The 115,258-nt window shown below is 46.4% G+C and carries 95 protein-coding genes, 2 tRNA genes and 1 pseudogene; 49 read left to right on the forward strand and 49 right to left on the reverse strand.

All coding sequences use genetic code 11. From position 1 onward, the window contains the following. Window positions 1-329 precede the first annotated feature (329 nt). Window positions 330-1,007: a ComF family protein gene (locus AC5JL3_RS03295; RefSeq protein WP_496073126.1), complete on the forward strand. Its 678-nt coding sequence runs from the start codon at window positions 330-332 to the stop codon at window positions 1,005-1,007. A 127-nt stretch (window positions 1,008-1,134) separates the two neighbouring features. Here the strand turns inward: AC5JL3_RS03295 and rfaE1 are convergent, their stop codons facing one another. The 3 genes from rfaE1 to AC5JL3_RS03310 all read right to left on the reverse strand — a co-directional run bounded on the left by rfaE1 (window position 1,135) and on the right by AC5JL3_RS03310 (window position 4,709). Continuing rightward, window positions 1,135-2,175 (reverse strand): D-glycero-beta-D-manno-heptose-7-phosphate kinase, encoded by a 1,041-nt coding sequence (gene rfaE1, locus AC5JL3_RS03300; protein WP_496073127.1) that lies wholly within the window; start codon window positions 2,173-2,175, stop codon window positions 1,135-1,137. A 151-nt stretch (window positions 2,176-2,326) separates the two neighbouring features. Further along, window positions 2,327-3,763 carry an energy transducer TonB gene (locus tag AC5JL3_RS03305; protein ID WP_496073128.1) on the reverse strand — a complete coding sequence of 479 codons (1,437 nt, stop codon included), beginning with the start codon at window positions 3,761-3,763 and terminating at the stop codon, window positions 2,327-2,329. A gap of 217 nt (window positions 3,764-3,980) precedes the next feature. Then, window positions 3,981-4,709: a precorrin-2 C(20)-methyltransferase gene (locus tag AC5JL3_RS03310; RefSeq protein WP_496073129.1), complete on the reverse strand. Its 729-nt coding sequence runs from the start codon at window positions 4,707-4,709 to the stop codon at window positions 3,981-3,983. Between the two features lie 61 nt (window positions 4,710-4,770). On the opposite strand from AC5JL3_RS03310, the gene AC5JL3_RS03315 reads away from it, so the two are divergent. Further along, a complete protein-coding gene (locus AC5JL3_RS03315; RefSeq protein ID WP_496073130.1) occupies window positions 4,771-5,472 on the forward strand; it encodes an esterase/lipase family protein in 702 nt (233 codons plus the stop codon). Window positions 5,473-5,922: 450 nt separating this feature from the next. Here the strand turns inward: AC5JL3_RS03315 and AC5JL3_RS03320 are convergent, their stop codons facing one another. After that, window positions 5,923-7,863 (reverse strand): cation:proton antiporter, encoded by a 1,941-nt coding sequence (locus tag AC5JL3_RS03320; protein ID WP_496073131.1) that lies wholly within the window; start codon window positions 7,861-7,863, stop codon window positions 5,923-5,925. 679 nt (window positions 7,864-8,542) lie between these two features. On the opposite strand from AC5JL3_RS03320, the gene AC5JL3_RS03325 reads away from it, so the two are divergent. After that, on the forward strand, window positions 8,543-10,159 hold the full coding sequence (locus AC5JL3_RS03325; RefSeq protein ID WP_496073132.1) for an ArnT family glycosyltransferase: 1,617 nt from the start codon (window positions 8,543-8,545) through the stop codon (window positions 10,157-10,159). 218 nt (window positions 10,160-10,377) lie between these two features. On the opposite strand, the gene AC5JL3_RS03330 is transcribed toward AC5JL3_RS03325, so the two are convergent. Then, window positions 10,378-12,402 (reverse strand): ABC1 kinase family protein, encoded by a 2,025-nt coding sequence (locus AC5JL3_RS03330; protein ID WP_496073206.1) that lies wholly within the window; start codon window positions 12,400-12,402, stop codon window positions 10,378-10,380. Window positions 12,403-12,890: 488 nt separating this feature from the next. Here AC5JL3_RS03330 and recN point away from each other — a divergent pair, with 488 nt between their 5' ends. The 3 genes from recN to AC5JL3_RS03345 all read left to right on the forward strand — a co-directional run bounded on the left by recN (window position 12,891) and on the right by AC5JL3_RS03345 (window position 20,782). Then, complete coding sequence (recN, locus tag AC5JL3_RS03335) at window positions 12,891-14,699, forward strand: DNA repair protein RecN (protein WP_496073133.1); 1,809 nt, start codon at window positions 12,891-12,893, stop codon at window positions 14,697-14,699. A gap of 397 nt (window positions 14,700-15,096) precedes the next feature. Further along, window positions 15,097-17,721: a GAF domain-containing protein gene (locus tag AC5JL3_RS03340; RefSeq protein ID WP_496073134.1), complete on the forward strand. Its 2,625-nt coding sequence runs from the start codon at window positions 15,097-15,099 to the stop codon at window positions 17,719-17,721. A 727-nt stretch (window positions 17,722-18,448) separates the two neighbouring features. Then, complete coding sequence (locus tag AC5JL3_RS03345; RefSeq protein ID WP_496073135.1) at window positions 18,449-20,782, forward strand: CHASE2 domain-containing protein; 2,334 nt, start codon at window positions 18,449-18,451, stop codon at window positions 20,780-20,782. 195 nt (window positions 20,783-20,977) lie between these two features. Here the strand turns inward: AC5JL3_RS03345 and glgP are convergent, their stop codons facing one another. Beyond that, window positions 20,978-23,575: an alpha-glucan family phosphorylase gene (gene glgP, locus AC5JL3_RS03350; RefSeq protein ID WP_496073136.1), complete on the reverse strand. Its 2,598-nt coding sequence runs from the start codon at window positions 23,573-23,575 to the stop codon at window positions 20,978-20,980. A gap of 119 nt (window positions 23,576-23,694) precedes the next feature. Between glgP and AC5JL3_RS03355 the strand changes: the two genes are divergently transcribed. From AC5JL3_RS03355 to AC5JL3_RS03365, 3 genes are all read left to right on the forward strand, one after another. Further along, the gene (locus AC5JL3_RS03355) at window positions 23,695-23,898 is read left to right on the forward strand and encodes a hypothetical protein (protein WP_496073137.1); all 204 of its coding nucleotides are present in this window, start codon (window positions 23,695-23,697) and stop codon (window positions 23,896-23,898) included. Between the two features lie 248 nt (window positions 23,899-24,146). Further along, window positions 24,147-24,263 carry a photosystem II reaction center protein I gene (locus AC5JL3_RS03360; protein WP_192222171.1) on the forward strand — a complete coding sequence of 39 codons (117 nt, stop codon included), beginning with the start codon at window positions 24,147-24,149 and terminating at the stop codon, window positions 24,261-24,263. Between the two features lie 121 nt (window positions 24,264-24,384). Further along, window positions 24,385-26,955: a DUF3769 domain-containing protein gene (locus AC5JL3_RS03365; RefSeq protein ID WP_496073138.1), complete on the forward strand. Its 2,571-nt coding sequence runs from the start codon at window positions 24,385-24,387 to the stop codon at window positions 26,953-26,955. Between the two features lie 326 nt (window positions 26,956-27,281). Here the strand turns inward: AC5JL3_RS03365 and AC5JL3_RS03370 are convergent, their stop codons facing one another. Both AC5JL3_RS03370 and AC5JL3_RS03375 read right to left on the reverse strand, forming a co-directional pair. Then, a complete protein-coding gene (locus tag AC5JL3_RS03370) occupies window positions 27,282-28,178 on the reverse strand; it encodes a DUF3747 domain-containing protein (protein ID WP_496073139.1) in 897 nt (298 codons plus the stop codon). Between the two features lie 109 nt (window positions 28,179-28,287). Then, window positions 28,288-32,058 carry a response regulator gene (locus AC5JL3_RS03375; protein ID WP_496073140.1) on the reverse strand — a complete coding sequence of 1,257 codons (3,771 nt, stop codon included), beginning with the start codon at window positions 32,056-32,058 and terminating at the stop codon, window positions 28,288-28,290. A 1,119-nt stretch (window positions 32,059-33,177) separates the two neighbouring features. Between AC5JL3_RS03375 and AC5JL3_RS03380 the strand changes: the two genes are divergently transcribed. The 4 genes from AC5JL3_RS03380 to hpsN all read left to right on the forward strand — a co-directional run bounded on the left by AC5JL3_RS03380 (window position 33,178) and on the right by hpsN (window position 37,878). Then, complete coding sequence (locus tag AC5JL3_RS03380) at window positions 33,178-33,819, forward strand: GNAT family N-acetyltransferase (protein WP_496073141.1); 642 nt, start codon at window positions 33,178-33,180, stop codon at window positions 33,817-33,819. Window positions 33,820-34,228: 409 nt separating this feature from the next. Then, on the forward strand, window positions 34,229-34,819 hold the full coding sequence (locus AC5JL3_RS03385) for a hypothetical protein (RefSeq protein ID WP_496073142.1): 591 nt from the start codon (window positions 34,229-34,231) through the stop codon (window positions 34,817-34,819). Between the two features lie 313 nt (window positions 34,820-35,132). Then, window positions 35,133-36,794: a hormogonium polysaccharide biosynthesis protein HpsL gene (gene hpsL / locus AC5JL3_RS03390; protein ID WP_496073143.1), complete on the forward strand. Its 1,662-nt coding sequence runs from the start codon at window positions 35,133-35,135 to the stop codon at window positions 36,792-36,794. A gap of 22 nt (window positions 36,795-36,816) precedes the next feature. After that, window positions 36,817-37,878: a hormogonium polysaccharide biosynthesis glycosyltransferase HpsN gene (gene hpsN / locus AC5JL3_RS03395; protein ID WP_496073144.1), complete on the forward strand. Its 1,062-nt coding sequence runs from the start codon at window positions 36,817-36,819 to the stop codon at window positions 37,876-37,878. 55 nt (window positions 37,879-37,933) lie between these two features. Here the strand turns inward: hpsN and AC5JL3_RS03400 are convergent, their stop codons facing one another. Continuing rightward, window positions 37,934-38,929: an Hpt domain-containing protein gene (locus AC5JL3_RS03400; protein ID WP_496073145.1), complete on the reverse strand. Its 996-nt coding sequence runs from the start codon at window positions 38,927-38,929 to the stop codon at window positions 37,934-37,936. 510 nt (window positions 38,930-39,439) lie between these two features. After that, window positions 39,440-40,441 (reverse strand): aspartate carbamoyltransferase catalytic subunit, encoded by a 1,002-nt coding sequence (locus AC5JL3_RS03405; RefSeq protein WP_496073146.1) that lies wholly within the window; start codon window positions 40,439-40,441, stop codon window positions 39,440-39,442. Window positions 40,442-40,989: 548 nt separating this feature from the next. On the opposite strand from AC5JL3_RS03405, the gene AC5JL3_RS03410 reads away from it, so the two are divergent. Both AC5JL3_RS03410 and AC5JL3_RS03415 read left to right on the forward strand, forming a co-directional pair. Continuing rightward, the gene (locus AC5JL3_RS03410) at window positions 40,990-46,320 is read left to right on the forward strand and encodes a response regulator (protein WP_496073147.1); all 5,331 of its coding nucleotides are present in this window, start codon (window positions 40,990-40,992) and stop codon (window positions 46,318-46,320) included. Window positions 46,321-46,723: 403 nt separating this feature from the next. Next, entirely contained in the window at window positions 46,724-47,377 is a 654-nt protein-coding gene (locus AC5JL3_RS03415) for a hypothetical protein (RefSeq protein WP_496073148.1), read from the forward strand. Here the strand turns inward: AC5JL3_RS03415 and AC5JL3_RS03420 are convergent, their stop codons facing one another. Then, a complete protein-coding gene (locus AC5JL3_RS03420; protein WP_496073149.1) occupies window positions 47,378-47,974 on the reverse strand; it encodes a DNA-3-methyladenine glycosylase in 597 nt (198 codons plus the stop codon). A 54-nt stretch (window positions 47,975-48,028) separates the two neighbouring features. Here AC5JL3_RS03420 and AC5JL3_RS03425 point away from each other — a divergent pair, with 54 nt between their 5' ends. Beyond that, a complete protein-coding gene (locus AC5JL3_RS03425) occupies window positions 48,029-48,151 on the forward strand; it encodes a DUF8629 family protein (protein WP_277927623.1) in 123 nt (40 codons plus the stop codon). Window positions 48,152-48,157: 6 nt separating this feature from the next. On the opposite strand, the gene AC5JL3_RS03430 is transcribed toward AC5JL3_RS03425, so the two are convergent. Further along, window positions 48,158-48,304, reverse strand: coding sequence for a hypothetical protein (locus AC5JL3_RS03430; protein WP_192222185.1), 147 nt, complete (start codon window positions 48,302-48,304; stop codon window positions 48,158-48,160). Between AC5JL3_RS03430 and AC5JL3_RS03435 the strand changes: the two genes are divergently transcribed. Next, window positions 48,303-49,940: an MBL fold metallo-hydrolase gene (locus AC5JL3_RS03435; RefSeq protein ID WP_496073150.1), complete on the forward strand. Its 1,638-nt coding sequence runs from the start codon at window positions 48,303-48,305 to the stop codon at window positions 49,938-49,940. The two genes, AC5JL3_RS03430 and AC5JL3_RS03435, sit on opposite strands and share 2 nt — an antisense overlap. Before the next feature lie 114 nt (window positions 49,941-50,054). On the opposite strand, the gene AC5JL3_RS03440 is transcribed toward AC5JL3_RS03435, so the two are convergent. From AC5JL3_RS03440 to AC5JL3_RS03450, 3 genes are all read right to left on the reverse strand, one after another. Next, window positions 50,055-50,366 (reverse strand): DUF6679 family protein, encoded by a 312-nt coding sequence (locus AC5JL3_RS03440; protein WP_192222236.1) that lies wholly within the window; start codon window positions 50,364-50,366, stop codon window positions 50,055-50,057. 233 nt (window positions 50,367-50,599) lie between these two features. Continuing rightward, window positions 50,600-50,752: a hypothetical protein gene (locus AC5JL3_RS03445; protein WP_496073151.1), complete on the reverse strand. Its 153-nt coding sequence runs from the start codon at window positions 50,750-50,752 to the stop codon at window positions 50,600-50,602. Window positions 50,753-51,134: 382 nt separating this feature from the next. Further along, window positions 51,135-51,401, reverse strand: a complete 267-nt coding sequence (locus AC5JL3_RS03450) for a hypothetical protein (protein WP_496073152.1) — start codon at window positions 51,399-51,401, stop codon at window positions 51,135-51,137. Between the two features lie 394 nt (window positions 51,402-51,795). Here AC5JL3_RS03450 and AC5JL3_RS03455 point away from each other — a divergent pair, with 394 nt between their 5' ends. The 3 genes from AC5JL3_RS03455 to fba all read left to right on the forward strand — a co-directional run bounded on the left by AC5JL3_RS03455 (window position 51,796) and on the right by fba (window position 54,051). Then, entirely contained in the window at window positions 51,796-52,665 is an 870-nt protein-coding gene (locus tag AC5JL3_RS03455) for an aldose epimerase family protein (RefSeq protein WP_496073207.1), read from the forward strand. Between the two features lie 70 nt (window positions 52,666-52,735). After that, window positions 52,736-52,807: transfer RNA gene (locus AC5JL3_RS03460), tRNA-Lys, on the forward strand. Window positions 52,808-52,971: 164 nt separating this feature from the next. After that, on the forward strand, window positions 52,972-54,051 hold the full coding sequence (gene fba, locus AC5JL3_RS03465; RefSeq protein WP_496073153.1) for a class II fructose-bisphosphate aldolase: 1,080 nt from the start codon (window positions 52,972-52,974) through the stop codon (window positions 54,049-54,051). Window positions 54,052-54,671: 620 nt separating this feature from the next. Here fba and aspS read toward each other — a convergent pair. After that, a complete protein-coding gene (gene aspS / locus AC5JL3_RS03470) occupies window positions 54,672-56,465 on the reverse strand; it encodes an aspartate--tRNA ligase (protein WP_496073154.1) in 1,794 nt (597 codons plus the stop codon). Window positions 56,466-56,756: 291 nt separating this feature from the next. Continuing rightward, window positions 56,757-56,933 carry a hypothetical protein gene (locus AC5JL3_RS03475; protein WP_496073155.1) on the reverse strand — a complete coding sequence of 59 codons (177 nt, stop codon included), beginning with the start codon at window positions 56,931-56,933 and terminating at the stop codon, window positions 56,757-56,759. A 222-nt stretch (window positions 56,934-57,155) separates the two neighbouring features. Here AC5JL3_RS03475 and AC5JL3_RS03480 point away from each other — a divergent pair, with 222 nt between their 5' ends. The 5 genes from AC5JL3_RS03480 to AC5JL3_RS03500 all read left to right on the forward strand — a co-directional run bounded on the left by AC5JL3_RS03480 (window position 57,156) and on the right by AC5JL3_RS03500 (window position 61,599). Beyond that, window positions 57,156-57,686 (forward strand): orange carotenoid protein N-terminal domain-containing protein, encoded by a 531-nt coding sequence (locus tag AC5JL3_RS03480; RefSeq protein WP_496073156.1) that lies wholly within the window; start codon window positions 57,156-57,158, stop codon window positions 57,684-57,686. Between the two features lie 354 nt (window positions 57,687-58,040). Beyond that, window positions 58,041-58,412 carry a roadblock/LC7 domain-containing protein gene (locus tag AC5JL3_RS03485; RefSeq protein ID WP_192222192.1) on the forward strand — a complete coding sequence of 124 codons (372 nt, stop codon included), beginning with the start codon at window positions 58,041-58,043 and terminating at the stop codon, window positions 58,410-58,412. Window positions 58,413-58,904: 492 nt separating this feature from the next. Beyond that, complete coding sequence (locus tag AC5JL3_RS03490; RefSeq protein ID WP_192222193.1) at window positions 58,905-59,768, forward strand: DUF4388 domain-containing protein; 864 nt, start codon at window positions 58,905-58,907, stop codon at window positions 59,766-59,768. An 11-nt stretch (window positions 59,769-59,779) separates the two neighbouring features. After that, window positions 59,780-60,310, forward strand: a complete 531-nt coding sequence (locus AC5JL3_RS03495; protein WP_192222239.1) for a GTP-binding protein — start codon at window positions 59,780-59,782, stop codon at window positions 60,308-60,310. 428 nt (window positions 60,311-60,738) lie between these two features. Next, entirely contained in the window at window positions 60,739-61,599 is an 861-nt protein-coding gene (locus tag AC5JL3_RS03500) for a DUF4388 domain-containing protein (RefSeq protein WP_496073157.1), read from the forward strand. Window positions 61,600-61,807: 208 nt separating this feature from the next. On the opposite strand, the gene AC5JL3_RS03505 is transcribed toward AC5JL3_RS03500, so the two are convergent. From AC5JL3_RS03505 to AC5JL3_RS03515, 3 genes are all read right to left on the reverse strand, one after another. After that, window positions 61,808-62,569 (reverse strand): ABC transporter ATP-binding protein, encoded by a 762-nt coding sequence (locus AC5JL3_RS03505; protein ID WP_496073158.1) that lies wholly within the window; start codon window positions 62,567-62,569, stop codon window positions 61,808-61,810. A 3-nt stretch (window positions 62,570-62,572) separates the two neighbouring features. Continuing rightward, entirely contained in the window at window positions 62,573-63,790 is a 1,218-nt protein-coding gene (locus AC5JL3_RS03510) for an ABC transporter permease (RefSeq protein WP_496073208.1), read from the reverse strand. A gap of 86 nt (window positions 63,791-63,876) precedes the next feature. After that, window positions 63,877-65,313 (reverse strand): efflux RND transporter periplasmic adaptor subunit, encoded by a 1,437-nt coding sequence (locus AC5JL3_RS03515; RefSeq protein ID WP_496073159.1) that lies wholly within the window; start codon window positions 65,311-65,313, stop codon window positions 63,877-63,879. Between AC5JL3_RS03515 and AC5JL3_RS03520 the strand changes: the two genes are divergently transcribed. Both AC5JL3_RS03520 and AC5JL3_RS03525 read left to right on the forward strand, forming a co-directional pair. Beyond that, on the forward strand, window positions 65,312-65,578 hold the full coding sequence (locus tag AC5JL3_RS03520) for a hypothetical protein (RefSeq protein WP_496073160.1): 267 nt from the start codon (window positions 65,312-65,314) through the stop codon (window positions 65,576-65,578). The two genes, AC5JL3_RS03515 and AC5JL3_RS03520, sit on opposite strands and share 2 nt — an antisense overlap. A 169-nt stretch (window positions 65,579-65,747) precedes the next feature. Beyond that, the gene (locus tag AC5JL3_RS03525; protein ID WP_496073161.1) at window positions 65,748-66,632 is read left to right on the forward strand and encodes a tetratricopeptide repeat protein; all 885 of its coding nucleotides are present in this window, start codon (window positions 65,748-65,750) and stop codon (window positions 66,630-66,632) included. 443 nt (window positions 66,633-67,075) lie between these two features. Here the strand turns inward: AC5JL3_RS03525 and AC5JL3_RS03530 are convergent, their stop codons facing one another. Further along, window positions 67,076-67,477 carry a response regulator gene (locus AC5JL3_RS03530; protein ID WP_192222197.1) on the reverse strand — a complete coding sequence of 134 codons (402 nt, stop codon included), beginning with the start codon at window positions 67,475-67,477 and terminating at the stop codon, window positions 67,076-67,078. A gap of 136 nt (window positions 67,478-67,613) precedes the next feature. Between AC5JL3_RS03530 and AC5JL3_RS03535 the strand changes: the two genes are divergently transcribed. Further along, window positions 67,614-70,214 (forward strand): DNA gyrase/topoisomerase IV subunit A, encoded by a 2,601-nt coding sequence (locus AC5JL3_RS03535; RefSeq protein WP_496073162.1) that lies wholly within the window; start codon window positions 67,614-67,616, stop codon window positions 70,212-70,214. Between the two features lie 220 nt (window positions 70,215-70,434). On the opposite strand, the gene AC5JL3_RS03540 is transcribed toward AC5JL3_RS03535, so the two are convergent. After that, window positions 70,435-71,613: a GNAT family N-acetyltransferase gene (locus AC5JL3_RS03540; protein WP_496073163.1), complete on the reverse strand. Its 1,179-nt coding sequence runs from the start codon at window positions 71,611-71,613 to the stop codon at window positions 70,435-70,437. A gap of 303 nt (window positions 71,614-71,916) precedes the next feature. Between AC5JL3_RS03540 and AC5JL3_RS03545 the strand changes: the two genes are divergently transcribed. After that, a complete protein-coding gene (locus AC5JL3_RS03545; RefSeq protein WP_496073164.1) occupies window positions 71,917-72,177 on the forward strand; it encodes a hypothetical protein in 261 nt (86 codons plus the stop codon). Window positions 72,178-72,649: 472 nt separating this feature from the next. On the opposite strand, the gene AC5JL3_RS03550 is transcribed toward AC5JL3_RS03545, so the two are convergent. From AC5JL3_RS03550 to AC5JL3_RS03565, 4 genes are all read right to left on the reverse strand, one after another. Next, window positions 72,650-72,723 (reverse strand) — tRNA-Pro (locus AC5JL3_RS03550). 47 nt (window positions 72,724-72,770) lie between these two features. Further along, window positions 72,771-73,136, reverse strand: coding sequence for a DUF1818 family protein (locus tag AC5JL3_RS03555; protein ID WP_496073165.1), 366 nt, complete (start codon window positions 73,134-73,136; stop codon window positions 72,771-72,773). A gap of 53 nt (window positions 73,137-73,189) precedes the next feature. After that, window positions 73,190-73,822, reverse strand: a complete 633-nt coding sequence (locus AC5JL3_RS03560; protein ID WP_496073166.1) for a hypothetical protein — start codon at window positions 73,820-73,822, stop codon at window positions 73,190-73,192. Window positions 73,823-73,876: 54 nt separating this feature from the next. Then, window positions 73,877-74,107 carry a DNA-directed RNA polymerase subunit omega gene (locus AC5JL3_RS03565; protein ID WP_192222202.1) on the reverse strand — a complete coding sequence of 77 codons (231 nt, stop codon included), beginning with the start codon at window positions 74,105-74,107 and terminating at the stop codon, window positions 73,877-73,879. Between the two features lie 498 nt (window positions 74,108-74,605). On the opposite strand from AC5JL3_RS03565, the gene AC5JL3_RS03570 reads away from it, so the two are divergent. After that, entirely contained in the window at window positions 74,606-75,316 is a 711-nt protein-coding gene (locus AC5JL3_RS03570) for a GDSL-type esterase/lipase family protein (protein WP_496073167.1), read from the forward strand. On the opposite strand, the gene AC5JL3_RS03575 is transcribed toward AC5JL3_RS03570, so the two are convergent. The 5 genes from AC5JL3_RS03575 to metG all read right to left on the reverse strand — a co-directional run bounded on the left by AC5JL3_RS03575 (window position 75,302) and on the right by metG (window position 81,076). Further along, window positions 75,302-75,841, reverse strand: a complete 540-nt coding sequence (locus AC5JL3_RS03575; protein ID WP_496073168.1) for a pentapeptide repeat-containing protein — start codon at window positions 75,839-75,841, stop codon at window positions 75,302-75,304. The genes AC5JL3_RS03570 and AC5JL3_RS03575 overlap by 15 nt on opposite strands. Window positions 75,842-75,887: 46 nt before the next feature. After that, the gene (locus AC5JL3_RS03580) at window positions 75,888-76,958 is read right to left on the reverse strand and encodes a CgeB family protein (RefSeq protein ID WP_496073169.1); all 1,071 of its coding nucleotides are present in this window, start codon (window positions 76,956-76,958) and stop codon (window positions 75,888-75,890) included. A 60-nt stretch (window positions 76,959-77,018) separates the two neighbouring features. Further along, on the reverse strand, window positions 77,019-77,594 hold the full coding sequence (locus AC5JL3_RS03585; protein ID WP_496073170.1) for a Uma2 family endonuclease: 576 nt from the start codon (window positions 77,592-77,594) through the stop codon (window positions 77,019-77,021). A 114-nt stretch (window positions 77,595-77,708) separates the two neighbouring features. Beyond that, window positions 77,709-79,010 carry a hypothetical protein gene (locus AC5JL3_RS03590; protein WP_496073171.1) on the reverse strand — a complete coding sequence of 434 codons (1,302 nt, stop codon included), beginning with the start codon at window positions 79,008-79,010 and terminating at the stop codon, window positions 77,709-77,711. A gap of 386 nt (window positions 79,011-79,396) precedes the next feature. Further along, entirely contained in the window at window positions 79,397-81,076 is a 1,680-nt protein-coding gene (gene metG / locus AC5JL3_RS03595) for a methionine--tRNA ligase (RefSeq protein WP_496073172.1), read from the reverse strand. Window positions 81,077-81,265: 189 nt separating this feature from the next. On the opposite strand from metG, the gene AC5JL3_RS03600 reads away from it, so the two are divergent. After that, window positions 81,266-82,027, forward strand: coding sequence for an SIMPL domain-containing protein (locus AC5JL3_RS03600; protein ID WP_496073173.1), 762 nt, complete (start codon window positions 81,266-81,268; stop codon window positions 82,025-82,027). A gap of 403 nt (window positions 82,028-82,430) precedes the next feature. Here AC5JL3_RS03600 and AC5JL3_RS03605 read toward each other — a convergent pair whose 3' ends face one another. Further along, complete coding sequence (locus AC5JL3_RS03605; protein WP_496073174.1) at window positions 82,431-83,498, reverse strand: PspA/IM30 family protein; 1,068 nt, start codon at window positions 83,496-83,498, stop codon at window positions 82,431-82,433. A gap of 338 nt (window positions 83,499-83,836) precedes the next feature. Between AC5JL3_RS03605 and AC5JL3_RS03610 the strand changes: the two genes are divergently transcribed. The 4 genes from AC5JL3_RS03610 (at window position 83,837) to AC5JL3_RS03625 (ending at window position 88,953) form a co-directional block, all read left to right on the forward strand. Further along, on the forward strand, window positions 83,837-85,045 hold the full coding sequence (locus AC5JL3_RS03610) for a Coenzyme F420 hydrogenase/dehydrogenase, beta subunit C-terminal domain (RefSeq protein ID WP_496073175.1): 1,209 nt from the start codon (window positions 83,837-83,839) through the stop codon (window positions 85,043-85,045). Between the two features lie 450 nt (window positions 85,046-85,495). Next, window positions 85,496-85,966 carry an ATP-dependent zinc protease family protein gene (locus AC5JL3_RS03615; protein ID WP_192222214.1) on the forward strand — a complete coding sequence of 157 codons (471 nt, stop codon included), beginning with the start codon at window positions 85,496-85,498 and terminating at the stop codon, window positions 85,964-85,966. A 2-nt stretch (window positions 85,967-85,968) separates the two neighbouring features. Further along, a complete protein-coding gene (gene rimK / locus AC5JL3_RS03620; RefSeq protein WP_192222215.1) occupies window positions 85,969-86,874 on the forward strand; it encodes a 30S ribosomal protein S6--L-glutamate ligase in 906 nt (301 codons plus the stop codon). A gap of 165 nt (window positions 86,875-87,039) precedes the next feature. Next, window positions 87,040-88,953 carry a serine/threonine protein kinase gene (locus tag AC5JL3_RS03625; RefSeq protein WP_496073176.1) on the forward strand — a complete coding sequence of 638 codons (1,914 nt, stop codon included), beginning with the start codon at window positions 87,040-87,042 and terminating at the stop codon, window positions 88,951-88,953. A 71-nt stretch (window positions 88,954-89,024) separates the two neighbouring features. Here AC5JL3_RS03625 and AC5JL3_RS03630 read toward each other — a convergent pair whose 3' ends face one another. Both AC5JL3_RS03630 and AC5JL3_RS03635 read right to left on the reverse strand, forming a co-directional pair. Further along, window positions 89,025-89,918, reverse strand: a complete 894-nt coding sequence (locus AC5JL3_RS03630) for a carbohydrate ABC transporter permease (RefSeq protein ID WP_496073177.1) — start codon at window positions 89,916-89,918, stop codon at window positions 89,025-89,027. A gap of 65 nt (window positions 89,919-89,983) precedes the next feature. Further along, window positions 89,984-90,823 carry a tetratricopeptide repeat protein gene (locus tag AC5JL3_RS03635; RefSeq protein WP_496073178.1) on the reverse strand — a complete coding sequence of 280 codons (840 nt, stop codon included), beginning with the start codon at window positions 90,821-90,823 and terminating at the stop codon, window positions 89,984-89,986. Window positions 90,824-91,010: 187 nt separating this feature from the next. Here AC5JL3_RS03635 and AC5JL3_RS03640 point away from each other — a divergent pair, with 187 nt between their 5' ends. The 3 genes from AC5JL3_RS03640 (at window position 91,011) to AC5JL3_RS03650 (ending at window position 93,421) form a co-directional block, all read left to right on the forward strand. Next, window positions 91,011-91,529, forward strand: coding sequence for a hypothetical protein (locus AC5JL3_RS03640; protein WP_496073179.1), 519 nt, complete (start codon window positions 91,011-91,013; stop codon window positions 91,527-91,529). Between the two features lie 145 nt (window positions 91,530-91,674). After that, window positions 91,675-92,700, forward strand: coding sequence for a mechanosensitive ion channel family protein (locus tag AC5JL3_RS03645; RefSeq protein ID WP_496073180.1), 1,026 nt, complete (start codon window positions 91,675-91,677; stop codon window positions 92,698-92,700). Between the two features lie 109 nt (window positions 92,701-92,809). Further along, complete coding sequence (locus AC5JL3_RS03650) at window positions 92,810-93,421, forward strand: Uma2 family endonuclease (protein ID WP_496073181.1); 612 nt, start codon at window positions 92,810-92,812, stop codon at window positions 93,419-93,421. Window positions 93,422-93,424: 3 nt separating this feature from the next. On the opposite strand, the gene AC5JL3_RS03655 is transcribed toward AC5JL3_RS03650, so the two are convergent. Then, a complete protein-coding gene (locus AC5JL3_RS03655; protein ID WP_496073182.1) occupies window positions 93,425-93,628 on the reverse strand; it encodes a hypothetical protein in 204 nt (67 codons plus the stop codon). Window positions 93,629-93,777: 149 nt separating this feature from the next. Between AC5JL3_RS03655 and AC5JL3_RS03660 the strand changes: the two genes are divergently transcribed. Then, a complete protein-coding gene (locus AC5JL3_RS03660) occupies window positions 93,778-94,527 on the forward strand; it encodes a macro domain-containing protein (RefSeq protein ID WP_496073183.1) in 750 nt (249 codons plus the stop codon). A 2-nt stretch (window positions 94,528-94,529) separates the two neighbouring features. Here the strand turns inward: AC5JL3_RS03660 and AC5JL3_RS03665 are convergent, their stop codons facing one another. The 3 genes and pseudogenes from AC5JL3_RS03665 to AC5JL3_RS03675 form a co-directional block, all read right to left on the reverse strand. Continuing rightward, entirely contained in the window at window positions 94,530-94,760 is a 231-nt protein-coding gene (locus AC5JL3_RS03665; RefSeq protein ID WP_496073184.1) for a type II toxin-antitoxin system Phd/YefM family antitoxin, read from the reverse strand. 240 nt (window positions 94,761-95,000) lie between these two features. Next, window positions 95,001-95,684: an SDR family oxidoreductase gene (locus AC5JL3_RS03670; protein ID WP_496073185.1), complete on the reverse strand. Its 684-nt coding sequence runs from the start codon at window positions 95,682-95,684 to the stop codon at window positions 95,001-95,003. 73 nt (window positions 95,685-95,757) lie between these two features. Beyond that, window positions 95,758-95,856: pseudogene (locus AC5JL3_RS03675) on the reverse strand (DUF4058 family protein); the annotation flags it as partial. A 66-nt stretch (window positions 95,857-95,922) separates the two neighbouring features. Between AC5JL3_RS03675 and AC5JL3_RS03680 the strand changes: the two are divergent. Next, a complete protein-coding gene (locus tag AC5JL3_RS03680; RefSeq protein ID WP_496073186.1) occupies window positions 95,923-96,285 on the forward strand; it encodes a CHAT domain-containing protein in 363 nt (120 codons plus the stop codon). A gap of 212 nt (window positions 96,286-96,497) precedes the next feature. Here the strand turns inward: AC5JL3_RS03680 and AC5JL3_RS03685 are convergent, their stop codons facing one another. Then, the gene (locus tag AC5JL3_RS03685) at window positions 96,498-96,641 is read right to left on the reverse strand and encodes a hypothetical protein (RefSeq protein WP_496073187.1); all 144 of its coding nucleotides are present in this window, start codon (window positions 96,639-96,641) and stop codon (window positions 96,498-96,500) included. A 109-nt stretch (window positions 96,642-96,750) separates the two neighbouring features. On the opposite strand from AC5JL3_RS03685, the gene AC5JL3_RS03690 reads away from it, so the two are divergent. After that, a complete protein-coding gene (locus AC5JL3_RS03690) occupies window positions 96,751-99,405 on the forward strand; it encodes a CHASE2 domain-containing protein (protein WP_496073188.1) in 2,655 nt (884 codons plus the stop codon). Next, the gene (locus AC5JL3_RS03695) at window positions 99,398-100,093 is read left to right on the forward strand and encodes a hypothetical protein (RefSeq protein ID WP_496073189.1); all 696 of its coding nucleotides are present in this window, start codon (window positions 99,398-99,400) and stop codon (window positions 100,091-100,093) included. Before AC5JL3_RS03690 ends, AC5JL3_RS03695 begins: the two co-directional genes overlap by 8 nt. Here AC5JL3_RS03695 and AC5JL3_RS03700 read toward each other — a convergent pair. The 3 genes from AC5JL3_RS03700 to AC5JL3_RS03710 form a co-directional block, all read right to left on the reverse strand. Continuing rightward, entirely contained in the window at window positions 100,090-101,508 is a 1,419-nt protein-coding gene (locus AC5JL3_RS03700; protein WP_496073190.1) for a hypothetical protein, read from the reverse strand. The two genes, AC5JL3_RS03695 and AC5JL3_RS03700, sit on opposite strands and share 4 nt — an antisense overlap. A 379-nt stretch (window positions 101,509-101,887) precedes the next feature. Continuing rightward, complete coding sequence (gene csaB, locus AC5JL3_RS03705) at window positions 101,888-102,943, reverse strand: polysaccharide pyruvyl transferase CsaB (protein ID WP_496073191.1); 1,056 nt, start codon at window positions 102,941-102,943, stop codon at window positions 101,888-101,890. Between the two features lie 294 nt (window positions 102,944-103,237). Continuing rightward, a complete protein-coding gene (locus tag AC5JL3_RS03710) occupies window positions 103,238-103,693 on the reverse strand; it encodes a pentapeptide repeat-containing protein (RefSeq protein WP_496073192.1) in 456 nt (151 codons plus the stop codon). 229 nt (window positions 103,694-103,922) lie between these two features. On the opposite strand from AC5JL3_RS03710, the gene AC5JL3_RS03715 reads away from it, so the two are divergent. Further along, on the forward strand, window positions 103,923-104,051 hold the full coding sequence (locus AC5JL3_RS03715) for a hypothetical protein (protein ID WP_496073193.1): 129 nt from the start codon (window positions 103,923-103,925) through the stop codon (window positions 104,049-104,051). Window positions 104,052-104,086: 35 nt separating this feature from the next. On the opposite strand, the gene AC5JL3_RS03720 is transcribed toward AC5JL3_RS03715, so the two are convergent. The 3 genes from AC5JL3_RS03720 to AC5JL3_RS03730 form a co-directional block, all read right to left on the reverse strand. Beyond that, window positions 104,087-104,947 carry a tryptophan 2,3-dioxygenase family protein gene (locus tag AC5JL3_RS03720; protein ID WP_496073194.1) on the reverse strand — a complete coding sequence of 287 codons (861 nt, stop codon included), beginning with the start codon at window positions 104,945-104,947 and terminating at the stop codon, window positions 104,087-104,089. Window positions 104,948-105,214: 267 nt separating this feature from the next. Beyond that, on the reverse strand, window positions 105,215-106,714 hold the full coding sequence (locus tag AC5JL3_RS03725; protein WP_496073195.1) for a M23 family metallopeptidase: 1,500 nt from the start codon (window positions 106,712-106,714) through the stop codon (window positions 105,215-105,217). Window positions 106,715-106,831: 117 nt separating this feature from the next. After that, window positions 106,832-107,788, reverse strand: a complete 957-nt coding sequence (locus AC5JL3_RS03730; protein ID WP_496073196.1) for a biotin--[acetyl-CoA-carboxylase] ligase — start codon at window positions 107,786-107,788, stop codon at window positions 106,832-106,834. 132 nt (window positions 107,789-107,920) lie between these two features. Between AC5JL3_RS03730 and pgeF the strand changes: the two genes are divergently transcribed. Next, complete coding sequence (pgeF, locus tag AC5JL3_RS03735; RefSeq protein WP_496073197.1) at window positions 107,921-108,745, forward strand: peptidoglycan editing factor PgeF; 825 nt, start codon at window positions 107,921-107,923, stop codon at window positions 108,743-108,745. Window positions 108,746-108,861: 116 nt separating this feature from the next. Here the strand turns inward: pgeF and AC5JL3_RS03740 are convergent, their stop codons facing one another. The 3 genes from AC5JL3_RS03740 to AC5JL3_RS03750 all read right to left on the reverse strand — a co-directional run bounded on the left by AC5JL3_RS03740 (window position 108,862) and on the right by AC5JL3_RS03750 (window position 111,006). Next, window positions 108,862-110,148, reverse strand: a complete 1,287-nt coding sequence (locus AC5JL3_RS03740; protein WP_496073198.1) for a serpin family protein — start codon at window positions 110,146-110,148, stop codon at window positions 108,862-108,864. A 289-nt stretch (window positions 110,149-110,437) separates the two neighbouring features. After that, window positions 110,438-110,800, reverse strand: a complete 363-nt coding sequence (locus AC5JL3_RS03745; RefSeq protein ID WP_496073199.1) for a hypothetical protein — start codon at window positions 110,798-110,800, stop codon at window positions 110,438-110,440. Then, window positions 110,800-111,006, reverse strand: coding sequence for a hypothetical protein (locus AC5JL3_RS03750; RefSeq protein ID WP_496073200.1), 207 nt, complete (start codon window positions 111,004-111,006; stop codon window positions 110,800-110,802). The genes AC5JL3_RS03745 and AC5JL3_RS03750 overlap by 1 nt, the downstream gene beginning before the upstream one ends. Here AC5JL3_RS03750 and AC5JL3_RS03755 point away from each other — a divergent pair. From AC5JL3_RS03755 to AC5JL3_RS03770, 4 genes are all read left to right on the forward strand, one after another. Further along, entirely contained in the window at window positions 110,989-111,192 is a 204-nt protein-coding gene (locus AC5JL3_RS03755) for a hypothetical protein (RefSeq protein WP_496073201.1), read from the forward strand. The genes AC5JL3_RS03750 and AC5JL3_RS03755 overlap by 18 nt on opposite strands. A 146-nt stretch (window positions 111,193-111,338) precedes the next feature. Then, window positions 111,339-111,593, forward strand: a complete 255-nt coding sequence (locus tag AC5JL3_RS03760; RefSeq protein WP_496073202.1) for a helix-turn-helix transcriptional regulator — start codon at window positions 111,339-111,341, stop codon at window positions 111,591-111,593. A 114-nt stretch (window positions 111,594-111,707) separates the two neighbouring features. Then, on the forward strand, window positions 111,708-111,998 hold the full coding sequence (locus AC5JL3_RS03765; RefSeq protein WP_496073203.1) for a nucleotidyltransferase family protein: 291 nt from the start codon (window positions 111,708-111,710) through the stop codon (window positions 111,996-111,998). 200 nt (window positions 111,999-112,198) lie between these two features. Next, window positions 112,199-112,432 carry a HepT-like ribonuclease domain-containing protein gene (locus tag AC5JL3_RS03770; RefSeq protein ID WP_496073209.1) on the forward strand — a complete coding sequence of 78 codons (234 nt, stop codon included), beginning with the start codon at window positions 112,199-112,201 and terminating at the stop codon, window positions 112,430-112,432. 239 nt (window positions 112,433-112,671) lie between these two features. Here AC5JL3_RS03770 and rpe read toward each other — a convergent pair whose 3' ends face one another. Further along, complete coding sequence (gene rpe / locus AC5JL3_RS03775; RefSeq protein WP_496073204.1) at window positions 112,672-113,379, reverse strand: ribulose-phosphate 3-epimerase; 708 nt, start codon at window positions 113,377-113,379, stop codon at window positions 112,672-112,674. A 174-nt stretch (window positions 113,380-113,553) separates the two neighbouring features. On the opposite strand from rpe, the gene AC5JL3_RS03780 reads away from it, so the two are divergent. Continuing rightward, a complete protein-coding gene (locus tag AC5JL3_RS03780; RefSeq protein ID WP_496073205.1) occupies window positions 113,554-115,155 on the forward strand; it encodes a S8 family serine peptidase in 1,602 nt (533 codons plus the stop codon). Window positions 115,156-115,258: the final 103 nt, after the last annotated feature.

Raw genomic sequence — 115,258 nt, forward strand, 5'->3', positions numbered from 1 at the left:
AATTTTATCATTGTCTTCTTTTTGTTTGTTTACATCTCAAATGAAAATTCTATATATAGCAGTCAAGCTGATAGTTCAGGCAAGACCCAGAGTGTCTAAATCGTCGCAAAGCTAGCCATACCAATACTTTTGGAAGTTGCGCGAATCTAAAAATGAGGCGAGAGACTTCAAACCCTTGTCTAATCAAGAATACCGTCCTAAATTGCAGTGTGCGATGAAAAACACCCACCCACTCGCGCACCCAACTGTGAAGTCGCCAGGAAAAATTGCGATCGCTCATCCCTTGCCATCCGTTAAATTAAAGTTGGCTAACCTCCAACCAAAGAATTATGGCAACTGGAATTCAGAAACTCAAAAATGGTCTACTGGCTCTTTTTCTGAAGTCCAATTGTCCCCTATGCGATCGCCCCGCAGACATCGAAGTGTGTGAATACTGTCAGCGGCAATTGCTACGCTGTCAGCTTAAAACACCAAGCAACTTGTGGCAAGGTGAATTACCAGTCTTTGTCTGGGGAAGTTATAGCGGTACCTTGAAACAAGCGATCGCTTCCCTAAAATACAACAACCAACCTCAACTAGCACGTCCATTAGGTCACTGGCTAGGGCAAGCATGGCTCAAATCACCCGCCGCTACCCAGGTAAAAAAGTTGACAGTAGTTCCAATTCCCCTGCACCCAACCAAGCTACAACAACGCGGCTACAACCAAGCAGAACTGGTTGCCCAAAGCTTTTGCCAATTCACTGGTTACAAAGAGCAACCACAGGGTTTAGAACGAGTTCGTTCCACCGAGGCGCAGTTTGGTTTATCTGTCAAAGAGCGAGAGCAAAACCTTGCGGATGCCTTTGTAATTGATAAACGCTTAGCCCAACATCCACCAAGCGCACCTGTACTATTAGTCGATGATATCTACACGACAGGAGCAACCGTCTGCTCAGCCGCTCAAGCCTTCCGAAAAGCAGGAATACCTGTATATGGAGTAGTTGCGATCGCAACCTCCAAAAAATAATACGTCCTGACCAAGTTAAGCCAAATGGCACTGAGTTAAGGGATATGAAGGATATAGGGGAGTACTTTCTTCCCCACCTTCCCCATCTCTCCTGAAGTTTCAACAGGCAATTTAGATGTGTGACAGCTTACTCCCCCTTCCCCTCAAACTCTTCCAGCAACGTCTGCAACGCCGTTTTCATCTCATCAATACTTGTTGTTGCTGTACCAAATTGACGTACAACAATACTTGCCGCTAAATTGCCCAAAACTGCCGCTTCCCAAAACGACGCTCCCATGCACAAACTCAAGGTCAGCGCTGCCACAACAGTATCTCCAGCACCCGTAACATCAAAAACATCAGTACGATTGAACGCTGGAATGTGATGCTCAGCACCACTGCGGTCAAATAGACTCATTCCCTCATCGCCACGAGTAATTAGAATTTGTTGAGCCTGCGTCAGTGCTAATAAATCTTGACCCGCTTTTGTAAGAGTTTGAGGATTTTTAATCGCATATCCTACGGCTTGCTCCGCCTCCGGTAGATTTGGCGTAAATACCCCAGCAGTGCGATAGCGTCCCAAATTCTTTTGAGCATCGACCACTGTCAGAGGGTGTGACAACGCCGCTTCTATGACTGGTGCGGTGAGGACACCATCCCCATAATCAGAACAAACCACCGCATCGACTGTATCCAACTGCTGTCGAATCTCATCCGCTAGCTGTAACTGCACATCTGAGTCTGGCAAATCATCCGATTTCCGATCTACCCGCACAATCTGCTGAGTTACTGACTGACGTGCATGACCAGCAATTCGAGTTTTAGTTACCGTTGGTCGGTCTGGGTCAATTAAGATTGCCCTAGTATCAATGCCAGCCACTTCAAAAATTTGCCGCAGAACTTCGCCTTGGCTATCCTTCCCAACCAATCCGGCAACTTTCACCTTCGCGCCTAGCTTCGCAAGGTTATAGACAGCATTTGCTCCACCCCCAGGCGTTTGTCTAGTGGTTTCATGGCGGATAATTAACACAGGAGCCTCTCTGGAAATGCGCTCGACTTGACCTGTTAGAAATTCATCGAGAGTCAAGTCACCAACAACCAACACCCGTGCTTGGGAAAAGCGATCGAGTAACCCAAATAAACGCTCCGCTGAGGCAACTAGCTGATTTGTGAAAGAAGATTCAGGCATAGACTAAGGATAGACAAGAGAAGCAAAACACCAAGGCTCCATTATCCAATCTTGTGAGCTAGGTGTCTCGTCTACCAATGAGCCGGAGCAGGCTTCTCGACTGACTTCTCTCATTGGTAATTAGAGGTTTTTCAGTTGGAAGTTCCTAATCTCACTCGTCAGGTGAGTTTTCGGGTCTAGGTGAGTTTTGAGGCTCAGGGGAATTCTGTCGCTCATTTGGGTTTTCGGGTCTAGGTGAGTTTTGAGGCTCAGGGGAATTCTGTCGCTCATTTGAGTTTTCGGGCTTAGGTGAGTTTTGAGGCTCAGGGGAATTTTGCCGCTCATTTGAGTTTTCGGGTCTAGGTGAGTTTTGAGGCTCAGGGGAATTCTGCCGCTCATTTGAACGTTCAGTAGACCTCAAAGCTGGGCAAATTTCTTTGCTGTATTCAAAGCTGGTATACACCTGGTAAAGCTTTGGCGCACCCGTTACATTTCTGAAACTGCGGGAACTAATTTCCTGGCTAGCTTGCTGATTGAAAATCTGGTAACCTGCACTCCGAATTAAGTCTATCTGTGCTGTTTTCCCACTAGCATCTACCAAAACATTATGGACAGCCGTGCCTTCTAGCTGCTTCAAGCAGGCGGCTTTGGGATAAGTCCCCTCGCGACGTTGGATTTCCGGCTCTGCCTGCTGCACCTTTGCCCGTGAAGCAACATCATTTCTCATGGCTTCAGCCGACGTGGTATTACTACTGTCCGGTCTGAGGCTCTGCTGGATCTGCCGAATGTCTTGCACCCGCTGGGCGATTAGTGTTTGCGTCCGTGATGTTCCAGGTGTTTGTGTTGCTGGAGTGTTGGAAGGTGCTGGTGGTGTAGGGCCATTAGCCGCCACAGTTGTTTGCGTTGGGCTAGTGGGTGTTGAAGACGGTTGGGGTATAGGTTGTTGAGAGGTGGGCGGTTGAGGTGGTGGTGGCGTGGGTGTAGTCGGCAGGAACACTGGTGGTGTAGCCGTTGTTGTATCAGGAAAACTTGGGAATGGTGGTAGGGGAGCAGCAGGAAGACCACCGGGCAATGAGCGTGGTTGGATAGGAGTTACTGGCAGTGACGTGGCTCGGTTAGTCCTAGTCCATATAGGACTATTACGAACAGGAAACTTTATGCGGCTTGGCTGTCGGCTGAATGATGGTAGCGGTGAAAAAGAAAACCTATTGCTTGTTGATGAGCGGGAGGTTGACCGTGGGGAGGTTGAGGGTAAAGAGCTTAGCGGGAAGTTGTAGAGAGACGAATCTTTAGGAAGAGGTGGTAAGGAAGATAGAGTTGGCGGTAAGGATTCTAGCGGTTGGATTTGAGTAGAAACCGCTGGTGGTAGCGGAGGTGGCGAAAGCTGGGGTAAACGACTCTGTTCTTGTGGGCTTAATTGCGTCAGTTGAACAGTTCGTCGTGACGGTGACTTTTCACGGGAGAAACTCGGTAAATAAGGAAGTGATAGTCCCACTACTACATGGATACCGATAGATGCCATCACAGCAATACTCGTCGGTTGACTCAGTTTTTCAGGGACGCTTTTTATTAGGTTAGGGAAGCTTTTAGTAAAGGAAGCGTAAGACATAGCAAGTACAGTTCACTCCGCTGCATCAAGAGCAGACTATTAGGTTCAGACAGTTTAAAGATGTATCAGCTTGGATCGCCAGTTGATTTTTAATGATAGACGAGAGTTCTTTTAAAACAGGAGAGTTAAGTTGACAGTTTTTGAGTTGGTCGCATAAAGCTGGCAGACTCAGACTGAAGTCTCAGAAGTTCCGTCAAATCACTTGGCTTGATTTAATTTAACGATCGCCTTGGGCAATTTTTACAATAAGCAGGGAAAAATAAGGCAGTTTTAGGGTAGGGCGATCGCGTAAATCTTGATAAATCACTTGCTCTGGTCGTGTAGCTCGCTCCACAATAAACGCAGTTTCCAGCAACCCATGCCGATGTAGCACCTTCCAAACCTCTTCATAGACCGAACTCACCTTCATGAGTACCACAACATCTGCCCAAGCCAAAATTGTTTCCAGTTCCCCCACATTATAGAGAGCCGGAAGCACCACGAGACGTTGGTCACGCACCGTCAAGGGCATTTTTAACGCTGATGCGGCTGCCATCGGAGAACAGACTCCTGGTACTGTCTGGACATTACACTCAGGATATAACTGTTGTAGTGTCTCGGCTAAGTAAGTAAATGTGCTGTAAAAACTGACATCCCCTTCACAGACAAACGCCACATCTTGACCGCGCTGAAGATGTTGCCAAACTTGCTCGGCTGCGACTTGCCATGCTTGAGTCAGTAGGGCAATATCCTGCACATAAGGAAAGCTCAATGCCAACTGCACCTGCTCTTTCCCCAACCATTCTTCCACAATCTGCTGCGCTATACCTGGTTTACCATGAACTCCAGCCGGAAAAGCTACTACAGGTGATTGCTTCAGGAGACGCAGCCCTTTGAGGGTAATCAATTCAGAGTCACCTGGCCCAACACTAATACCGTAGAGGGTGCCAACTTGCGCGATCGTCACTTTATAAATTTGGTTTAATAATTAGCAGCTTCGGACTGTCAATCCAGAATCTAAATCCAAAATGCCATTGCCGACTGTCATTCTACCAGGCTATTTTGCAGGGGCGATTGAGTATCGTCTCTTAGAACAATCTCTACAAAAATTAGGGTTCCCTACTGTTACCGTACCCTTACGGCAGCAGGATTGGTTTCCAACGGTCGGGGGTCGCTCAATGGTACCAATTTTGCGGAAAATTGACCAAACCGTCAAGCAACTGCGTGAGCAATACAACGCTCCTAAGGTCAACCTAATTGGTCACTCAGCAGGTGGCTGGATTGCGCGGATTTACCTAGGAGAAAAGCCCTACGACATCCACAACGATGTTACAGAGTCAGCAGGTTTATGGCACGCTTACCCTTACGTGACAACGCTGGTAACCTTAGGAACACCCCATATTAGTCAAGAGCGTTGGACAAAACGCAATCTAGATTTTGTGAAAATCAATTATCCAGGTGCTTTTTACCCAGATGTTCGCTACGTTTGTGTCGCAGGTAAGGCAATCTATGGTGAACGACGCTTAGGACGTTGGTTAGCTTACAGCAGTTATAAGCTCACTTGCGGAAACGGTAACTGTTGGGGAGATGGGATAACGCCGATTGAAGCCGCTCATTTGGTTGGGGCAACGAATCTCACCCTGGACGGAGTGCTGCATTCACCTAGAAGAGCAGGCATTTGGTATGGTTCACCTGAAGCAATGGAGGCTTGGGTGCGTTATTTAGCATGACGTAGGGGAAGTAGAGGAAGCAGGGGAAGATTCTACGGGGATAGTGATTTCTGCTCTATCACACCAATTCCCAATTCCAAATTCCCACTCCCTCTAATTACCTACGCTTCAAGGGCAATGCCATGCTGGGATTCTGATTGCTTTTTATTATGAGCCGACGGCGGGCGGTGCTTACAATTCTTTAAGAGCGATCGCGCTTGCCGTTATCCATCTTGGTGGACTACTGCTGCAAGAATGGGAAGCCAAGCCTCTCCAAAGTAGACTTAGCAGAAATCTTTTCAGTTTCCGAAGTGTCCGAACCAGAAAAATCAGTTGTAACTAGGAGTTCGGGTAGGTAAGTTTAGCCTCAAACCGTCTCCAAATTTTCTACCGTCCTCTCATTCTGAATATTGCCTGTATTCAGGGTAGACTTCGGCTCAAATACATGAGCCAGAGCTACATCTAGATGGGTTAACTCGGAGTAGGTGGCTGCAACACTTCCTCAATAGCCGTTGCTGAGACAGGCGCAGAAATAGGCACCTCCTCCACTTCCGGTAGCCTCTCTAATGCCAATCGAGATGAAGGACTCGCACCGGATAAGCGCTTTAGGAGTTTTGGTCTAGGATCGTGCAGCAGGTAGATAATTTGGTCTCCCGGCTGCCAATCCTCAGAGGCGGATACAATCTGAAAATTAGCCTCTCGTTCCACCAGTAAGGGCAGAAGTTCTCCAGAGCGAATTAAGGCTTTTAAATGCGCCCGTTGAAAGGCAAATTCTGGTTCTTTGAGTGCCGTTTTGCCTAGCTTCACTTGCCCCTCATTGAGGTACTGGTTCCAGGATTTGATCGGGAGTTGGGGAACAAAAGCCTGATTAACTTTAGTTTTGTTGTTCGTTGGATTTGCTTGGGGGTCACGAGAAAACACGGCTAAAACTCGTGGTGGCTGAAACTCTTCAACTGCTCGTTGAGCTAAAACCAGGTTCACTTCACCATTATTGGTCATTGCCAAGAACGTTCCCATAGAGTCAAGCCCTGCCTCTTCGAGAACGTCGATATCTAAACCACTACTTTGGAACACGCGCAAATTTTCTTGCTCCGCTTTTTCGCACGCTTCCGGATCAGTGTCGATGAGTACCACAGATTCTCCTCGCTCCTGAAACAGACGGCCAATCAGACGACTTAAGGGATTACAACCGATAATAACGGCACCCGTGGCTCCAGCGCTCCGATTAATTTGTAACCAGTTGGCAACCCAGCGAGCGGTTAGTCCTTGCAAAAAAACGGTCAGCATAATGGTCAGGAAAACCAGCGCCTTAATCGAGTCTCCCCCATTAATCCCCCGTTCAGTGAGGAGAATGGCAAACAAGGAAGCAACAGAAGCGCTGACAATTCCTTTAGGGGCAACCCAGGACAAAAACAACTTCTGTCGCCAATTCAGCCCACTGTTCCAGGTACATAAGGCAATACTGATGGGACGCACCACAAACATCAGCACTAAAACTGTGAAAAGGCTACCCCAGCCCAAGGCAAAGATACTGGCAATTGACAAGTCTGCTGAGAGCAGAATGAACAACACTGAGACACCAAGGACTGTTAATTGCCCTTTGAAGCGCCGTAGCAAGCGTTCTTCAGGTAGGGCAGAGGAGCCAACAACAAGCCCCGCAATAACTGTTGCCATCAGTCCAGATTCGCTACGAATCATTTGCGCCAAGCCAAACAAACCCCATAGTCCTGCCAGCACGACCAGGTTTTTGAGTTCTTCTGAAATAAAGTCGGCACGTTTGAGAATCAAGCCCAGTAACCAACCACCAACGGCACCAATTGCCCCACCAATACCAAGGCGGAGAGTTAGACCAATAATGGAATCTGAAAGACTAACATGGCTGTTCACAATCGTATCAAGCACGACAACAGCAAGAATCGCCCCTACTGGGTCAACTAAAACGCCTTCTCCTTCCAAAATCGTTGCCACCTGCCGATCAACTTGCACCTGTTTTAGCAGAGGACCAATGACAGTTGGACCGGTGACAACGACTAACGCTGCATAAAGAAAGGCAATTGGCCAAGGAAATTCACCCAACCAGTGGGCTGCCATCCCACCCCCTAGCAGCGTAATCAGCGTGCCTAGGGTAACCAAGTTCCTGAGACTACCAGAAACTTTCCCTAATTCTCGCAGTTCTAGGTTTAGCCCTCCTTCAAACAAAATGACGGCAACAGAGAGGGCAACAATCACTTCCAGTCCGACTCCCAGTGCCTGGGGGTGCAATAAACCAAAGCCATCGGGTCCCAAGAGTATCCCAAATATTAGCAGGAAGACGATACTGGGAACTTTGAAGTATTCAGCGATTACCTGGGCACTAATCCCGGCGAGGACGGTGATGACCATCTGTAGGGTTAATTCAAATGATCCTTCCATATGCGTAAGTGTCGCAGGTGATCCACTCAGGTCTAGAGGCTTGATGTTCTGTGTTTAGGAACCTGAGGGGGTTGTTAAGCAAGTTGAACGAAGGCAAATAATCTGTTAACTCGAAACGTGTGAGATGCTTCATAGATAGCGTAAATCTTTCAAGACTTCCAGGTATTGATACCACCAGGTGGAGAAACTAGCGTTAGTACATTACTAGTCATGTCTGGTAGGAGTTCAAGCTTAATAAGCCTGAAAGTAACCCTGCATCTGTTAATAAACTAGCTTGGTTCATTGTGATGATCTACAAAAAAAATTTCAAAATAAAATTTTGAAAACGAAATTAAATCATGAATCATGCTGGGTATTTTAGCATCTGGGTTTCAACCAGCCCCTCAAAAGAGGTGTTAGCTGGTAGAACTCGCTAAGAACAGGAAAATTGGCTTGTGTGTAATTGATGTAATTGGTAGTTCACAATTTCCAGGAAACACTAAGAAGAATGCGAAAGCTGCATAATTACCCCGTAATCGGGACTCGACCGCACCTTAGTCAATGAATTTCTCATACATAATTGGAAAGTCACCTTTGAAAAGCGTACCGCTGCTGCGAACAACTTTAAAGATGAGTAGCAGATCGGATTAGCACGCTGTTGTGAACTGGCAACGAGCAACAATCGGAATTGTTGGTAAAGATGGAACGTCAAACTTTTACCTGGGGACTCTCAGGGAGTAAAATTCGCAGAACGGAACGTTGGATTGAGGGGCTGTGGCTGTTGGGATTACTTCTGGCAGCGTTGCTCTTGTTTAGTGTTAATTTAGCTACTGTACCATTGCAAGATTGGCGCGAAGGAACAATTGCGCTGGTTGCTCGTGAAATTGCTACGGTATCGATGGAGTCTTGGCAATGGCTTTATCCAAAGCTTGATGGTAAACCTTATCTAGAAGAGGCACCCTTGCTCCCTTCTTTGATTGCTGGGGCATACAAGCTTGGTGGTTTTAATGAGTGGACGACACGCTTACCTGGGGCGATTCTGAGCGCTTTTTCAGTACCACTCCTGTATAGTATTGGTCGAGAACTCTTCCCCTCGCGTCAGAGCGCAATTTTTTCTGGTTTAATTTATCTCACCTTCTTACCACTGGCTTGTACTGGGCGCTTTGCGATCGCAGATGGAACAGCCCTGTGTTTTGTACTGTTGATGATGTGGTGCATTTTGCGATCGCGTCGTGACTTTCGCACTTCACTCGGCGCGGGTATTGGCTTAAGCTTAATTTGCTTTACCAAAGGAATCTTACTTGGGCTTTTAATCCTTGCGATCGCACTCTTGTTTCTTTGTTGGGATACTCCTAGACTGCTTAAGTCGGGTTATTGGTGGTTGGGCTTGCTCCTTGGCAGTGTACCTGTAGCAGCTTGGTATGCGGGGGGACTGCTGCAATACGGAGAGAGTTTTCTGACGATAGGCATTGACAGCCAATCTCTACAGCGCCTTTTGTCACCTATAGAGGGGCAAAGTAGCGCTCCCTGGTACGACTTAGGGGAAACTTTACTATTCTCCGCCCCATGGTTACTGTTTTGGCCTTATGGGTTACGGTTGGCTTGGGAACATCGCAATTGGGGCTGGGCAAAACTGGTGCTGATTTGGACTAGTGTTTATGTTTTTGCGATCACACTAACGTTGATTAAACTGCCCTGGTATAGTTTACCGATTTACCCGGCATTAGCCCTAGCTGGTGGCGCTCAACTGGCTGAAGTCTGGAATTGGCCAAGTCGCAAATCATATCCCCGAATATGGAGTTTGGGCTTGATGCTCTTGGCTCTTGGTGCGGTCGGAATTAGTATTTACTTTGGGATTCGGGGAAGTAGCGATCGCTCTTTAGCCGTCATTTTTGCCTCACTAGCCTTGACAATGGCAATGGCGGCAGTCTTAGTAGCACGACGTGACCTGCAATTTATATTAATTTTGTTCTGGGGCACGTATATCTCGCTGCTGCTTTTTATGACTTCTCCCTATTGGGTGTGGCAATTAAAAGCTGCCTATCCGGTTACAGATATTGGGGCAATACTCAGGCTTCGCACACCTGAGAGTCAGCTCATTTATGCATCCTTCCCTTCAGAACGTCCTGCACTCAAATTTTATAGCGATCGCCAAGTTATTCCTGCCTCCAATTCTGAACTCAAACAGCATTGGGAGCAAGATAAACAACCCTATTTATTACTGGACATCAATACTTTCAACCAGTTGGATTTAGAGCCAGGTCAAAAAATTGCTACTGCGATCGGTTGGGTCTTGATTACTAAAGATAGCAATTAACAAGAGCCGACGAGAAATCCCTATTAGTCATGAAGGCGGGTTTATCGAAGCGTCGCGAGTTTAGCAACAACGGCACGCTTTGGGGATGATAGTCGGAGAAACCTCCGTCCCTCCGGCTTCCCCCTTGAAGCCAGAAACCGCCTACGCCGTAAGGCACTGGCGGTAGTTCATCCTTCAATCCCCACTAACCCTAGTCTCCTGCCCTTACAGCTAGATTCCTAAATCACAGCCGCAGGCGGCAAAATTAACTTCGGGGCTGGGGCAGTCTTCGGCTTGCTACCATTTTTTGCAGCATCTTGAGCGGCATCCTTGAGTAAAGCCTCGCGAATCATCCGCGCAATCACTCGTTGCGCTAAACCACCCGCAATTTTTTGCCCCATCCGCTGAGTTTCTGGCTTCATTAGCAGTTGAGGAATTACGGGTACTAGCTGCATCGGGTCAAAGCCAGGAGTTTCTTTCAAAATCTCCCAAATCCGCTTGATATGCTCCGCACTCTGCGCTTCCTCTACAGTTGTCACGGTTGTACGCTTCTGTGCCAATCCCAAACGTTCACGTAGGGAGTAGGAAACATTATCCAATGTCCGACGCCCGTAGGTATCGATCGCCTTCACAACTTCCTCCACCAACTGCTCTCGGATAAACGCACCGCGTTCAGAGAAGAGAAACTCTAGCGTCTGATTCAGTACTTGATTGAGGTCGTAATCGGAACTGCTGCCAGCATTCCGTAACAAATTCTCTAGACGGTTCCAGCGGAAACGACCATCTTTAAAGAGCAAGTCCTTCAATGAAGCACGTAATTGTGGTGAAGGGTCAGTCAACAGGCGTTTAGCCACGTAGGGATAAGCTTTCGAGAGTACCTTGAATTCCGGATCGACATTAATTGCAATCCCTTCTAAGGTGACCAAGGAACGAATAATCAGTGCATAGTAGGCAGGGACTCGGAAGGGATACTCGTACATCAACGCCGACAACTGGTCAGTAATGCTCTTAAAGTTGAGTTCCGCAACACTTGCTCCCAAAGCATCACTAAAGACATTTGCCAGGGCGGGAATGATTGGTGTCAAATCGGTATCTGGGGTTAGAAATTCCAGATTCACGTAGTCGCGTGCCAAGCCGGCAAAGTCACGATTGACTAAATGGACAACCGCCTCAATCAAACCGTAGCGTTGGTATGGCTTAACTTCGCTCATCATGCCAAAGTCAAGGTAAGCTAGCTTCCCCTCAGGTGTTGCCAGTAGATTACCAGGATGAGGATCAGCGTGGAAGAATCCATGTTCTAACAACTGCCGCAAGGAACACTGCACCCCCATATTGATTAGATGCCTTGCATCAATCCCTTGCTCCTTAATTGCTACCATATTGGTCAGCTTTACGCCCGTTATCCACTCCATTGTCAGGACACGCCGTCCTGTATATTCCCAGTAGATTCGCGGCACGTAAATATCTTCGAGGTGACCGTAAAGCTTGGAAAAACGCTCAGCATTACGTCCTTCTAGGGTGTAGTCCATTTCTTCAAAGATGCGGGTGGCAAATTCATCCATAATTGCCACCAAGTCGCTACGCACCTGCTTGAAGTTCTTTTGTACCCAAATAGCTAGGCTACGCAGGATGTAGACATCTAGGGCGATACGACGAGCAAGTCCTGGTCGTTGCACCTTTACGGCTACTGTTTCACCTGTCTTGAGCTTGCCTTTATAGACTTGTCCAAGCGAAGCGGCAGCTACAGGTTGAGGGGTAAGTTCAGCATAAATCTGATCAGGGCGACCGCCTAATTCTTCTTCTATAAATTGGTACGCCAGTTCATTGGGAAAGGGTGGCAATTGATCTTGTAGCAGTGTCAACTCTTCCAAGAAGACGGTTGGGACTAAGTCCGGTCGTGTTGAGAGTGCCTGACCGACTTTAATGTAAGCGGGCCCCAATTTGGTTAAGATTTTCCGTAGTTGAATCGCTCGATGCCGCTGATTTCGCTCAGTGCGACCTAAAACGCCATCCAGCCATAGATTCAGGGCAAAGCCAATTGATGGTAAGACAATGTTGAGAAAGCGCCCTAAGACTTGGAACGGTGCCTTACGGTACTTCGCCATAATTGCGACAGGGTCATAACGCAGTACTTCTGTCTGCAAGACAGGTACTGTCTCCACTGACGCTTCGGCTGGCACCGATGTCGGGCTTAACTCATACTCAACGGCGATCGCATCTGGCACAACGCTCCCGTTAACTGGGAGCTTTGCTTCATACGTCATCGATTCTGCTTGCCTTTGCACCTGGCTCGACTCTTCCACCACGGCTCTTGAGTCTATTTCAGGGGAGGCAGGGGAAACTGTTTTAACATTCATATTGGTTAGGGACCGACAGGAGCGACTCTGTAAAGTATTGTAACAATAACTGTTATGGGCACTATAAAACCCGATTTACCTTCGTTGGGACGACTTCCAGTTCCTTGCTTTTACCATTGAGCAGAACGAGTCACTCTGGCGTTCAACATCTTGACACTAAATCTACACTGGTTTTTGGTAGCAACTACAACTCTCATTGGCTCAACTGCCACTATTTCCTATAAATATTTACTTAAGTTGATGTCGATCGCCTCTTCCCTCTAGGTGAATTTTGTATCCCGCTCACTCTATTTACTGATTACAAAGATTGGCAAGAGTTGGCTCAAACGGCTATTTGTCAAATTCTAGATTCGTTAGTTCTGACCCGTCCGCCTCACATAAATGTCTAAATTGCCATGCTACTTTCTTTACGAATTCATAACTTTGCCTTAATCGACAAACTAGAACTAGAATTTGGGGTTGGTCTGAATGTCCTAACTGGCGAAACGGGTGCTGGAAAGTCGATTATTTTGGACGCGATTGATGTCGCTTTGGGTGGCAAAGTCAGCAATCGGCTGATTCGGAGTGGAACAGAACGCGCCTCGGTAGAAGCCACGTTTCGGGCTGATTCTGCGTTGATTGCCTGGTTGAGTGAGCAGGAGATTGACTTGCTAGATGAAGCGGATTTAGTTTGTAGCCGGGAGATTGCCGTTAATCAAGGAAGCCTCCGATCGCGATCGCGAGTCAATGGTGTATTGGTCAACCGCCAGTTGATGGAAAGGCTACGTGAGCGTTTGGTAGAAATCACCGCTCAAGGTCAAACTGTGCAACTCATGGCACCTGCACTCCAACGAGGACTACTTGACCTTTACGGCGGTTCTTCCCTCATCCAGCAACGCGATCGCGTTGCCTCAGCCTATATGGCTAGCCAAGAAGCCTCGAAAGCCTTGGAGAAGCGGCGGCAATCTGAGCAACAACGCTTGCAACGACTCGATTGGTTAGAATACCAAACTCAAGAACTGAGTACTGTTCACCTGAATGATCCCGATGAACTGGAACATCTTGAACAAGAACGCCAGCGTTTGAGCCATGTTGTCGAACTTCAGCAGCAGAGTTACTTGGTGTATCAAGCACTCTATCAAAATGACGGGGGAGCGTCGGCGTGTGCTGATTTATTGGCAGAAGCGGAAGCCAACTTGAGTGATATGGTGCGCTACGACAGCCAATTGCAATCAGTGCTGGACATGGTTAGTGCCGCACTGGCGCAGGTAGTAGAAGCCAGTCATGAAATTAATGCTTATGGGGATGGACTGGAAACTGATCCCCAACGTTTACAAGAAGTAGAAGATCGAATTCAGGCACTTAAACAAATTTGCCGTAAATATGGCCCAACCCTTGCCGATGCGATCGCACACTATGAGAAACTCCAGGCGGAACTGGCAGAACTCGGTGGTGAAGGTCAATCGCTAGAAGATCTAGAAGCCACCTATTCGCTATGTCAGGAAAGCTTAACTCGTGAATGTACCCAGCTAACGCAGTTACGCCGCACGGCAGCTGAAAAATTGGAAAAACGCTTGGTCGAGGAACTAAGGCCACTGGCAATGGAAAAGGTGAAGTTTCAAGTTGCGATCGCACCAATGCCGCCTTCGGGTGCGGGTGGTGACCAAGTCACCTTTTACTTCTCTCCTAACCCTGGAGAACCTCTACAACCCCTTTCTGCAACCGCTTCGGGTGGAGAAATGAGCCGCTTTTTGCTAGCGTTAAAGGCTTGTTTCTCAAATACTACGGGCGCATGGGGAACCCTGATTTTTGATGAAATTGATGTGGGAGTTTCCGGTCGCGTCGCACAAGCGATCGCCCAAAAGCTAAACCAACTCAGTCATCAACATCAAGTCCTCTGTGTCACTCACCAACCCTTAATTGCCGCGATGGCAGATCGGCACTTCCGAGTCGATAAACAGGTCATTGACCAACCGCTTGTACTCACCTCGAAAAAACGCGCCTCCAGTAAAGGTAATGGTAACGGCAAAGCCAGTCCTGAAGTGGAAGAGCAACTCCCATTAGAACTTCCTGACATTCGTACCGTTGTCCGAGTCAGCCTTCTCGACAATCTCTCCCATCGTCGCGATGAAATTGCTCAACTTGCGGGTGGACAGTCGGCTCAAGAAGCGATGACATTTGCCGAATCTCTCCTGGAAAAAGCACAACATATCAAGTCGGTTTGAGTGCTTCGTAGATAATTTTGCCGCTTTTTGTTCAGTGGCAAAGGGCAACAGACAGAGAATAGACCTGTCTTGAAAGTCGGGAACAGGGAATGGGGAATGGGGAACTCCCGTTAATGTCCTAACATTTGTGGCTACTGCTATAGCTCTCAACAAATAACCAACAACCAACAACCAACAACGACCTGCTATGCTACACTCTTCGTTTACCCCAATTCACAAAACAGACTACTAGTTGTCAACGCCCAATCCTTAGACTCTCGTGAGTTTTCGTTCTCTTATACTACCCAAGAGGATATAGTCTAGAATTGGCTCACAAGGCACAGTAAGTCTTAGTAATAAATCTATAAAATATTATTCTGCGTGTGCCAGAAAAGTTCTCTGAACCCAAAATAGAGATATGAAAGCTGCATCTTCCCGTCCGTCTGGTTTGGATTATCGTGAGACTATTGATATTTCCGCCGAGTCCGAAGACCAGAGTGGGCACGAACAACAGCAATCCTCTGCCAGTGCCTTAACCACAACAAAGGGAACGTTTTCTGCATTTCTTGCTCCCTTAACTCAGGATACTTTCAGACAAGTCGTCACGGAAGTAGAAGGCAAGCTTGGAGTTGTCAATCAAACTCTGTCCATGCTGGATAGCTTGCTGGATGCACAGGGTTTTGATGCCATCCTTGATGAAATGCTGCGTTCTATCGCCGCAAAAACAGGGGAACTCTTGGGTGCCGATCGCACAACTATTTTTGTAAAGGATGAAGACAGGAATGAGCTTTGGTCGATTGTTGCCAAAGACAAGGGGGGCGGTTCCTTAGAAATTCGTATTCCAGCCGATCACGGTAGTATTGCCGCTGATGTGGCGATCACTAAGCAAGTTATTAATATTCCCTACGATCTTTTTGATGATCCGCGCTCGGCTGGAGCTAAAGAGCAATACGAGAGAACTGGATATCGTACCTATACAATGTTGGCTCTACCTCTGTTAAACGAGCACGGAGATTTAGTTGCCGTTGTCCAACTACTCAATAAATTAAAGCCGACTCTCAACCCAAACGCTCCCCTGGAAGAAAAAATTGAGCGAAATGGTTTCACAACTGAAGATGAAAGGGTTTTTGAGGACTTTGCCCCTTCGATTCAACTGATTATGGAGTCGTCGCGATCGCTGCGACGAGCAACCCAAAGACAACAAGCAGCTCAAGCTCTTATATCGGCAACGAACTCACTCAGCAAAAGTAGCCTGGATCTGCAAGAAACCCTTAACAAGGTTATGGATGAGGCGAAGCAACTGATGAATGCTCATCGCAGTACGCTGTGGCTAATTGACCATGATCGCAATGATCTATGGACAAAAATTCCGATTGAAGGCACTTTAAAAGAACTCCGCCTCCCACTTGATATGAACTCCTTTGCAGGTCAAGTGGCGCATACAGGAGAGCCAGTGAACATTGGGTTCGATTTGTATAACCACCCCAACTCAGAAACGTCCAAGCAAACCGATCAAAAAACGCACTATCGTACTTGCAGTATGTTGTGTATGCCAGTGTTTAATGCTGATACAGAGTTGATTGGTGTGACACAACTAATCAACAAAAAGAAGCAGGGTGAATTTCCAGAATATGATCCGGCTAGCTGGCCGGAAGCCCCAGAGTGCTGGAGAGCAAGCTTCAATCGGACTGATCAAGAGTTCATGGAGGCGTTTAATATTCAAGCAGGTGTCGCCCTGCAAAATGCGAAGTTGTTCGATACGGTGAAACAACAGGAGCAAATGCAACGTGATATCTTACGCAGTCTCTCCGATGGAGTAATCTCTACAGATAAAGAAGGGAAGATTATTGCGGTAAATGAGAGCGCGAAGGAATTACTAGGCTTAGATGAACGAGTCCGGCTAGAAGGAGAACTGATTAGTGAAATTCTCCGAATTGAGGACAAAGACAAAAAAGATGACAATAAGTTTGTTCAATGGTTCAATAACGCTTTACTTGGAAAAGACCCTAGAACACGTCAGCAATACTATCCTGATCAAACGTTGTTATCGAGAGGAAATGAGCAACAACGGAGTGTTAACTTATCGCTAAACACGATCGCCGATGCCGCTGACAATACTAAAGTCCGAGGGGCTTTGGTAGTCATGGAAGACATCAGTGATGAGAAGCGGCTCAAGAGTACAATGTACCGCTACATGACCCAAGAGCTAGCAGAAGAATTGCTGAGGCTAGATGATGCCAAACTAGGAGGCGATCGCAAAGAAGTTTCAATTTTATTCTCCGATATTCGCAGCTACACCGCTTTAACGGAAAGCCTAGAAGCCGAAGAAGTGGTGGGAATGCTCAACGAGTATTTTGAGTCAATGGTTGAGGCAATTTTTAAATACAAAGGCACCCTTGACAAGTACATTGGTGATGCAATTATGGCGGTTTTTGGCTCACCCCTACCGCTCAAAGACCATGCGTGGAGAGCCGTGCAAACGTCCTTAGAAATGCGCTATCGCCTCCTGGACTTTAATAACCGTCGCCTCGCTGACAACAAGATACCAATCCGAATTGGCATTGGCATTAACTCAGACAGTGTGATTAGCGGCAATATTGGTTCTAGTAAACGCATGGAGTTTACGGCGATTGGTGACGGGGTGAATTTGGGTTCTCGTCTCGAAAGTGCCAGCAAGCAATACGGCTGTGACATCATTATTAGCGAATCTACCTATAAACCCTGTGCTAACCAGATATTGGTGCGCGAACTTGACAAAATTGTGGTGAAGGGCAAGACCCAACCTGTATCGATTTATGAACTGATTGGGCTAAGCTCTGACGCTATGTCTGATCAGAAGCAGATGGTGATTGAACACTATCACAAAGGACGTGAGCTTTATCTCAATCGCGACTTTGCCTTTGCGATTGGTGAGTTTGCTCAAGTGCTGAAATTTGACCCCAATGATAAACCTGCTGATATGCACCTAGCACGTTGTCAGCACTGGCTCAAAACACCCCCACCGGATAGTTGGGATGGTGCTTGGACTTTGACGGAGAAGTAAGTAAGCTGATCGGCATTTAAATTTAATATTGAATAAGCGTAACTTTTTGTTAACTGTAGACGCTAACGCCGACGGGGAGCAAGGCAGAATTGAGTGGCTAGCTTCGTTGATGTATTGTTTTGCTCTCATTCCCTAGTCGCTTCGCGTCAGGGTGACTTCCCTCTCGTGTCTGTTAAAAGCCCGCTTCGGTGGGCTTTTGGGCTGGTAAATTAAACGCGATCGCGATTGCCAGAAACTCAGGCATAAACATGAAGCATGAGATCAATTAATTATCAAAAAGCGCCCCAGATTCGATGGCAGCTTCTATATTGGTATAGATTACTCATTAAAATGCCAGTTTAGGATTAGCGAGCTTCTGCCAACCAGAGAGAAAAGCTAAGGTATATCTTTTTGAACGTTTGTATTGTCCAGCCACTGTCATCTACTCATGCGAACGTTGGTTAGGAGGCATCTAACCGAAGAGGTGGGTTGGGTTGCAAATCTGAGAAGTCTGGCTATCTACCGAGATTTATCTGTTAACAGCAACGTTTAGTCTGTCCAAGGCGGACGTACCTAGGGTGAAACCCAAAAATAATTAACGTAGTCTACAGCAGTAAGGAAAAGTCAGGGAGCTATGTGAGCCAGATCATTGCCTAGGGAAGCCGTAACGTATCTAATTGCTGTAGTAACGTGGTACTGAGGACAGTTCTTGCCAATTTTTGTTATTTAGTTGTGAGTGGTCAGATCCGTGAAAGTAACGAGTGGGGACTTAACTCAAACCTCAGAACTCAAAGCTCCAGTGAAGCATCAAGGCAACGTTCGGACAAAGCTTTCTACAGCATGGTCGCAGGTAAAGCGCCTTAGTAGTTCTCAGTTGGGTCGTCCAGCATTGCTAGCAAGTCTGACCGTTACTGGCTTATTGCTTTTTGCTCGGTATCAAAGCTGGCTAGAGCCTTGGGAACTCAGTGCGTATGATCGGCTGCTACAGTTACGACCAGCCTTACCACCAGACCCACGCCTCCTAGTCGTGACGATTACTGAAGCGGATATTCAGTCTCAGGAGAAGTGGCCGTTGACTGATGCCGTAGTGAATCAGCTTCTGACCAAGCTGGAGCAATATGAACCAACTGTCATTGGCTTGGATATCTATCGAGATTTCCCGCAGCAACCCGGAAATGGCGAGTTATCTGCCAAGCTGCAAAAGAGCGATCACATCATCCCTGTCTGTAAAATCAGTGATGCTGAAACTCCAGGTACTCCTCCTCCTCCCTCAGTTCCTGTAGAGCGTGTTGGCTTTGCCGATATTGCGATCGATCCGAATGGCATTGTCCGACGGGGGCTATTATTTCTCGAACCCCCCGATTCCTCTCGCTGTAGTAGTCCATCTTCCTTCAGCTTTCAGCTAGCTCAAAAATACCTAGAGACAAAGGGAATTCAACCCGAACTGACCAAGGACAAGGAGCCGCAGCTAAAGTTTGGCAACATCGTCTTCAAAAAGCTATCACCTACTGATGGTGGCTACCAAAATGCGGATTCTGGTGGCTACCAAATTTTATTAAATTATCGTTCTTCTAATACTAACTCCCTAGCTCAGAGCGTTACTTTAACTGACGTTCTGAACAATCGAATTGATGCTAGCTGGGTGAAAAACCGTATTGTCCTTATCGGAGTGACTGCACCCAGTATTGATGATGCCTTTTTCACGCCATACAGTTCCCAAGAGCGACTCCTACGGAAAATGCCAGGAGTTGTCGTGCATGGACAAATCGTCAGTCAACTTCTGAGTGCCGTACTCGATGGGCGACCTCTATTCTGGTTTTGGTCTGATTGGGTAGAGGGCTTGTGGATTTTTGGCTGGTCACTAGTTGGCGGTGTTCTAGTACTCGTCATCCGTCACCCTGGACGGCTAGTGTTGGTAGAGCTGGGGGCGCTTGGTCTTTTACTTGGAACATCGGTACTACTATTTTTGGGATCGGGATGGATACCCGTCGTTGCTCCTATCCTAGGGTTAATTGCATCTGGTACGAGCGTTCTTGCTTACAGTGCTTACCAGCGTCACCAAGAACTCGAAGAGAGTGCAAAGAAAGCTCAGGAACAGAAAGAGAATATTGCACTTTTGGAAGCGCTCTTGAAGGAGAGAGGCCCTACTCTTCCCACAACTGAACCCGATGAGTCCTTGACTAAAACAACAGCACTACCGCCTGATGAAGAGACAGATACTGCGGTTTGGCCTCAAGGGAATGAAGCGATTGTTGAGCCACTAAGACCACGCCCAAGGATCACTCATCTGCTACAAGGACGCTATGAAAAAAACCGTGTTTTGGCTTCTGGTGGATTTGGTTTAACGTATATTGCTAAAGATACCCAGCGACCCGGTAGTCCCGAATGTGTAGTTAAGCAGTTGAGACCAGCGCGTCAAGATGAGCGATTTCTCCAAGTTGCTAGACGATTATTTGCCACTGAGGCAGAAATTTTAGAAAAGCTGGGTACTCATCCTCAAATTCCGCGACTGTTGGCTTATTTTGAGGAAAATAACGAATTCTACTTAGTCCAAGAATATATTGAAGGCGAACCGATTACTGAGGAAATGCCAGTGGACAAGAGACTTCCAGAGCCACAAGTTGTGGATTTAGTCAATGGAGTCTTAAAAATTCTTACTTTTGTCCACGAGCATAGTGTGATTCACCGGGATATCAAACCCGGTAACATTATGCGTCGCAAAACTGACGGTCAACTTGTTTTAATTGACTTTGGGGCGGTGAAGCATATTCAACCGCAACAAGAGGGAGAAACGGTTGCCATTGGTACACGCGGTTACGCGCCACCAGAGCAATATGCTGGGCACCCAAATTTTAGTAGTGATATTTATGCACTAGGCATGATTGGAATTCAAGCTCTTACGGGTATTGCAACTTACCAATTGCCAATTTCCCAGGAAACAGGCGATGTAAGTTGGCGGCATTTAGCAAATGTTAGTGATGAATTTGCCCAGATTTTAGAGAAGATGGTGCGCTACAACTTTGTTGCAAGATACAACTCTGCTACGGCGGTAATAGAGGATTTAAAGACGCTTCGCTATTAGGGTGCTAAATCTTTAAATTAGAAAGTTTGTTATAGCAGTTCCCAGTTAAATGAGGTACAGCTAAAAGCTTTGAAACAGCGTTGGAGTCAGGAAAACAAAAAAGCTGATGGCTGATAGTTAACAGCTTTCTGCTATAACTCGTTTCTGTTGACTGTTGACCTGAAAGCGATCAACAGTCAACAAAGCGTTAGCGACCTATGCCCAGAGTACTAAACCTGGCTCATAGGGGCTGGAGAGATTTTCATGTTTAGGCAACACCCGTAAAGACAGACCTTGTAAACCACTGCTACTGTAGATGACATCGGCTGTATAAACACTCCGTTGATGTTCATCAGTACCTTGATAATTCATCACAGTTGGCAACCCGTTAACAATCTGTCCATCGGCATTGACAGAACCTTGGTAGAGTTCCACTTGGATATCATCAGGGGTTAGTCCGGCTAAATTAATCAAGGTTTTGACAGCGACTGCTTGATTAACCATCAATTCAGGTGGTGCAGTGATGTCAACATCTTCAATCTTGATGTCGTACCAGCGTTCAAATAGCCGTCGCTTCCAACTCGCTAATTCCTTCGCAGGTGTGTAGGCATTAGTCGTCATTGTAAAGTAGCGATCGCTTGCTGGGAAATACCCACGCACTGAGTAATCCCTGAGCATCCGTGCTGTGTTAAAGTACGGCGTGTTCAGCTTGATGGCATCTTTCATCTTCGCCACCCAGCCTCTGGGAATCTCTTCACTATCGCGATTATAGAACAAGGGGACAACTTCCTTCTCTAGCAAGTCGTAGAGAGCGTTAGCTTCCACCTCATCTTCATAATCTGGGTCATCATAGGTTTCCCCATGACCGATCGGCCAACCTGTGCGAACATAATCCGCCTCATCCCACCAGCCATCTAAAATGCTGACATTGGGCAGACCATTCATTGATGCCTTCATGCCAGAGGTTCCCGATGCCTCTCTGGGACGGCGAGGTGTGTTCAACCAGATATCACAACCCGCAACCATGAACCGCGCCAGATAGATATCGTAGTCCGGTACAAAAACCACCTGGTCACCAATTCCTGCTTCTCGGATTTGGTGAATGATTTGACGGATTAAATCTTTCCCCGGCATATCCTTGGGATGGGCTTTGCCAGCAATCACAAACTGTAATTGCCGATCTTTATTGGCCCGCATGATTTTCTTAATCCGTTCTATGTCCCGCATGAACAAGTTCGCCCGCTTGTAAGTGGCAAAGCGACGGGCAAAGCCAATTGTCAAGACACCAGGGTCAAGGACTTCTTGAGCGTGAGCAACTTCGGCTGGACTTGCACCGCGATCGCGTAGGTGCTTTTGTAAGTGTTCCCGCACATACACAACCATCTCTGAGCGACAACGCTCGTGATTGCGCCACAACTCCTCATCAGGAATTGAGCCAACCCGATCCCACAACGGGTCTTCAGCACCTTTCTCTGACCAGCTAGGACCTAAATAGCGGTCATAAAGCTCTTGGTTGGGCTTCGCTACCACGCTACGAGCATGGACTCCATTCGTAATCGCGGTAATCGGCACTTCTACCAAGGGTAGGTTCTCCCACAGCCCTTGGAACATCACCCGTGACACTTCCCCGTGTAACTGGCTAACCCCGTTGATAAAGCTAGCGGTCTTGATCGCTAGTGCTGCCATGCTAAAGGGCGATGCCAAGTTACTAATATCTTCTCGCCCCAGTGCTAAGAATTCCTCTCTCGACAAGCCAAAGATGTTGGCGTAGTGTCCAACGTAGTACATCGCCTTATCTGGGGGGAACAGGTCAAACCCTGCCGAGACAGGCGTATGAGTGGTGAAAAGCTGCGTAGCTTGTGCTACCTGTTTAGCTTCTGCAAAGCTCAACCCCTCGTCCTGAATTAGCTTGCGGATGCGCTCTAGAATCAAGAATGCCGAGTGACCTTCATTTAGGTGATAGACCGTCGGTTTGATTCCTAAAGCTTGCAGGGCGCGAACACCCCCAATCCCCAGCATCATTTCCTGATGAATCCGCATATCCAAGTCACCGCCATACAAGTGGTCAGTGATGTCATGGTCATAGGGATTGTTAGGTTCAATATTTGTGTCAAGTAGATACAAGGGAACCGTTCCCACTTGTACACGCCAGATGCGGGCATAAACTGTCCGACCTGGATAATCTACCTCAATCCGTAGCTCTGAACCATCAGGATTGCGCTCCAGATGCAGCGGCATATTGTAGAAGTCATTAATCGGGTAGCGTTCCTGCTGCCAGCCATCAGCATTGAGATACTGGGCAAAATAGCCTTCTTGGTACAGCAAGCCAACTGCTACTAGGGGCAAACCCAAGTCAGATGCTGATTTAAGATGGTCACCTGCAAGAACGCCTAAGCCACCAGAGTAGATGGGCAAGCAATCGACTAGACCAAACTCAGCACAGAAATAGGCGAAGCATTCTTGAGGTTTGCCACTGACCTCTTCTGAGGCTACCGATTGACTGCTGCCTAACCCACGCTGCTTGCGATACCATGTCCGTTCTTTGAGATACTCGTCTAATTGTCTGGAGGCTCGTTCCATTTGGGCAAGAAAGCCATCGTCCTCAGCCACTTCCTGGAGCCGCGCTTGGCTAATTGTTCCCAGCATTAACACAGGGTTGTGGCGGCTGGACTCCCATAGGTCGCGGTCTAGGCGTCGGAATAAATCTTTAGTTTCGACGTTCCAATCCCAATGCAGATTGTAAGCCAGCTTCCGTAAGGGTTGGAGCTGATCGGGCAAAAAGGGAGAGACGTTGAAGGTGCGAATCGGCTGCATAGAGCGACAAAATTCCAAGTCTTACACGGATTATATTGTGTACCTAGTTCTGCCCAAAGTGGGACACATTTAATACTGTTTTAGTTAACAATTGCGACAAACCTTAAAATAGTGCTGTTGTGGCTAACTATTATCTGCCCTGGCTAGGGGTCAAGGGGAGATCAGTTTGGGGATTGAAACAAGGAGCGATCGCCTTAGTCGGTTTCCTTGAGCAATTACATACATTCCAGGGGTTTGCCAGCGAGAGACTTATCGAAAATTTGCAGGCTAAGAAAGAATTCTCGGTTGCCCCCTCTTATTTTGTCTTTAACGCAGGCTGTTAATGGATGGGGTCAAATAGCGACTTTACCTTGATTACAGCCTATAGTTCGTCTGGAACGTCTTGGAACATTAGTACGTCATAGCCAGTATTAGTCTAGTGGATACAGCAACCAGCATTTTTTGAGGTTTTGTTGGTCTTGGCGTACTCTCTAAGCCAAAAAGGCAACCACCTTTCGGTATGATTATGAGAGTTGTTGCATTTTGTAATGCATAAGACATTCAGCTCTTCATAACTTTGGGAGATACCACTATGCTGACCCTCAAAATTGTTGTCTATATCGTTGTTAGTATCTTTGTTGGCTTATTCGTGTTTGGCTTTTTGTCAAACGATCCATCTCGTAACCCTAAGCGACGGGATTTAGAGTAAACTAGCGTTCGCTTCATCCTTTAGTTTATTGAAGGGCGAGGCGTGCCTCGCCCTGAAGAGTTTCAGTGCGGGGAAAAGGGCACGTCTCGGATCTGTCCCTTCGACTCCTTACTGTTGAAAGATGCCTCAACCAGTTCAGCCGCCTGAGATACCTGCAATTATTGAATTCGTCACCTTTGAGGATGAAGTACAACTTAATAAGTTCTCCCTTGAACCCTCGGCAACGATACCAAGCCGAACACTTCCAGCAGGGGTACTCGCTACACCAACCCCCCCAGAAACATTCGCACCAGAGTCGAGTTCATTGAGGGTTGAAAGAAGTGCTAGCTTGCTGGGTTCTCGGATTTCTGCCAATCATTCCTCACTACCTGTAGCCGTTGAACCAAGTGGACAAGCACAAGTTAGGGAGAGTTCTGTCCCAACTTCTCCGTCAACCGACCAACTCCTAACTGCCTCACCATCCTTGGAACATGGCGAAGCGGAAGAAAAGTCTTCTATCCTAACGTCGGAGGCTCCTAACGTAGTAACGACGGACTCCAATGCTTCTAATCTAGCTAGTGAGCAACCGTCTACAACGACTTCCCTGACACCATCAGACACAACGTCTAATACTTACGAAGTTGCCCCAAACGTTAAGCGTCTGATCACTCAAGAACGTGGTGGATTAGTTAGAGAATTTGAGTTTACTGTGCCTACAGAGACAGAGACTCAACCCTCGCCCAATGAGGACGTTACACCAGCACCAGATGAGGGTGAGGATGAGGATGAGGTTGAAGATGAGGCACCTCCTCCACTTCCTGCAAGCCCTGATGCGACTACCACGCCAACTACACCATTTGGCACAGGTGGTGTGATTGAACTGACAGCAGATCAGCAGGAGTATGATGAACAGCGACAAGTCATTACAGCAACGGGTAATGTCATCTTACGGTTTCGGGAAGCCTTACTCGATGCTGACCGTGTTGAAGTGAATTTGCCAAATCGCATTATCGTTGCTGAGGGTAATGTTGCTCTCACAAGAGGAGAGCAGGTACTACGGGGTGAACGGTTTGAATATTATTTTGTTCAAGATAGTGGTGTCATCCTAAATGCTAGTGGCGAACTGTATACACCGACATCAGGCACTGATTTTGACATTTTTGCCCCGGCTGATGGCAGTACTGGTACTGTAGTTAACCGCCCTGTAAGCGATCGCATTACGAGCAACCAACCCCTAGGGGGAATTACCAATCTACAGGGTTACTCCTTCTCAGTCGGGGCAGGCAGTGAAATCAGCAACGTGGCGACACCACAAACTGGAGGAACTATAACCCAGTTTCGTTATATTGCCGACCGAGTTGACTTCGAGGGTTCAGAAGCGATCGCCACAAATGTCCGGATTACCAATGACCCCTTTTCTCCGCCAGAATTGGAGTTACGAGCAGATACAGCGCGGTTTAGGCGGGTTGAGCCATTAGTGGATGAAATTGTTGCTTCCCGACCTCGCTTGGTATTTGATCAGGGCTTAGAGCTACCAACATTCCGCAATCGTGTCGTGATTGACCGTCGTGAACGGGAACCCGCTTTATTTAACTTTGGGTTTGATAGCGAAGATCGCGGTGGCTTGTTTGTCGAGCGTACTTTTGAGATCGTCAACACTCCAACGGTGCGATTTAATGTCACGCCACAGTACTTTCTTCAGAAAGCAGTCTTTGAAGAGGGTGTTGTTGACCCTTCTGTCTTTGGTGTGAGAGCGCGAGTTAACGCAACTCTAAGTCCTCGGACAACTGTTGTAGGAACAGGTATCCTTACCAGTTTCAATCTAGGTGAGTTAGAAGATGAACTCCGCGCCAGTGTTCGACTACAACAGGGGATTGACATTATTAATCTCCCTCATACCTTAAGTCTGGAATACAGCTATCGCAATCGCCTCTTCAATGGCACCCTTGGTGAGCAAACTGTTCAAAGTAGTCTAGGTGCCGTCCTCTCTTCGCCTAACATCCCGGTGGGCAACACGGGTGTTAACCTGTCGTATCAGGTAGGCGCTCAGTATATCAATGCTGACACTGACCGACTAGACTTGCTCGAACCAATTCGGGAAAACGACCGAGTCAGCTTGGGACGCTATCAAGGTGTTGTCTCCTTGAGTAAGGGTTTTTTGCTTTGGCAGGGTGAAGGCTTACCCGCTACTCCCACAGAAGGATTAAGATACACCCCAGCACCTGTAGTTCCCTACTTGTCACTGAGTACAGACCTCACAGGTGTGGTTAGTGCCTATAGCAACGGTGAGACGCAGGAATCCCTCAGTGGAACCATTGGACTAGTCGGGCAAATTGGACATTTTTCCAAGCCTTTTCTAGACTACACAGGCTTTAATATCAGCTACTCCCAGGTTGTGCGTAGTGGCTTATCACCCTTCCTCTTTGACCGAGATGCTGATACTAGCGTACTTTCCGGAGGCATCACCCAACAGATTTACGGTCCATTCCGAGCAGGTTTTCAGACATCAATCAGCTTAGACAACAATGAGCAAATCAGTACAGATTACTTTTTAGAATATAGCCGTCGTACTTACAACGTCCTCCTGCGTTTTAACCCAGTTTTAGGACTTGGTTCCCTTAGCCTACGGATTAACGACTTTAACTGGACAGGTAATCCAGGTTCATTTAGCGGTGCAGATGTTCGCCCTGTTGTACAGGGAGTCACCCGCTAACTTAAGCATCGTATAAAAAATACTCTTGGGCTTTTCCAGTTTCTGACTCGTGTCAGTTGCCAGGAGTCAGTTTTTTGGACTATTCACTACTGACTACTGACAAATAATCTCTAGCAAAAGGCAGAGGATAGAAGGCAGAAGGCAGAAGAGATGCATATTGACGTGTCAAGGTTTCAGTAGTTGGCGAGAGTCAAGAGTAGCCTTAGCGACACCAGGCTTCAAGGTGTTAGGAGAGAAAGATGTTCCTTCCTTCGTTATCCGCATTACGCACCGCCTACATCACGTTATGTAGACGGCACTAGAACCTGTAGAGATAGATCAAAAATTCAGTTTGTTGGCACAACAAATACTGGAATTGTTGGTTCTTGAGAAGGTGGAGGGGGTAGGGTTTGAGGGCTAGTGGTAGGCGTATCTCCTGGAACAACTGGCTCAGCTTGTTGTGGTGTTGTCGGTACTACGAACACAGGGGTTCCGGAGCGTTGAGCAGGTGCAGGCGGTAGAGGTTGTGGTCTGGTGGCAGGACTACCTACTTCAGGAGGAGTTGTTCCAGCTTGTGGCTTGGTGAAAATTAATTCCCTTACAGGTTCCGATATCGGGTCTGATGGTAGAGGTTGAGGACTAGGAGGTAGCGCTTGAGGGTTGGAAGGGTTGGGAATAGATTCGCGAGTATAGGGAGTGGCTGAATCATTGGTGAGATAGACGTGACCTAAAGCTTTGCCTTGGTAGGTTCTCTTGGTAAACCGCCAACCTGGATTGAGAAAAATTTTCTCAAAGCCATCACCTAGACCCATTGTTCTGCCAATTTCAATTTCTGGAGCTTTACGGTCTGTACGGTGAGTGCCAACCAGCAGCAATTCTCCGTTACGCTCAACAAGCCTAATGAGGTACTGTAAGCCCATATCTTCCCCATTCATACGGATCGAATAGCCGTTGCTATCTGTTTTGCGATCGCATATGCCAGTGAAGTTAAAATTCAAAAGAAGAGGGTCTACACTAACTGGATTACTGCCGCTTTCACTCCAGCAGGGCTGTTTGCTTGAGATTTGTTCGATGATTAAGAGTTGATTTTTGTTTTCGCCGTAGGGGGCAGCTACAGCAATGAGATTATTTTGGTCGAGTTCTATGTTGTCAAAGGTGGCAGCCGTTGTCGGATTCAATGCCCCTACGCTTAAGAATGAAGCTGTAGTGAGTGCAGCGACTTGGAGCCATCGTAAAGTATTCATGATTCAAGCAATTAGACTAATTCTTGTAGTTTAAGTAGACGCTTATCGAGCAATTTAGCTCCCTTTTTTTGAGATTTTCCATTTTAGAGTTTTATGTAGGAATCAAAATTTAGGGAGAATCGTTTGGGAGCGGTTTAACCAAAAAAGTAAGAACAGTCTCATCAACACCCTTGAGTTCAAGAGGACTGAACCTAGTGATTGCGTCATCTTCTAGATAATCTGCCACGGCGGCTGAGACAAGAATAGAATTCGGTTTGGCGGCTTCTTGCAGGCGTGAGGCAATATTCACAGAAGGACCAATCGCTGTATAGTCTGACCGTTCTGCGCCTCCGAACATTCCTACGACAGCCGTTCCCTGATGAATCCCACAACGAAATTGCACGGGTGGAGGACCATTTCCACCAACAATTCCTTGTGCTTGCCAGCGTTCGTTGAGCTTATCTAGGGAACGAAGCATTTGCCGCGCTGCTCCAATTGCCCGTCGTACCTGCTCATTCGGTGTCAGTTCCTCTGGGGCACCGAAAATTGCTAAGATTCCATCTCCCATGAACTTATCAACGGTGCCGCCATTATCAAACACGGCATGAGTCATAGATTCTAGGTACTCATTGAGCAACTCAGCGACACGACGCGATCGCAAGGTGTTCGCTAACTTGGTAAAGCCAACAATATCACTAAATAACGTCGTGATTAAGCGAGGTTCCGGACGCAAATCCAGCGATAGTTCACCCCTTGCCGCTTTCTCCACCATTGCAGGTGGTAAGAAGCGTTTTAGCACTGACTCTGTTAGATAAGTATTCAGTTCAATCACTCGTTGCTCATTTTCCTGAAGTGCTAACAGATTCCGGACTTCTGCCAACAATTCCCGGTCATTGAAGGGTTTAGAGAGATAAGCATCCGCTCCCTCCTCTGTACCCTCAATTCGTGTTGCTTCATCAGCTCTGGCGGTGAGTAGGATAATTGGGGTGCCTCTCAACTCCTCTGAGCCACGAATTAGGCGAATTAAATCTAACCCCGATACTAAAGGCATCATCAAGTCCGTAATAATCAGGCGAGGACGATGCTTCTCGGTCATCCGGAATCCTTCATCCCCATTGTGAGCTAGCCAAACTTGATAACCCGTTTGACGTAGGATGCGAGATACATAGTTCCGTAAATCTGCGTTATCGTCTACTACCAAGATGCTCGCTTGGCGATTCGAGATTGGGGATGAAGAAGATGGGCTGAGTTCCTGTGCAGTTTCCCCCTCCTCACTCAGGCTCTGGGTTCCCTCATCTTCAAAGGATAATTCAGCTTCTAGATCAGCTAATTCTACAGCAGCGCGACTAGACTGAATTTCTATGGGGACTTCCAGTACTTGCTCCAGTGGCAGGTGGGATGTACCTATCTGTAACCAAACGGTGAAAGTCGTGCCTTCTGAGTAAACCGACTCCACAGAAATTTGACCACCATGAAGTTCCACCAGTTCTTTCACTAAGGCAAGTCCTAAACCACTGCCTTCATGACTTCGATTCAGTGACCCTTCTGCCTGTCGGAAGCGCTCAAACAAGTGAGGAATTTGTTCTTTACGAATGCCAATGCCTGTGTCTATAACCTGCATCCGTACATGGTCACCTGCGGGTTCTACCTTAAGAGTGATACTTCCGCCAGCATTGGTAAATTTCATGGCATTTGACAGCAGGTTATAAAGCACCTTGTCAAATTTTTCCATATCTAGATAAACTGACCCACAAGGTGTTAGTTGGGTCGAGATGGATATGTTTTTTTTCTCACAATAAGGTCGAAAGGTTTCAACAATTTGGTTAACAAATTTGACTAAGTTACAGGGACGGAAGCTGGCTTGCATCCGACCTGCATCGAGTCGCTGGATATCAAGTAACTGATTGACTAACCGCAATAAACGTCGAGAATTCCGTAGAGCGATCGCACTTTGTTCGTAGGGTAAATCTTTGTGTTGCTCCACAACGGACTCTAGCGGACCAATCATCAAGGTTAGAGGTGTCCGGAATTCGTGAGAAACATTTTGGAAAAACTCCGTCTTCTGTCGGTCTAATTCCAGCAACCGCTCTGCTTGCTGACGAGTTTTCTGATAGAGTCGTGACTGTTGAACTGCGATCGCGGCTTGTGCCGCAACGGCTTGTGCTAAATCAATTTCTGACGAGAGCCACTGGCGAGGTTTGTAGATTTGGCGCAGCGTAATGCTACCAATAATTTTGCCCAAGCCTCGTCCCGACGTTCCTGGTGTCGATACTACATCATAAGCACTATCGCTAGCACTAATACTATCGCTATCGGAAAGCAACGGTACCACTAATAGTGCCCGTGCTGGCTGCCGCAGGGGTAAGTCAAATCCATTCATTTCTGGAGAGACTGCCAAGTCATTGATCACCACTGGCTGCTGCGTAGTCACAAGCTGCTGTAATACTGGATTCCCAGCAATGGGAACAATCGACTGAGGCAATTGACCTGAAGGAATGGGATGATTGGGAGAAAAAGGGGCAGAGTGATTATTCCCTCCGCTTTTTTCTGAGGTTAGTGCTGCGTGTACCCAAGGAATACCGTTTTCACTGGTGGGATCATCTGCCCATCTTTGGATTTCTCCATCTGGCTCAGTTCCTAAGACTTGTGCTGATTTTCCGTCATACAAGCCAACACATTGAACAAACTCATCCTCTTCTCGCCATAGAGAAAGGGCACAACCGTCAACCTGTAGTGCTTGTCCTAATCCTTGAGTAATTGCCGTGAAGATTTTTTGCGGATCTAGTGTTGAGCGAATCGCTGTTGTGATGGTGTTGACAAGTGCCTGTCGAGTTGCCAAAGCGCGAAGCTGCTCATAGGCTCGTGCTTGGGAAAGGGCGAGAGCGGCTTGATCGGCAACCATGACCACTAACTGTATTTCGTCATTTTGCCAAACATAAGGCTCCCCGCATTGATGCAAGGCTAGCACCGCCACCAACTCCTGTTGACTAATCAGGGGTACCACTAAGCTTGAGCGGATATCTGCTTGCTGATAAGCGATCGCACGTTGTCGAATTTCTGAGCTGTCATCTGCAAAGCGCTCATCGGTGAAGACATCGTTGATCACTTCAACGTCCTGAGTTTCCCATACGGTCTGTTCTAACGATGAGGGGTAAGGAGATTGAAGATTAGGAATTGGCGGTTGGGATGATGTGGATGAGCTATTTTTCTCATTTTTTATTCCCTCATCTGTAGTCCCTTGTTCCTTTTCTCCATTCTCAGAATGCAGTGAGACTTGATTTTTCTGGTAAACGAACCATTGATCAACTAATCGCTCATCTTGGAAAGGACGCAGAAGGCAGATATCGACCTCCATGAGATGACCCACTGTTTCAACAATCCGTTGTAGGATTTCCTGTAGAGGAGAGCCACCACTTCCCCCATACTGGGCGTTGCGAATTGTATTAGTAACAGTATTTAGGAGTGATTCTCGGCGAAGCGCTCGACACAGTTCTGCTGTACGAACCTTGAGAACGTTATGGGTATCCATGGCTTGCCGCACCACGGCTCTAAGTTCATCAGCATTCCAAGGTTTAGTGACGTACTTGAATACCTTACCGGAGTTGATGGCTTCTACCAGGTCTTCAACATCGGTGTAGCCAGTCAGGATAATTCGGATAATATCCGGGTATTGAGTCGCGGTAAGGCTCAGAAACTCAGTGCCGCTCATTAATGGCATACGCTGATCAGAGATGATTACCGCTACATCTCCTTCGTTTGCCAAAATCTCTAAGGCAGCAGGCCCGTTGTCTGCTCTCAAGACTCTGTACTCTCGATGGAAAGTCCGATAGAGCAAGTCAAGGTTATCTGGTTCGTCATCGACAACCAGAAGTTTGGGCCTAATAGTTTCTTGGGATCTCATGCACCGCTCTCCTGCTGCCAGGGTTTGTCGGATAAAAACAGTCTGCACACTTTTGACAGATTCTCTTCTTTTTAGGATGGCTGACTCGGTGAGCCAGTACGACTAGGGTCAGTAGTCCTTAGAGGCGGTTTATGCCAGACTTTCTGGCTTGTTCCGAGAGACTCCGGATTTGTAGGTTATTGGTTGTGCACCCCAATTAATCTTAATTTTTGTTTTCCAGTATGGTTATATACTTTGGCAAAAGTGATGGGAGAGAGGTAGCAATTGTCATCTGTTGTTTTCTAGCTCAAGGGCGAGGTTTCTTTTGCTGTGATTTAGGCAAACGCTAAACGTGAGGCTTAGTTCCGGCGATCGCACTTTGAGTGAGAGCAACAGTAGATAAACCTTACACCCCTCACCTTCCAACTCGTAAAACTGCACTTGCAGCTATGTTAGTTCTTTACGTTTGCCCACTGGAAAATTGCTTCTAAGGTTTTGGTGTGCTAACCCGTGCCGACTGCTTTGATCACCGTTATAAACCCTGCTCTTCTTACACTAGTAGTGAAATCAGGCTGTTAGAAACATACTTTCATGATCTTCAGCCATCCGGACGATGGGTAATTTGATGCTGTGTCTTGGGTATTGGTTATTCGATGCACTTTGTACAATACTATCCTTGTTCCGCTCCGAAAGCATTGAGACGGGAGCTTTGGTGAAAAATGGCACCCTGAAAAACGCACAGTTGTTGTAAAATCGCCTGACAGACTTCTGTTGCCTTCTAAAGATTCATGAGGGTTGGTTGTTAGTTCAGGGCATTGCCTGTCGCTTCTATAGCGTGTCTCTACCAGCAGCTAGTGTCTGTAAAACGCTCTGCTGATGGAAACTCCTGCTTTTGATATGAGAGTAAAATTTAGATGCATCGCATGAGTTTTCTGGAAAATCTTAGTCCTAAGACTCCGAGCTAAGTACAAACCAGCAAGCTTGAACTCTCGGCTATTGGCTCACCAGTCTTTTGCCTCTCCAGTTGATTAGAGGCTGAATGCTTATGTTGCTCAAGCGATTTCTCACTGACATTTGTAAATTTTTGATACTTTGTTTGTATTCAACGTTTTCAATTGTTTTATCTAGTCAAATATTTTTGTGGTTGTGAACCTCTGCTTCTCTTTCTTAACGTCCTACCAACCTACTGCTGCGAGTCAGGATGCCTTAGCTGCTGATGCATCCCACTTCACGATTCGTACAGCTCAAGTTCAAGATCTAGCTAGTCTGGCAGAAATGTTGACGGATAGCTTTCACTCTCGAAGCGGGATTATGGGTTGGGCTTACCCGGTGTTGCGATTAGGAATCTACGAAGATTTACGCAATCGACTTCGCTCAACGGCACCTCACTATGTCTGTTTAGTTGCCCTTGCTGTTATTTCTGGTGTCGGTGGTACCCGTGAGGAGCTAGCAGGCACTGTAGAAATTGCGCTTCGCTCTCCTTCTTCCTGGCAACCCCGTCGCTCTCAGTATCCTTACATCTCTAACCTGGCAGTGAGCAAGTCGTGTCGGCGGCGGGGAGTAGCCAAGCAATTGCTCTTGGCTTGTGAGCAAACAGCTGTAGATTGGGGTTTTCCAGATATCTATCTCCATGTGCTGGAAAATAACCATCAGGCACGGCAACTTTATCTCAAGGCTGGATATCAACTGCACCAGATTGAGCCTAGCTATGGTGCATGGCTCTTAGGGCATCCTAAACGCTTGTTATTACAAAAGCACCTAAGTACTACTCCAAACTCGTGAAAATTTGTTGAATCTGATACAAAATAGGATTGAATCAATGAAGAGAAGAAGAAAAAGGAGCTGAATAAATAAGGAAGATTGCAAGTCTGTGTTTCCACTTGCAGCTTTACAATTGCTTTAAAAACTTCCTCTTTTATAATGTCTTAACAATTGGATAGGCTAATCTTAACAGTAGAATCTACTGAACACAATCTTTCATGCACCTAAGCTACATGCCATAAAATAGAGTAACAAAGCTGACGAGCAATGATACTGAGCTGAGGCAAGTTTGTCGTGATGATTGCAAACAGATGGTAGACTAATTCTCTCTTCTTGTACGTCCTCAAGAACTTACCCCAATTGAGTTCGTCAGTTGTGCTTTCAGTCTGGGTGTTTCCCTACTCGGAGAAATTAAGCAACACGAGTTGAGATGGATAGCGAGAATAAACAGCGTTGCCAGACAGCTCTTTATGAAGAGGAGGTTCTTGCCCGCAGTACAGGTTTCGCCAACTCTCAAGGCTATGGTGGCATGAATCAGGAAAGCCTGAACCCCCGCAAGGATCAGATTCAAGACTCACAGGCATCAAGAATCCTGGCACAGCTGCACGACAAACAGCTGTTGATTGTTAATAGTCGGCGTCGCAACGGCTTAATTCTTTATAAGCGACATCATGCTGAATTTGCAGGACCTGGGGCAGCTGTAGGAGGCGTTTTTGATCTAGATTGCCAGCGAGTGTTGCCAGTTGGGAATCTCTCGTTGATTACCCCTGAATCACCGGATGAGCGACAGCGAGCTTATTTGATTCGGCGGCAGTGGATTAATCTGACTAAAAAGATTACAGAGAAGTCTGTGCCCTTAGAACGTGCTCAGATGATTCTCAATCAGTTTGATAATTACTTTGACTCTGAAACCATTGCCCAGTTGCCAGATGAAGCCTTCGCGCTGTTGGTAGGTGTTTTACCCCATACGATTGGGAAGGTGCGTAACACGGCTGACCGTGTGGATGTCATTGAGACTTAGGATCATGGATTGATTGACCTCCAATTCCTTGGGTAGGGACAGGGCATGTGATGGCTCTAAAGGTTTTAATTTTTGTAAATTATTTAACCCCATATTCCCAAGTAGGCGCTCTGTGAGTACAAAAACTAACAGAGCAACAAATGAGGGTTTTGCTTTCTCAAAGACCTCATGCCTACGAAAGAGCGCATTTGTCAAGTCCTAAAACGTGTGGAAATTTTGGTGATGGTCATGGGAGTGCGTCTGCTGGTCTACACTTTGGCGAGAGCAACAGTGTGAGCGCTACATCTAAGGCAGGAAATGACTTACAAAAGTAATGCCAAAACTTAAGTCAAAGAAGAAAGTCAAAAAACATTTAAAGAGCGACTCAACTCTAAGCTTAAAGGAACGTTTAGCCAAAAAGCGGAAGGCACAGATAGCACGTAAGGAACTGATTCAATTCCTAACAATCAGTGTCTTCCTTGCGGCGGTTCTTGGTATCGTACTCAGTCTAGTTGTGGGTTTAAAAGCAGGTGTTGCTGCCCTTGCAATCCCATGTCTAGGCTTCGCTTATAAGTATCCCCGTCAAGCACTTTGGTTTTTTCTTTTTTATCTCCCGATTAATGGCACTGTTACCTACTGGGTAGGTGGAGGAAATGCTGTATTTCAACTCGCTAAAGATGCTTTTTATCTTCCCGCCCTCATTGCCTTAATTCAGCAGTGCCAGCGCAAAAAGCAACCAATCCTAATTCCCAAAAAGTTGATGACTACTTTGGGTATTCTCTTAGGGTTATCTGTCCTAACGTTGCTTTTTGTCAATGGGTCTTTACAGTTGTCTGGCAGTGAAGAGGGAAAAACATTTTTTCAGGGCATTTTAGGTCTTAAAGTTTTAATTGGATATGTTCCCCTAATATTCTGTGCTTACTACCTAATTGAGACTAAAAAGCACTTGCTCTTTTGCACTCGACTGCATCTAGTAATGGCAATTGCTTGCTGTGTCCTGGGCTTAATGCAGTACTTTATGCTCGTTACAGGTGTATGTGCTGGCACTGATCATCTTTCTGGAGCTGATTTATTTAAAGCAACGCTAGAGGCTAAATGTTTTGTCGGTGGGGCTTTAGTTTATAGCCCCTCACAAGATATAATCCGCTTGCCAGGAACATTTGTTTCTCCTTGGCACTGGGCTTGGTTCCTCATTGCTAATAGTGCTTTAACATTTGCAAGTGCCTTTAATGACCCTTCTCTCTTCTGGCGAACTGGTGGTTTAGTTGGCATGGCATTAGTCTTTATTAACGCTGTAATTTCGGGTCAGAGAATTGCCCTTGTTTTAGTACCAATTGTTATTGCCATCTTGCTGATTCTTACAGGACAGGTGGCGAATCTTAAACGGTTTTTGCCAATTGGGTTAGGACTCGCTCTGGTGCTAGGAATTGCCGCAACAACTAATCCAACGATTGTTCAGGAGCGCTGGGATAGTACAGTCAGTCGTTGGGAAGCTTCACCCCCCCACGCCTTTATCTTGGGGCAATTTGATTGGGCAATTAATGAAAAGCCAGGGTTGTTAGGAAAAGGTTTAGGACGAGCAACGAATTCTACTCGAATCTTTGGTGAAACGAAGCTTGTTGAAACGTTCCACCCGAAACTCCTCTATGAAATCGGTCTTTTGGGTTTGTTGGCATTCCTAGCTTTCGTGACGCACTTAACGATGATTACGTTTAAGGAGTATCGCTCTGTCCGGGACAAAAGCTTACGCAGCTTTAGTTCAAGTTTTTGGGTGTTTGTCCTGATTATCAGTTACTTTCCCTATTGGTATCCTTTGGATACAGACCCAGTTGCTGTTTATTACTGGTTTTTTGCAGGCGTAATTTTAAAGTTGCCAGAAATAGACCGCCAAGAGCTGGAAAAGCTCAGATTGGTAGAGGAGAATGAGCTTCAACCGAAAAAGAAGCGAAAAAGCAAAACATCTAGAAAGCAGACTGTTGCCAAACTATCTTCGTAACAATTACCAACGCAAAACAACTGTGCAGTGCCCTTTAATCTCAGTAATTATCCCTACTTACGGGCGAGAAGAACCGCTGCGGGATACCCTTGAAGACGTGTTAAAGCAAGACTATCCAGCTTTTGAAATTCTGGTAGTTGATCAAACCCCAACGCACCAACCTCAAACTCAAGCCTATTTGGAGCAACTGGCTGACGAAGGTAAGATTCGCTGGTTCCGTGTTGACTGGGCAAGTTTACCTGGTGCAAGAAATTATGGGGTAGGGAAGGCATCAGGGGAAATTGTTCTTTTTATTGATGATGACGTTCAAATGCCAGCAGGATGTTTAAAAGCTCATGCGAGTAACTACCACCGTGAGGACGTTGGGGCAGTTGCAGGGCGAGTATTTGACCGGATGAAGCTGACAGAAAAAGGGGACTGGCAAGTGGGCAAACCTCTTCCTGACTCTCAATCCCTAACCCCTAATCCCGAATTCCAAATTGAGGATTTGCCGCCAGAGGCGATGGATGCTGGAATTGCTTGGTACTACATTGACTTAGTACATACTGTGAAGCCCCAGCGCGTCATCTCGGCAAGAGGCTGCAATATGTCCTTTCGCCGTGAAATTTTTACGAAGTATGGGCTGCAATTCGATGAGCGGTTTCGGGGAAGCGCAGTGCGGGAGGAGTCGGATTTTTGTCTACGGTTACGTGGCACAGGATACCAAATTTGGTATGACCCTGATGCCTATTTAGTACATTTGGGAGAGGAGACAGGTGGCTGTCATGATATTAGTACGCGATCGCTTCAATACCAACTGACTTTCTACCACAATCACTTCCTGATGGGGCTGAAAAACCTTACCGTCCGTGAGCAGCTACGTCTGTATAGTCGTCTATTTGACTGCCACGTTCTAGGGCATCCTCCTTGCTACAAAAGTGGTTCTCCTATCAAAATCATCAGTCGCGCTGGTTTCTATATCTTGGGCTTTCTTAACGCTCAAGCTACTCTCATCAAATCCATTTGGGATAGTGGTCAAGTCTACACTCAACAAGATGCTAACTACAGCAAAAGGCAGAGGGCAGAGGGCAGAAGGCTTTTATGAATAAGGATTTTCAGCCATTCCTTGTGAGCGATAGCGCCTGGTGTCTAATCTCCAATTAAGATGAGGCACGAGCGGCTTGAGCAAGGATTTTGACGAGTTGTACTAACTGCGGCTTGTCAAATGCTTGAACAATTGCCTTAGCGGCGGATTTAGGTTCTACAGTAATCGTTATCTGTTTAGGAGTAGTCGCTGGTGGGGTGACGGGTGGTTTCTCTTGTGACTTACTAGAGGTGGCGCTGGCAGGTGTTGCCGCCGTAAGTTTCTGTAAGGCTGGACTCAACGTCAAGGCACTACTGTTTCCTGCTTGTAGTTGATCACTGGCTGTTTTAAGTTCCTTAATCACCACTGGTGCTAACGCTTGAAATGAGTTTTTTGGATTGGCGATCGCTTTATAGGAAACTTGTATTAGCCGCTTCCAATCTTCATTTCCTGTCTCAAGTTGCACTAGGCGCTTGCACAATATCTGAAGTTTTTGACGACTGGCTGGACTGTCTTGTTGTTTAAACAACTGCAACATCTGTTTGAGGATTTCCATGACTTGGGAGGCAAAGTTAGGAGAACTTTTCCCTTGAGTTTTCTCTTGCTTGAGTGAAGGTGTTGGACTTGCTGCTGTTGCAGGTTCATCAGCGCCAGTCACCTGCCGATTGAGGTAACTTTGCAACTGGCTAAAGCTGGGTTCTGCGGCTTGCACCGTTTTGTTGGCTTCCTCTTCCCTTAAACCAAACGGGCTTTGTAGCTGTTCAATTAAGTCTTTTAGGGTATCGTATCCCCGCAAAAACAACGTCTCTAGTTGTTGGTCAACATTAATGGGATGTTCTTTGAGAATCTTGAAAGAATCCTCTAGTCGATGAGCTGTCTTTTGAATACTGCCAAAGCCCAGCATTGCAGCACCTCCTTTGACAGAGTGGGCGGCGCGAAACATTTCATTCACTCGCTCCGGTTCTTTTACAACCGAGGGCAAATCTAATAGCCCTTTCTCAAGGGTTTCCAAGTGTTCTTTAGCTTCTTCAATGAAATAGCCTAAAATTCTTTGCTGGTTTCCCGCATCCACGGCAGTTTCCCCTGTCAGATCGTTGTGTGTACTCAGGCTTGCAAGGACTACCCTGGTTGATGTTAGCACTGAACACGATCAAGCAAATGGATTGCCAACTCTACCAGTAAGACTCTTTTTTTAGAGTAGACACCATACGCGATCGCGCACAACGAAGGAATGAAAATTTCCTCCTCTGCCTCCCTTATTGCCCCTGCTATTTCAACTTAGCGGAAAAAAGCAACGCGCTTGCTCTCATATCGAACAAAAAACCTCAGCTTCGGCAAGTTCAGAATCACCTCTAACTCCTGCTCAAGCTCAACGATTCTCCCGTGACTTGGTTCCATCTAGATCCCAAAATTTTTTCCAAGAAGGACAAGAGAGGCTGGAAAGAGAAATTCTTCTTCTGCGTCAGAGACAACGTTCGGAGCAAGAACCTATTCTCAAGGTTAGAAGCAATAATGACATTGATCAGCTTCCCCAAGCAGATATCGAATCTCTTCCTTCTTTGTTAGCGCTCGATCAAGAGTTCTAAGCGGTTATTGAAGTTTTGCCGCTTCCCATTAAGTACAACAGCGCCATCCGCACCGCAACACCGCTCGTTACTTGCTGGGAAATCAAGCTAAATTGAGGGTCATCCATTAAATCAGATGTGATTTCTACTCCACGATTTACGGGGCCTGGATGCAGAACTTTGACATCAGGGTGGCAGAGTTTTAAGCGATCGCGTGTAATCCCATAACGCTGATGATATTCTCGCAAACTCGGCAACAGATGCGCTGTCATCCGTTCCTTTTGCAAGCGTAAGGTCATCACAAAATCAGCATCTTTTAATGCCGGTTCGATCTCCCAGTGGATGAATAACTCTCCAGGTCTACCAGTAACACTCTGGGCAAACAATTGAGGCACTAGAGTCGGGGGACCCGCTAAATGTACCTTGGCACCTGTAGCTGTAAGGCTCCAAATATTAGAACGAGCGACTCGTGAGTGTAGAATATCCCCAACAATTGCAATTTTCTTACCCACCAGTAGTTCTAAGCGAGGGTGTTCAACGTCTATAAGAGAACAGATAGTAAATAAATCCAGCAACCCTTGAGACGGATGTTCGTGTTGACCATCACCTGCATTGAGGACACCAACCCGAACGCCAAGTCGATCCATCTCAAACGCGATCGCCTGCGGTACCCCTGCCTCTCGATGGCGAATCACCATCATATCGGTTCCCATTGCCAGATACGTCTTCGCGGTATCGAGAATCGTTTCACCTTTCGTGAGAGATGATGTTCCTGGCGTAAAGTTAAGAACGTCTGCTGACAAGCGCTTTGCTGCCAGTTCAAAACTGCTACGGGTGCGGGTAGAGGGTTCAAAAAACAAATTAGCAACCATCTGACCTTGCAACGTAGGTACTTTTTTTGTCCGCCGTGAGAGTACCTCTCGAAAACTAGCAGCGGTTTGCAACACTGTGTCGTATTCAGTGGGAGCAAAATCCGCGAGGGAGAGAATATGGCGGCGAGTCCAGGTAGTTGTAGCCATGCACAAGTCAGGAGTCAGGAGTCAGGAGTCAAATTTCAGCGTTGTCTCCTGTCTTGAAAATAGGTGAGAGGAGACAGGTGGTAGGGCAGAGGGAATTTTCCTCTTTCGTTGTGAGCGATCGCTCATGGTGCCTAGCTTGAAAAACGCTGAATTCTGAATTCTAACCGCTGAAGGATTATCTCGATACTAACTTCAAAGTGACTGAGATCAAACAGACCAAGGTGAACAAGCCTATTGATCTAGTCACAAAATCAGCATAACTACAGCCAGAACAGGAGTTAAGGGAATTACCTTTTGAAAAGGCGCGATCGCATCCATCCTATACAGAGGCTATATCCAGGGGTTACTCTATTGGCTTTTTAGTTCGTAAGAAAGAAAATTTTAAAAAATCTTTATCAATTAGTAGTTTCTTTAATCACTTATCAAATAGTCTGCTCTTCCTTATTCTAGGAGTTCCTACACTTTTCGATGCTCCTAAACTAAGGAATCTCACGATCCGGAATCTGCCTAAAAATCCTTGAAAAATGGGCTACTTACCGGAAACGCATATGAAGCTAAAGACAAAGTTTATTTCAGGTTTTTTGGGTATTGCCTCACTGGTAGCCGTATTGGGTATTATTAATATTCAAACAAAAAAAATTGTTGATGAACAGTTTAATAAAATTACTGAAAGCACAACTCGGCAGCTCATTGCCTTGGATCAGGTCAAAGTTGCTTCTGTAACAATCGCTTCTGAAATATACGACTATGCAGTAATCAAAAATGAATCAAGCTACATCAATCCTAAAAGCAAAGTTGCAGCAACACTACAAGAAAACAGAAACCAAGAAAAAGAAGCCTTTCAGAAAGCAGTAGAAAATCTAGATCAATCATTAGAAAATTTGCAAAGGTTTTCTAAAACCTCTCAAACACAAGATGTTCATAAAAGGCTTTTAGAACTCAGATTACCGCTTACAGAAACGGGACAAAAAATTATAGATTTAAAGGAAGCAAAACTTAAAGGAGAAAATATTCTCCGTCAAAAACAAGAGTTTGAGCAAGCTGAAGCACAATTTATAGAGATAGTTGATCAGGCGATCGCACTCAACATGGAAGCCCTTGAGCGTGAGAATCAGACAGCTAACCGTAATTCCACCTATTCTCTAATTATCAATCTAACCTCTTTCACGCTAGGGGTTGCTATAGCAATTATTTTTGGCGTTCTCTTAGCAAATAAAATCACTAAACCCCTCACAAAGCTCAAAGATGCCGCCACTAAAATCGGAGAAGGAGATTTTGATATTCAAGTCGATATAAAAACTAGAGATGAGTTGAAGATTCTAGGGGATGCCTTCAACCATATGACCAAAAAGCTACAAGAAACAACTGTCTCTAAATCTTATCTCGATAATATCATCAGCTCTTTAAGTGATGCCCTAATAGTCCTTACTAAAAATAGCACTATTGAAAGCTTTAACGAAGCGACATTATTTCTGTCAGGCTATGAGCGCAATGAGTTGCGTAATCAGCCATTAACTATCTTTTTTAGAGAAAATAATTTCTTGGCTTATTTAGAAGCCAATGGCTCAGACCAAAGTGGCTTCCTCGGAAGACGAGAAACAATTTTCTATGCCAAAGATGGTCGGGAAATTCCCGTATCTGTAACCGGATCAGTCATGGAAAACGGGGCGGGTAAGATTCAGGGAATCGTCTGTTTAGTACAGGATATATCAGCCCGCAAACAAGCAGAGGAGGCGCTACGCCGACAAGCTCTGATGTTTGAAACCATTTATGATGGCATCATCCTCACCGATTTGGCAGGTCGTATCCTCGACTGGAACCCAGCGGCTGAGCGGATATTCGGGTATGAAAAAGCTGAGATGTTAGGCAAAACCTTTGGAGTTGTCTACCAGCCGGAAGAAGCAACAGTGCTGACTCAGCAGATGATTTATGGCTTGATGAGTGAGGGACGCTGGACTAGGGAGATTCAGTTTACCCATAAAGAAGGTACTGAAGGAGTCTGTGAAACAGTTGTCGTACCGCTACGGGATGATCAGGGTCAACCCATCGCGGCGATTGGAGTCAACCGCGACATTACCGAGCGCAAGCAGTACGAAAATAAATTGGTCGAAGCACGAGAATCTGCTGTTGAAGCCGCACGGGTAAAAGCTCAATTCTTAGCAAACATGAGTCACGAAATCCGCACTCCGATGAATGGGGTGATGGGTATGAGTGAATTACTCCTAAGCACTGAACTTACGGCTCGACAACTAGACTTTGTAAAGACATTGCAAGTAAGCGGAGAGCATTTGTTGAGGGTCATTAACGATATTCTTGACTTCTCCAAACTCGAAGCTGGGGAAATGCGGCTGGATACCGATGAGCTTAACTTAAACCGCTGCTTAGAAGAAGTATTGGATTTGTGTAGTCCCCAGGCTGATGCCAAGGATTTAGAACTGGCGCTTTTGGTCGATACTGAAGTGCCACGACAACTTTTGGGGGATGCAGGTCGTTTGCGGCAGGTTCTCACCAATCTAGTGGGAAATTCGATCAAATTCACTGGCGCGGGAGAAGTTGTGATTCATGTGTCTGTCAACAGTCAGTCGGACGACGAGGAACAGGCGCAATTACGGTTTGCCGTCAAAGATACAGGCATTGGCATTGTTCCAGAAGAGCAAACCAAGCTATTCCAAGCCTTCTCACAAGTCGATGCTTCCACAACTCGCAGATATGGCGGTACCGGATTAGGTTTAGCAATTTGCAAGCAACTTGTGGAGATGATGGGAGGTGAAATTGGTGTAGAAAGTGAACCTGGAGTCGGCTCTACGTTCTGGTTCACGGCTACTTTTACTAAGGTGGCTGTTGACTCTACCAAAGAAGTAACTGAACGGGTTTCTAGCAACGTACAAACGTCTCCTGAAACCTTGACAGGGAAGAGGGTGTTGGTCGTGGACGATCGCCCAATCAATCGCCAAATTGTGCAGTATCAGTTAAGTGCCAAGGGAATGGAAGTGGATGAAGCGGATAACGGCATTATTGCGCTGAATGCCTTGCAAGCCGCTGCTGAAGCTGGAAAACCCTATGATGTCGCGCTGCTGGACATGAAAATGCCCAAAATCGACGGTTCAACCTTAGGACGACTAATTCTCTCGGAACCGGATTGGGCACAGACGAAATTAGTGTTGATGACTTCTATTCATGCAGGGGATTCGGCTCAACCGCTTCTCAGAAGCGGGTTTTCTGATTATTTAGTTAAGCCAGTGAAAGAATCCCAACTCGTGGAGTCTTTGCTAAAGGTGCTGGCGACTGAAGAACCGTTGTTAGCCAGCAATACTTTGTCCTCAGGGAATGAAGGTGCCAACCCTGTAGGACAAAGCAAAAGTTTGAAAATTCTCTTAGTGGAAGATACTCCGATTAACTTGAAATTAGTACGGCATCAGGTGCAAATATTAGGTCATCAATCAGATGCGGCGGAGAATGGTCAACAAGCTCTTGACAAATTGGCTAAAAACCAATATGACATCGTGCTGATGGATTGCCAGATGCCTGTGATGGATGGCTACACGGCAACACGAGCTTTACGCCAACGAGAAGGGACAGAGCATCATACCATCGTGATTGGGATGACCGCTTATGCGATGCAGGGCGATCGCGAAAAGTGTCTGGAAGCGGGTATGGATGACTACCTTAGTAAACCCGTGATGGTAAAGAACTTGGCACCAGTGCTGGAGCGATGGTCAGCCACACTTAAGAAAGACTCCCACGAAGAAACAAGCGAGACTGATACTCTCAGCCCTATCGATCTCGATCCTGGCGTAGATATCGTTGATTGGGTTCGTCTCAAGGAAATCTCAGAGGGAGATTCTGCCTTTCAACTGGAACTGGTACAAGGATTTATCAAAGAGGGAGGCAGCTTCATTGCCCAAGCTAAACAAGCCCTAGTCGATGAAGATTGGAACACTCTAGGGAATAAAGCTCACCAAATCAAAGGTGCAAGTGCCTCGGTAGCTGTGCAAGTGATGCCAGAGGTAGCGCGTCAACTCCGTAATGAGGCACTAGGCAACAATCGGGGAAATGCAGCTAAGTTAATCAGCCAGTTGGAGCAAATCTTAGAGCGGCTCAAAGGGCATATCGAGGTAAATCCAACGTTAGCTAAGGATTCGCGATCGACTAAGGAACTGGCAATTGAGGAAGTATTGCCCGTCCTCAGCAAGACCTTTTTAGAAGAAGGCAACTCCAATCAAACACAACGAACAAGCCTAAAGATTCTATTAGTAGAAGATACTCCCATTAACCTGAAATTAGTACAGCATCAGGTACGCCTCTTAGGTCACCAATGGAATTCAGCCGAGAATGGTCAACAAGCGCTTGAGAAATTAGCCCAGGACGACTACGACATCGTGCTGATGGATTGCCAAATGCCAGTGATGGATGGCTATCAGGCAACACAATTTTTGCGTCGCCGAGAAGGTTCAAGCTGTCATACTGTGGTGATTGGGATGACTGCTTTTGCCATGCCAGGCGATCGCGAAAAGTGTTTGGAGGCTGGCATGGATGACTACCTCAGTAAGCCTGTGTTGGTGAAAGAATTGAGAGAGATGCTGGAGCGCTGGTCGTCTGTGAGGGCAGAATTGCCCCGACTAGGGAGGAAGCCTGAAAGCCATGCAGTTATCGATCCTGCCTTAGACCCAGTGGATTGGGTTCGCCTGAAGGAGATTTCTGCGGGAGAGCCTGCCTTTCAACTGGAACTGGTGCAAGGGTTTATCAAAGAGGGAGCAACCTTCATCAACCAAGCTAAGGAAGCACTAGCGACTAAAGATTGGGTTACTCTAGCTAACAAAGCTCACCAAATCAAAGGTGCAAGTGCCTCGGTTGCGGTGCAATTAATGTCAGAAATAGCAGCTAACCTTTATAGTCAAGCCAAAGCCACTGATTACGAAGGTAGTCTTGAGTTCGTTACCCAGTTAGAGCTAATCCTAGAGCGGCTCAAAAGGCATATAGACATCAATTCGATTTCAGTTGAGGACTTACGAGCGCCTAAGGAGCTGACATCGATAGTGCCGTCGTCAGGCATCAGCAGTCAGTCTTCAATGAAACAATCCTCAAATCCCGATCCAGAACAAAGCACAAGTCTGAATATTCTGTTAGTGGAAGATACTCCGATTAACTTGAAATTAGTGCGGCATCAGGTGCAACTGTTAGGTCATCAATCAGATGCAGCGGAGAATGGCCAACAAGCCCTTGACAAGTTAGCACACAACCACTATGACATCGTGCTGATGGATTGCCAGATGCCCGTGATGGACGGCTATACTGCGACGCGAGCTTTACGCCTACGAGAAGGAACAGACCGTCATACTGTAGTAATTGGGATGACGGCTTATGCGATGCAGGGCGATCGCGAAAAGTGTCTGGAGGCTGGCATGGACGACTACCTCAGTAAACCCGTGATGATTAAAGACTTGAAAGCCATGCTAGAGCGATGGTCATTCGTAGTCAAAAGGGACTCACACAAACAAAAAAGTAAGTCCGACCAAACCAGCATCGCTCCTGCCTCAGATCCAGTAGATTGGACTCACTTACAGGAAATCTCTATGGCAGACCCTGACTTCCAGCTAGAACTGGTGAAAGGATTTGTCAAAGATGGGAAAAACTTGCTAGCTGAGGCAAAGCAAGCTCTGGCAGCTAAAGACTGGGTTACCCTAGCAAACAAAGCGCATCAAATCAAAGGTGCAAGTGCCTCGGTCGCCGTGCAAGCAATGTCAGAAGCCGCTGATCACCTACATGATCGAGCAGAAGCTAACAATCCGGAAGGTGTCTTTGAGTTAGTCACCCAGTTAGAGCAAATCCTTGAGCGGATTGAAGTATCTGTAGAGAGAAAAAAGCTCACTATTGGTTGAAAGGATTTCAGAACGGACTTCGCGTTGTGCCAGTTGCGTAAGTCCTGTTGGTCAAACGCTAACTGATAAGCCACTAATCAGGGGCATCAGCGCCTGGCAGATTTCAATTTGATGGCTGAAGGATTATTTCGATACTAGCTGCAAGGCATCCGACAGTTCAACACGTCCGTCCTGAGTAATCATAAACCCCCCCCTATCACCCCCGCACTGGGAGAGAAACTCTCTAAGCGCTCACAAATCTACTACTGCCAGTGGGTGGAGTTCGATCCATATAAATCCATAAAAATCCTTACTGATATCCCTCCCGGTCATCAGTAAATCAATAGTAGCCCCTAAAAATTCAATCTTCAACAGAGGTAAGTATTCAGGGCAACTTTGAATTTAAATAAAAGTTTTTCAAACTATGAACCGCCTCAAAAACTATTTCATCCCTCTTATTGGTGGAGTATTCATTCTCAGTCTTAGTAGTTGTACCTCTCCCCCAACTGTTGAAAGTGACAACGCTAACTTACCGACTCCTGCAACGACTAACACACCCTTACCCAATCAGCTTGATTCAACCCCCGCACCAGTTGAGAGTCAAACACCTGTTGCTAGTCAGCCTGATTCAATTCCCGCCACTCCCGCTCCAGTTCAGCAACAAAAGCCTGTTACTAGCCAGCCCTTCGCAACTGGGGCTAAGACTACTACCGCCCAAGCTCAGAACACAATCAGCCTTAACATCTATCAAGCTGACAGCCAGTGCCAAACTCTAGTACCCGAAAAGATAGCGGTGCCAGCGGGTAGTTCCGTGGATGCTGCTGTCGGAAAAGTTTTGGAAAAAGCGAGTTCTGGTGATTTTGATTTAGCGGGATATCGCGTCAACGTTAATTCTAAAAGTGGTGTCGCCACTGTGGATTTACGCCTTGCACCTAACGCACAGCGACAATTTCTCTCCCTCTCTACCTGTGAACAGTTTGCTCTTTTTGGTAGCTTACGGAAAACCCTAGTTGATAACGCACAACTGAAAATTAAAGATGTCCGCTTCACAGAGCAAGGACAAGACCTTGAGCTTTAGTTAGAGCTTAGAAACCGCTTGGCAGTTGTTCAAATACCATCGCCAAGGTAAATCAGCCCCTTTCGTTAAGCCAATCCGAGTAGTTTGGATGAGGTCAGCTTGAAACTGGGGATGACGATGTTCTAACCACAAGGGTTCACCCAGTTCCAGCACTTGACCATTGAGGCTCCGGTCAATTTGCAGGACGCGACAAAGCTTACCGGGTCCAGCGGCAATTCGATAGGGTTTTAGTGGTTCACGCAGCGTTACCCAACTAGGGACAGCGTCTAATTTCAAAGCGCGAATCAAAACAGCACTGGGAACTTCATCCAGATCTGTGACAATGTTTAGGCAGTAGTAAATGCCGTAAATTAAATAGACATAAGTACGCCCCGCTGGCCCAAACATCACCAAATTGCGTTCTGTCCGACTCCGATAAGCATGACAGGCGGGGTCATTAGGGCTATAGGCTTCGGTTTCTACAATCATTCCCCGTAGTCGTGTTCCATCAGGGAGTTGACGCACTAAAGTGCAACCGATTAGGTCAGGAGCAACCTCAGTAGATGGACGGGCAAGCCAGTTCGGCTCTACAATTTGAGCAGATATGTGAAGATTCATTATTAACTGAAATTTAAGCGTCGGCTGAACAATCGAAAAGGAGGTTCAAAACAAATGGATGTCAAACTAGTTCTAGTGGTCTTAACAGTCGTTTTTACCGTATCTGCCCTAGTTTTTGGTACTAAAAACGGATTTTACGATTCCGACAACTATCACGGTAACGGTTCTGCCCACTAAACCCGCTCACTCTAGCTCAGCCGTCAGCCAATAGCTCTCAGCACACCGCTGTCTGTAGTCGTTAGTCAAAGCTAACTTGATGGTTATCGCAGACGACCACCAAAAGCTGATGGTTAATGGCTGATTGTTGTTCGCTAATTTCTGACAACTCATGACCAATCAACGCCCAGTGGCATCCGATTCCGAGGATGACCGATTAACCTGTTTTCCCTATGGTGTCGGTCATAGCGAGGAAGGAGTTTGTTTGCTAGTGCAGATGGGACCACACCGTGTCCTCCTTGACTGTGGGCTAACTGATATTAATGCTCTACAAGCCGAAGGCAATCCACCAGCCGATTTAGTACTCTGTAGCCACGCTCATGCTGATCATGCTCAGGGGTTACTGGCTCTTCATGAAGCTTTCCCACAGTTGCCAGTCTATGCTAGCGAGGTGACAACTCAGTTGTTGCCACTAAATTGGCAGGAGTTTGCCCCGGAGGAAATCCCGAAATTTTGTCATGCTTTGCCTTGGCGATCGCCTGTTGAATTCCGTGAGGGACTGAGTGCGGAATTGTTTCCTGCTGGACATCTGCCTGGAGCAGCGGCGTTGTTACTGACTTATACCACTCCCCGTCGTAGCTATCGCCTACTTTATACGGGTGACTTTTTCCTATCTAATTCACGGCTAGTTGAGGGATTGTCCGTTGAATCTCTTAGAGGCATTCAGCTAGATGTCCTAATTGTTGAAGGCAGTTACGGTACAGCGCGACATCCTCACCGACGGCAGCAAGAAAATCAGTTAGTGGAGCGTATCGGAAAAGCGATCGCACAGCAAAATTCCGTTCTACTACCAGTTCCCACTTTGGGTTTGGGTCAAGAAATTCTCATGCTCCTGCGGAGTCATCACCACTTTACTGGGCGTAACTTAGATATTTGGGTGGATGGCAGCGTTGCCACGGGTTGTGATGCTTATTTGGAACTTTTGCCTCACTTCCCTACCTCAGTTCAAAATTTTGCCCGCCATCAACCCTTGTTTTGGGATGAGCGGGTGCGTCCGCGTGTGCGTCGGCTAGATTCAGAGCAGCGAAATTCTCTGGGTTCGTCTCCCTGTATTATCCTCACAGATGAAATGGCTGATTTGAGTAAATACAGCGCCATAAGCTCTGGTTCACTTGTTATATTAAGACCCGAACAACCCAGATATTCTCTAAAAACTGATGATTCTGAACTAAAAAGTAGTGAAACTTACCTTCTCGCCCAACATGGCGATCGCTTAGGAACGACTCAGCTAATTCATAATCTCCGTCCGCAGCACGTTGTTTTTGTCCACGGTTCTCCAACCTACCTATCTGACTTAACTGGCTTGGAAGAGCTACAAAATCGCTACCAACTCCATTCGCCCTCAGCAGGAACATTGGTAGAACTCCCAATTGGGGAGATGTTTGTCCAACCCGCACCACCATCCGATTCCAACTATGAAGGTGAGTTGAACGAACTAGGAACGGTTGTAACGATCACTCTACCCGACGCGATCGCTGCTGACCCTCGTTGGCAAAATTTTGCTGACACTGGCTTAGTGGAAGCTCGATGGCAGGGAGAAGACTTGGTGTTACGGGGATTGTCGCAACGAGAATTGCTCAGCCAGGGTAGCAATGCCAAAGTCCCAATAAATATCGACTGCTGTGGCAACTGCCGCTTTCAACGCGGTCAACGCTGCTGGAACCCCGCTTCTCCCTTGTATGGTTTTAAGGTGACACCAGAAGGTTATTGTCCTGTCTTTGAACAAGCTGAATCCCCACCAGAAAATTAAGCGTGTACCGCAATAGTTACTGTACATACCAGATAGCTATCAGCTAAGTGATCAGTTGTCAGAATTCTTCTCCAACAACTAACCACTAACAACCAACAACAAACTTAACTCAGCTTAGTCTTGATTCAAATCTTGGGAGCGTGGATGAATTTGTTCGGCTTCGGGGCAGTCATCAGACACTAAGGGTTCGGCATGTCCTCTGGGTACAGAAGCGAGTTTCTGAGTCACGGAACCGATACTTTCCAGACGAACCATTTCTTCCCAAGAACTCAGTTCGTCTTCTTCATCAGTTTCATAACGGATTGTCACTAGATCTCCTTCTATATCAACAATGCGGGCGCGTTCAATCCAACGTTGCTGATCCCGCAAGAAAACACACACCTCACGACCATCGCAACAAAGTTGATAAATCTTGCGGTGTAGCATATTTGGGTTCTCCTGAGCAGATAACTCTTCCAATACTTGTGAAACCAGTTGTTCCTTTTCCAAGAACACGGCTTCCTTGTGAACTTGACGTGGGGTTAACTGGGTGTGATTCTTCCGCGTCAAAGGAAAGACACCGCCATGATGTTCCGCTTTAACGCTTAAAAGTTTATCTTGCATCCAGCAGCAATCTTGAGAGTAAATTGACAGTACCTTCAACGGTAGAAAGCAACCTTTTACATCCTCATACAAGTGCGTAGATAGTCAATAAAACTCGGAGCAAGGCAATGGTGGAGAGCAATTTGCCCTGTGAGCAGATGAGGGACTTTGGGTAATCGATGCATCGGCAGAGGGCCGAAGCGGGTGAAGGCATAAATGAATTCCGCCATTGCGACTAGCGCATCTCTTTACCAGGGCGACAATCCTGGTCTACTGGTTAGGATGTGGGTGCCTGAAGTTCCAGACATTGCTATTGTGACATACTCCTTGCTTTAACGGCTGAGGGCAAGGGTAGAGAATATGTAATTTACATTGTCACAGTTTACTACCCTTAAGAACAGGATAGTGTTTATCTTTAGCAAATTTGGTTACTTACGGGCGTGTCAATTTTTTTCTCAACGTCACACTTTTTGAAATCCCTGTAATGTCATCAACGCTACAGTTTTCTTTAGACAACCCAGCACGCAGGGTAAACAGAGGCTTTTGCGCTTACGAAGTGCGAACAAGGGGCGCTACTGAATAGGACTTATCTCTAAAATTTTGTTACGGGTGTCAACGACCACTAGGCATTAATTGGCTTATTGCGCTAGTGTTACGCGCTTCTCGCTCAATCTGACCTGAATTAACAGCCTCATAGAGGACTGTCAGAGCTTCTAAGTCTGATGCTTCATAGCCCTTCATTTCGAGAACCTGGCGAATTAAGCCTTCAGAAGCCACACTAAGGCAACCTGTTCTAAAAGCTGACTCTACGAGCGTGCGAATCATGAAACCAGCGCGTTGATATAAGGGATTTATACTAATCTCCAATATTTCCGGCATCTGGAAATTGATTTGTGTCAGCAAATTGTTGTGATTTTTAACACTTATTATTGTGACTTAGGTCACACTTATGGAAAGGAGTAGTTGTTTGTCTCGCCCATAGGTGGTTTTGAGCTATTGCAACCAATGTGAAAGCTGAGACTTCGACTGGTATAGCAAAAGGCTCTTATGCACAGGGCAGAGGGCAGAAGGGTTTTTACTACTATGTGGTCGTTTGGGTTTTTAAATCTTTCCTAACCTTTATGGCTACAGCTATAGTTCTACGGTTGTTCCTACTAGCGTAGAAACCTAAGTGTTAAGCCTTCATAAACAGAGCAGTGGTTTTTCAACAAGAGTTTGTTAAAGTTCTGGTGCGAAGACTAAATTGTTAACCCTTGACGAGGTAAAAATACCTGTGTTTGTGATCGCTCGAAAGCAGCAACAATACGAAACCTACATACTCACTGACGAAAACGCTCAGTCTCGTCTGGAAGTCGTTCCGGAACGCGGCGGCATTATCACAAGCTGGAGTCTCCAAAGCCAAGATATTCTCTATCTTGATGGCGATCGCTTTGCGGACTCTAGCTTGAGCGTTCGGGGCGGCATCCCTATCCTCTTCCCCATCTGCGGCAACTTACCCGATAACACTTACACTCACAACGGCAAACAATACACGCTTAAACAGCATGGCTTTGCTCGTGACTTACCTTGGGAAGTCACCGAGCAAATAACTAATGACCTCGTAAGCCTTACCCTTGTCCTCAATAGCAACAACCAAACTCGTGCTGTTTATCCCTTCGACTTCCAAGTAGCCTTTACCTACGAACTCAAGGGCAATACCTTAGAAATTCGGCAACGCTACACAAACCACTCAGCTGAGCCGATGCCCTTCTCGACGGGTCTTCATCCCTACTTCTTTACCTCTGACAAGACCCGATTAGAGTTTGATATCCCTGCCTCCAAGTATCAAAATCAGACTACCAAAGAAGTCCATCCCTTCCCCGGCAGCTTTGATTTGAGCCAAGATGAGATTGATGTTGCGTTTCGTCAAGTTAGCGCTAATTTTACAAGTGCTACGGATACGGGACGAGGGTTCAAAGTCACACTCAGTTACAGCGACCTGTACTCTACCCTCGTTTTCTGGACTGTTAAGGGTAAAGACTACTACTGCCTAGAACCCTGGAGCGCTCCTCGAAACTCTCTCAACACGGGAGAGCATCTCACCGAACTGTCACCTGGAGCCAGTTGTGAGGCATCTGTTCACCTGAATGTGACTTTTTTTTGAAACGTTGGTTACATTTTCGATTTATTTGTGGTAACTTAGAAAACGGTGGATTTATTGAGTTCACCTCTTCGGGTCGCTAACTCAACGGTAGAGTACTCGGCTTTTAACCGATTTGTTCCGGGTTCGAATCCCGGGCGACCCATACAAGTCATAGCAAACGATTATTAGACCTATAAAAGAGGCTTATCTCAAAATCAATAGAGATAATTTCCTATAAATCGAAAAATATCTTAAGATTATCCTAAGAATTAAACTTGTCTAGAAATAACTAGCTGACAACTAAACCAAAAGTTAGGAGGACTATTTATGGCGCTCGTACCTATGCGGCTGCTGCTGGAACACGCGGCTGAAAACGGCTACGGCATTCCAGCATATAACGTCAACAACATGGAGCAGATCCTGTCAATTATGCAGGCTGCGGAAGAAGCAAATAGCCCAGTGATCTTACAAGCTTCTCGTGGTGCCCGCAGCTACGCAGGCGAATATTTCTTGCGCCATCTGGTTCTGGCGGCGGTAGAAACCTACCCTCATATCCCGATTGCCATGCACCAAGACCACGGCAATAGTCCATCGACTTGCTACTCAGCAATTCGCCACGGTTTTACTAGCGTCATGATGGACGGCTCTTTGGAAGCGGATGCCAAGACTCCATCTAGCTACGAATACAACGTTGAAGTCACTCGTAAAGTTGTAGAAGTCGCTCATGCAGTCGGCGTTAGTGTCGAAGGCGAACTAGGATGCTTGGGTTCTCTGGAAACTGGCGCTGGGGAAGCGGAAGATGGTCACGGTTTTGAAGGTACTCTCTCTCACGACCAACTGTTGACCGACCCTGATGAAGCCGTTGACTTCGTTGAACAGACTGGTGTAGATGCCCTCGCTGTTGCGATTGGCACTAGCCACGGCGCTTACAAGTTCACCCGCAAACCCACGGGTGAAATTCTCGCTATTAGCCGGATTGAGGAAATTCATCGCCGCCTGCCTAACACCCACTTGGTGATGCATGGTTCCTCCTCTGTGCCAGAAGACTTGCTTGCCCTCATCAACCAGTACGGCGGTAGCATTCCTGAAACCTACGGCGTGCCTGTTGAAGAAATTCAAAAAGGCATTAAGAGTGGTGTCCGTAAGGTCAACATCGACACAGATAACCGCTTGGCTATCACGGCTGCAATCCGTGAAGCCGCTGCGAAAGATCCATCTAACTTTGACCCACGTCACTTCATGAAGCCTTCTATCAAGTACATGAAGAATGTTTGCTTAGAGCGTTATCAGCAGTTTGGCACGGCTGGCAATGCAAGCAAGATTAAGCAGATGACTCTGGATGACTATGCGGCTAAGTATGCCAAAGGTGAATTAACTGCTGCTACGAAAAAAGCTGTAACAGCTTAATTTCTTGACTTGTAAGCCAACAAGCTAATTTGTATTGATGATTTGTTTGGGTAGCTTTGACAGCTACCCAATTTTTATTTCTTCTCTAGTAAAGTTTTAAAGCCTGTCTAGGGGCGATCGCTTATTTTGTTTGATAGTGATATTAAGCGATCACGCTTGAAATCTACTATTGCCAGCCAACGGTTAAAGAGTAGACTTGGATTCCAAGAAGAATGCTTCTAAAACTAGACAATAAAATCGGTTATTTGCAATACACAACTGCTTAATCTCAATGGCAATACTCTACAATCCACGGCTAATGCCTTTAGGCAGATGATTGTCTCTGACCAAAGTAGTAAGCTTCAAATTAAGCAAGTCTAAGGTAACGAGGGCATTGCTAACGATAGGACAACAAGCTCTTAGTGCAGAAGCTCTGAGGGCTTTTTTATTTGAATTGCACAAGCTAAACCAAAAGTTTACCCCTGCATTGAACAGGGGTGAAGCCAACTAATAGGACAGCAAGCTCTTGTCTAAGAGTAGAAGCTTTTATAGGGCTGATCTCCTACCATACGACCTATGTCCAATTACATACTTTAGGACTTACGCAAAATTATCCATCAAACGCTAGATGTAGTACTCCATTATTCCTTTTCCTTTGGCTTGTAAGTAGAAGCAACGTGTAAGTCCTTCAACTGCTTGAGATCAACAGCCGCCGGAGCATCGGTCAAGAGACAGCGTGCTTGTTGCGTCTTCGGGAAAGCAATTACATCCCGAATTGACTCTTCGCCAGCAAGCAACATCACTAATCGGTCTAAGCCGAAGGCAAGCCCACCGTGGGGCGGTGTCCCGTACTCAAATGCCTCAAGCAGAAACCCGAACTTGTCGTAAGCTTCTTCCGGAGATAAGCCAATTGTTTCAAAAACTTGTTGCTGTAGTTCGGGTTTGAAAATTCGTAAACTACCCCCTCCAACTTCTAAACCGTTAAAAACTAAGTCGTAAGCTTGCGCTCGTGCCGTTTTCAGATCATTCAAATCATCGGGGTGAGGAGCTGTAAATGGGTGATGCAGTGCCTCTAGTCGCTTTTCCTCAGCATTCCACTCAAACATTGGGAAATCGGTCACCCAGAGTAAGTTAATCTTATTTGGGTCAATTAGCCCCAATTCACGACCAATCACGCCGCGCAGTCGGTCTAGGGTTTTGTTAACAACGTCTGTAGGTCCTGCACCAAAGAGCAAGAGATGACCGGGTTTTGCCCCTGTGCGCTCTAGTAATTCCTGTTTTTGGGCTTCTGTTAGGTTGTCCTTAATTGCCCCAATCGTGTCGATTTCACCATCATCACGCACTCGAATGTAAGCAACACCCTTAGCACCCGCTTCACTGGCTTCTTTGAATAAGTCGCCACCTGGCTTTATCCGCACATTGGAAATGACATCATTTCCACCAGGGATTGGTAGAACTTTGACGGTACCACCAGCCGCAACAGCACCGGAGAAGACTTTGAAGCCAGAATCTTTTAGTAAATCAGAAACATTGACAAGTTCTAAAGCAAAGCGCGTGTCTGGTTTATCACTGCCGTAGCGTTCCATTGCTTCGGCGTAGGTGAGGCGAGGGAAGGGGCGTGAGATGTCAATGCCCTTGAGGGTTTTGAATATGTGACAGACTAACCCTTCATTTAGCTGGAGAATTTCCTCTTGAGACATGAAGCTCATTTCCATGTCTAGTTGAGTAAATTCTGGCTGCCTTTCGGCACGTAAGTCTTCATCCCGGAAGCAACGGACAATTTGATAGTAGCGGTCAACTCCAGATACCATTAGCAATTGCTTGAAGAGTTGCGGGGATTGGGGCAAGGCGTACCACTGACCCGGATTGACACGAGAAGGGACAAGGTAGTCTCTGGCTCCTTCAGGGGTGGAGCGAGTGAGAACTGGCGTTTCGACTTCGATGAAGTTTTGCTCATCTTCCAAGTAACGGCGGATTGCTTTGACGACTTGGTGACGCAGTTGGAGGTTTTTGCTCATGCGATCGCGTCTCAAATCCAAGTACCGATACTTCAGGCGCAATTCTTCCCGCACTGGCTCTGTATCAGCGGTTGAAACTTGGAACGGTAGCTGCTTACGGACGCTATTGAGTAGCTCAATTTTGTCAGCGTAAACTTCGACTTCCCCAGTCGGGAGTTTAGGATTTAGTGAATCATCTGGACGCGCCGTGACTCGCCCCGTCACTTTCACTACATATTCATTCCGGAGGGTTTCGGCATCATTGTAGGACTCTGGAGTGCGCTGGGGGTCACTGACAATCTGAATAATGCCAGTGCGATCGCGTAAATCTAAAAAAATCACACCCCCATGGTCGCGGCGACGGTCTATCCATCCACACAGGGTAACGGTCTCTCCAATCTGTTCCTTTCTGACTTCGCCGCAATAATAAGTTCGCATAGTTGCAAAAACACTAACTTCGGCTTGAGGATAGGGAATGCGTAAGCATCAAGCCTGAAGTCTATAATAAGCGCCATTCGGCTCACTCAGCAGAACAGAATGTAAGTCAATAGTTAAAGCTCAACCAAAAAGCTGGTTGAGCGATCGGTTATTAAACCACACAATGTGCATGCAAGGTTTAATGTTGCTATTCCCTAGCTAATCATTGAAATTTCAGATTGCCTCTCCTGGGGTTTTCAGCACATCCAGCTCAGGTTCGGCTTACTCAGATGCTGTGGTAGCCGTAGCCGCTTATGAACCTGCTTCAGATTTGTCAACGTCGCTAACGCTATATTCTTTTGAAGCTTCGTAGTCCACATCAAAATCCACTTCTGGTACTTTCTCTTTCCCTTCAACCATATTCTGAGCGGCTAACTCAGCTTCCTGTACATCAGTTTGCTTGGGATCTGGTTTCAGTTCCTCAGACATATTCAACTCCTAATTTGTATTTTTTATATTAGCGACGCTAATTCTATCAGTAGCGATCCCCATTGCCTTAGTGTCTTAAGGCATATCTTTAACCTCTTCAGGAACAAAGTTTCCTTCAATATTGCTCCGATAAAGCAAACTCTCTCTCTTGGAGGGCGATTTCAAATAGTAAACTTTGATACTCCTAAGCTTGAACACATTTACTTGCTTTGGAGAAGAATTATGAATACTCAAGAAAGTGGTAGCTCTTCAACTCGTTCCGGAGATACCAAAAAAGTAGTAGAAGCGTTTGAAGGGCTAGGCACAGATGAAAAACTAGCGCTACTCTACTATGCTTATGAAAAAATGGGCGATTCAATCACGCCAGCTGCTCCTACTGCCACGTTCCCAGAACTGGCTCCTCGCTTACTAGGCGGAGAATTTTATGATATGTCTGATGATGATCAGCTAGCTGTAATGCGAGAGATTGTTAACCGGGAAGATACAGAGCTATCTCGTGCCTATGGGGCATTGACCGAAAACAATCAACTCGTTGTTTGGTATGCCTGGGCTGTGGCGATGGGAGATACCGTAGTAGATATGCCAAGCGATTATCAAGCTACCCAAACCATCAACGATGCCCTATCCCAAATTGAAGGACTAGAATTTGAGGCACAAATCTCAATGTTGCGAGAGATAGTAGGAAATATGGGTCATAGCGACGTCAAGTCGATTCCTACTCAGGCAGAAACAGGGAAGACGGCAAGCTTATAACATTGCGTGTGACGTTGCTCGTCCTTGCTGTGTTGAGGGGCAGCTAGGGGAAAATTACCCCTACAGTTCTATTCTTTTGGCGTGCAATGCCAAAAAGTTGCACATCAGATTCTTATAAATCGAAAGAACTACTTGAGAAGTAATTAATTAGGGGTTGCTGTTTAAGCGCCCTGTAAAATACTCGTAGATAGGAAGAGGTGTGATACTTGGTTCCCTGAAAGAGCCTGGTTGAACACTCTTTTTTCTATGCAGGCTATTTTAAAGCTGTAGATTGTGAGGGTGGATGATGCGAGATCAGCTAATGCTCCCACACGATGAACAATAGGGGAGTGTCAAATCAGGAGGATATGAGTTATGACAATCAATACAGCCAAGCTGGAGAGCATTCTCCAAAATTTCGTCACTGGCGCAAGTGATGTTCAGGGAGCCGCTCTTGTCTCTCCTGATGGACTTCCTCTAGCATCCAGCTTACCGAGCGAGATGGATGAAGAACGGGTATCCGCTATGTCAGCCGCCATGCTTTCTTTAGGTGAGCGCATTGGTAGCGAATTGTCTAGAGGCTTTCTTGATCGCATTTATGTTGAGGGTGATCAGGGCTATGGCATCCTCACTAACTGTGGCGAGTATGCCGTCTTACTCGTTTTAGCAAGCAAGGCGGCAAAACAGGGCGTGCTGATGTTGGAAATTAAGCGTGTAATTCCTGAGCTGAAGGCGGCTTTAAGCTGAGGTAGCTGATGATACTCAATCGCCCCTAACAGCACACTCTGTAATTTAATTAATTGAATTAAAGCCTTCTACTCCTCAAGCAAGCTGTGGTGCGTCTCGGACTACTTCACTTTCCACCCATAGAAGGCTTAATTTTTAAACAATTCGATTCACAACTTCTTTATAGGTCTTGTGAACATTAGGCAACATCTGCGATGAGTTACTCTGAATTATTTTTGACTAATCTATCACTCGTATTATGTTGTTTTCTACAGTTTAGTTTTAAAACCGTTTTATCTGGTCAGTCTACTACTAGCTGACTCTTACTTCTGCGTCAACCTTCGGAACGGGGTTTAATATTGTATGTTTAAGTTGTTATGATAGGAAAAATTTACTTTTTTCCTTGAAAAAGAAAAGTAACATAAAGTTAATAATTCTTCGTTTTTAGTTTGAAAATAGGTAGAGTATTCTCCTAATTTCAGATGACTTGTAGAGAAAGCAGCGGAATGAGTAATGGCTATTACGAGTTGTTTAGCAGAATTTTCACTTCCAGAACTATTTCAATTTCTTGATCAAGGTAGCAAAACTGGTTTGTTGACCTTGCGGTTTCAGCCTGACAGTCAAAATCCAGAGAAAAAAATTCGTCATGCTCTAATGCATCAAGGTCGGATTGTTGCAGTGACCAATCGTCTTGACCACCAGTGCTTGCTGGCGATGATTTGTCAGCGAGGCTGGATTAGCCCTGAGGTGCTGCGTGAGCAAGTGAATCGGTGTCCGGCGAATATACCGATTGGACTTTACTTAAAGACGCAGGGCTTTTTACAACCAGAGCAGTTGAGATTGCTGTTCCATGCTCAAGTGTTACAGCAAGTGTGTGCGTTGTTTAGGCTTCGAGATGCTCGGTTTAAGTTCGACTCTAAAGCCACGTTGCCAACAACCGAAATGACGGGCTTGAGCCTTTCTGCTACCGAAGCGACGTTAATGGGTTTACGTGTGTTGCGAGACTGGAGGTCATTGGTGGACAAACTACCGGAACCAACTTCAGCCTTATCTAGGGTTGTTTTGGGTAAGCGTCACTTGCGGCTAGATTCTTTGGAAGGGCAAGTGTGGCAAATGGCGAATGGCTCACTTCCTCTAAATGCGATCGCGTCTCAACTTAAACAGTCTGTAGAAACGATTCAACAAACAGCCTTTCGGCTTATTAGTGTTGGTTTGGTTGCAGAAGTGCCAATCATCACTCCCGTTCGCAGTAAAACTTCAGAAGAAGATGTTTTAGAGTCAGCTACCTTTGACACCGAAATGACCAAGGAAAACAATGGACAAGCCCTAAGCCAGTCCTTCGTACAAAGCTTGCTTGGTTTCTTGAGGAGCAAGTAAACGTGGAAATTATGCGTCTCGTTGTTACCGGCACTGTAGGTGCCGGTAAGTCAACGTTCATTCGCTCAGTCAGTGAAATTGATGTCGTAGACACGGATCGTGTAGCCACAGATGAAACCGCGTCACTCAAGAAAAAAACAACCGTAGCCATGGACTTTGGGCGTTTGCAATTTGCACCAGGAATGGCAGTGCATTTATATGGAACGCCGGGACAGTCTCGGTTCGACTTCATGTGGGATATTCTGATTCGCCGCGCTCACGCTTATATCCTCCTTATCGATGCCCATCGCCCTGGTGATTTTCGCGCTGGTCGCCGAATGCTCACCTTTATGAAACAGCGTACACAAATTCCCTTAGTGATCGGTTTAACGCATATGGATTGTGAGGGAGCCTGGTCTGAGGAGAATGTCGCGATCGCGTTGGGCTTTGCTGACAAGAAGCACCGACCACCCTTTGTAACGCTCAATGCTAATCAAAAAGATTCTGTAATTAGAGCATTGATTGTTCTAATGCAACACTTTATGCAAAGCTCAGTTATTTAACTTTATATAAAATCTAAGCGCTTCCTTCTGTAATTACGTCAATAACGTAACAATATTAGCTAAATACAGTATCGCTGGTCACATTAATGACTTGTAATTACTACAAGACAAAGCATCTATTTTACATAAGTTAAATTTCATCAATATCCTGTTATTTTAACTACGCATTCTGTAATTGCAATTACAACGGACTTCGCTAAGATAACTGAAACTTAATAACGTTTACTTAGCAGGTCTCAAGGTATGCATCTGGATCTGGCGAACGAGCTACAGATTTCTATCGATAGATTGATTCAGGGGGTGTGGTAAGCAGTTTTACAATAGATCCATGTTAAGGATTGTTAAGATGTTTCCAGTTTGCGTTGCATAGCTAGCTGAGTGCATCGTTGACTTCGCCCACTTGTTTTCTAGCCTCCCCTTAAACAACCATGACCATTTCAGGTGCTCTATCCGACTTCTCACTACCAGAAATCTTTCAATTAATTGAGAAAGGACACAAAACTGGGTTGCTGACTCTTCGTGCTTTGCCAGATGCCCAAGATACGCAAGCACAGTATTTTTACATTTGGGTGCGCGAAGGTCGTATTGTCGCCGCAGCCAACCGCTTAGACCAGCAAGGTTTAGTTTCACTGATTGCACAACGCCAGTGGGTTAGCGATCGCGTTTTTGATAAACTTGTTCACTGGTGCTGTCCCATTAGTGAACCCTTGGGTATGTACCTCAAAGCTCAAGGCGTATTACAAGCCGAACAGCTTAAGCAGTTGTTCCAGATTCAGGTACTAAAGCAAGTCTGTGGCTTATTCCAACTCAAGGACGCTGAGTTTAAGTTTGAGCAGAATGTACACATACCACCGCGAGAGTTAACTGGCTTAAGTGTTCCAGCGACAGAGGCAGCACTGGTAGGACTGCGTGTGCTGCGTAACTGGGAAGCTTTAGCAGACAGACTGCCGGATGCAAACGAGGGTTTAGCGAGTACCATTGAGGGTCAACCCCATTATCGACTCAACGCTCAAGAGTGGCAAGTTTGGGAATACACGAAAGGTACAGTTTCGCTTTGGGTAATTGCTGAGCAACTGAGACTACCCGTTGAGACAGTTCAGCAGATTGCCTTCCGACTCATCACACTGGGGATAGCTGAAGAAGTGCCTTTAGTGGTTAATACTAAAGTGAAACAAGCCGTTGAGCCACTCCCTTCACAGATTATTGATGAAGCTAAGCAAGAGAATGTTAGTAACTCTTTTGTACAAAATTTAGTGGGATTTTTGCGTAACAAAGTTCTAACACCGTAAAGTCTAAGTCGTTGTTGTTCATTGGTAACTCAAGTAGCAAGTTAGCCAACCTAAGCCTAACTTCTGGCAGCTATCACTTCACTTCTACGATACTTTAAGTCTCTTTTTCCCAATTCCCAATTCCCAATTCCCAATTCCCAAAAACTCAGAACCTTGTACCTTACCCTTCCTCACCCTTTAGGAGAACCGCTATATAAAGTTTCTGTTCTTAGGAAACAGCAACCTGAGTCATTTCCTCTGGAGTGAGATGGGAATGTACTACTTCACCATCACGGAACCAGACAATGCGTCTCGTTAAACGTGCTACGTCTGGCTCGTGAGTTACCATAACAACGGTAATGCCAGCTTGATTGAGTTCAGTAAAGATATCCATGACTTCAGCCGTCGTGTGAGAATCCAATGCTCCCGTTGGTTCATCGGCTAACAGTAAGACAGGTCGATTCACGATCGCGCGTGCGATCGCAACTCGCTGCTGTTGTCCTCCAGAAAGTTGGTTGGGTCTATTTTTCATCCGGTTTTCCAAGCCAACTCGCTTCAAAGCCTGCATCGCGCGATCGCGTCGTTCACTAGCTGGAACTCCTGCATACACCATCGGTAACATCACATTTTCCAGCGCTGTTAATTGAGCCAACAGGTGAAATTGCTGGAAGACAAAGCCAATTTTAAGATTACGAATCCCTGCTAAATCAGCATCTACTAACCGAGAAACATCCACGTTATCCAAGTAGTAATGTCCTGATGTTGGTCGGTCAAGACAGCCGATAATATTCATTGCGGTAGACTTACCGGAACCCGAAGCTCCCATAATTGCACAGTACTCTCCCTGCTCAACCACCAGGCTGACTCCGTTGAGGGCACGAACTTCCGTATTTCCGATGCCGTAAACCTTGGAAACGTTCTCAATACGGATGATTATTGGTTTCCTTCCAGGACTGAAGTGGTCGGAGTAACGTTCAAGTTTATCTTGCATAATCTAAGAACTTCTAAGAGCAACAATCGGGTCAAGTTTCGCGGCTCGTTGCGCTGGCACTACCCCAAAAAATAAGCCAATACCACCAGAAACCCCGACAGCCATCAGGATTGCCACAGGTGAAACACCCGCTTGCAACGGTGTCACAGCACCAACGAAGAGGACACCACCTACACCAATGAGTGTCCCCAGAACGCCACCTGCCGCTGAGAGAATCACAGCTTCAATCATGAACTGAACGAGAATATCTTGCTCTCTGGCACCGATCGCTTTTCGCAAGCCTATTTCCTGGGTACGCTCGGTGACGGAGACAAGCATAATATTCATTACACCGATGCCTCCGACAAAAAGGGAAATCGCCGCAATCGCCGTCAGCATCAACGTTAATGCGCCCGTAATCGTGCCAACAATCTGTAAAAGGTCTTCCTGCGCTCTCACGGTAAAGTCATCTTCGCCAGTGATTTTGTGCCGTAGCCGCAGCAAATTCTCAACCTGAAACCGAGCGGCAGTTGTGCTTTCAGGGTCTTTAGCGGAGATTGAGATGATACTGACTTCTAGCCCATAAGGAGAAGTTTGTCCAACAATGCGATTCGCTAGTGTTGTGATTGGGACAAACACCGTGTCATCCTGATTGTCTCCTAGGAAAGAACCTTTCGATTCCATGACACCGATGACCTGGAAGGAGACATTTTTAATTCGTAGCTGCTGACCAACCGGGTCAACATTACCAAACAGTCGCTCCGCAATATCTGGGCCCAAAGCGACAACTTGGTTATTTCGTCTCACATCTTGCTCGGAAATAAATCGTCCTTGGGCAACATCAAAGCTTCTAACTGAAAGATACTCTGGTGTCGTGCCGACAACGGTCGTGCTAGTGTTTTTGTTGCGGTAAGTGATTAGCTGCCGAGAGCTGATCTGGGCAGCCACTTCTTTAACAGAAGGCACTTGAGTTGCGATCGCTTCTGCATCCTCTAGCACCAATGTCCTCGGCACCTCAAATGTTGTATTCCGGGTTTCTTGAGAGCCAGGAACAATAAATAAGACATTTGGACCAAGGGACTCAAATTGCTCAGAGGCTAACTTCTGCGCTCCCTGTCCAATCCCCACCATCGCAATTACAGAAGCATTGCCAATAATAATACCCAGCATCGTCAGACTGCTACGAAGCTTATTCGCGACCAGCGTTGTCGCTGCCATCTTGACACTTTCAACAATGTCAATGCTTCTAGAGGGCGCAGTATATTGATAGCGTTGAGGCTTATCCAAGGAAGTTGATTTCTGAGATTGGTCGTTCGGCTCCTCAAGCTTCACTCGTTATTCTCCTTTTTCCTACGGTCTTCGGGCAAATCAATAAACACCCGTTCGCCTTGCTTTAAACCATCCAGAATCTGAGTTTGGTTTTGAATCATTGACCCAATCGTCACGGGTTTAAACTTCGGTTTGTCATCTACGTCCGGCACCATCACGCCAGTTTCACCGTCCTGAGTGACAATCGCCACAGTCGGTACAACCAGAGCATTACTCACCTGTTCACCCAAAAACGTCAAGTCAACATTCATCCCAGAGCGCAGTTCTTTTTGACCCGTTACCAGTGCTACCCGCACCTGAAAAGACGTGACATTTTGCTCAACCACCGCCTCCGGGGCAACCAGTTCCACCTGACCCTGGAAAACTTTGTCAGGATAGGCATCTGCAACAACTTCTACCTTTTGTCCCGGTTTAATTTGCCCTACATCCACCTCTGGAACATTAGCAAGGATTTCCAAACCCCTTGCCAAGGCAACAATTGATGTTGAGGTTGCCGAAGCTGTGCTGGAGGCTGACGTAGTGGGCGTTACAAATGCGCCTTCTGTTGCATATTTCTGTGTGACAATCCCAGAAAATGGCGCACGAATCAGCGTATCCTGTAGTTGCACTTGCGCTGCTAGCACCTGCGCTTTTGCTGAATTCACAGCCGCTACAAGCTGGGCAATTTCTTCAGGGCGGCTCCCACTCTGTAATTGCTCTACAGCAAAACGAGCTTCTTCTACCGAGGCTTCGAGCTGATTCACCTCTGGAGCAGTTTGACTTTGCACTTGCGCCAAGCGTTGTTCAGCTTCAAAGACTGCTGCCTGTGAACTTTGGGCTTCTGTGATTACCTCATCAAATTGGTCTTGTGAGATAGCCCCCTGGTTAGCCAAAGAACGGTTGCGCTCTACCCGTGACAGTGCCAGAGCTAGCCTTGAGCGAGCTGTAGCGACTTGTGCCCTTGCCTGATCAACTTCTGACGGGTTCCCAAGTTGTGCCTGGTTCAAACGAGCTTGAGCCTGTGCTAGACGTGCTTTAGCTTGGTCAATTTCTTGTGGACGACTGCCAGCTTGAGCCTCGGCAAGACGTGCTTGCGATTGATTTAGGTCAGCTTGAGCTTTTATATATTGCGCCTGAATCTCTGCATTTTCCATCAGCGCCAGTTTTTGCCCCTGCTGTACCTGATCTCCCTGTTCAACGAAGAGTTTTGCCAAACGACCTGATGTTTTGGGGCTAAGGTTGACACTTTGGATCGGCTTTACCGTACCACTTGCCGTGATTCGTACAGTCAGGTTTTGTGATTGCGTTGGCACCGTCATTTTATCAAGGTCAATTTTGGGAGTCCTGGTGTTAATGACGTATGCCCCCGCACCACCAATTAGCAAAATGCCTGATGCAATTAGCCCCAGCAGCCAAGGGAGAGGTCGTTTGCCTTTACTGATGGGGGGAACTTCCATGGATGAGGTTTTTGAGTCAGGCTTTAATAAAGAAACAGGCATCAGTGGCTTTCTATGGAATCAGCTTGGCACTACCCGCAAGCGTCCAGTCTGTAAAGACATCCTCGTAAATAGAAAACTTTTAGCATCCGACTGGCAACTCTCTTGCTTCTCTTCCATACTACCCATGTTGCTTGATCAACTTGTCTACCTGTACCGATCGCAGGTTGTAGGGAATGCCGAATTATGGGAATTGGGAATTGGGAATTGGGAATTGAGGCAGTGACTCATTTTTCCCTCAAATAATTGGTTTTCTGGAATAGTGAATTGTAAAGTTTGGTTTGCCTGTATCTACTCCTGACTCCCGGTTTTGGTTAAAATCTCTGCAACAATCGCGCCAATTATGCGCTAACTTAGCTGAAGATTTGTTCCTTATTGTCTTTTGAGGCTGCACCGTGCCCAAACGTATTCCTTTATTTTCTATACTTGTTCTCCTGGGTTTACTGAGTGTGCAAGTGCCAGTTTCAGGACAGGCACTTTTACCCTACACCCTGCAACTCAATTCAGAAGAACTAGAACAGCAGGGCTTGAATCTCGCTCAGGATGCCGTTCAACTTGTGCGATTTCAGCAGTTTGAGTTGGCGCTACCGAGAGCGGAACTAGCGACTCAACTTGCCCCTAAGAGTTATCAAACCTGGTTTATCTTAGGAAGTTTGTATGTGCAGACTAAAGAGTTGGATAAGGGGATTGATGCTTTACAACGGGCTAGATCCTTGGAACCGAATGAGGCAGGTATTTTATTCACTCTGGGTTCAGCACATTTCCAAAAAGCTCAGTACACAACAGCGGTTGCTGAATTGGAAGCGGGGTTAAAGATTAAGCCTGATGTTCCTGAAGCGTTGTTTGACTTGGGTAATTCCTACTACATGCTCAAGCAGTTTCCCAAAGCGATCGCTCAATATGAAAAAGCTGTCTCCCTAGAAAAAAACTTCTGGCCAGCGCTGAATAATATTGGGCTGGTGAAGTACGAGCAAGGTGATATCAGAGGGGCAATCAAACAATGGGAAGCGGCGATCGCAATTGATGATGAAGCGGCTGAACCCCAGTTGGCTATTGCTGTCGCGCTCTATGCCCAAGGTGACCAGGAAAAGGGACTCTCTCAAGGAGAAGCTGCCATTCGCCTGGACAGTCGTTATGCTGATTTAGAATTTCTCAAGGAAAATCTCTGGGGCGATCGCCTTCTGGCTGATACGAAGAAGTTCCTGGAAACTCCCCGAATCCAAGCTAGCATTGGCCCAAATCAAGGTTCACCTTCACGAGAAGAAATTTCTCCTCAGTAAGGCTATTGACATTGAGACGGAATGCAAGGTGTCATAGTTTATTACTTCTGTCAAGGGGTTCTAGAGTCGCTCACAAAAATTCCCGGTGTGATAGTTGGCGCCGATTCACACCGGAAAGGTACAGCTACTATTGACACTCAGATTGCGATTGTTCTCACCTGCGAGCTTCTACCAGATATAGCAGTAGCCACGAATGTTAGGACATTAAGGGGAGAAGAGCGTTCCTTAACTAGAGCCGATTTGACCCAAAGCTGACCGCTGAAAGCTGACTGCTGATGGCTATACTGTTAAAATTCTTGCCTAACGCTCTCGCGTCTTGCCGAAATTGCGCTGTAGTAGTACATATGTACTTATAGATCCTGATTGGCAACTAGATTCTTAACTAGAGAGGATAGATACATTAGCACGGGCATGAGTAAAATAGGCGTTCTGGGGCAAGAAAGTTATGGCTCTTTAGGCAGAAGGGCAAGAATTTGCTCGACAAACTGTTGATGATCAACAACAGGTTTAGAGATGTAGCCATCAGCACCACTCTGCTTGAGGAAGTTTTCGCGATCGCCTTCCATCGCGTGAGCGGTAACCAGAATAATCGGTAGATTGGATGTTTGAGTATCAGCTTTCAACATCTGTGTAATCTTAATACCGTCCACAGCTTTACCCCGGTAAACGCTGTGGGACAGGGAAACATCCATCAAGATAATGTCAGCTGCGCCACTCTGGGCAATTTGCATAACCTCTTCTACATCTTCAGTATGCTTTACATCCAAGCCGCCCCGCTTGCTGAGAATCTTGGAAAAAACGCGAGCATTAATTGGATCGTCTTCTACAATCAGAACGGTTTTCATGGGCGTTGCTTTGCTGAAAGTCGTCTTTTTCAAACAGTGCGATTTGATAATAAGTCTGACAGGGACTTTGTAATGTTGCCATCCTTGCGGACGATTCGTCATCACATTTTGGTCAGAACATAGGAAATTCCAACTCATGGCAAAACAGCTGAACCTGCTTGCGACCGGTCAGGTCATCCCCACCGCCCTCCATGCGGAGATGCAACAGTCCTACCTTGAATACGCCATGAGTGTGATCGTTGGGCGGGCGCTACCTGACGTTCGCGATGGTCTCAAGCCAGTGCATCGACGTATATTGTATGCGATGCATGAACTAGGTCTAACACCAGACCGACCATACCGCAAGTGTGCTCGTGTGGTTGGGGATGTTTTGGGAAAATATCACCCCCACGGTGACCAAGCCGTTTACGAGGCGTTGGTGCGCCTAGTACAAGACTTTTCCTCACGCTACCCTCTTCTCGCGGGTCATGGCAACTTCGGTTCGGTGGATAATGACCCACCTGCCGCCATGCGTTACACAGAAACGCGCTTGTCTGCTATCGGCAACGAAGCCTTACTTTCAGAAATTGGTGAGGCAACCGTTGATTTTATCGACAACTTTGATAGCTCTCAGCAAGAGCCAGTTGTGCTACCCTCTCAACTGCCAGTGCTATTACTCAATGGCTGTTCTGGCATTGCGGTAGGCATGGCAACCAATGTTCCTCCCCACAACTTAGGGGAAGTAATCGATGGTTTAATTGCCCTGATTGACAATCCTGATTTAGCAGATAAGAAATTGTGGCAATTAATTCCAGGACCAGACTTCCCCACAGGCGGCGAAATCGTTGAGCTATCTGGGATTCGCGAAGCCTACAGCACAGGTCGCGGCAGTATTTTGGTGCGAGGTATTACCCAAGTTGAGGAGATTCAAAGCGGTCGTGGACGGCGACAACGGCGTAGTGCGATTGTAGTGACAGAATTGCCTTACCAGGTAAATAAGGCAGGCTGGATTGAAAAAATTGCGGAACTGGTTAACCAAGGGCGTATTGATGGCATTGCCGACTTACGCGATGAAAGCGATCGCACCGGGATGCGCGTAGTTATAGAACTCAAACGAGATGCCACAACCAAAGATGTTCTCAGGCAGCTTCACAAGCAAACTGCCCTTTCCAGCAACTTTGGAGCGATTATGCTTGCCCTCGTGGATGGACAGCCGCGCCAGCTAACTCTACGGCAGTTGCTAGAGGAATTCCTACGCTTTAGAGAACAGACCCTCACACGGGAATACACCCATAAACTAGAGCAGGATGAACGACGCCTTCACATTGTTGAGGGGTTGCTTGCCTCTCTGCGATCGCTAGATACCGTTATTGAAATCTTGAGAAATGCTCCCGATGGCACGACAGCGAGGGATTCTCTCCAAACCCGGTTAAACATTAGCGAGGTTCAGGCAGATGCGATTCTTTCCATGCCCCTACGCCGTTTGACGGGTTTAGAGCAGCAAAAGCTACAGACAGAGTTTGATGAACTCACGGCAAGCATTGAGCTATACAGGCGCTTGCTCGATAACCGCAACGAATTGCTCAAAGCCTTGAAGAAAGACTTGCGATCGCTAAAGCGCAAGTACGCCGACCCACGTCGCACGAAAATCCGACCGCTACCTCCTGAGACAGAGGAGAAAGGAAAGGAAGCAAAGGAAACACGTAGTGTACACAAAGGTAGTAACACAAAGGAGACTAAGAGTTCAAAAAGCAACACGGCTAAAACATCGTCCCCAACCCCAACCTCTAAGCCCCAGACCCCAAAGCCCGCCGAAGAAGAAGAAACTATTCTAGAATTTACGCTGCAAGGTCATGTACAACGGCAGCGTCCCACAAACGAACAACAATCGAGACGCAGTGCCAGTCATAACGCTACAGCAACCCATAAGAAAGGGGATGACGTAGTTGTGGAGACTCATGCTACGGTCACACAAGCAGAATTAGTGGTCATTACCAATGGCGGCAAAGCCTATCCCATCAAAGTCCGGGATATTCCACCAGCAGCAGGGCGGCAGGCAGGAACTCCTCTAGAGAAGTTGCTGCCTGATGCAGCACAATCAGAGACGGTTGTGGCGCATTTCCTGATGCCTGAGAACAGCGAAAGCCAAACGTTAATTTTACTGACTCAGCAAGGGCGAGTTAAGCGTCTAGAGGTTTCTGAGTTGGCTAACCTTACGGCACGCGGAACAACGCTGATTAAGCTCAAGGATGACGATCGCTTGCACTATGTAAACTTTGCTCAAACAGGTCAACAACTGGTGTTAGCGACCAGCAATGGACGAATATTGCGTTTTGAGGTGAATGACGAACAGTTGCCGCTTATGGGACGCACAGCTCAAGGTAACCAAGCTTTGCGCTTGAGCCGTCGAGAGCATCTGATTGGTTGTGCAACACTTGCTGTTGATGACCACCTCTTACTGGTTTCTGAACAGGGGTACAGAAAGCGCTTGCAAATTAGCGCCATCCGACGAGGAAATCGAGGTGCTCTTGGTACTCAAGCACTACAGTTTAAGACAGCTACAGATAGTTTGGTGGGTATAGCACCTGCTTTACCCAAGTCTGAAGTTGCATTGTTAACCAGTGCTGAGCGGGTGGTGATTTTACCGATAGATTCTGTTGAGGTAATGGGCAAAGATGGAACAGGCGATCGCATTCCTAAACTCAAGCCCGAAGAAAAAGTCATTTCTGTCACTGCAATGGAACTCTTGCAAAAATAGCTAGGACGGGCTTTTCAGCCCATCCCACTCATAGTCATTTTTTCTTGTGGGGTAGGCGTCCCGCCTGCCCAAAAATTTGATGAAAAAGACTTTTGCAAGAGACGACCATGAGCCTTTGCTCACGAACCTTGCGATGAAAATAGGTATAGGAACGATTTAGCGTTGTTTCAGCCTCCATTTTCAAGACAGGTCTAATGGAGTCTGGTAAAAAGCACAGAAGTTAAAAGAAATCTGGCATCCAAGGAGATGCACCAGCAAACAGTTTGGTAGCTGTGACACATGCTGTTTCTGTCGCCTCCAGTTGCCCTACAAGCTGCAATTGATGGGCTGTAAACAAGCCTGTATAAAGTGGTGCTAATCCCCCTACATTTAGCTTCAACTCACCCTTTCCCCCTGGAGTAACTTCACCACGTCCATTCGAGACGGACAGGATAAATTTACCGTTGTTTTCGGGTAGTAAATTGTCTTGGACTTCTAGATGTAGTTCAGTTTGAATTCCCAGTGGATAACCTCGCTTTTCCAGCGCCTTCCTCACATCAACCACTCGTAGGAACCAACGTTGTACTGAGCAAATTTTGGCGGTTTGCTCTGGCAACAGCAAAGTTAGAGGGTCAACTATTGACCCACGCCATCGAACTTTTTGGATTTGAGAGCGATGATCATTAAGGAATGCCCACAAGCTCCGTGCAGCAGCCGTTGTTAAAACAACCCAATCCCGAATCCGTAGGATAGAGCCATCTTCTGTTTGGTGCGGAGTAAAGATAACGTAGCCTTCGGGTTGGTCGGCTGAACCAATGAGATAGGTGTAAACGGCTTCTTTCTCGTCCGGCTTAGTGATTCCCTGCCAAATTGCTTGATGCCGATCTAGATATCCATTGGTAAGTTTAGCTTGCTGCTGATAGAGCGATCGCAAAACCTCCTGATTGAGGTCAGTCACAGGGTGTAAAGGTAGCAAACGCTCCTTAAGCTGAATACTTTCAGTAGGAATTTCCCAAGCGCAATAGCTGCCGCCTTGCTCATATCCCGCTTTCCGGTACAAGCGTTGAGTGGCTGGATAAAGAGCAGAGATTGGTACTCCATTAGCATGGAGTTCTTTGAGGGTGTGCTGCAATAGTGCGATCGCAGCCCCTGAACCCCGGTATTCGGGCGCGATGCCAACCGATGCAATTCCTGCCATTGGCACGCACTCAGTCCCAAACCACTGACCCATCGGGATAATTGCTAGCCCACCAGCAAGCTGCCCTGCTCGATGTATGGTACGAAAGTTTTTCAAGCCAATGCGGTTGAAGTAAGGCTCACTACTGCCGGGTGGGCTATTGAAGCACTGGTCAAGAGTAGTCCCAAGCGGCTGAGCGTCTTCTGCGTTAGAAACATTGTCGTATTCAAATTGAGGTGTCATATCATCTACCACTCAGCGGCACAGAACTCTCCCTAGAGTAGGACGAGCGATGATGGAACTACTTCACCCGATTGACTCATCCGGTTGATTGATATACCGTGCCTTGTCCGTTATCACTCTTGTGGCTTTTTAAAGAGTTATTAGTTGTTCATTTATAGCTTGAGAGGGTCAACCGGAAGATCAGGAATTCAGCTAGGGGAAGGTGATCACATTTACCTGGTTTTTGGGATTAATTAAGAGGATGGGAAAGTTGAGCCTGAGAACGTAACTTTGCCCAGTGATTCATCTAACTTCCAACTATAAATGGTTATCTTACTCAAGCTCTTGATTTTTCTATCGGCTTCGGCGGCTGGATGGCTTGTTTGGTATGTGATCAGTCAAAAGAAGCGCCCAACCTCTCACAAAGCCTCTCCATATTTGGCAAAGGAACTACTGATTTTAGTGAACGGGGATACTAACACCGCTAGACGTTTACTGAGAAACATCAATCGTACTAATCCAGGTCGTTCGGTCGATTGGTGTTTGGAAAAGGTGATTCTCGATTTGGAACGTGATCGGCGTTGATTAGCGGCGGCAAAACTCACACATAGATAGAACATTCCGCAAACGCGATCGCATTCATTACCTTCAGATACTGATTACAGAAGCAGTTACTTAGGGAGTCAAACATCATGAAAGGCGATCACATCTACATTTTGCGCGAGAAGAACATACTGACTTACCAGCATCAACAGTAACACGCCATATCTAGAGGCGATCGCTTCTTTCCAGGCTTTCAAATTCGGCGTATCGTTAATGTTGAAGAGGAAAATTGTGGTGCTTTACCAATTTAGGACTTACACGCAAGCCCCATATCTGGTAGGGGCGCAGCTGTGCGCCTCTACAAATGGTGTTTCAAGGGTGGATTTGCGTAAGTCCTGCAATTGATAGCCAAAATAGCAATATCCGAACAAATAAAACTAACTCAAGAGATGTTTAGATCTATTGAGTTAACCTTTGCATTCTTAGCAGTAAAGGTTTTAGCTATTTATACTAATCGGAGCGGCGGGATTTGAACCCACGACCCCCACTACCCCAAAGTGGTGCGCTACCAAGCTGCGCTACGCCCCGGACACATCTAATCAGAATATCATAAGACTTGTCATTAAAACAACTATCTAAAATACTTTCAGCGACTGAGCGGCTTGAACTAAATCTGGAACAGATTGAGGAAGCCAACTCCCCTCACAACGGCGTCCAGTATTCAAGATGAAACGCAGCATATAGGAATTGGGATAGCCTTCTGCTTCCATCCAGAGCAAGTCACTTTCTACCTCGCAAGCAATTTTCTCCTCATCCATCAACTCGCTTGCCATCTGGCTCATGGTTTGGGCGAGTTGCCCTAGCAATTGGCAAAAGTCGTCTAATTCCGCCTCTGTTAACTCAATTGCCCAGTCATCTCCACCAACTAAACCGTGATAGTCAGTCGCTTTCGGGTTCCAGCCAAGACGCCAACCAGCGCCTTTTTTGACTAAACGTTCCATAAAGTCCTCGCCATAGCGACTGAGTAAACTAACTGCACGCTCCTACGACAGTGCTAAGGCATAAGCAATCGAGCATCTCCCGGTTGAGGGAGTGACGGCGTAGTTGCAGGATTAGTCGTTGTTGCTGGTGGTTTAGGTGAGGCTGTTGGTGCCGAGGCTGGTGTTTCGTTGGTAGTGTTGGGAGTGAAGACACTGACGAGGGCATCAATCAAAGCATCCCGTTCAGCACGAGTTAGCTTTTCAATCACAGCGCGATCGCTTTCCATCGGATTTTCCCGTAAAGTTGTAGCACCGGGATATGCCGATTCCACTAGATACTCATGCGCTCCCAAATAGTCCGCTAACGTCAGCTTCCAATCAAAACGGAAATTGGGAGGACGGCTTTTCACATAGATGTGATATCGAATTAGGCGACTCACCAACGTATTCTCCGACGCTACCGCACCCGTCTCTTTACTGACATACTGGTTTTCCAAAGGCAAGTTCGGTAAGCGTTCATACACTTGCCGCCACGCATCCTGGGATCTAAAAGGCTGAGCAGTAGCTGAGTCTGAGCCAATCCAGTTAAAAATACCTGAATCCTTTACCTCAGCCTTCCCCAGAAAAAAACAGAAGCCAGTTAGCGTGGCAAGGGTCAAGTGCAGTGTAAGCCGGAGTGGTTTACCTTTTCGTATCGCTTTGAGCATTTTGGGCACGAGAGCGATTGTTCAATCTTCCAAAGCTAGGGTTACTTTAATCGTCTAATCACCAATAATTTCTGGTTGTGTCAGTTCATCAGACATCTCAATGATTGCCCGCAGCACGGGCTTCATCATCGGGTCATCAATATTTTCAAAATCTTCATAGCGGCGGCGTTTTGCACGATTTGCCACTTGCACGGTAATCCGATAACGATTGGAAGCTGCACCGATTAGCTCCTCAGCGCGGTGCATAATTTGGCTTGAGTCGAACTGATAACGCTTATGCAGCATAAGTTGTTGTGGAGATTGTGAGTCAGGGAGAATGCAACTAGCAATTAGCTATTCGGTTTTAGGGACTAACGGCAGATTGCATCCTCCAGTTTAACAGCATTGACGTTGGCTCAGCTTGGCACGGCTTTTTAACAGAAAGCAAAGCTCTCTATAAAAATAGAGCCAGGAAAAAAAAGATTTGATGAAGTTCGCGCTATCCCAGATGCATGACTTGAGGATTACGTCAATAATTTAGAGGCAGGTATTTGGGGAGGCAAAAACTAAAAAGCTCGGTCTGATAATGGTTTCGGAGCTAGTGCTACTTCTGGTTTGGAAAGGTCTAAAAACGATAAGCTCTCTTCGACATCCTGACGCTCTTGGCTGGGCGATCGCATTTAAGAAAAACCTGCCTAAATGAAGAGCCATCAATTGTCTTTAAGGGCAGATAATGGCGTACCATTATGGAAATTTGTAAATATGTCGAGTTGTTAACAATCAACTGACTAGGTACTATTGTCTATGCAAACACTTGTTGCTTCTAGCTTTCAGCCATTCCATCAAACCCATTGCCAGCCCCTAAAGCTAGTTGTTCTAGGAGATAGCCTCATTTATGGATTTGGTGACCCAGAAGGCGGCGGTTGGGTAGAGCGACTGCGACGCCAGTGGATGTTACCCGATAGTCCCGGTCATGTTCTTTACAATCTCGGTGTCCGAGGTGACGGCGTAAAGCAAGTACAAGAGCGTGTTGAACAAGAGTTTCGCCACCGTGGTGAACTAAAAAACCGTGTTCCCGATGCAATCATCCTTTCTGTAGGTGTAAATGATTCAGCACGTCTTGGACGACCTAACGGACGGAACTACACAGAATTTGGCACGTTCCAGGCAGAACTCGAAAACTTACTAGACCAAGCACAGCGTCTGTGTCCGGTGTTTTTTGTGGGAATGGTGCCAGTGGATGAGGCGAAGATGCCATTTCTCGATTGTTTTTACTACAATCACGCTGATCAGTACAGCTACAAAGAAGCAACCCGCATCGCTTGTCAGAGGCGCAAAATTCCTTACCTCGATATTTTTGATACCTGGAAGGCGCGTGGGACAGATTGGTGCCTCAAGCAACTCTCTTCAGATGGTCTTCATCCTAATGTGGCTGGATACAAAGCCCTATTACAGGATGTCCTGACTTGGCAAGCCTTATCCGAACTCGCTACGCCAAGCTTAGCGACAGCCTAAACTTTCCCGCGTCGAGACACCCGTTACTGGATTTACACCACTGGCGCGATCGCAAAGTAGAGAAACTTGATAGCGGTCAATAATCGCATCCGTAAAATCTGCACCAGTAATCTCGGCATCATAAAAGCGAGTGCGCGTCATCGTCGCTTCCGTAAAAATGGCGTTGGTCATCTTGGCATTGTCCAACGTCACCCGATCTACCAGTGCGCCAGTAAGATTTGCTCCCTCTAAGTTTGCGCCGAGTAGCACTCCCATTGTCAGGATAGCGTTAGTGAGGTCAGAGCCTTGGAAGTTAGTACCTCGCATCTCCGCTGACACGAAAACTGAACCGACTAAATCAAGGTTTGAAAAGTCGCGGTTGTTTAAATTGGTATTGGTGTAGTTAATGCGACTCTCTTGAGCATAGGCAGGAGTAGCGCTTAGTAGTACCCATAACCATGCCAGACCGAGAACTAAGATTAGTCCCAGTAAACGTTTTAAGAAGGTCTTAATCGCTTTAAAATCAAAAAGTTTGAACAGTAGCATTCTTCTTAGGTGCAAACTCAACTATGGGTAAGGCAGTAATTTAAAACTATTGTCTCATTGCCATTGCGGTGAGTGCATACTGCTCAAGTTCTGCTGCACGGTGTGCCGCTGTATGTTCTGCTAGGACACGAACACGGGCGCGATCGCCTATTGCCCGACGTTCTTGTTCTGGTATTTCGCGCAAATATCGTAAGATATCCGCTGAGGAATCGGCGACAAGAATCTCTTTACCAATTTCAAAGATAGTATCTAAACCATCCCAGTAGTCGCTGATGATCGGAATAGCACAAGCCGCTGCCTCGAATAGGCGCACACTTGGCGAGTAGCCAGAACGAACCATGTCAGCGCGTGTGATGTTCAGCGTGAACTGCTGGGCATTGTAAAACGAGCAATGTTCAGCAGGTGGCAGGTGTTCAATGCGCTCAACATTAGGCGACCAGTCAATAGTGCTAGGGTACTGTGGCCCCGCGACAACAAAATGACCTTCTTTCCAGTGACGCGCTGGTTCAAGCAAAAGTCGCTCCAAAGTTGGTTGTCGGTCGTCGCTATAGGTGCCCATGTATCCAAGGTTCCAAGTTTGATGACACTCTTGGGGATAATACAACGCTGGGTCAACTGAACAATAGAGCACTCTTGCCATGGGAGAATCGTACTGCTGTTCAATCCGCTGTAGCGTTGGACCACCCGTAAACGATAGATAAAGGTGATAGCGGGGAATTAGTGCGAGTGAAAGATATTCTGTATCACCTCGTTCTAGCTTTGCCAACGTGACTGGTGTGTCGATGTCGTAAAACGTTGTAATTCCCTGTGCAGTTGTTGTAACCCACTCTCCTACTGCCACACCTTCAGGCACATACGAACCAACCATCACGAAATCCGCTTCACGCACTGTTTGCGTAAAACCATCTTTTAGCTCATCAAGACTTGAATAGAGCTTCGTGCAACCATAGGGAGGATTGGGAAGGTCGCGGTTAGCAGCATACCAAGGCACATCCCGCTCTAGAAATAGGACATCCTGACCTCGTGCAACCAATTCGCGCACCAGTCCTCGATAGGTTGTTGCGTGTCCGTTTCCCCAAGAGGAAGTAATTGATAATCCCAGGATGACAATTTTCATTTCAAGTTGCGGTACAGATGTCGAAATCCCCCTAGCTTGAGGATTTAGTGAGCAAAATTCTTACAATTGTTCAAACACTACATCTTCATAAACTGCATCTAACGTTCCCTCAAACTCTATACTGTCGAGTCGAAATGAGGCCTGTTCCGGCGTGTAGAACTGCAAAACCCACAGCCCTTCATCATTGCGTCGGAAGCATTCAACACGCTGCCGCTTGGTGTTAATCAGGACATACTCGCGTAGACTTTCTAGGGTTTGGTAATCGACAAACTTGTCACCTCGGTCAAAGGCTTCAGTAGAATTAGATAAAACTTCGACAATAAGAGTAGGGAAGCGCTTATAGTTAGGTGTTTCCAGGTCACGAGGGTCGCAGGTGACTAGGACATCGGGATAGTAGAACCGATTGAGAGTTTCAATTCGCGTTTTCATGTCCGAAATGTAAACGCGACAGCCAGAACCTCGGACATGGCTACGGAGAAGCGTGGCAAGGTTGAGGGCAATGGTGACGTGGGGATCGCTTGCCCCAGCCATCGCATAGATTTGCCCGTCAATGTATTCGTGTTTGATGGGGCTTTGTGCCTCTATCTGGAGGTACTCTTCGGGCATAAGGTAGGGCTGTTGGGGAGAGGCAATCATGGTAAGAATTTTAAGGGTTAGATTATGAACAAGAAAAGGCAGATGGCAGAGGGAAGAAGGGATTTATCCCAATGCTGATAGCAGAAGTTTCCCTTTGTCGTTTGTCCTTATCTCTTATCTTCTAATTTGCCCCTGCCATTCAATTTTTTGCTCCGTAGAGCGTCCAGCAAAAGAGCGAGTTGCCACTAACTCTATCTCAACGGCGACTCCGGGTTTGAGAAATTCTGACTCAATTGGCAACTTACCGAGATTAAGCGTAAAGCGATTGTTGTTGCGGCTGACTAACTCAGCAGGAATATTGCCTTCGTATCGGGTGCGATAATCAGCATTGCTGCTGAAGCGATCGCTTGCTCTGGCTGCACGATACTTAATTTGGAACTGAGTGGCAATCAAGTCAGACTTTCTCGCCCGATCTATTAAGGCAAAATTGAGTTCAGACCCACTCCCGGAGAAATCAGCCCGTGTTAGCTGCGTTGCTTCACTTTTGAGGATGACATTAGACGCAACAAATTGAGTTACCCCACCCTGCTGTGACAGCATCCCGTCAACCCAAACCTCTTCAGGAAAAGTAACCTTGACCTGTTTATCGTCTTCTAAACTAATATTCACCGTTTGACCACTGAAATCACTCAACGGTCGTCCTGCATTCCAAACGAGTTGAAACGAACTTTCGATGCGCTCAATGAACTCACGATATTGATCAGCAATTACAGAACCCGGTGCTAATAGGGAAGCTGCACCATTGCGAGTTTCCCACTTATTTTTCGATAGGGCAAAAACGCGATCGCTCACTTCCGGCATCCCCAGCGTAACCGTTGGGTTATCCGGGGCAAGTGCTTCAGTACGATTCACCAAACTCAAACTTCCCAAGCGTCCATCCTTCCCAACTGCTCCATTTGACCCATCTTCACCATCATTGCCATCTCTGCACTCGAACTCACGATTTGTGCAACTATAGCCAGGAGTTCCTGGAGTACCCGTGCAAGTTTGCCGTACCCAGTTCCGTTGGCGGCAGTTGCAACCTTCACCCCCATAAGCGCCGCGCCCAGACTGTCCTCCTCTTCCACCATTGGCTCGTACCGCAATTTTTTTCAAGTCTGCAAGATTGGTGTAATGGATGGTCAACGCGCCACCATCACCACCATCACCACCATTCCCCCCGTTCCCGCCTTTACCTCCATCAGCCGCACGCACGTCATACTCTACATCGCGTGGCTGTCTCTCACAATCCGCGTTTTCGCCACTCAAGCCATCTTCACCGCTTGAACCGTCTTCGCCTGACAAATCCAGATTCAGCGGCGAACCATCTGCAAAAATTGTTTGACTTTGACCATCTCGACCACGTTGACCCGTTCGTCCATCCGAGCCATTGCGACCATCATTGCCATATTCTCTAATCTCCGCACTCCAAGCCAATAATGGACAAAAAATTGATTTGGAGGAAGGGGGCAGAAAGTGAGGGAACGTCAGAAAGACCAGAAACAACGACAGCTTACTTAAGAAACGCATTTGCATCCGATATAACCGTGTCCGCAATTTGAAAAGCGTTAGACAGTTATCAATTAACTTAGGTTGAATGGCACTGACTTAAGAAAAATTGGTGAGCGTTTAATTCCCATTACCAACTGCATCACCTACCCAAAAAACCTTGTGCAGGGGGTCTCTAGGTAGGCACTCCGTCCCCCAGAAGGGGGTTTGGGGGTCTTCCCCAAGTCCGGGTTCTTCTAGTGAGCCACTATTTTTACCTAAAGTTCAGTGTCATTCCCCTAAGTTAAAAGCTAAAAAAAAGAATACTACCAATACTATCCACCACTAAATTGCCTACATAGTTCTTCAATCTCCTTATCCTCCAGCTTGCGAAATAAGGGAGGTGGCACATCAAATGGGTGACCTGGAACTAGCGCATCCAGATTTACAGCATCACTAATCTTCCTCATCCTGTCAGCTTCCGACAAATGCAGAGCATCAAAGAGCTTTTGGGATGTAAAGGGAATAAACGGAGCAGATGCGATCGCATAGAGGCGGATTAAATTAATACAAGTCCGAATTACCAAAGCCGCTTCTTCACGATTTTCCTTAATTAAACTCCAAGGCGCTCGTTCGTCAATGTACTGGTTCCCGACTGACCATAAGGAGTGCAAGGCTTCCGTTGCCTTCCTAAATTCCATATTCCCAATCAGTTCGCAGAGTGTTCCAACAAGTTTTTCGCAGGTAACTTGTAACTGTTGTTCCCGTTCACCTGGAAGCCCCCCTTCTGGTACCGTTGAGCCAAAGTGCTTTGCCGCGAACTTGAGTCGGTTGACAAAGTTACCCAACGTATCAGCAAGCTCCTTATTCACCTTAATTTGTAACAACTCCCAAGTGAATGCCGAATCAGAAGACTCTGGTGCCATAGACATCAGACTGTAGCGCCAATAATCCGGAGGGAGAATCTTAATTGCTTGGTCTAAAAACACTCCCCGTTTCGCACTAGTTGAGAATTTCCCACCATAGTAGTTCAGCCAATTGAAACCCTTGATTTGGTCAGCCATCTTCCAATGTTCTCTTGTTCCAAGAATCATGGCAGGCCACATAATCGTGTGGAAGGGAAGGTTGTCTTTAGCCATAAATTGCACGTACTTGGTATCTTCTGGACTACACCACCAAGTTTTCCAATCGTCCTCTTTTGAGTTCTCTACTGCCCATCCCTTCGTCGCTGCAATATAGCCAATGGGAGCATCAAACCATACATAAAACACTTTGCCTTCAAATCCCGGACGAGGGACAGGTACACCCCAACTCAAGTCACGAGTAATACAACGGTCTTGAAGCCCCTCATTCAGCCACTTCATTGCAATAGACTTGGTAAGATTAGGCCAATCCCGATTTTCATCAACCCACGCTCTTACCTCATCGCTCAGGAGCGAAAGCTTTAAGAAAAGATGTTTAGTTTTTCGGACTTCTAAGTTCGTACTTCCTGAGACAGCCGAACGTGCCTCGATTAACTCAGTTGGATCTAATACAGATGTGCAATTCTCACATTGGTCACCCCTAGCTGAGTGATAGCCACAACGAGGACAAGTACCGACAATATATCGATCCGGTAGAAAACGGTCATCGTCAAGGGAGTACATGAGACTGATTTCACGCTCCTCCATAAAACCATTTTTGTCGAGGCTCTGATAAAAATGCTGGGTTAATTCATGGTTTTGAATTGAGGAGGTTCGACCAAAATAGTCAAATGACAAACCGAGTTTTTGATAAATATCTGCCTGTCGTTCGTGCTGACGAAGGCAGTAGCTTTCTACATCAAGTCCGGCTTCCAAAGCGGCGAGTTCAGCAGGTGTGCCGTGTTCATCAGTCGCACACACAAAGAGAACCGTTTCCCCTTCCTGTCTCAGGAAACGTGCATAGACATCTGCGGGAAGCATAGAACCGACAAGGTTACCCAGGTGCTTGATACCGTTGATGTAAGGCAGTGCGCTAGTAATTAAGTACCTCATGTATCCTCGCCTTGAGTCTGACTAGCTAATTTAATTCATCCAGTGGGTTATCTGCAAATCTACGGGTTATGTGTCCTCTTGTTAGGATTCACAAGACGTAGGCGCTAAGTTTCCAAAAATGTAACCTATCCAACCGTGCGAAGGCTTGGGTGCCAGATTAAGAACACCCACTACAATGCCAATACAACCATGAAGCTTGCTCTTTTCTGTTCCCGGTTGACTACATGGGATCGGTTGAAGACTCTATGTTTAGTCGTTGGTTTGCTCAGCCTGACGGCGTGTCAATCGGTGCCAAGTAGTGCCCAAGCACAAAATCCTGCATCTCTACCTAGAACTCTCACGGTTTCTGGTAAAGGAAAAATCACCATTCCGACAACCCTAACGCAAGTCCGCTTAGGCGTTGAAGTTCAGGGTAAAACTGCCCAAGAAGTACAACAGCAAGTCGCAAAGCGATCGCAAGCTGTGGTAGAACTCCTGAAATCCCGTCAAGTGGACAAACTCGAAACGACAGGTATCAGCCTTAACCCTAACTATAGTTATCAGGGTGGTAAGCAACGCATTAATGGCTATATCGGCACCAACACGGTGAGCTTTCAGATTGATACCGAAAAATCTGGGACGCTTTTAGATGAAGCGATTCAAGCCGGAGCAACACGCATTGATGGTATCAGTTTTGTGGCAACGGATGAAGCGATCGCCCAAGCACAGCAAAAAGCAATCAAACAAGCGTCTGAAGATGCCAGAAAGCAAGCTGACGCGGCTCTCGGTGCCCTCAATCTCAGCCAACGTGAAGTGATGGGCATTCAAATCAATGGAGCTAATCCACCTCAGTTACAGAATTATGCTTCTCCTGCGGTGCTGGCACAGATGCCAACTGACAGTGCTAAAACACCCGTTGTTGCTGCCCAGCAGAAGGTTGAGCAAACTGTTACTCTGCAAATTCGTTATTAGACCTTTTGCAAAAGCGATCGCAAGGATAGCTGATATCTCCTTTTAGAGACTGGACACTCGCTTTTAGTGCTTCTAACTCCTCCTCCATTTCAAGAGCAGCGAAGTTTTGTTCTACGGGATCACGTCTCTGTGTAGAACTGAAACACGGACTGATGCAGGAATATGGCGCGATCGCGTTTCTTGATTTGGCTTAGGTTTTGATTTGGATCTAGTAGCAGTAGATTTTTTAGTCTTTCGCTTTGGAGTTTTATCAGCGTTTTGACTGTTAGCCTGATCGATCAGATCCCGAAGTACACCTCGTACCAGTTTTTGCAATGGATTAGGTGATTGTCTTGCCATTACTTATCAAACAACTTCTTCAAACCGTAGGCTGCCAGCCCAACAACTGCACCAGCAGTTCCAGCTAAGGTAGAACTTCTTGTGGTTTCGGACTACCCGTCAATTCGGCTTTCATCCGTGCCAACTCATCATCAACATCGCTGCCGGACTCTAGCTCAGCAAATTGCTGTTCTAAGTCATTTCCTGTCAATTCATACGCAGCTTGAGAACGAGCTTCCAGCTCTAAAACTTTTTCTTCCATTCGCTCAAAAGCACCCATCGCGGAGCTAGTACCTAGTCGCCTGATGCTACTTTGCCGTTGTAGTTGAGCCTTTGCCGCTGCCAACCTTGCCTTAAGTTCATCTCTTTTAGTCTTGGCTTGCTCCAAGTTTTCCTCCATAGCCCTAAGTTGGCACTGGAGGGGGTGAGAGCGTTGCTGCTTAAGCTGTCCTTTTAGCGCCTTGGCTGTTTCAGCCTTGCTCTTTTTACAAATGAGTGCATGACGAGCCAAATTTTCATCACCTTTTTGTAAAGCAAGTTGAACGCGCTGCTGCCACTTATCCACCTCAGCTTGAGCTTGTGCGTACTGTTGTTGAGTACGTTTTTGCAAGGCAACGGCTTTGACAACAGCTAGACGCAACTGCAATAAGGCTTCCTGCATTTGGGCGATCGCTCGATCCAGGCATTCTTCCTCATCCGTGCCTTGTTCAATGAGTTGATTTAAACCATAAGCCCCAAGTCCAATAACTGCACCAGCAGCAACAACAGGAGCCATACCAATGCCTACTGCCGTGCCAGCTACAGCTAATCCCATTCCACCAACAACAGCAGAAACTCCGGAACCACCCACTGCTCCCAGTGCTGCTGCACCTAATGCCGAGGCATCTCCCTCTTCTATCGCCTTTTTTGCACCATAAGCGGCTGCACCAGCAACAGCACCAGCTCCAGCAACCAGTGTCGAACCGATCGCCATACCAGTTCCAGCTACGAGTAATCCCATCCCGCCGAATGTGGCGGAAATACCAGCGCCTACCGCTGCTCCTCCAGCAATCAATGCTGCACCTTCTCCTGTGTCGTTGCTGGAATCTTCGCACTCAGCGTTATTCAAATTAGCTCTGACTGTGAGGCTAACACGGTCAAACAGTTGTCCCATTGCTTTTATTCGTCTACAGGTAAAATAGTTGCGGTAGCGCGATTCCCGATTCAGATGAGGTTGACACCTTGAGGCTGAGAGGGTGTCAATAACTTTTAATATCTGGTTGTAAGCAGCTTTCGCGTTTGCGGATTGCTAATGCTCTGAAGCCCTCTCCACATTATCTATATGATTTGCGATCGCAGCCTTGAGAAGCTCAAACAATTCATCAACTCTTTTTTTCCCTAGCGATAACATTTGAGTCATTTTTAACGTTTGTTCGCACATCGTTAAGCTGGCACTCGCCCTCTGTTGGTATCGTGAGAAAATTGACCTGAGTTTTAAGAGACGACGTTTCAATGACTGCCATAACTCCCGATTCTGCCAAGCATAAAAAAGCTAAAGCCATCAAATCCTCCAGCCGCCGTCCTGCTAAGGAACTGTGTAGTGAGTGTGGACTTTGTGATACATACTATATTCACTATGTCAAGGAAGCTTGTGCCTTCTTAAACCAGCAAATTGCCGAACTCGAAGAACAAGCCCACGGCAGAAGCCGCAACCTAGATAGTCCTGATGATTGGTACTTTGGTGTCAATCAATCCATGATGGCAGCGCGGAAAACTGAGCCAATTGAGGGAGCGCAATGGACAGGTATTGTTAGCAGCATCGCGATTGAAATGCTGAATCGTGGTTTGGTTGAAGGTGTCGTCTGTGTCCAAAATACAAAAGAAGACCGCTTTCAACCGATGCCAATCATTGCTCGTACTCCAGAAGAAATTCTAGCCGCACGGGTGAATAAGCCGACACTCTCGCCTAACCTTTCCGTGTTAGAGCAAATAGAGCAATCTGGGATGAAGCGATTGCTGGTGATTGGCGTTGGTTGCCAAATCCAAGCCTTACGAGCAGTTGAGAAGCAACTAGGTTTAGAAAAGCTCTATGTTTTGGGGACTCCCTGTGTTGATAACGTTAACCGTGCTGGGTTGCAGAAATTCCTAGAAACCACCAGCCGTTCCCCAGAGACTGTTGTGCATTATGAGTTTATGCAAGACTTCCGGGTTCACTTCAAACATGAGGATGGTTCAGTTGAAATGGTTCCCTTCTTTGGACTAAAGACGAATCAATTAAAAGATGTGTTTGCCCCCTCTTGCATGAGCTGTTTTGACTATGTAAACTCCTTGGCAGATTTAGTCGTAGGCTACATGGGTGCGCCTTTTGGCTGGCAGTGGATCGTAGTACGCAATGACACTGGACAGGAGATGTTAGATTTGGTGCAAAATCAGCTAGAAACGCAGCCCGTGATGTCAAAGGGAGACAGACGTAATGCTGTACAACAGAGCATCCCCGCTTATGATAAGGGCGTTACCCTACCCATGTGGGCAGCCAAAATGATGGGTGTGGTGATTGAAAAGATTGGTCCTAAAGGTTTGGAGTATGCTCGGTTCTCAATCGACTCTCACTTTACTCGCAACTATTTGTATGTAAAGCGTCATCACCCAGAGAAATTGGAGGCACATGTGCCAGAGTACGCTAAACGAATTGTTGGGCAATATCAACTGCCAGAATCTTAAGTCCTTGCAAATGATTTCAATATTTTTTGCTCTCTTGAAAAGTCACAGGACTTACGCAAATCCACCGTTTAACCACCATTTGTAGGGGCACTCTACCAGATATTGCACTTGTGCGTAAGTCCTAAATCATTATTAGTTCTTTTTGGACAAGCACCAGAGATAAGCAAATGACAAAAATCAACTATTGAAGTTTCGGGAGGACTCATGGAACTTGTGTTTCGTGAACATCTGAGGCGAACAGTGGCTTAATACCGTTTCAGGATGAGAAAATACCAGATTCCCTTAACCTCCCAGTGCTAAGGTAGGGTGCTGTTGAGCAAAGCTTTTGTTGTTTAATGAAGCCGTTGCTTCAAACAAGAGGAGGCAGAGGTACAGATATGGGAAATGTTAAGGTTGCAGAAAAATCAAACCATGTTATGACCTCTCCTTCGGGAATCTTCTAACCTTCTTATGAAGCAGCAAGAATTGCCGATAATCGGCTGGCGGGAGGAACTTGCTTTACCTGAACTTGGGATTTCACAGGTGAAGGCAAAAATTGACACAGGCGCACGTTCATCCGCTTTACATGCTTTTGATATCCAGATTTTCGAGCGTAGTGGGATACAGATGGTTAGGTTTAAGGTGCATCCCTATCAACGGGATACTCATCGCACTGTAATGGCTGAAGCTGAACTTATCGACCAACGAGAGGTTCGGAATTCTGGTGGACAAACTCAACTTAGACCTGTTATCCAAACTCCTGTAGAGCTGAATGGCTATACTTTCCCAATTGAACTAACTTTGACGAATCGAGATGTGATGGGTTTCCGGATGTTGCTGGGGCGTCAGGCTGTGCGTAAACGTTTTTTGGTAGATGTGAGTCGGTCGTTTCTGCACAGTCCAAGTGGGAACAACAAACTAAAGAGTAAAAATCAAAAGTAACGATGAAAATCGCAATTTTATCGCAGGATGCTTCGTTATACTCCACTCGACGCCTCAAGGAAGCTGGGGAAGAGCGAGGACATGAGATACGGGTGATTGATTACTTACGTTGCTACATGAATATCACGTCTCACAAGCCGAGTGTGATTTATCAAGGCAAACCCTTGGAAAATTTTGATGCGATTATTCCTCGAATTGGGGCATCGAAAACGTTCTACGGGACAGCCGTTGTGCGGCAGTTTGAAGTAATGGGTGTCTTTACGGCAAACGAATCTCAAGCGATTTCTCGCTCCCGTGATAAGCTGCGTTGCCTCCAGATTCTCTCCCGCGAAGGCATTGGTTTACCTGTAACTGGTATTGCTCACTCTACGCAAGATATTGATGGTTTAATTGATACGGTTGGCGGTGCGCCTGTTGTGATTAAGCTATTGGAGGGAACTCAAGGAATTGGGGTGGTGCTTGCGGAAACCCACCATGCAGCTAAGTCGGTGATTGAAGCATTTCGGGGATTGGATGCGAATATTTTGGTGCAGGAGTTTATCAAAGAAGCAGGAGGCATGGATATTCGCTGTTTCGTCATTGACAACAAGGTGGTTGCCTCAATGAAGCGGCAGGGTGCCCCAGGTGAATTTCGCTCCAACCTTCATCGAGGTGGAACACCTGACACAATAAAGTTGACACCAGAGGAACGAAGCACAGCAGTACGTGCGGCGAAAGCGATGGGGTTGAGAGTGGCAGGTGTGGATATGCTGCGCTCAAATCACGGTGCAGTGGTGATGGAAGTCAATTCTTCACCCGGACTCGAAGGGATCGAGAAAGCGGCGGAGGTTGATGTGGCAGGAAAGATTATTGAGTTTTTAGAGAAAAATGCACTTTTAGGAAAAACACGCGATCGCATCCAGTATTAACACGATGATTATGAGTTTTATCTCAAGGTAGAGATATCGCTTCATAATATCTTCACAAATTAACCGTGTAAAACCCACGATCTCTTAACCGCTGGTTCCGGAAACATTCAGGAGTCACTAGAAAGAGGAATCTAGATGTAAGGGAGTCTGGCAGGAAGGAGTTTGGTGAAGACTAATGCAAGCCACCCTGTTGTGGGAAAGTTTCTGAACGGGCGTTACAAAATTGTTCAAGTTCTGAATGCCGGAGCATTTGCACAGACCTATATTGCTGAAGACACTTGGCTTATCGGCAATCCTCAATGTGTGGTCAAGCACCTTAAGCCGAATGGCGATCATCCTAAACAATTGCAAGTTTGCAAGCGTTTATTCACCAGTGAAGCCGAAATACTCAAGAAGCTGGGTAAGCATGACCAGATTCCCCAACTTTTAGACAGCTTTGAAGAACACCAAGGGTTCTACTTGGTGCAAGAGTTGATTATTGGAGAATCATTAGTTACAGAACTCCCAATTAGTAAAAACTGCAAGAAACGCTGGAGTGAAATTCAGTGCGTTGAATTATTGCAAGACGTTTTAGGTATTTTAGAATTTGTTCATAGCCACGGCGTCGTTCATTGTGATCTCAAACCCAATAATTTGATTAGACGCGCCTCAGACGGCAAACTGGTTCTGATTGACTTTGGTGTTGCTTATCAAATTCCTTCTACTCAAGCCAAGCTAAGGGCTATCCCAATCCAGTTCTCAATTGCATCTGTAGCTATTCACGGCTTAGGCTACATTCCAGCCGAACAGTTTAGCGGTCAGCCCTATCCCTGTAGTGACATTTATGCACTCGGCATGATTGCCATTGAGGCACTAACGGGTCTGAATCCCATGCAATTGGGAATTGATTCTGAGAGTGGGGAAGTTAGCTGGCAACAGCAAGTATCGGTAAGTAACCCGATGGCTTGTGTGATTAATCATATGGTGCGCTATGACTTCAAAGAACGCTATCAATCAGCAACAGATGTCCGAGTTGTACTAAAAAATCTGGCAATTAAGAATCAGGAGCAAGGTGTGAGAAAAGATGAATTAGACAATGCGTTGATTGGTGAGTCTTCTTCAGAATTAAAACCATTAATTACGCCAGTAGATAGCGAGTCATTAAATTTAAGCTTTTATGTGCGGGAATTGGCACAGTCTTGCTTACCCAAATTACCGCCTATTGTATCGGGAGTGGGAGCAGGGATGGCAACTTCTAATGCTCTGGCTATATCCTTTGGACTGTACACTCTGCTATCTGCAACTCCGTCTAATCCTGGTCTTGATACTTTAGCGAGGGCAGCACAAGAGTATCAGGCAGGGAATTTAGAAGAAGCGATCGCCTTAGCTCAATCAGTTCCTTTAGATAGTACGGCTTATCAAGAATCTTTAATTGCTATTCAAAAGTGGCGGCAAGAATGGAACACTGCTGCCACTCAGTATCAAGCTGTTGAAGATGCCTATAATGAAGGGCGGTGGCGGGATATTTTTGAGGAGGCTCGAAAGACTCCTGATGTCGCTGCTTGGCAAAAAAAGGTTGAGCAATTTATTGAACAAGTCAAACCGGAAATTGAGGCAGAATCTGAAACGTTGTTACAGAAAGCCTATCAATTAGCCGCAGAAAAAGACTTTACAGGAGCACTAGCCTTAATTAGACAAATTCCTCCAGAAACAGCCACTGGTGCCAAAATTGAACCCAAACTATCGGAATATACTAAAAAGCAGCAGATTAGAGCAGACTCTTTATTACAAGAAGCCTATGATCTGGCAGCAAAAAGAGACTTCAGTGGTGCATTAAAGTATTTATCACAAATTTCTGACGAAACTCCTACCTACGATAAGGCTCAAATTAAGATGGTTGAGTATGCTCAAAAGCAGCATTTTAAGGAAGAAGTTGAAAGACAAGCTTCATTAACGAGAGCAGTTTCTGAATCAAACTTGAGGTTTTCAGAGCCATTTGTGCGTAGCAGTGGTGAAGAAATGACTTTAGAACTTAACCCTGGTACCCAACTTACAGAAGTTAGTCCTCGCTCATCTTTTACTGCACCTAGCAGACGTTAGTAAGCTGATGTGCGTTTAAATCTCATATTGAAAAATACAGAGGGCAACCGTGTAAGGGCTGCAATGTGGGTTCAATTCTCCTCGTCTCCAGTTTTGAGTTGGAAATAAACCAGTATGAGAGTGAAGCTAAGTAACACGGTTGTTGCTGCCGCCGCATAGCCGAAATCAAACAGTGAAAAGGCTTCTTCGTAAATGTAGTAAACCAATAAATTGGTGGAATTGAGTGGACCACCACCCGTGATGATATAAACTTGCTCAAAACTTCTTAGGGTGAAAATAGCAGTGGTGACTGTGGCAAAAATTAGTGTTGGTCGTAATCCTGGAAGCGTGATGTGCCAGAACTTAACCCAGGAGTTTGCACCATCTAACTCAGCGGCTTCGTAACGATTTAGAGGAATCGCTTGCAGTCCTGCGAGAAATACCACCATATTGAAACCCAGTTGTTTCCAACTGCTCAATAAAATGATGACGGGCATTGCCCAAGTGCTGCTGCCTAGCCAGGGAATTGGTTCAAACCCAAGAGAATCTAGAAGCGCATTGACTGGGCCTTCAGTTTGGAACAACCAGCGAAACCCCAAGCCAACGGCAACCAAAGAGGTGATGGAGGGAATGAAATAGGCGGTTCGCAAAAGTCCTCGTAGAGCAAATGACCGATTTAACAGGACAGCTAACCCCAAGGGAATAACGAGGCTGGGAATGACGGTGGCAATGGTGAAGTAGAGAGTATTGCCAAGAACTTGCCGAAAATCGGGATTGATTACCAAACGTATGTAGTTTCTGAAGCCTGCCCATCTAACTCCCTCGGCGGTGAAACTGCCTGTGGTGAAACTAAGGTAAAACAGGTAGGCGATTGGCCAAAGGAGAAAGATGCCGAGGAGGATAAGTGCGGGTGCTAAGAAAATCCAGGCGGCGATCGCATCATTATCTAGCAACTGCTGAGGAGACTGTCGAAACTTGATTGCCATCTGGGTTACAGGTGCGCCTGTATCGTGCAGTGTATGGAACTAATTTTTCTTAAGTTCAGGATCATTCACCTTAAGTTGTCTAGGGCAATGTCCCGGTTGAACAATGCTTCATGGAAGTCGGGGTTAATTTCTAAGGCTTTATTGTAAGAAGCAACAGCGGCTTCAAAATCGCCTGCTTCAACTTGTTGGTTGCCTTGCTGAAACCATTCTTGTGCCTCATTATTAGCGGATTGCTCAGCTGTGTCGAATTGATGCATCAATTCTTCAATTATTACTAATGGGTCAGTGGTTTCAATCCCTAATTGCTGAGCAACCAGTTGGCGTAAATTGTCATCCTGTTGCAATCTCACCATTAACTCATCAAGTGTAATGGTTTCAGTTTGCATAGCTTCTAGGTTAGTGGGTGCCGTCTCTTGAATCGGGGGTGTTGGTAGAGTTGACGCTGCTATTGGGTAGGCATCGGGACCATCATATTCCCAGACGCTGCCACTGGTTTGTCTGATGAGCAACTGCCTGCCAATGTCGTAAGCCACTTCTCCAATTGTTCTTACAGATGGGAGAGATTGAGTCATTTCACCCACCTGCACTAGCCGTGTAGCTAATTCGTTATTGGGTGCAGGGGAGGCAAGTACTCTTTCCCCAAACCGACGCAGCCATGCCACCCATTCTGTTTCCGTGGTGCGCCCCTTTAGGGTTTCAAACCAGCGCAGAACTCGATCCTGCTGCCAGCCATGCGCTACTCCTTCGAGAAGTTGCCTGAATAGATACTCGTAGTCGGAGTCAGCGAGGGGTGGAGGCGCTTCTACCTCGGTTTGTCTCTCTCTTCGGTTGGTGGAAGCTTGGGGAGAGGTGCCAAACAGACGCCGAAACAATCCTTTGAGCCACTGCCAAATTCCCTTGAGCATCTGTTGAATCCTAAGTGCGATCGCGTTTATCCAGATTTTAGACTGGCTAAGTCGTGTTAGTGACAGTCGGTTTTGTTTGTCGGTACTCGATATCGAGATAATAGCTAACTCTAGCTGGGGACTAAACTGAAAAAAGCAGAGCAGTAATGCTTGTAGTTAAAATGCGATCGCACTTAGGGGACTTCTCATGCAACCAAGAACCGTCTGGCAGCAGAACAGTGACAACCCTGAAAACCGCACGAACTTCGCCATTATCCAACAATGGTGGACAAACCTCAACGACAAAAAAATTGCTTGGCGGCAACGAATCATTCCCCAAACAGGCGATGTCAGCCAACTCAACTGGGAACTTCAACGCTTTGATGAAGCATTCAAACTACAAGCACCTCAAATTCGCGGTATCACTCTCTACTGGCGTAAAGCTGATAACGAGCGAGAAGGTAGTACTACACCCCGTAAGCTAGAACTAGATACCGACAGCCAACAACTCTATATTTATCCCCAATCACAACAAGAACTTGTTATTCGAGTTGGGGTTCCAGAAATCATCTATCAAAAAATTGAAATCAAAAATCCCCAGTACCAAAGTACCAGGAACGGTGAAAACCACATCATCATTTTGCGCGATCAGCAGCAACAACTAGAAATCACACTCAACCTTACGCCAGATAATCTTGCCCAACTTAAAGAACAACTACCAGGATGATTCTCAATCCTCTAACGTCATCCTTTTCTTAAAAAGCCAAGATAGCCAAGGTTGGTATCAGTCTTGGTAACCGCCCTGTACTATCTTCTTTTAAATTGTCTTTGCAACATAAACGGCAGTGCAAATCTACCATTAATTCTGCTAAATGAATCAATCTCTCACACTTGTGCGGTGGATTATCCCAGTTGCTTCAATTTTGATGGGATGGTTTTTTGGGATAATTTTTGAGAAAGTTTTTTTCACGAGATTCAAAAAATTTACGGCTAGAATGCCGTTTCCAGGAAATGAATTGGTTGTTGAATCTCTACAGAAACTGCCAAGCCTTTGGCTTTTCTTGGCAGGGCTTTATGGCGCAATTCTTGCTTCACCGTTTACTCTACCAGTTTCAGGAATTCTTCAGAAAGCTTTAACTGCCACTTTCTTATACACAGTAACACTCCTAGTTGCAAGGCTTGCTGCAGGCTTTGTAACCTTATACAGCCAGAGAGTTGAAGGGCTATCTGCTTCCTTATTTTCCAACCTTACTAGAATCCTCGTTTTACTTCTGGGGATTTTAATAATCTTGCAAGCGATGGGTATCTCAATTACCCCTATCCTAGCAACATTAGGGATTGGGGGATTAGCTGTTGCTTTGGCTTTTCAGGATACCCTTGCAAACTTATTTTCTGGTTTATACTTAATCATTTCAGGTCAAGTAAGAACAGGTGACTATGTAAAACTAGAAAGCGATCAAGAAGGGTATATAACTGATATTAATTGGCGCAACACTACAATCAGAGAAGTTCCCAATAATATTATCGTTGTTCCTAATACAAAGTTGGCTTCAGCAATTTTCAAAAATTACCATTTACCTACCAAAGAAATTACTTTACAAATTACTTTTGGTGTTGGTTATGACAGTAATCTAGAGCAAGTCGAACAAGTGACCGTTGCTGTTGCTAAGGAGGTAATGCAAACTGTTCCAGGTGGTGTACCTGAATTTCAGCCATTTGTCCGCTACCAAAGCTTTGAGGATTATAGGATTAATTTAATAGTGTGCTTAAGAGTTAATGAGTTCCTTGACCAACATATTATTAGACATGAGTTTATTAAGCGGTTACATAAACGGTATCAAGAAGAAGGAATAGAAATTCCCTTCCCATCCAGAAATGTGTATATGAAAGATAAGTGAGTAATGGGGGGAATCCTCACCTCACTTACCCAGTTGAAATTCCCATTTCAGATTAGTCCCATAATAGGGAGCTATACAGTTATAGAATTAGACTCTAGAGGTAACCAGCATGACCCCAACTAGAAGTGAGCCAAGGCAAAAGCTGACTTTTGAGCAATTTCTTGAGCAATATCCAGAGGATGGGCGCTATGAACTTGTAAATGGGGAAATCGTGAGAATTTTAGCTACCAGACAGCACGATGACATAGCAGACTTTATCGCCAAACAACTGGACAGAGAAATTGACCGACTTAGCTTGAACTACAAGGTATCCGGTAGGATTGTGCTTGCAACCTTGACAAAAGACGGTAAGGAACAGGGACGGCATCCGGATGTCAGTGTGGTGAGGCTGGAGGTATGGCGTTCAAACCGTTTTGCTTACTCTGCCCTACGGGAACCAATCCAGCTTGCCGTTGAGGTTGTTTCAACCAACTGGGAGGATTACTACATCGATAAGCTAGATGAGTATCAGCGTCTGGGCATTACCGAATATTGGATTGTAGACTATCTGGCTATTGGTAGCAGGAATTACCTGGGTAATCCCAAAGTTCCTACTGTTTTTGTCTATCAGTTAGATGTGAATGGGATGTACCATTCTACTGGATACAAAGGTTCTGACCGGATTGTATCTCCTACCTTCCCGAAGTTGGAATTAACCGTCGAGCAGATTTTGAGTGTGTAGTTCTTACTGAGAAGGTAGCGCGATCGCTCTATACCTATGAAGCAATGCCCTAACAGTTGCGATCGCACTTCTAGTTCCTGTCAAATGCGATCGCACTCTTGGAGTCAAGCTTGTAGGCGATCGCTTTTTTTCTCCCTCAATAAATCCCTCAGCAAGTGCCCCCCAATTCTGGGATACGACTGGAAAAATTCTCCTAAGTCTCAGCACTCGTCTGAAAGCTCAAATGCTCCATGCGCTCATGAAATCGCGTTTAGTCGGGATAGACAAACCCTCGCTATCAACATCGGCAATGAAATCAAAACTTAGGTTGACTAACAAAGGTACTTAATTACGGCTTCCCAAAGATAAATACTACTATGGCTTTGGCTGATGCCCAAATGGATAGCATAATAGACAGCAACGAACTGAAAGTGCTTGACTTGCACGTAAGGAAAATAAAAATGCCTGAAGCACAATTCCCCCCTCTCGAATGTGTCATCGGCAATTCAACATTGCGCGTTGAGTATTGCGATATTACTACGCTGAATGTTGATGTGATAGTGAGTTCAGATGATATTAACCTATCAATGTTCAGTGGGGTGTCTGCGGCTCTTTTTAAAGCAGGAGGAGATGCTGTGCGGCGTGAGGCTCAAGCACAGTCTCCTATTACGTTAGGTAACATTGCGATTACTACGGCAGGACAATTGACAGCCAAGAGAATCTTCCACGCTGCGGTAGTAGACTTTATGAACTGGGATTTGACAACCATCGACTTGATTCGTAGTGTGACCAAGAAGTGCTTGGTAGTTTGTAATGAACTGGGCTTTGAGTCAATAGCTTTTCCCGCTTTTGCCACAGGTGTGGCTAGGTTATCTCCAGAACATTGTGCCGTGGCGATGATGCTTGAGATAGCTGCCTATCTTAGCAATATTACAGATTCCAAATTAGTAGTAATTGCTTTATATGCCCGTAATAAACTTCCAGGCGATATTATTCCTCGTTTTTATTCGCAGCTGTCTGAGTTTATAGAACTTATACAAAGCTTAGAGAACCTAACATCTGCTCTTGAGAGTTTAGAAAAAGTATATCGACAACTTAAACTTGACGAAGCAGCAAGTTGGAATTAGAGCTAGGCGAGAATCTCTTCAGGTAGAGGTTCATTAAAGTCATCTGGTACAACAAACTCTCCTGCACACAGAGCAAAAGGTCGAAGCGGCTTAACTTCATTGCTAGATTTAGCTGGCTTTATCTCGGCTATCGGTTCATCGGCTTGCACAATCACAAGTGTATTGCCTGCTTGCACAAGGTTAAGAAAGCCTGAAATATCACGCTGAATTTCATCAATAGTAATAGTAATCATATTTTTAATTTAGCTAAGTTATCGCTATACATTGGAATTGTGCTTACAGCGAGAACTTACCGCTACGCGATCACACTTCTACTCCTTGTCAAAAACGCGATCGCTTACCAATCTCTACACGTTAATGAGCAACACAGTTAGTAGGTATAGGTACATCCTGATGAGGGCAAAAACAGTGTTCTTATAAGCTGAGCGTCCTCTCTCCCAATTGCTGAGAAAACTCGGAGACTGATTTAAGCCCTATGCAGGAACCGTCAATGGCATCCCGTTGTCGGCTGGACTGAGTTGAAGTAAGAAGGGAACGGCTTTTTCTACCCAATCTTTAATTGCTGTGTAGCTTGCGGCATCTTCTCCATAGCAGATTTCCAGCATATCAGTATGAATGATGCCGGGATTGAGGGGAATTGCTGCCATTCCAGGAGGGAGTTCTTGAGCAAGCGATCGCGTCATCCCCTCAATTGCCCACTTAGAAGCACAATAGGACGAGACTTGAGCAGAGGTAGAGCGACCCCAACCTGAACTTAGGTTAACAATCACACCGCTTCCCTTCTCAATCATCGCTGGGACAAAATGACGAATCACACTCGCCACTCCCTTGATGTTGACATCAATAAGGCGGGAAAAATCTTCGCTGGGTATCTGCCAGAGTGGTGCTAATTCGTTAATCATTCCCGCATTATTAATCAGCAAATCTGGCGGAGCATATTCAGAAAGGAGTCGCTTTGCCCAAGCTTTTACCTGTTCTTCATCAGCAACATCTAGCGCAGTGAAATTGTGCGGTGAGCCAAACTGTTGGTTGAATTTCTCCACCGTTGCTTCTGAGCGAGCGCAACCTAGAACAGTATGTCCTGATTGAATAAATCGCTCGGTCAAAGCTTGTCCAAGACCTCGGCTGATACCTGTAATTACGATAAGTTTTGTCATGCTGGCTTTTTATCTCTCAATGTGAGTTGCTCTTTTTAGTAGTTAATTATTGTATCGAAACGAAGAACTATACGATGTCGGAAGCTAGTGCTGTTATCAGGCGGTGATGCACCTCTGACCACAATTGAGGGTTTTCTAGATAGGGATTCATTCCTGGAAATGGAGAAGGCATTGCCAGCAGTATGTATCGAGGGAATATCAATTCCCATCATACAAGGGGCAACTCTGCCTCAAGAAGGTGAGCGCACCAACTGACCTAAACACCCAACCGCAACGGCAAATGCAAGTCTTAGCGGGTGCTTTTGCCACCGGACGCTACAACTTCAAGGTTGGTGGAGAAGCCTTTGACTTTTCTGGCTTGCCCTTTGCTGGAGCCGAGGTGGAGAATTTAGCTAAGACTATTCCGACTACAACTCAATTCATCGACCAAGCCTTCACCCCCGAAGTCACCGTTCCCAAAATGGATGACTACACGGTTGTGCATTTAGCGACTCATGCGGCGTTTGTCGTGGGGACACCAGATGATTCCTTTATTCTCTTTGGCAATGGCGATCGCATCACCCTCCGAGAGATGCAAAATTGGAGCCTAACGAGTCTTTGATATTCACTAACGAGCTTTTGATATCCATTAGCGATTTTTTGATATTCATGATCGAGTCTTTAATACTTAACGATGAGCCTTTGATATCCGTTAACGATTTTTTTGATGTTCGCTAACGAATCTTTGATACTCGCTAACGAGGCTTTGATACTTAATGATGAGCCTTTGATACTCGCTGAACTCTCGCAAAAATTATTGCATAAGTCCTGTACCTATGAGAGATATAGATAAACAGAGTCAGCAATCTGCTTTCCTAGCTCAACAGAGAAGTCGCTATGTCTTGATGTATCAGCTACCTCAGCCAGAGCCACTATAACTCTACGGCTTTCGCTGACATCCTCGCTTAATTTGCTCATTTCATTATCTGTTGTTACTTATTTTCGTTGTCCCTTGCAACTGACTACTGACAAACAACCCGGCTCCGAAGTAATAAGGATAAAGGATATTTAAGGATACCTGAAAGAAATGACCCAGAGTGCTTCTGTTTTCCACCTCAAAGTTCAGCGAATTGAGCAGGTATGCCTATTTGAATTGTCTTGGGGACGAGGACAGCAACTCGGTGTAACACTTCCTTATCCTGAAGCGTTGAATACCCTGTATCAGGAGTGGAGTTCTGTTTATCTAAGTTTTTATAAAACCGCACTACGAGGACGAGTTGCTGCAAAAGGTAGCATCTTACCGCCACCTGTGGATTGGCACGCCAAACTGGTGCAAGCAGAAACCAAGCTACTGTATGAATTTCATCACTGGTTGCGTCGTGCAGAACTCTATGAAATTCGTTCTTGTCTCGCTCAAGCGGCTAGAGGTGGAGGAATAGAGAGTGGCAATTCTCCAATCCCCAATTCTCAATTCCCAATCCCCACTGTTGATGTTTTCCTCACTTGTAACCCATTAGATTTGGAACGGTTACCGTGGGAAGCCTGGGAAATTGGTACGGAGTTTGCGGCTACGGGTAAGATTCGCTTTTTCCGCAAACCGTTGAACATTGTGGGCGCGACAGTGACTCCTCAACGCCGCCGTCGGCGGGCACGGATTTTGGCGATTCTGGGCGATGATACGGGGTTGAATTTTCAAGCAGATAGAAAAGCGGTGCGATCGCTTAATTCAATCGCGGATATTGAGTTTGTTGGTTGGCAACCTGGAGAGGATATTCCCCAACTCAAAACCAAAATCGCAGACGCGATCGCAGATGCACGCGGTTGGGATGTGCTATTTTTTGCAGGTCACAGTAATGAAACCGACTTGACTGGGGGAGAATTGGGAATTGCTCCCGGTATCTCCCTTAACTTAAGGGAAATTGCCCAACCTCTCACGGTTGCTAAGGAACAGGGATTACAATTTGCCATTTTCAACTCCTGTAATGGACTCAGCCTCGCTAATGCACTGATTAATCTGGGCTTAAGTCAGGTGGCGGTGATGCGAGAACCCATCCATAATCAGGTGGCGCAAGAATTTCTGATGCGATTTCTCCAGCGTCTTGGAGAGTACAAAGATGTCCATGAAGCACTGCAATATGCCTGTCAGTACCTCAAATTAGAAAAGCATTTTACCTACCCTAGTACTCACCTCATTCCTTCCTTGTTTCGTCATCCGGATGCACCCCTATTTCGGATTGAACCGTATGGAATCAAGCAACAGCTTAAGCGCTGGTTGCCAACAAGGAAAGAAGCGATCGCACTAACTGCCCTAGGACTCGTCAGTTGGCAACTCTCCGTGCAAGGCTTCTTATTAGATCGACGGGTATTAGTCCAATCAGGCTATCGCCAACTAACCAATCAAGTCGAAACAACTCAGCCGCCTCCTGTCCTCTTAGTAGAAATTGACAATGAATCTATCCGAAAAGGAGGAATTTCTCAGCCAAACCCAATGGATCGCAGCTATCTAGCGGATTTGGTGACTAAGCTAGCAGCAATCAACGCCAAAGTTGTTGGTATTGATTATCTGCTAGACCGCTATCAGAAAGAAAATGACCAAAAACTTGCTAATGCCATACGCGCCTCAGTGCAACAACAGGCAACCTGGTTTGTTTTTGCTATTCAGCGCCATCATAATACAGGTGGCTGGTTTGAGGTACTGCCAGAACTCGCTCAGCCAAGCTGGAGCTTACAAGGAAATATTCTCGGTCTTGGTCGCTACCTACAATACATGACACTGGTGCCGAGAGATAATCCCGATCCTCGGAATATGCCCTTAGCCTACATGCTGGCATTATCTCACTGGCTAAACTTTGGTCAATCTCAAGATTGTTCCAGCAATCCCTCCCCTCCAAAAATCGGGAAGTTGGATTCCCCCTCTTCTGTGCCCTCCTTAGCCAGAGAGTCTGCCTTATCCAATTTGACTTGTGAACAATTTGGGAAACTGCCTCAACCGCAACTGCAATCATCTGCTGACTGGTTCTCTCAGTTAACAACCTATGTCACAAACATAACGGGTAAGGACTATCGGCACATCTTCTCACCAACTGCTCGCTTACAACCCCTAACTAACTCGGCTTACCTATTGCGTCAAATGTGGTTGCATCCCATTATTGACTACTCAATTCCTCCTGAGCAGGTTTATAGGCGAGTGCCAGCTTGGAAATTGTTGGAAAGCCCTGTGAACTCCCTCAAACTAGATAGTCAGCAGCAACCCGTAGTCATTATTGCCGCTGGTGGCTATGACGAAGCTGGGGTAGCAGCAGAAGGTCAGGACAATTTTCCTCTACCACTGGCTGTTGGTTATTGGCGTTCTCAGGAAAATCCCCCTGATCCACGTCAAATATTTCCAGGTGGTGAAGCTCAAGCCTATATGGTTCACCATTTACTCAATCAGCGACTAGTTGTTCCAATTCCTGACCTCTGGCTGGTTGGGGTAGCGGTGTTATTGGGGAAAGCAACAGCCCTAGCACTAGAAAGGGTCAAGGGGGAGAGGAAAAACAGACAAGGGAACCTTTGGCTGTTAGTTTTACCGTCCGGAAGGGGCAAATGGTTGCTTCTACTGAGTGGTACTACAGCAGTTTACGGAATGGCTAGCTTGCAGCTTTACATTACGGCTGCGGTGCTAATGCCTTGGCTTTTACCTATATCAGCGTTTTGGACTTTTGTTTTTCTAGGTTTATTAGAAGGGAAATCTCATGCGTAAATTCACTTGGGTGTTATCGACTTTGCTCTTGAGTGCGATGATTTCTAATGTGCCAACTAGAGCATTTCAGGTAGCAAAGGTGCAAATCAATCTACCTGAGTCTTCAAAAGATATTATTCAGACTTCCTTGAGTAAGGACAACCCTCCTCCGACAGATCCTACAACTACTGGAACACGCGGACCTTGCACGATCGCACCGTTGGACTTAAAAACGAATACAGAAGTCTGGAGCGATCGCCCTATGTTTGTCTGGCGGGGACCGATCGGAAAAATTGAGGTGCGCCAGCAAGGTAGCAATGATGTGTTGTGGCGTGAGACTATCCCCCAAGGCGTTGGGAGAATCCAGTATGCCGGAGAATCACTCCAGCCTGGTGAAACTTACAACTGGGTACTCTTTGACTTGCAAAACAATGCGATCAGGTCTATGGCGTTTAAGGTCATGGATGCACGAGAACGTGAACAAGTCAGTACCCAATTGCAAAGCTTAGAACGGGAACTCAAAGCCAAAGGAGCGACAGTGGAGGAAAGCGCGGCACGTCGCGCCCAATACTTCGCCCAGCGGCAACTTTGGTCAGATGCTTGGCGGGAAGCCTTTTCTGTAGACAATCCCGTAGCCATCATTGGAATGATTACTCAGACAACTCCGACTCCCTTTTGTACGCGATCGCCTAAGCCCAATTCCATTTAAATTGGGCGATAACGAGGAAAACTGGGTAAGTCAATTGATGCCAAGGACTGGCGCTTTTTTGGAGGACGTAGCGGATAAAGGACAGGTGAGGGCCAGTTGGATTGAGGGAGACGTACTTCCGATGGGGCTGGCTCTTGCCTTAGATCATCTCCCCAGAATTCCTCATTCGGCATTTGTGTCTCCCTATCCCCTGGTGAGGCTGTTGCTTCGACACTCCTCAAATGACGTACTGGTGAAGAGGATTCGCCTGAGTTCGTTCCTGATGCCGAAATTAATGGCGTTTGGGGGAGGGCTAAATCGGATTGGAGTTCCTCCGCTAAACCAGACGCTTCGGCTAAAGAGGACATCTCGGCAAGTAGCTGCTGTTCTAATTCCAGTTCTTTGGCTTCACTTTCTTGGAGAGAAGCGACTATTGCCTCTACGGGATTAGAGGTTTCTGCCGCTGAGAACTGCTCAAGTTCTTCAATGCGCTTGGTTATGGTGGGTTCCGTTTCTGAGGAATAGGGCTTGAGAGGCTCAAGTCGGATTGGGCGATTCCAGATTGGGTCTAAATTAGCTGTATCTTCGATTAACTCCGGTTCGGCTGACCAGGGTTGGATTGGCACTGCTTTGTGGACGGCTGACTGGGTTGCGTTGATTCTGGGATGAGGCTGTTGTTGTGAGCTAGAATTCCCAGAGGGCATTTCTAAAGACTTTTCTAGAGCAGCCTTGAACTGTAAGGATTGGCGCTGCTGTCGATGTAAGCGAGTTCTGAGTTCTCGACAGGTATTTGCGGCTTGTAATAGCTGGTGGGACTGCTCGTTGTAGCGTTGTTGGGTAAGGGCGCATTCACGCTCTAGTTGAGCGACTCGTTCTTGTGAGCTTTGTAACTGTTCTGATAGGGTTTCAATTAAAATTTGCTGGCGCTGAGACGCTTGATGCGATGATTCCAGCGCATTGAACATTCGCGTCAGTTGTTCTTGGAGGGTATTGAATTCCTCTGTCTGTTGTGCTAAGAGCGTTTCGCGATCGCGCGATCGCACTAACTCCGTATGTAACTCTTCCTGCTTTTCCCGAAGTGATTGCCTTAACTGAGTCACTTGGTCAAGCAAGCGACGGTTGCGTTGACGCATTTTTTGTGCCAGAGCAAACCAGTCAGCATCTTTAGAGTGTTCTCGCTGCAAGGATTCTAGCGGTTCAGTTGCCTCATCATCTCCCATTGAGGGTATTGAGGCAGGCGGGAGACTAAGTGGCGTAATCGCTCGTCCTAATCTCGGCGACTGAACAGCCTCCTCGAAACTCGGCAACTCTGGAAGGTTGACAATCTGTGGGTTTTCTGGAGTTCCTGGCACATCTGGCAACTCCACTGTACTCTCATCCCCCGCAGTGGGGGGTTCAGGAAGGGGCTGGTTATTTGGGGTGTCAGCTTCACTCATAGCTCAACATTTCAGAGGTTCACAATCCACGACGTAGGCAAGTAGGGGCATCTCACCAAAAAAACAAGGGTCTACTCAGAAGCTTTGGGTTAACTGTAACGCCAAAAGAGAGTGTCCGTGTAGAAGAGATTCGAGTCAAATGCTTTGCCCTGACTTAGTTTGGGTGCCAAGATACGAAATTACCTCATATCAAGCCCAGTTCGTTACTTCGTGTATTTGTCTGTTGTCCGTTGCTACTGACAAAAAGCAACAATTCATCTACGAAGTGAGCTTACTGGATTTAATATCACCCCTCTCTCCATACAAAAGTAATGCACAAAAACCGCCAGACCACAAATTTTAACTTGCAAGACAGACATTAGAGTGTCTTTGCGGAAACTTAGTTAGAGATTGATAGCGCTTGTGTCAACAAATCTCGATGCATTAGTGCCCGATCAACTAAGGACTGAATTTGGTCACTACTTAGTGGGTCGCCATTGGCATAGTGTTCTAGCCAAGTTTGACTGATAATATTTGGGTCATCTGGCAACTGTGCTAGTTCCCATCCTGGTAAGTCCAAGTCACTCATCAGTTGGCTAACCTTAGGGTCATAACTAAGAGCAAAACAGCGGCATTCTGCTGCCGCCGCCATGATTAAACTGTGGTAGCGCATCCCAATTGCCATTTCTACACCCCGGAATAAACCTTTCAATTGTCTAGGGTCTTCTATCTGGAAAATCTGGTTTGAACCGGGAAGCTGGGACTGAATGGATTCAGCAATGCTTAAGTCTTGAGAGGCTTGGAAGGGAACAAGCAAGATACAGGTTTGTGTGGCTTTTTGAAAGTTAATTAGAGCTTCGGTCAGGTTGGCAAGGCGTTCTGAGGTTAGTGCAGGATGCGATCGCAAGGTAACGGCGACTCTTGGTGCGGGTAAGTCCCACAACCCTTGTACCTGTGAGGAATCTAGTGCCCAGACTGGATCAGGGGCAATAATAAAGGGAATTTTCCAATCCGCTAACAGTTCGGCTGAACCGCGATCTCGCACGCTTACGGCAGTACAACTGGCAAATGACTGCCGCGCTACCCGACGAGTCAGTTCACGCTTCAGGGGGCCAATTCCCTGCGCCCAGGCAATCGTTTTTAAGCCCAACTGTCGAGCCAGCCCCATTAATCCGGCATAGTAGAGTGGGCTAGCTGCACTGGTAACATCTTGGATGAGACTACCGCCGCCCCAAATAAAAAAGTCGGAGTTACGCATTGCCTTCAGCACTCGAAAGGCAGAATTGCGATCACAAGTCTGAACTTTATAGCGCTTCCTGGTTTCTGTCGGGTTCCCAGAAAGCACCAAAGGTGTCACACCCTGCGGCAACATTTGTAACAGGGAAGCAAGCAAGGCTTCATCACCAGCGTTGCCCTTCCCGTAATATCCACATAAAACTGCTCGTATTTCCCTCATGCGAAAACTTTACCAGCTTTCGCTCAACGATACGATAGGGAATTCATGGTCATTGGATAAAGGCATCTTTCTTCACCTTTGCCTTTTCCCGTGACTTAGAGCAACAAGTCTATTACTTATACTTAATGCGATCGCACGCCTAAAAAATCTGAATTGTGCCTTCTCTTAATTCATGAAGGCACAATTCATTGTCTTTACATTTCAAACCCAATTTCAGTTGAGTATTACTCGCTTGTGGCTAGGCATTGCTCCGTCATCTCCGCTATCCCAGCATAAGTAACACTTCAACACAACCTAGTCCCAAGGTTGGAGTTGTGCATCGTCTCCACCAATGCCGATTCCTGTTTCATAGATTTCGGCATCACTGATGTTGAGGTCACTCATTGATGCACCATAAACATTAGAATCATAAATCTTAGCGAGAGTAAAGTTTACCTCGTCAAGATTGGCTTCCTGAAAATTGACGTTAGTTGCAAAAGCTGATGTTAAATTAGCGGCTTCTAAGTTGGCACCCTTGAGGTCTGCACCTTCAAGATTTGCTTCTGTAAGGTCAGCATTTTCCAGATTCGCTTCTCTCAAGTCAGCACCAATCAAATGTGCGCCCCTGAGGTTAGCTCCTGATAGATCACACTGGAAACATGTTCCAGTTGACAGTAGTTGCTTTACATGAATTGGATTTTCAGCTTTAACTGGGTTAGTGAAAAATAGGGGAGTTAATAAAGTTAGGGCGGCTAACAATTTGAATTTCATAATTTTTCCCCTTGTCTTGATAAGTAACATCTGTTCCGTTTTTTCCTCACAATTCTAGTATGGCATTAATCTCCCTACAGTTAATTGCCCCACAGACAGATCGTGAGAAGTATCAACTTTAGTCGTGAGGTAGAAATCTTATTAAATTGACTTAGTGCTGTTTAGTGACATGATCTAGATCACTGTAGCGATTTCATTATTATGAATATGACCTACATTGCTAGATAGTTTGAATAGTCTGGGACAGCAGCCAGGTTCACTGTTGGAGGTTGATGAAGACATAGCAGTGCTGCGATCGCTTTTTATCGAAGATAGACGCTTTGCTTCGCCTTTATCATCGGCAACGAGAAATACCTGAAGGCTGAGTGCTGATTGCTGATTGCTGAACGCTTTTCAGTATTCACTCAACGAAATTTGAGTTAAGCCCGGAAACAGTGGCGCTTGCTCTTTGTTGTACTTCGCCAGGTAATCTCGGAACGATGTGCCACCCGTACCAATATCAACGCCAACAATCTTTAACTGCTGTACCGCCAAACCGAGATGCGCTTGATGAAAGCGACACTTGTACTCATCATAGGTACGCATACACCTTAGAATTGCACTGACATGAGGATGATTGAGTAGATTGGCAACTTGTTGTTCTCTAGAGTCACCCGCCGTACGCTTGACTAGAGTTTCGTAGTAGTAGGCAAGATTGTGATTGCGGTATTGCTCGAACCACTTAGCAATATCATCTCCATAGCGGCGCTCAAACTCTGTTTCGGCAATATGAGGTTTGCCCTCCGCATCGTTGGTGCCACCTTCCCAATACTTCGGCACACCACTCATAATCTCTAGATGGCGAAACTGGAAGGATTGGAAACCACTTGTTGGGCCAATAGTGGTACGAAACTCGGCAAAGGCTCGCATCGTGGTAAGAATTGGCATAGTTGTCACCACCACTTCGTAGAGGCGGAGAATGCGTTTGAAGAAGTAACACGCCTCACTTGTATCACCAACTACTGCATCTACTTCATCTTTTAGAGCAACAGCTAAACCTTCTAACACGCGCTCCATATCTGCGATCATCTGATTGAAGGCAAGTTCACAGATTTGATGGACGGCAATGAATAAATCTTCGTCCTTTGAGGCGGTTAAAGGGTTCTTGCAACTTAAAAGTGCCTCAAGATTGTGATAACTCCAGTAGTGGTTGTTAGTAGCATCTAGGTTCGGATCTAGTGGAGGTAAGGGTTGAGGTTTGTAAGATTCCATCATCTTGAAAGCCATCTAAAAAAGATTATTTTGTAACCCACATTCCGCCCTTTCAACTGTCACACTCGATAATTATTTGGGTCTTGGAAACTGAAACACCCAGCGTCAGGTGGAACGCTGAGTGCCTTACCTAGTTGATTAGACCTCTTGAAGAGCAATAGCTAGGACGGGCTTTTCGGCTCATCCCACTCATAGTCATTTTTTCTTGTGGGGTAGGTGTCCCGTCTGCCCAAAAATTTGATGAAAAAGACCTTTTCCCTTTTCCCGTTTCTAAAACCCTCGTTGTGGGGTTCCTTGGGCGAGTTGTAGAGCATTGATGAATTGAGCCAAAGCATACTCCAGATGAGCGCCAGCATCAACGGCTACCCAACCATCAGTGGTTAAGTGTCGCCATTCAAAGTGCAGGTGAGGGCCAGTAGAATTACCCGTGCTGCCAACGCGCCCAATCACAGTTCCCTGTTCTACAAGTTCGCCAGTTTGAACAAAGATTTCTGAAAGGTGAGCATAGCGGCTTTCCTGTGTGCCCTTTTCATGCCGCAAAATTACGGTGAGTCCATAGCCGCCCAAAAAGTCGGCAGTTGCCACCTCTCCAGATGCCGCCGCAATTACAGGTGTGCCTTGAGGTGCGCCCAAATCTGTCCCCGCATGAAAACGGTAGTCACCGGAAATGGGATGAAGCCGCCAGCCAAATAACGAGGTGATTGAGACAGGAATTGTTAGAGGGAACATAAAGCTCGATTTTCCGATGGTCGGACGCCCTACAGGTCGATTGGTGAGGTTGTAGTAAGCCAAACCTGTTGGCGTTGTCCCGCCTCCGCTAGAACTTCCGCCAGAATAGGAGGAATACGCTTTCTGCCGAGTCGGACGAACACCACTAGCACTGACTCTCAACGGTCCGACTCTGACAGGTTGGATTCCCCTGATAGGAGGGGCTGGGAGCCTTCTTACTCCGTTTAGCTGAGGTTCCTGAAGGGTAACCAGACTGGTGAGGGCTTGACGCGCTGTTTGTTGACCGGGTTTTTGTAGATCTGGTGTTTGTTGACCTGCTATTTGTTGACCGGGCTTTTGTTGACGAGGTGTGATCCCGCCACAGGCTCCACTGGAAAGCTGCCCATTTTGAGCAACAGCGCTACAGCCTGTTGAGCGTTCGGTTAAGACAACGGAATTCGGTGCATTATACCTCTGGGTCGCACCAATACTGTAGTCTGTGCGATCAATGTAGCTATTGCTGGGATCAACTGGGCTGTTAGCGGTTTGCTCTGTCTGGGCAGGGTTAAAGATGACACTGGGGGGTTTCGCTATGGTTGACCTGTCGGGTAAAGATAAGTTGGGAGCCGCTAGCACAGGTTTTTTTGGTGTTGTGGCAGCAGGTGCTGGTCTTGAGATTTGTGGTCTTGCCTCTGGAACTGGTTTTCTTACTACAGGTGCAGGAGCCGGAGCGGGCTTACGCACGGGGACAACTGGCACAATAACTGTTTCGGGAGCTGCTGGCTTCGGTTTGAAAGCTGGTACAGGGGCTTGTACAGGTACAGCCATTTCTCTAGGACGCGATCGCACTGGAGGAGCCGCTTCGTTAACGTGAACAACGGGTGGGGCTTCAACCGCTGCTGGTGGCGCAGCTACAGGGTCTGAGGCGGTTTCCGTTTGAGCGACAACCAGACCACTGCTCAATAGCCCAAGAGCGCTCATCAAACTCAGTGCCTGTATCAATCGGGGACACCGATAAAAGATGCTTAAAGGGGTGCAACCCGACGAAGTTCCTTTTGTCATTTCCGACTCCTACTCCTCACTCTAAAAAAGTCATCCGGAAGATTTCGTGAATTTCGGTCAGGGACGTATTTTGTTTAGTCACAGACCGAATCGACTTTGACCGTTATGCCCAACGAATTATTGACAATAGCCAAGACTGATTGTACCGGGCTTTAGGCAAGTTTCTGTTAAGGAAGCGGATGTTGTAACTTCCCCAACGGCAGCTTCTGTTGAATTTAAGCTGACTCGTAAATCCCCTGTGGGTGTGACACCTACGATAGTTCCAAGATTTCCGTCCACTGTGATGTGGCGTCCTTGGCTATCGAGTAACTCCAGGTAAGACGGTAGCAGATTTTCCATGCCTTGCTCAGACAAGCTTTGGTATCCAAAATTCAGTCCTTGTATAACAATTGCCGCAAGCATTTCCAAAGATGTCACGCCTACATTTAACTCTTCTTCACAAAAAGTCTGCAAATTGATGCCTGATTCAGGCACACAATTGCTCCAATTAATCCCGACACCAACAACAGCTTGAGCAATCCAACCCTGCCTGACACGGGTTTCAGTCAAAATACCTCCCAGCTTGCGCCCCTTCAGAAGTAAATCATTAGGCCACTTAAGGAAAACAGGAATACCATAATGCCTTAAAGTTGTGGCAATTCCCCAAGCACCAGATAAAGTTAGCTGAGCGCTGTTCGAGGCAGGAAGATTGGTCGCTAAAGCCAGCGATAAGTAAAGTCCCCCAACGTTAGATTGCCATTGCCGCCCCCACTGCCCCCGCCCAGCCGTTTGCTGAGCGGCAATAACAATGGTTCCTGCTGTTGCTCCTTGGTTGAGCAATTCCCAGAGAGTTTGGTTTGTAGAAGGCAGGGTGTCAAATAAGTGTAGAGGTATCTCTTCAACAGGTCGCGGAGGAATGACTATCGGGGGCTGGGGGCTAGGGGCTGGCGGCTGGGAAGGATTTTTTTTCAGAAGATATCCGGGTTCTAAATCTCTGCTCCTATTTTCCCAATCCCCAATCCCTATGCCCTGTTGAGATAGATGCTTGCCGACCTCTGATAGAGCTACCTCAAACTGTTGCTGATTAAATACCATTACTACGCGCTCGAAGTAATTCGTTGCCTAAGCTAGCATAGATTCACCAGGAATTGATAAATTCCTAGGCTTAAATGCAGCTTTCTTATAAGGGCAGGGAGCGTGATTGAAACAACTGTTCGAGGTTCTTTTATGCATACTTGGTGCTGGCAGACTTGGGAAGAATTGCCCTATCTGACCTGTAGTCTTCTTAAAGGTTGGGAACATGGCTTTTTCACTTCAGCATTTTCCCCGCGCTCTCCCGCAGAAATTGTGGACGCACTCCAGCCTCAGGCTCAAGTGTATCGAGTGAGACAGGTACATGGCAATACAGTTCTAACATCCTCAGAGATTGAAAGTGCAGCGCGTGCGAGTCAGGAGAGGAAAGAGGAGCCAGAAAAACCACCTGCTGATGGTATCTTGACTGAGCAACCTCAGCAAGCCGTCTGGGTTTGTAGTGCGGATTGTACGCCTGTGTTGATTGCGGACGAAAAGACAGGGCAAGTCGCCGCTATACACGCAGGTTGGCGGGGAACAGCGTCTCGAATTGTGCCAAATGCGATCGCACGCTTGCTCAACTCTGGTAGCCGCCTCCAAGATATACGCATTGCTATGGGGCCTGCGATCGCGGGTGAGGTTTATCAGGTATCAGAAACAGTTGCTGCTGAAGTGGGTGCAAGCATTGTCTCAAAAGATAAAGCAGAGACACCAGAAGCAATTCTCGATGTCTTGCAGCAACTACCCAACCCACCTATCCTTGACGACCCACAACCCGGACGAGTGCGTCTAGATGTGCGGCGAGTGAATGCACTACAACTAGAACAACTGGGTGTTAGTTCTGAACAAGTTGCGATCGCACCTTACTGCACCTATCAGGAACCAGAGCATTTCTTCTCCTACCGCCGCGATAAGCTCAAAAAAGTCCAATGGTCAGGCATTGTTAGCAAAACACCTGACGCTAACGTGTTTCCAAGTTAGCAATACACTCAAGGACTCTCTTGGAGTGCGCCCCTACCAGCAATCAATAGGAAATTGTTAGTGGTTAATAGAACCTTTCGCACCAACCATTAACAACTAACAACCAACAACCAATATTACTTTGGCTCTCGAATTGAACCCATAAACAAAATTGTTCCGGTTCGATTGTCCCGAATCGCACAGAAGAAGGGACGGTCAACAACCATTTGGAAAGGTTCTGTTGGAACTCGTGCCATTGTAGGAACAGCGGTGACCGAAGTCGTAGCAGCGGCTTCGGTCCCTTCTTCATTCACTTCTACGAAAGTCTTATGTTTGACTTCATTGATAGCAACTGGATTAGACGTCATATTAGAAAAATTTGCTGCGTCACTAAAAGCCGATTCCATCCCTAATGCTTTTAGCGCTGTATTGAGTTGAATATCGTAATCCAACTTGAAGCGAGGAAGTTGGATAGAGCCTTCCTGCATCCCAAATTGATTCATCCACTGTTGCCAGTTTTCAGTAGTAAGCTGTTGTTGAAACGCTTCAAGATTAGTAGTCTTTTTCGGTAAAAAGACGTACAAACTCATGCGTCCTTTTCCGTAAGGTAAACTGATAGCCTGGAACGTGTCATTATCGTAGTATTGATACTCACCCGACTGAGACATCATCGGGTGTTGCTTCTGGCTCCCATCGGATAGATAGAAAGGACGATCAGCCGTTTGACTCTTTTTGAATTTGTCCGTCCAGCTACCTTTAAAGTAAATTGCATTAATTAGGAAGAGAGCATGATCGGGTTGGATTTGCTCAATAATCTGCTCTATTTTCCCACGAGTGTTTTCTTTAACCCAGTTGTTGATAGTACGTGGAGCATCAGCACTAGTAAAGTCGAGTTCTGTTACTTTTGCTCCATAGAACTGCCTGTTTCTTTCCATGAAGTCAGGATTGAAGGTAAAGCCTTGCTTTGCCCACAGAGAGTTAGCAATTGATAGCTGGACATCAGGGTCTGCATTTTCTAAGGAGGCTTTTAAGGCGTTATTTGCCTGGTTAACTGTGGGTAAGGCTATGTCTTGTAATTCCAATGCTTTTGCCATTGCCTGTTGGGTTTCGCCGCTAGCGCCGTTGTAGGTCATGGAGAGGGCGATCGCAACACTAGTCGGTGAGACAAAAACGTTCTTGTTGCTGTCCTGCTTAAGAATTTCTTTATAGAGCTTAAAGCCAAATTTTGTATTTGCTGCAACAACTTTGGAATCCACTGTTGCATTAGGTAATTGTGCATTTAAACGTGGTGATTCAGGCTTTTGGGAGTTCAACAAGGCACTGAAGGCGTTGAGTTTTTGAGCCATCACCCCTCCTAGTAAACCTGCTAGAACAATCCCTGCTGCCACACTAACACCCACTCGACTGAGCATCTTTCGATTCATTAGACTACCTCACTTACCGATGCAATTACTTTTTAGGATGACCCGTTCTAGCTAGAGGTCTTCTACTGGTTACAGTTTTGGCAACTATGACTTGTTGCTTATATTCATCACTTTTGAGCAACCATCGGGGAATTACTTCTAGGGTTTTTTCCGAAGGAGGGAGTAGGAATCTGATTTGTTGCAGGAACTAGTGCAAGAAGGCAGGGGGCAGAAGGCAGAAGGTCAAAAGGTTTGTATTTTTTACTTTTGCCTCTGTTGTTAACTGGTCACTCATTTGGGCCATGCTGCACTAGCAAAATGACATGAGTTTATCTCGGCGTTCTGCCCAGAGTTTTCTCCAGTAATCCAACACAGTTGGGGGGTATTTTTCCTTGAATGTCTCGGCTTCCTCTTTAATCCAATATCCCAGTTTCATTAAATCTTCTAAGGTAGGGCTTGTCTGAATCATCCGAGCAATTGTTCTAGTCCAACGGTTCAGTGTACGGTAACTAATGAATTGACCGCCTTTATCACAGCGATGGACAAATAGAACATAAGCCCAGCATTCAACCCGCACGATCGCAGATAGGGGAATTTTCAAGACATGGGCGATGTAGCGGAGGTTGATATGAAATCGCTGAGCGGGTTGAATGCGTCGGAATAAGATGCTCATTATTTCGCTCCCTCGCTGTCTTGCTTGGAATTATCGAGTGTGATGTCAAAGATGATGGTGTGGGGTGCGTTTGGCAGTAGCTGTCGGAGAATTTGAAGGTGGGCTTCTGCATCGCTGCGACGGCGAAAACGAGCGACGATAATTTGCTGTATGTTGACTTTAGGGCGAATAATGCACCACGGAAACAGTTGAGTTTTGTAGCTCATGAGGCACTCCTGGCAATAGCGAATGCTTGCCGATTGGGTAAATGGGCATGGAAAATATGCGATCGCGCACGAGATGTACGCAGATTTCGCAAGGAATATGGCAACCCAATAGGCGAAGCGCTGAGCGCTCAAAGCGGAATCACCTACTTTTGTTGTGGTGTGATGACTATTTATGTAAGACACTGAGAAAGCAGCAGGCATCCAAAAGGGTATTCAAGAAAGCACCTAACTACCCTAGCGGTGGCTTCCCGGATTTCCTGCCTGTTCTTGTGTCCTTTTTATTATACATCGACTAGTCAAACTATCAAGTCAAAGTATTAAGTTAATAGCTTGTGGTCAAAAAGAAATCTGGCTCAGAGGACAATGAGTCCCCGTTAAAGAAACTTAGAGAAGAGGCGGGACTCTCCCAACAGGAGCTAGCTACTAGGATTGGTGTAGCTGTAGCAACTATTAGTCGCTGGGAGAGAGGCGCACCAGCAATGTTGACTGTGCCTCAAATGAAGGCACTTTGTAAGGTATTCGACAGAAGTATTGAGGAGTTGCCTGACGAGTTTGGAGTACCAAAGCGATCGCCTGAAGGGGAGTAGGGGAAGAGAATGCGATCGCGTAGTAGCGGTCAGGGAAAATGCGATCGCTTTGTCTGCTTCATATTTTCCCACCAACCATATGTAAAATTTGGGAGAAGGCTTTACAGGTAGACCATGCAGCGAGATGAGGTACTGACCATTCTGGCGCAGCATCAAGACTCACTCAAGCGCTTTGGACTTAAGTCGATAGCAATTTTCGGCTCAGTGGCAAGGAATGAGGCTAAACCAGGTAGCGATGTGGATATCTTAGTTGAGTTTGAGGGACTAGTAACTTTTGACCGATACATGGATCTGAAGTTCTACCTAGAAGACCACCTTGGAACACAGGTAGACTTAGTGAGTAGACGCGCCCTCAGACCACAAATTCGACCTTCCATAGAACAGGAGGCTATTCCTGTCACGTAGTATCCGCCTCTACATTGAAGACATTCTTGCCAGCAGCGCTAAAGTGCTACGCTACACCCAAGGCATGAACTTTGAGGATTTCCTAGGTGATGAGCGTACTTTTGATGCGGTTAGGACTTACGCACAAGCCCCATATCTGGTAGGGGCGCACAGCTGTGCGCCCCTGCAAATGGTGTTTCAAGGATGGATTTGCGTAAGTCCTGTGCGGTAATGCGAAATCTACAGATTATTGGGGAAGCTGCCAAAAACGTACCCTTAGAAATTCGAATCGCTACCCAGAGGTTGAGTGGCGAAAAATTGCTGGACTACGTGATGTACTCGCTCACGCCTACTTTAGTTTGGAGAACGAAATTCTTTGGGATATTATCCAGAACAAAGTACCGCCTTTGCTGAAACAGGTACAGCACATACTAGAAGTGGAGTTTGGCGATTGATAGCTTTTCCGCTGATGGGCAGGGGCAGGTATTGCGTCTTTGCTCTTCAACAAGAGCTTCTCTTTTCAGCCAATCAGACACTAATCCTAACTTCGCATGACCAAAAGCGCGATCGCTTTCAAGCATCTAGTCAGGCATAGTACTGCATCAAAATAACCCGCTTTCCTCTCAACCTTGTTGAAGGTGAAATTTCTAGCAGGTTATTTTTGGATATTTAAAGAGATTTAAATCAGTATTACCTAAACAGTTGCTAATTCCGGCTCAGGACGCTTACTGTTGCGAATCCCTTCGATCGCTTCTGCGTAATCTTTCGCCTTAAACACAGCCGAACCAGCAACGATCGCATTTGCTCCCGCTTCCAAAACCTGCCAGGTGTTATTTCCTTTCAGTCCACCATCGACTTCAATCCAGGGAGAAAGACCCTTTTCATCGCACATCTGACGCAGTTTGCGGATTTTTGGCAACACGGCGGGGATAAAGCTTTGTCCACCAAAGCCGGGATTGACACTCATGATCAGCACCAAATCACAGACTTCTAACACATACTCAATCAAATCCAATGGTGTTGAGGGATTCAGCACTACACCCGCTTGCTTACCGAGTTCTCTAATCTGACATAGAGTGCGGTGTAGATGGGGAGAAGCGTTGTGTTCGCAGTGAACAGAAATAATATCAGCTCCTGCTTTCGCGAAATCTTCCACGTACTTTTCTGGTTCCACAATCATCAAGTGGACATCCAGAGGCTTTTTCGTAATGGGGCGAATTGCTTCAACAATCAGAGGACCAATCGTGATATTCGGGACAAAGCGACCATCCATCACGTCAACGTGAATCCAGTCAGCACCAGCGGCATCCACCGCCTGAATTTCTTCCCCCAGTCGGCTAAAATCCGCTGATAGGATAGAAGGGGCAATAACTATGGGGTTCTGAGATTGCGATTGGGTCATGACTGGCGATACTCTCCTGCGTCCTCTGTGCCTATATATCTTAACAAAATCTTTAGTAATCCCCTAACTTTGCGATCCCCAACTAAGTACATATAACTTAGAGGTGGGTAAGACTACACGTAGATTTCGACCCACCTGCCCCTAATAACTGATAACAATTTAGGAGAAGCTTCCTTGGCTCATCGGCAGACTGTAAAGAGACTCGGATGGATAATTGGGGGTTTAAGTGCCTCCTGCTTCACAATCCCAGCACTGGCTTCACCCGCTTCTGTAGGAGAAACGGGAATTAATGCCCAAAAACTCCGCGAACCCCCCTACAACTTAACTGGTCGTAAGATTGCGATTGGTCAGGTCGAAATTGGCAGACCAGGACTATTTGGAATTGACAAGTCAGTTTCCTGGAATCCTGCGATCGCATTAGAACGAGTATTCTTTCGTAATGAACCAGCGAAAGTAAATACCGATGTTGATTCCCACGCAGCAATGGTCGCTAGTGTGATGATCAGCGGTGACAAAACCCTACCGGGAGTTGCACCGGGGGCACGCCTATATTCCTCTGCCTCCGGTTCACCTGTGGAAGGTGGGCAACCCGAAGAGTGTTTATCTGCCCAACATATTGCCTTGCAAAACGGTGGAGATGTTCGGGCAATTAACTTTAGCTTTGGTGAACCTCTCCAGCGTGATCCCAGACCAGAAGCCACGCTTGATGGCAATGCTTTGTTAACCCAGTGTATTGATTGGTCAGCCCGCACCCACGATGTTCTTTACGTGGTTGCAGGAAATCAAGGCAGTGGTGGCATTCCGATTCCCACCGACAACTTTAATGGGATTAATGTTGCCTACACAACGCAGAGAGACGGCGTGTTTAGCAAGGTAGATTTTGCTAACTTGAGTGCGCTTCCTGTAGGGATTGGCAGACGTTTGATCACTCGTGAAATTAATGTTGGTCCACGTCGCTCGATTAATCTATCAGCTCCCGGCAGCAAAATAGCTGTGTATGAACTGGATGGCAAGATTGTTGAGGTTAGCGGTACAAGCTTTGCAGCTCCTCATATTACAGCATCAGTAGCACTGCTTCAGGAATTTGGCGATCGCCAACTCCAGTCTAAGCAACCAAATTGGAGTACAGATTCTCGACGCAATCAAGTCATGAGAGCCGTGCTGCTCAACTCCGCTGACAAAATCAAAGACAATGGTGATGGCTTGCGCTTGGGAATGACTCGCACCGTTTTGGGCAAAAATAGCCTCAACTGGTTAGAGTCTGATGCCTACAAAGACCCAAAAATCCCTCTAGATATCCAGATGGGGACAGGACATCTTAATGCGTTCAGGGCTTATGAGCAGTTTAGTCCTGGTCAATGGAGTCCAGAGGCAGTGGTGCCATCAATGGGTTGGGATTATCGAACGGTTGAGGAAAAAGCCTCTCAGGATTATGTCTTGGAACAACCGTTAAAGGCAGGCAGTTTTGTGTCTTTAACCCTTGCTTGGGAGCGCCTAGTCGATCTAGACGATAAGAACAAGAACAATGCCTTTGATGTTGGGGAGAGTTTTCGCGATCGCGGTTTGAATAACCTCGACCTCTATCTAGTACCTGCTGATGACGACGGCACAAATAAAACTGTCTGTTCTTCCGTCAGTGAAGTCGATAGCGTAGAACATATTTTCTGCCCTGTTCCTACTGCTGGTCGGTACAAAATCCGCGTTCAGTATCGCCAACAGGTAAATGAGGCATCTCAGCCTTACGCCCTTGCTTGGTGGACAGTTCCCGCAAACTAGAGTCACCCAAGGGAGCAGGGGGAGAAGAGGAGCAGGAGTAGAGAAGTCTATAGAACCCATTTGAGATCTTGAGAAGAGGCTGAAAGCCTTTTAATCATTAGCC

The organism is Symplocastrum torsivum (assembly GCF_059505465.1).

What these genes read in the sequence shown, in the direction of transcription:
- AC5JL3_RS03295 (WP_496073126.1), top strand. Translation starts at nt 330, where the DNA reads ATGGCAACTGGAATTCAGAAACTCAAAAATGGTCTACTGGCTCTTTTT.
- rfaE1 (WP_496073127.1), bottom strand. Translation starts at nt 2,175, where the DNA reads ATGCCTGAATCTTCTTTCACAAATCAGCTAGTTGCCTCAGCGGAGCGT.
- AC5JL3_RS03305 (WP_496073128.1), bottom strand. Translation starts at nt 3,763, where the DNA reads ATGTCTTACGCTTCCTTTACTAAAAGCTTCCCTAACCTAATAAAAAGC.
- AC5JL3_RS03315 (WP_496073130.1), top strand. Translation starts at nt 4,771, where the DNA reads ATGCCATTGCCGACTGTCATTCTACCAGGCTATTTTGCAGGGGCGATT.
- AC5JL3_RS03320 (WP_496073131.1), bottom strand. Translation starts at nt 7,863, where the DNA reads ATGGAAGGATCATTTGAATTAACCCTACAGATGGTCATCACCGTCCTC.
- AC5JL3_RS03325 (WP_496073132.1), top strand. Translation starts at nt 8,543, where the DNA reads ATGGAACGTCAAACTTTTACCTGGGGACTCTCAGGGAGTAAAATTCGC.
- AC5JL3_RS03330 (WP_496073206.1), bottom strand. Translation starts at nt 12,402, where the DNA reads ATGACGTATGAAGCAAAGCTCCCAGTTAACGGGAGCGTTGTGCCAGAT.
- recN (WP_496073133.1), top strand. Translation starts at nt 12,891, where the DNA reads ATGCTACTTTCTTTACGAATTCATAACTTTGCCTTAATCGACAAACTA.
- AC5JL3_RS03340 (WP_496073134.1), top strand. Translation starts at nt 15,097, where the DNA reads ATGAAAGCTGCATCTTCCCGTCCGTCTGGTTTGGATTATCGTGAGACT.
- glgP (WP_496073136.1), bottom strand. Translation starts at nt 23,575, where the DNA reads ATGCAGCCGATTCGCACCTTCAACGTCTCTCCCTTTTTGCCCGATCAG.
- AC5JL3_RS03360 (WP_192222171.1), top strand. Translation starts at nt 24,147, where the DNA reads ATGCTGACCCTCAAAATTGTTGTCTATATCGTTGTTAGTATCTTTGTT.
- AC5JL3_RS03365 (WP_496073138.1), top strand. Translation starts at nt 24,385, where the DNA reads ATGCCTCAACCAGTTCAGCCGCCTGAGATACCTGCAATTATTGAATTC.
- AC5JL3_RS03370 (WP_496073139.1), bottom strand. Translation starts at nt 28,178, where the DNA reads ATGAATACTTTACGATGGCTCCAAGTCGCTGCACTCACTACAGCTTCA.
- AC5JL3_RS03375 (WP_496073140.1), bottom strand. Translation starts at nt 32,058, where the DNA reads ATGAGATCCCAAGAAACTATTAGGCCCAAACTTCTGGTTGTCGATGAC.
- AC5JL3_RS03385 (WP_496073142.1), top strand. Translation starts at nt 34,229, where the DNA reads ATGGATAGCGAGAATAAACAGCGTTGCCAGACAGCTCTTTATGAAGAG.
- hpsL (WP_496073143.1), top strand. Translation starts at nt 35,133, where the DNA reads ATGCCAAAACTTAAGTCAAAGAAGAAAGTCAAAAAACATTTAAAGAGC.
- AC5JL3_RS03405 (WP_496073146.1), bottom strand. Translation starts at nt 40,441, where the DNA reads ATGGCTACAACTACCTGGACTCGCCGCCATATTCTCTCCCTCGCGGAT.
- AC5JL3_RS03410 (WP_496073147.1), top strand. Translation starts at nt 40,990, where the DNA reads ATGAAGCTAAAGACAAAGTTTATTTCAGGTTTTTTGGGTATTGCCTCA.
- AC5JL3_RS03415 (WP_496073148.1), top strand. Translation starts at nt 46,724, where the DNA reads ATGAACCGCCTCAAAAACTATTTCATCCCTCTTATTGGTGGAGTATTC.
- AC5JL3_RS03420 (WP_496073149.1), bottom strand. Translation starts at nt 47,974, where the DNA reads ATGAATCTTCACATATCTGCTCAAATTGTAGAGCCGAACTGGCTTGCC.
- AC5JL3_RS03425 (WP_277927623.1), top strand. Translation starts at nt 48,029, where the DNA reads ATGGATGTCAAACTAGTTCTAGTGGTCTTAACAGTCGTTTTTACCGTA.
- AC5JL3_RS03435 (WP_496073150.1), top strand. Translation starts at nt 48,303, where the DNA reads ATGACCAATCAACGCCCAGTGGCATCCGATTCCGAGGATGACCGATTA.
- AC5JL3_RS03430 (WP_192222185.1), bottom strand. Translation starts at nt 48,304, where the DNA reads ATGAGTTGTCAGAAATTAGCGAACAACAATCAGCCATTAACCATCAGC.
- AC5JL3_RS03440 (WP_192222236.1), bottom strand. Translation starts at nt 50,366, where the DNA reads ATGCTACACCGCAAGATTTATCAACTTTGTTGCGATGGTCGTGAGGTG.
- AC5JL3_RS03445 (WP_496073151.1), bottom strand. Translation starts at nt 50,752, where the DNA reads ATGGCGGAATTCATTTATGCCTTCACCCGCTTCGGCCCTCTGCCGATG.
- AC5JL3_RS03450 (WP_496073152.1), bottom strand. Translation starts at nt 51,401, where the DNA reads ATGCCGGAAATATTGGAGATTAGTATAAATCCCTTATATCAACGCGCT.
- fba (WP_496073153.1), top strand. Translation starts at nt 52,972, where the DNA reads ATGGCGCTCGTACCTATGCGGCTGCTGCTGGAACACGCGGCTGAAAAC.
- aspS (WP_496073154.1), bottom strand. Translation starts at nt 56,465, where the DNA reads ATGCGAACTTATTATTGCGGCGAAGTCAGAAAGGAACAGATTGGAGAG.
- AC5JL3_RS03475 (WP_496073155.1), bottom strand. Translation starts at nt 56,933, where the DNA reads ATGTCTGAGGAACTGAAACCAGATCCCAAGCAAACTGATGTACAGGAA.
- AC5JL3_RS03480 (WP_496073156.1), top strand. Translation starts at nt 57,156, where the DNA reads ATGAATACTCAAGAAAGTGGTAGCTCTTCAACTCGTTCCGGAGATACC.
- AC5JL3_RS03485 (WP_192222192.1), top strand. Translation starts at nt 58,041, where the DNA reads ATGACAATCAATACAGCCAAGCTGGAGAGCATTCTCCAAAATTTCGTC.
- AC5JL3_RS03490 (WP_192222193.1), top strand. Translation starts at nt 58,905, where the DNA reads ATGGCTATTACGAGTTGTTTAGCAGAATTTTCACTTCCAGAACTATTT.
- AC5JL3_RS03495 (WP_192222239.1), top strand. Translation starts at nt 59,780, where the DNA reads ATGCGTCTCGTTGTTACCGGCACTGTAGGTGCCGGTAAGTCAACGTTC.
- AC5JL3_RS03500 (WP_496073157.1), top strand. Translation starts at nt 60,739, where the DNA reads ATGACCATTTCAGGTGCTCTATCCGACTTCTCACTACCAGAAATCTTT.
- AC5JL3_RS03505 (WP_496073158.1), bottom strand. Translation starts at nt 62,569, where the DNA reads ATGCAAGATAAACTTGAACGTTACTCCGACCACTTCAGTCCTGGAAGG.
- AC5JL3_RS03520 (WP_496073160.1), top strand. Translation starts at nt 65,312, where the DNA reads ATGGATGAGGTTTTTGAGTCAGGCTTTAATAAAGAAACAGGCATCAGT.
- AC5JL3_RS03515 (WP_496073159.1), bottom strand. Translation starts at nt 65,313, where the DNA reads ATGGAAGTTCCCCCCATCAGTAAAGGCAAACGACCTCTCCCTTGGCTG.
- AC5JL3_RS03530 (WP_192222197.1), bottom strand. Translation starts at nt 67,477, where the DNA reads ATGAAAACCGTTCTGATTGTAGAAGACGATCCAATTAATGCTCGCGTT.
- AC5JL3_RS03535 (WP_496073162.1), top strand. Translation starts at nt 67,614, where the DNA reads ATGGCAAAACAGCTGAACCTGCTTGCGACCGGTCAGGTCATCCCCACC.
- AC5JL3_RS03540 (WP_496073163.1), bottom strand. Translation starts at nt 71,613, where the DNA reads ATGACACCTCAATTTGAATACGACAATGTTTCTAACGCAGAAGACGCT.
- AC5JL3_RS03545 (WP_496073164.1), top strand. Translation starts at nt 71,917, where the DNA reads ATGGTTATCTTACTCAAGCTCTTGATTTTTCTATCGGCTTCGGCGGCT.
- AC5JL3_RS03555 (WP_496073165.1), bottom strand. Translation starts at nt 73,136, where the DNA reads ATGGAACGTTTAGTCAAAAAAGGCGCTGGTTGGCGTCTTGGCTGGAAC.
- AC5JL3_RS03560 (WP_496073166.1), bottom strand. Translation starts at nt 73,822, where the DNA reads ATGCTCAAAGCGATACGAAAAGGTAAACCACTCCGGCTTACACTGCAC.
- AC5JL3_RS03565 (WP_192222202.1), bottom strand. Translation starts at nt 74,107, where the DNA reads ATGCTGCATAAGCGTTATCAGTTCGACTCAAGCCAAATTATGCACCGC.
- AC5JL3_RS03570 (WP_496073167.1), top strand. Translation starts at nt 74,606, where the DNA reads ATGCAAACACTTGTTGCTTCTAGCTTTCAGCCATTCCATCAAACCCAT.
- AC5JL3_RS03575 (WP_496073168.1), bottom strand. Translation starts at nt 75,841, where the DNA reads ATGCTACTGTTCAAACTTTTTGATTTTAAAGCGATTAAGACCTTCTTA.
- AC5JL3_RS03580 (WP_496073169.1), bottom strand. Translation starts at nt 76,958, where the DNA reads ATGAAAATTGTCATCCTGGGATTATCAATTACTTCCTCTTGGGGAAAC.
- AC5JL3_RS03585 (WP_496073170.1), bottom strand. Translation starts at nt 77,594, where the DNA reads ATGATTGCCTCTCCCCAACAGCCCTACCTTATGCCCGAAGAGTACCTC.
- metG (WP_496073172.1), bottom strand. Translation starts at nt 81,076, where the DNA reads ATGAGGTACTTAATTACTAGCGCACTGCCTTACATCAACGGTATCAAG.
- AC5JL3_RS03600 (WP_496073173.1), top strand. Translation starts at nt 81,266, where the DNA reads ATGAAGCTTGCTCTTTTCTGTTCCCGGTTGACTACATGGGATCGGTTG.
- AC5JL3_RS03605 (WP_496073174.1), bottom strand. Translation starts at nt 83,498, where the DNA reads ATGGGACAACTGTTTGACCGTGTTAGCCTCACAGTCAGAGCTAATTTG.
- AC5JL3_RS03610 (WP_496073175.1), top strand. Translation starts at nt 83,837, where the DNA reads ATGACTGCCATAACTCCCGATTCTGCCAAGCATAAAAAAGCTAAAGCC.
- AC5JL3_RS03615 (WP_192222214.1), top strand. Translation starts at nt 85,496, where the DNA reads ATGAAGCAGCAAGAATTGCCGATAATCGGCTGGCGGGAGGAACTTGCT.
- rimK (WP_192222215.1), top strand. Translation starts at nt 85,969, where the DNA reads ATGAAAATCGCAATTTTATCGCAGGATGCTTCGTTATACTCCACTCGA.
- AC5JL3_RS03630 (WP_496073177.1), bottom strand. Translation starts at nt 89,918, where the DNA reads ATGGCAATCAAGTTTCGACAGTCTCCTCAGCAGTTGCTAGATAATGAT.
- AC5JL3_RS03635 (WP_496073178.1), bottom strand. Translation starts at nt 90,823, where the DNA reads ATGCTCAAGGGAATTTGGCAGTGGCTCAAAGGATTGTTTCGGCGTCTG.
- AC5JL3_RS03640 (WP_496073179.1), top strand. Translation starts at nt 91,011, where the DNA reads ATGCAACCAAGAACCGTCTGGCAGCAGAACAGTGACAACCCTGAAAAC.
- AC5JL3_RS03645 (WP_496073180.1), top strand. Translation starts at nt 91,675, where the DNA reads ATGAATCAATCTCTCACACTTGTGCGGTGGATTATCCCAGTTGCTTCA.
- AC5JL3_RS03650 (WP_496073181.1), top strand. Translation starts at nt 92,810, where the DNA reads ATGACCCCAACTAGAAGTGAGCCAAGGCAAAAGCTGACTTTTGAGCAA.
- AC5JL3_RS03660 (WP_496073183.1), top strand. Translation starts at nt 93,778, where the DNA reads ATGGCTTTGGCTGATGCCCAAATGGATAGCATAATAGACAGCAACGAA.
- AC5JL3_RS03665 (WP_496073184.1), bottom strand. Translation starts at nt 94,760, where the DNA reads ATGATTACTATTACTATTGATGAAATTCAGCGTGATATTTCAGGCTTT.
- AC5JL3_RS03670 (WP_496073185.1), bottom strand. Translation starts at nt 95,684, where the DNA reads ATGACAAAACTTATCGTAATTACAGGTATCAGCCGAGGTCTTGGACAA.
- AC5JL3_RS03685 (WP_496073187.1), bottom strand. Translation starts at nt 96,641, where the DNA reads ATGAGCAAATTAAGCGAGGATGTCAGCGAAAGCCGTAGAGTTATAGTG.
- AC5JL3_RS03690 (WP_496073188.1), top strand. Translation starts at nt 96,751, where the DNA reads ATGACCCAGAGTGCTTCTGTTTTCCACCTCAAAGTTCAGCGAATTGAG.
- AC5JL3_RS03695 (WP_496073189.1), top strand. Translation starts at nt 99,398, where the DNA reads ATGCGTAAATTCACTTGGGTGTTATCGACTTTGCTCTTGAGTGCGATG.
- AC5JL3_RS03700 (WP_496073190.1), bottom strand. Translation starts at nt 101,508, where the DNA reads ATGAGTGAAGCTGACACCCCAAATAACCAGCCCCTTCCTGAACCCCCC.
- csaB (WP_496073191.1), bottom strand. Translation starts at nt 102,943, where the DNA reads ATGAGGGAAATACGAGCAGTTTTATGTGGATATTACGGGAAGGGCAAC.
- AC5JL3_RS03710 (WP_496073192.1), bottom strand. Translation starts at nt 103,693, where the DNA reads ATGAAATTCAAATTGTTAGCCGCCCTAACTTTATTAACTCCCCTATTT.
- AC5JL3_RS03720 (WP_496073194.1), bottom strand. Translation starts at nt 104,947, where the DNA reads ATGATGGAATCTTACAAACCTCAACCCTTACCTCCACTAGATCCGAAC.
- AC5JL3_RS03725 (WP_496073195.1), bottom strand. Translation starts at nt 106,714, where the DNA reads ATGACAAAAGGAACTTCGTCGGGTTGCACCCCTTTAAGCATCTTTTAT.
- AC5JL3_RS03730 (WP_496073196.1), bottom strand. Translation starts at nt 107,788, where the DNA reads ATGGTATTTAATCAGCAACAGTTTGAGGTAGCTCTATCAGAGGTCGGC.
- pgeF (WP_496073197.1), top strand. Translation starts at nt 107,921, where the DNA reads ATGCATACTTGGTGCTGGCAGACTTGGGAAGAATTGCCCTATCTGACC.
- AC5JL3_RS03740 (WP_496073198.1), bottom strand. Translation starts at nt 110,148, where the DNA reads ATGAATCGAAAGATGCTCAGTCGAGTGGGTGTTAGTGTGGCAGCAGGG.
- AC5JL3_RS03745 (WP_496073199.1), bottom strand. Translation starts at nt 110,800, where the DNA reads ATGAGCATCTTATTCCGACGCATTCAACCCGCTCAGCGATTTCATATC.
- AC5JL3_RS03750 (WP_496073200.1), bottom strand. Translation starts at nt 111,006, where the DNA reads ATGAGCTACAAAACTCAACTGTTTCCGTGGTGCATTATTCGCCCTAAA.
- AC5JL3_RS03765 (WP_496073203.1), top strand. Translation starts at nt 111,708, where the DNA reads ATGCAGCGAGATGAGGTACTGACCATTCTGGCGCAGCATCAAGACTCA.
- rpe (WP_496073204.1), bottom strand. Translation starts at nt 113,379, where the DNA reads ATGACCCAATCGCAATCTCAGAACCCCATAGTTATTGCCCCTTCTATC.